Source organism: Tropicimonas sp. IMCC34011 (assembly GCF_003390865.1).
Taxonomy (GTDB): domain Bacteria; phylum Pseudomonadota; class Alphaproteobacteria; order Rhodobacterales; family Rhodobacteraceae; genus Tropicimonas_B.
Genome location: NZ_QMEJ01000004.1, coordinates 170,138 through 281,932 on the forward strand (window position 1 = coordinate 170,138; position 111,795 = coordinate 281,932).

The 111,795-nt window shown below is 65.8% G+C and carries 110 protein-coding genes, 1 tRNA gene and 1 pseudogene (2 of these 112 only partly in view); 53 read left to right on the top strand and 59 right to left on the bottom strand.

Going from position 1 to position 111,795, the window contains the following annotated elements:
• Both DQG15_RS12835 and DQG15_RS12840 read right to left on the bottom strand, forming a co-directional pair.
• A protein-coding gene (locus DQG15_RS12835) for a F0F1 ATP synthase subunit A (protein WP_255415137.1) crosses the window boundary here: on the bottom strand, positions 1-451 show its 5' portion. It extends 323 nt beyond the left edge of the window; only the first 451 of its 774 coding nucleotides appear in the window; its start codon is at positions 449-451; the stop codon falls past the left edge of the window.
• Between the two features lies 1 nt (position 452).
• Positions 453-785 (bottom strand): AtpZ/AtpI family protein, encoded by a 333-nt coding sequence (locus DQG15_RS12840; RefSeq protein WP_116085831.1) that lies wholly within the window; start codon positions 783-785, stop codon positions 453-455.
• 202 nt (positions 786-987) lie between these two features.
• Between DQG15_RS12840 and DQG15_RS12845 the strand changes: the two genes are divergently transcribed.
• Positions 988-1,374: a metalloregulator ArsR/SmtB family transcription factor gene (locus DQG15_RS12845; RefSeq protein WP_116086338.1), complete on the top strand. Its 387-nt coding sequence runs from the start codon at positions 988-990 to the stop codon at positions 1,372-1,374.
• A gap of 145 nt (positions 1,375-1,519) precedes the next feature.
• Here the strand turns inward: DQG15_RS12845 and purU are convergent, their stop codons facing one another.
• The 3 genes from purU to DQG15_RS12860 form a co-directional block, all read right to left on the bottom strand.
• Positions 1,520-2,404 (bottom strand): formyltetrahydrofolate deformylase, encoded by an 885-nt coding sequence (gene purU, locus DQG15_RS12850; protein WP_116085833.1) that lies wholly within the window; start codon positions 2,402-2,404, stop codon positions 1,520-1,522.
• A gap of 134 nt (positions 2,405-2,538) precedes the next feature.
• Positions 2,539-3,636: a redox-regulated ATPase YchF gene (ychF, locus tag DQG15_RS12855; RefSeq protein ID WP_116085834.1), complete on the bottom strand. Its 1,098-nt coding sequence runs from the start codon at positions 3,634-3,636 to the stop codon at positions 2,539-2,541.
• A 127-nt stretch (positions 3,637-3,763) separates the two neighbouring features.
• Complete coding sequence (locus DQG15_RS12860) at positions 3,764-3,955, bottom strand: hypothetical protein (RefSeq protein WP_116086340.1); 192 nt, start codon at positions 3,953-3,955, stop codon at positions 3,764-3,766.
• Between the two features lie 138 nt (positions 3,956-4,093).
• Between DQG15_RS12860 and trpA the strand changes: the two genes are divergently transcribed.
• Positions 4,094-4,885, top strand: a complete 792-nt coding sequence (gene trpA / locus DQG15_RS12865) for a tryptophan synthase subunit alpha (RefSeq protein ID WP_116085836.1) — start codon at positions 4,094-4,096, stop codon at positions 4,883-4,885.
• Between the two features lie 114 nt (positions 4,886-4,999).
• Complete coding sequence (locus DQG15_RS12870) at positions 5,000-5,803, top strand: ion transporter (RefSeq protein ID WP_116085837.1); 804 nt, start codon at positions 5,000-5,002, stop codon at positions 5,801-5,803.
• Between the two features lie 44 nt (positions 5,804-5,847).
• On the opposite strand, the gene gltX is transcribed toward DQG15_RS12870, so the two are convergent.
• Complete coding sequence (gltX, locus tag DQG15_RS12875; protein WP_116085839.1) at positions 5,848-7,167, bottom strand: glutamate--tRNA ligase; 1,320 nt, start codon at positions 7,165-7,167, stop codon at positions 5,848-5,850.
• A gap of 94 nt (positions 7,168-7,261) precedes the next feature.
• Here gltX and DQG15_RS12880 point away from each other — a divergent pair, with 94 nt between their 5' ends.
• From DQG15_RS12880 to DQG15_RS12890, 3 genes are all read left to right on the top strand, one after another.
• A complete protein-coding gene (locus tag DQG15_RS12880) occupies positions 7,262-7,666 on the top strand; it encodes a metallopeptidase family protein (protein ID WP_116085840.1) in 405 nt (134 codons plus the stop codon).
• 69 nt (positions 7,667-7,735) lie between these two features.
• The gene (locus DQG15_RS12885) at positions 7,736-9,994 is read left to right on the top strand and encodes a methyl-accepting chemotaxis protein (protein WP_116085842.1); all 2,259 of its coding nucleotides are present in this window, start codon (positions 7,736-7,738) and stop codon (positions 9,992-9,994) included.
• A gap of 24 nt (positions 9,995-10,018) precedes the next feature.
• On the top strand, positions 10,019-10,603 hold the full coding sequence (locus tag DQG15_RS12890) for a chemotaxis protein CheD (RefSeq protein ID WP_116085843.1): 585 nt from the start codon (positions 10,019-10,021) through the stop codon (positions 10,601-10,603).
• 808 nt (positions 10,604-11,411) lie between these two features.
• Here the strand turns inward: DQG15_RS12890 and DQG15_RS12895 are convergent.
• On the bottom strand, positions 11,412-13,136 hold the full coding sequence (locus DQG15_RS12895) for an NAD+ synthase (RefSeq protein WP_116085845.1): 1,725 nt from the start codon (positions 13,134-13,136) through the stop codon (positions 11,412-11,414).
• A gap of 162 nt (positions 13,137-13,298) precedes the next feature.
• Here DQG15_RS12895 and DQG15_RS12900 point away from each other — a divergent pair, with 162 nt between their 5' ends.
• On the top strand, positions 13,299-14,756 hold the full coding sequence (locus DQG15_RS12900) for an MORN repeat-containing protein (protein ID WP_116085846.1): 1,458 nt from the start codon (positions 13,299-13,301) through the stop codon (positions 14,754-14,756).
• A 60-nt stretch (positions 14,757-14,816) separates the two neighbouring features.
• On the opposite strand, the gene DQG15_RS12905 is transcribed toward DQG15_RS12900, so the two are convergent.
• From DQG15_RS12905 to DQG15_RS12915, 3 genes are read right to left on the bottom strand one after another with little or no spacing between them, the layout of a single operon-like run.
• Complete coding sequence (locus DQG15_RS12905; RefSeq protein ID WP_116086342.1) at positions 14,817-16,346, bottom strand: cryptochrome/photolyase family protein; 1,530 nt, start codon at positions 16,344-16,346, stop codon at positions 14,817-14,819.
• Positions 16,340-16,996 (bottom strand): SDR family NAD(P)-dependent oxidoreductase, encoded by a 657-nt coding sequence (locus tag DQG15_RS12910; RefSeq protein WP_116085848.1) that lies wholly within the window; start codon positions 16,994-16,996, stop codon positions 16,340-16,342. Before DQG15_RS12910 ends, DQG15_RS12905 begins: the two co-directional genes overlap by 7 nt.
• Entirely contained in the window at positions 16,993-17,715 is a 723-nt protein-coding gene (locus DQG15_RS12915) for an SDR family NAD(P)-dependent oxidoreductase (protein WP_198665147.1), read from the bottom strand. The genes DQG15_RS12910 and DQG15_RS12915 overlap by 4 nt, the downstream gene beginning before the upstream one ends.
• 236 nt (positions 17,716-17,951) lie before the next feature.
• Between DQG15_RS12915 and DQG15_RS12920 the strand changes: the two genes are divergently transcribed.
• Positions 17,952-19,529, top strand: coding sequence for a 2-isopropylmalate synthase (locus DQG15_RS12920; protein ID WP_116085851.1), 1,578 nt, complete (start codon positions 17,952-17,954; stop codon positions 19,527-19,529).
• Here DQG15_RS12920 and DQG15_RS12925 read toward each other — a convergent pair.
• Positions 19,511-20,515 carry an ATP-grasp fold amidoligase family protein gene (locus tag DQG15_RS12925; protein WP_157968987.1) on the bottom strand — a complete coding sequence of 335 codons (1,005 nt, stop codon included), beginning with the start codon at positions 20,513-20,515 and terminating at the stop codon, positions 19,511-19,513. The genes DQG15_RS12920 and DQG15_RS12925 overlap by 19 nt on opposite strands.
• 187 nt (positions 20,516-20,702) lie before the next feature.
• Here DQG15_RS12925 and DQG15_RS12930 point away from each other — a divergent pair, with 187 nt between their 5' ends.
• Genes DQG15_RS12930 through DQG15_RS12955 form a run of 6 tightly spaced genes read left to right on the top strand, consistent with a single transcriptional unit; the run spans position 20,703 to position 27,270 of the window.
• Positions 20,703-21,740, top strand: a complete 1,038-nt coding sequence (locus DQG15_RS12930) for a rod shape-determining protein (protein WP_116085854.1) — start codon at positions 20,703-20,705, stop codon at positions 21,738-21,740.
• Between the two features lie 46 nt (positions 21,741-21,786).
• Entirely contained in the window at positions 21,787-22,722 is a 936-nt protein-coding gene (mreC, locus tag DQG15_RS12935; RefSeq protein ID WP_116085856.1) for a rod shape-determining protein MreC, read from the top strand.
• The gene (locus DQG15_RS12940) at positions 22,715-23,254 is read left to right on the top strand and encodes a rod shape-determining protein MreD (RefSeq protein WP_116085857.1); all 540 of its coding nucleotides are present in this window, start codon (positions 22,715-22,717) and stop codon (positions 23,252-23,254) included. The genes mreC and DQG15_RS12940 overlap by 8 nt, the downstream gene beginning before the upstream one ends.
• Before the next feature lie 8 nt (positions 23,255-23,262).
• The gene (gene mrdA, locus DQG15_RS12945; protein ID WP_116085859.1) at positions 23,263-25,185 is read left to right on the top strand and encodes a penicillin-binding protein 2; all 1,923 of its coding nucleotides are present in this window, start codon (positions 23,263-23,265) and stop codon (positions 25,183-25,185) included.
• A gap of 4 nt (positions 25,186-25,189) precedes the next feature.
• On the top strand, positions 25,190-26,338 hold the full coding sequence (gene rodA, locus DQG15_RS12950) for a rod shape-determining protein RodA (RefSeq protein ID WP_116085861.1): 1,149 nt from the start codon (positions 25,190-25,192) through the stop codon (positions 26,336-26,338).
• Positions 26,335-27,270, top strand: a complete 936-nt coding sequence (locus tag DQG15_RS12955) for a glyoxylate/hydroxypyruvate reductase A (RefSeq protein ID WP_116085862.1) — start codon at positions 26,335-26,337, stop codon at positions 27,268-27,270. The genes rodA and DQG15_RS12955 overlap by 4 nt, the downstream gene beginning before the upstream one ends.
• A gap of 91 nt (positions 27,271-27,361) precedes the next feature.
• On the opposite strand, the gene DQG15_RS18645 is transcribed toward DQG15_RS12955, so the two are convergent.
• Complete coding sequence (locus tag DQG15_RS18645; RefSeq protein WP_232830843.1) at positions 27,362-27,502, bottom strand: hypothetical protein; 141 nt, start codon at positions 27,500-27,502, stop codon at positions 27,362-27,364.
• A gap of 147 nt (positions 27,503-27,649) precedes the next feature.
• On the opposite strand from DQG15_RS18645, the gene DQG15_RS12960 reads away from it, so the two are divergent.
• The 3 genes from DQG15_RS12960 to DQG15_RS12970 all read left to right on the top strand — a co-directional run bounded on the left by DQG15_RS12960 (position 27,650) and on the right by DQG15_RS12970 (position 34,088).
• Positions 27,650-28,900: a cyclopropane-fatty-acyl-phospholipid synthase family protein gene (locus DQG15_RS12960; protein ID WP_116085864.1), complete on the top strand. Its 1,251-nt coding sequence runs from the start codon at positions 27,650-27,652 to the stop codon at positions 28,898-28,900.
• 209 nt (positions 28,901-29,109) lie between these two features.
• Positions 29,110-32,340 carry a carbamoyl-phosphate synthase large subunit gene (gene carB, locus DQG15_RS12965; protein ID WP_116085865.1) on the top strand — a complete coding sequence of 1,077 codons (3,231 nt, stop codon included), beginning with the start codon at positions 29,110-29,112 and terminating at the stop codon, positions 32,338-32,340.
• A gap of 290 nt (positions 32,341-32,630) precedes the next feature.
• Complete coding sequence (locus DQG15_RS12970) at positions 32,631-34,088, top strand: phospholipase D-like domain-containing protein (protein ID WP_116085867.1); 1,458 nt, start codon at positions 32,631-32,633, stop codon at positions 34,086-34,088.
• A gap of 193 nt (positions 34,089-34,281) precedes the next feature.
• Here the strand turns inward: DQG15_RS12970 and DQG15_RS12975 are convergent, their stop codons facing one another.
• Positions 34,282-35,076 carry a FadR/GntR family transcriptional regulator gene (locus DQG15_RS12975; RefSeq protein ID WP_116085868.1) on the bottom strand — a complete coding sequence of 265 codons (795 nt, stop codon included), beginning with the start codon at positions 35,074-35,076 and terminating at the stop codon, positions 34,282-34,284.
• Between the two features lie 72 nt (positions 35,077-35,148).
• On the opposite strand from DQG15_RS12975, the gene DQG15_RS12980 reads away from it, so the two are divergent.
• From DQG15_RS12980 to DQG15_RS12995, 4 genes and pseudogenes are all read left to right on the top strand, one after another.
• Positions 35,149-35,586: a hypothetical protein gene (locus tag DQG15_RS12980; protein ID WP_157968988.1), complete on the top strand. Its 438-nt coding sequence runs from the start codon at positions 35,149-35,151 to the stop codon at positions 35,584-35,586.
• Positions 35,586-35,717: pseudogene (locus DQG15_RS18855) on the top strand (SDR family NAD(P)-dependent oxidoreductase); the annotation flags it as partial. The gene DQG15_RS12980 and the pseudogene DQG15_RS18855, both read left to right, overlap by 1 nt.
• A 26-nt stretch (positions 35,718-35,743) precedes the next feature.
• The gene (locus tag DQG15_RS12990) at positions 35,744-36,325 is read left to right on the top strand and encodes an SDR family NAD(P)-dependent oxidoreductase (protein WP_116085873.1); all 582 of its coding nucleotides are present in this window, start codon (positions 35,744-35,746) and stop codon (positions 36,323-36,325) included.
• Positions 36,322-37,080: an HpcH/HpaI aldolase/citrate lyase family protein gene (locus DQG15_RS12995; RefSeq protein WP_116085875.1), complete on the top strand. Its 759-nt coding sequence runs from the start codon at positions 36,322-36,324 to the stop codon at positions 37,078-37,080. Before DQG15_RS12990 ends, DQG15_RS12995 begins: the two co-directional genes overlap by 4 nt.
• Positions 37,081-37,109: 29 nt before the next feature.
• Here the strand turns inward: DQG15_RS12995 and DQG15_RS13000 are convergent, their stop codons facing one another.
• On the bottom strand, positions 37,110-38,525 hold the full coding sequence (locus DQG15_RS13000) for an FAD-binding oxidoreductase (protein ID WP_116085877.1): 1,416 nt from the start codon (positions 38,523-38,525) through the stop codon (positions 37,110-37,112).
• A gap of 201 nt (positions 38,526-38,726) precedes the next feature.
• Here DQG15_RS13000 and DQG15_RS13005 point away from each other — a divergent pair, with 201 nt between their 5' ends.
• Positions 38,727-39,500 (top strand): FadR/GntR family transcriptional regulator, encoded by a 774-nt coding sequence (locus DQG15_RS13005; protein WP_116085878.1) that lies wholly within the window; start codon positions 38,727-38,729, stop codon positions 39,498-39,500.
• Between the two features lie 63 nt (positions 39,501-39,563).
• Here DQG15_RS13005 and DQG15_RS13010 read toward each other — a convergent pair whose 3' ends face one another.
• The 7 genes from DQG15_RS13010 to DQG15_RS13040 are packed head-to-tail and all read right to left on the bottom strand — an operon-like array spanning position 39,564 to position 45,453.
• A complete protein-coding gene (locus DQG15_RS13010) occupies positions 39,564-40,850 on the bottom strand; it encodes an ABC transporter substrate-binding protein (protein ID WP_116085880.1) in 1,287 nt (428 codons plus the stop codon).
• Positions 40,851-40,910: 60 nt separating this feature from the next.
• Positions 40,911-41,861, bottom strand: coding sequence for a branched-chain amino acid ABC transporter permease (locus DQG15_RS13015; protein WP_116085882.1), 951 nt, complete (start codon positions 41,859-41,861; stop codon positions 40,911-40,913).
• A complete protein-coding gene (locus tag DQG15_RS13020; protein ID WP_116085883.1) occupies positions 41,858-42,763 on the bottom strand; it encodes a branched-chain amino acid ABC transporter permease in 906 nt (301 codons plus the stop codon). Before DQG15_RS13020 ends, DQG15_RS13015 begins: the two co-directional genes overlap by 4 nt.
• A complete protein-coding gene (locus DQG15_RS13025) occupies positions 42,760-43,491 on the bottom strand; it encodes an ABC transporter ATP-binding protein (protein WP_116085885.1) in 732 nt (243 codons plus the stop codon). The genes DQG15_RS13020 and DQG15_RS13025 overlap by 4 nt, the downstream gene beginning before the upstream one ends.
• On the bottom strand, positions 43,488-44,282 hold the full coding sequence (locus DQG15_RS13030; RefSeq protein WP_116085886.1) for an ABC transporter ATP-binding protein: 795 nt from the start codon (positions 44,280-44,282) through the stop codon (positions 43,488-43,490). The genes DQG15_RS13025 and DQG15_RS13030 overlap by 4 nt, the downstream gene beginning before the upstream one ends.
• A gap of 4 nt (positions 44,283-44,286) precedes the next feature.
• A complete protein-coding gene (locus tag DQG15_RS13035; RefSeq protein WP_116085888.1) occupies positions 44,287-44,661 on the bottom strand; it encodes a hypothetical protein in 375 nt (124 codons plus the stop codon).
• 45 nt (positions 44,662-44,706) lie between these two features.
• The gene (locus tag DQG15_RS13040) at positions 44,707-45,453 is read right to left on the bottom strand and encodes an SDR family NAD(P)-dependent oxidoreductase (RefSeq protein ID WP_116085889.1); all 747 of its coding nucleotides are present in this window, start codon (positions 45,451-45,453) and stop codon (positions 44,707-44,709) included.
• Positions 45,454-45,935: 482 nt separating this feature from the next.
• On the opposite strand from DQG15_RS13040, the gene DQG15_RS13045 reads away from it, so the two are divergent.
• From DQG15_RS13045 to DQG15_RS13055, 3 genes are read left to right on the top strand one after another with little or no spacing between them, the layout of a single operon-like run.
• The gene (locus DQG15_RS13045) at positions 45,936-46,460 is read left to right on the top strand and encodes a TRAP transporter small permease (protein ID WP_157968990.1); all 525 of its coding nucleotides are present in this window, start codon (positions 45,936-45,938) and stop codon (positions 46,458-46,460) included.
• Positions 46,457-47,749, top strand: coding sequence for a TRAP transporter large permease (locus DQG15_RS13050; protein ID WP_116085892.1), 1,293 nt, complete (start codon positions 46,457-46,459; stop codon positions 47,747-47,749). Before DQG15_RS13045 ends, DQG15_RS13050 begins: the two co-directional genes overlap by 4 nt.
• 34 nt (positions 47,750-47,783) lie before the next feature.
• Complete coding sequence (locus DQG15_RS13055; RefSeq protein ID WP_116085894.1) at positions 47,784-48,797, top strand: TRAP transporter substrate-binding protein; 1,014 nt, start codon at positions 47,784-47,786, stop codon at positions 48,795-48,797.
• Positions 48,798-49,445: 648 nt separating this feature from the next.
• Here the strand turns inward: DQG15_RS13055 and DQG15_RS13060 are convergent.
• From DQG15_RS13060 to DQG15_RS13070, 3 genes are all read right to left on the bottom strand, one after another.
• The gene (locus DQG15_RS13060; protein ID WP_116085896.1) at positions 49,446-49,985 is read right to left on the bottom strand and encodes an AAA family ATPase; all 540 of its coding nucleotides are present in this window, start codon (positions 49,983-49,985) and stop codon (positions 49,446-49,448) included.
• Positions 49,986-50,154: 169 nt separating this feature from the next.
• Positions 50,155-50,230: transfer RNA gene (locus tag DQG15_RS13065), tRNA-Ala, on the bottom strand.
• 72 nt (positions 50,231-50,302) lie between these two features.
• Entirely contained in the window at positions 50,303-50,623 is a 321-nt protein-coding gene (locus DQG15_RS13070) for a TIGR02300 family protein (RefSeq protein WP_116085898.1), read from the bottom strand.
• A 109-nt stretch (positions 50,624-50,732) separates the two neighbouring features.
• Between DQG15_RS13070 and DQG15_RS13075 the strand changes: the two genes are divergently transcribed.
• Both DQG15_RS13075 and DQG15_RS13080 read left to right on the top strand, forming a co-directional pair.
• On the top strand, positions 50,733-51,410 hold the full coding sequence (locus tag DQG15_RS13075; RefSeq protein WP_116085899.1) for a M48 family metallopeptidase: 678 nt from the start codon (positions 50,733-50,735) through the stop codon (positions 51,408-51,410).
• Between the two features lie 33 nt (positions 51,411-51,443).
• Positions 51,444-52,112, top strand: coding sequence for a GntR family transcriptional regulator (locus tag DQG15_RS13080; RefSeq protein ID WP_116085901.1), 669 nt, complete (start codon positions 51,444-51,446; stop codon positions 52,110-52,112).
• Here the strand turns inward: DQG15_RS13080 and DQG15_RS13085 are convergent.
• The 3 genes from DQG15_RS13085 to DQG15_RS13095 are packed head-to-tail and all read right to left on the bottom strand — an operon-like array spanning position 52,093 to position 53,799.
• On the bottom strand, positions 52,093-52,692 hold the full coding sequence (locus DQG15_RS13085) for a thymidine kinase (protein WP_116085902.1): 600 nt from the start codon (positions 52,690-52,692) through the stop codon (positions 52,093-52,095). The genes DQG15_RS13080 and DQG15_RS13085 overlap by 20 nt on opposite strands.
• Before the next feature lie 39 nt (positions 52,693-52,731).
• Positions 52,732-53,436 carry a purine-nucleoside phosphorylase gene (deoD, locus tag DQG15_RS13090; RefSeq protein WP_116085904.1) on the bottom strand — a complete coding sequence of 235 codons (705 nt, stop codon included), beginning with the start codon at positions 53,434-53,436 and terminating at the stop codon, positions 52,732-52,734.
• Positions 53,437-53,475: 39 nt separating this feature from the next.
• A complete protein-coding gene (locus tag DQG15_RS13095; RefSeq protein WP_116085906.1) occupies positions 53,476-53,799 on the bottom strand; it encodes an H-NS family nucleoid-associated regulatory protein in 324 nt (107 codons plus the stop codon).
• 782 nt (positions 53,800-54,581) lie between these two features.
• Between DQG15_RS13095 and DQG15_RS13100 the strand changes: the two genes are divergently transcribed.
• A complete protein-coding gene (locus tag DQG15_RS13100; RefSeq protein ID WP_116085907.1) occupies positions 54,582-55,295 on the top strand; it encodes an autoinducer binding domain-containing protein in 714 nt (237 codons plus the stop codon).
• A gap of 65 nt (positions 55,296-55,360) precedes the next feature.
• The gene (locus DQG15_RS13105; protein ID WP_116085909.1) at positions 55,361-56,890 is read left to right on the top strand and encodes an ATP-dependent RecD-like DNA helicase; all 1,530 of its coding nucleotides are present in this window, start codon (positions 55,361-55,363) and stop codon (positions 56,888-56,890) included.
• Between the two features lie 50 nt (positions 56,891-56,940).
• Here the strand turns inward: DQG15_RS13105 and DQG15_RS18410 are convergent, their stop codons facing one another.
• The 4 genes from DQG15_RS18410 to lgt all read right to left on the bottom strand — a co-directional run bounded on the left by DQG15_RS18410 (position 56,941) and on the right by lgt (position 59,960).
• A complete protein-coding gene (locus DQG15_RS18410) occupies positions 56,941-57,081 on the bottom strand; it encodes a hypothetical protein (RefSeq protein ID WP_198665161.1) in 141 nt (46 codons plus the stop codon).
• Between the two features lie 139 nt (positions 57,082-57,220).
• Positions 57,221-57,970: a peptidoglycan editing factor PgeF gene (pgeF, locus tag DQG15_RS13110; RefSeq protein ID WP_116085911.1), complete on the bottom strand. Its 750-nt coding sequence runs from the start codon at positions 57,968-57,970 to the stop codon at positions 57,221-57,223.
• Positions 57,967-59,037, bottom strand: a complete 1,071-nt coding sequence (locus DQG15_RS13115) for a class I SAM-dependent methyltransferase (protein ID WP_116085912.1) — start codon at positions 59,035-59,037, stop codon at positions 57,967-57,969. The genes pgeF and DQG15_RS13115 overlap by 4 nt, the downstream gene beginning before the upstream one ends.
• Entirely contained in the window at positions 59,034-59,960 is a 927-nt protein-coding gene (lgt, locus tag DQG15_RS13120) for a prolipoprotein diacylglyceryl transferase (protein WP_116085914.1), read from the bottom strand. The genes DQG15_RS13115 and lgt overlap by 4 nt, the downstream gene beginning before the upstream one ends.
• A gap of 96 nt (positions 59,961-60,056) precedes the next feature.
• On the opposite strand from lgt, the gene DQG15_RS13125 reads away from it, so the two are divergent.
• From DQG15_RS13125 to DQG15_RS13140, 5 genes are all read left to right on the top strand, one after another.
• A complete protein-coding gene (locus tag DQG15_RS13125; RefSeq protein ID WP_116085915.1) occupies positions 60,057-60,311 on the top strand; it encodes an accessory factor UbiK family protein in 255 nt (84 codons plus the stop codon).
• Between the two features lie 311 nt (positions 60,312-60,622).
• Entirely contained in the window at positions 60,623-61,123 is a 501-nt protein-coding gene (locus tag DQG15_RS13130; RefSeq protein ID WP_116085917.1) for a YbjN domain-containing protein, read from the top strand.
• A 36-nt stretch (positions 61,124-61,159) separates the two neighbouring features.
• Positions 61,160-61,960, top strand: a complete 801-nt coding sequence (gene proC / locus DQG15_RS13135; protein ID WP_116085919.1) for a pyrroline-5-carboxylate reductase — start codon at positions 61,160-61,162, stop codon at positions 61,958-61,960.
• On the top strand, positions 61,957-62,298 hold the full coding sequence (locus DQG15_RS18415) for a tRNA-binding protein (protein WP_198665148.1): 342 nt from the start codon (positions 61,957-61,959) through the stop codon (positions 62,296-62,298). Before proC ends, DQG15_RS18415 begins: the two co-directional genes overlap by 4 nt.
• Positions 62,295-63,254 (top strand): D-glycerate dehydrogenase, encoded by a 960-nt coding sequence (locus tag DQG15_RS13140; protein ID WP_255415139.1) that lies wholly within the window; start codon positions 62,295-62,297, stop codon positions 63,252-63,254. The genes DQG15_RS18415 and DQG15_RS13140 overlap by 4 nt, the downstream gene beginning before the upstream one ends.
• A 15-nt stretch (positions 63,255-63,269) precedes the next feature.
• Here the strand turns inward: DQG15_RS13140 and DQG15_RS13145 are convergent, their stop codons facing one another.
• On the bottom strand, positions 63,270-64,100 hold the full coding sequence (locus tag DQG15_RS13145; RefSeq protein ID WP_232830844.1) for an urea carboxylase-associated family protein: 831 nt from the start codon (positions 64,098-64,100) through the stop codon (positions 63,270-63,272).
• Between the two features lie 99 nt (positions 64,101-64,199).
• Here DQG15_RS13145 and DQG15_RS18205 point away from each other — a divergent pair, with 99 nt between their 5' ends.
• On the top strand, positions 64,200-64,364 hold the full coding sequence (locus DQG15_RS18205) for a hypothetical protein (RefSeq protein WP_157968991.1): 165 nt from the start codon (positions 64,200-64,202) through the stop codon (positions 64,362-64,364).
• An 88-nt stretch (positions 64,365-64,452) separates the two neighbouring features.
• Entirely contained in the window at positions 64,453-64,614 is a 162-nt protein-coding gene (locus tag DQG15_RS18210; protein WP_157968992.1) for a hypothetical protein, read from the top strand.
• Between the two features lie 157 nt (positions 64,615-64,771).
• On the opposite strand, the gene DQG15_RS13150 is transcribed toward DQG15_RS18210, so the two are convergent.
• From DQG15_RS13150 to DQG15_RS13195, 10 genes are all read right to left on the bottom strand, one after another.
• Positions 64,772-65,551 (bottom strand): succinate dehydrogenase iron-sulfur subunit, encoded by a 780-nt coding sequence (locus tag DQG15_RS13150; RefSeq protein ID WP_116085920.1) that lies wholly within the window; start codon positions 65,549-65,551, stop codon positions 64,772-64,774.
• Positions 65,539-66,375, bottom strand: a complete 837-nt coding sequence (locus DQG15_RS13155) for a hypothetical protein (protein WP_116085922.1) — start codon at positions 66,373-66,375, stop codon at positions 65,539-65,541. The genes DQG15_RS13150 and DQG15_RS13155 overlap by 13 nt, the downstream gene beginning before the upstream one ends.
• On the bottom strand, positions 66,372-67,217 hold the full coding sequence (locus tag DQG15_RS13160; RefSeq protein WP_157968993.1) for a hypothetical protein: 846 nt from the start codon (positions 67,215-67,217) through the stop codon (positions 66,372-66,374). The genes DQG15_RS13155 and DQG15_RS13160 overlap by 4 nt, the downstream gene beginning before the upstream one ends.
• Positions 67,218-67,219: 2 nt before the next feature.
• A complete protein-coding gene (locus DQG15_RS13165; RefSeq protein WP_232830845.1) occupies positions 67,220-67,570 on the bottom strand; it encodes a hypothetical protein in 351 nt (116 codons plus the stop codon).
• Positions 67,571-67,697: 127 nt separating this feature from the next.
• Positions 67,698-69,500, bottom strand: coding sequence for a succinate dehydrogenase flavoprotein subunit (gene sdhA / locus DQG15_RS13170; protein ID WP_116085925.1), 1,803 nt, complete (start codon positions 69,498-69,500; stop codon positions 67,698-67,700).
• Between the two features lie 10 nt (positions 69,501-69,510).
• On the bottom strand, positions 69,511-69,882 hold the full coding sequence (sdhD, locus tag DQG15_RS13175; RefSeq protein ID WP_116085927.1) for a succinate dehydrogenase, hydrophobic membrane anchor protein: 372 nt from the start codon (positions 69,880-69,882) through the stop codon (positions 69,511-69,513).
• Between the two features lie 14 nt (positions 69,883-69,896).
• Positions 69,897-70,286, bottom strand: coding sequence for a succinate dehydrogenase, cytochrome b556 subunit (gene sdhC, locus DQG15_RS13180; RefSeq protein ID WP_116086350.1), 390 nt, complete (start codon positions 70,284-70,286; stop codon positions 69,897-69,899).
• A gap of 201 nt (positions 70,287-70,487) precedes the next feature.
• Positions 70,488-70,694 carry a DUF1737 domain-containing protein gene (locus DQG15_RS13185; protein WP_116085928.1) on the bottom strand — a complete coding sequence of 69 codons (207 nt, stop codon included), beginning with the start codon at positions 70,692-70,694 and terminating at the stop codon, positions 70,488-70,490.
• The gene (locus DQG15_RS13190) at positions 70,691-71,245 is read right to left on the bottom strand and encodes an NnrU family protein (protein WP_116085930.1); all 555 of its coding nucleotides are present in this window, start codon (positions 71,243-71,245) and stop codon (positions 70,691-70,693) included. The genes DQG15_RS13185 and DQG15_RS13190 overlap by 4 nt, the downstream gene beginning before the upstream one ends.
• Positions 71,246-71,903: 658 nt before the next feature.
• Entirely contained in the window at positions 71,904-72,734 is an 831-nt protein-coding gene (locus DQG15_RS13195; protein WP_370454187.1) for a CoA ester lyase, read from the bottom strand.
• 207 nt (positions 72,735-72,941) lie between these two features.
• Here DQG15_RS13195 and DQG15_RS13200 point away from each other — a divergent pair, with 207 nt between their 5' ends.
• The 4 genes from DQG15_RS13200 to DQG15_RS13215 all read left to right on the top strand — a co-directional run bounded on the left by DQG15_RS13200 (position 72,942) and on the right by DQG15_RS13215 (position 76,088).
• Positions 72,942-73,262 (top strand): hypothetical protein, encoded by a 321-nt coding sequence (locus DQG15_RS13200; protein WP_116085933.1) that lies wholly within the window; start codon positions 72,942-72,944, stop codon positions 73,260-73,262.
• Positions 73,263-73,373: 111 nt separating this feature from the next.
• Positions 73,374-74,336 (top strand): malate dehydrogenase, encoded by a 963-nt coding sequence (gene mdh, locus DQG15_RS13205; protein WP_116085935.1) that lies wholly within the window; start codon positions 73,374-73,376, stop codon positions 74,334-74,336.
• A gap of 18 nt (positions 74,337-74,354) precedes the next feature.
• The gene (locus DQG15_RS13210; protein WP_116085937.1) at positions 74,355-75,209 is read left to right on the top strand and encodes a hypothetical protein; all 855 of its coding nucleotides are present in this window, start codon (positions 74,355-74,357) and stop codon (positions 75,207-75,209) included.
• A gap of 12 nt (positions 75,210-75,221) precedes the next feature.
• Positions 75,222-76,088: a putative nucleotide-diphospho-sugar transferase gene (locus DQG15_RS13215; protein WP_116085938.1), complete on the top strand. Its 867-nt coding sequence runs from the start codon at positions 75,222-75,224 to the stop codon at positions 76,086-76,088.
• Here the strand turns inward: DQG15_RS13215 and DQG15_RS13220 are convergent.
• Positions 76,085-77,128 (bottom strand): glycosyltransferase family 2 protein, encoded by a 1,044-nt coding sequence (locus tag DQG15_RS13220; protein ID WP_157968994.1) that lies wholly within the window; start codon positions 77,126-77,128, stop codon positions 76,085-76,087. The genes DQG15_RS13215 and DQG15_RS13220 overlap by 4 nt on opposite strands.
• Before the next feature lie 185 nt (positions 77,129-77,313).
• On the opposite strand from DQG15_RS13220, the gene sucC reads away from it, so the two are divergent.
• From sucC to lpdA, 7 genes are all read left to right on the top strand, one after another.
• A complete protein-coding gene (gene sucC, locus DQG15_RS13225) occupies positions 77,314-78,507 on the top strand; it encodes an ADP-forming succinate--CoA ligase subunit beta (protein ID WP_116085941.1) in 1,194 nt (397 codons plus the stop codon).
• A 134-nt stretch (positions 78,508-78,641) separates the two neighbouring features.
• The gene (gene sucD / locus DQG15_RS13230; protein WP_116086352.1) at positions 78,642-79,523 is read left to right on the top strand and encodes a succinate--CoA ligase subunit alpha; all 882 of its coding nucleotides are present in this window, start codon (positions 78,642-78,644) and stop codon (positions 79,521-79,523) included.
• Between the two features lie 239 nt (positions 79,524-79,762).
• Positions 79,763-82,738 (top strand): 2-oxoglutarate dehydrogenase E1 component, encoded by a 2,976-nt coding sequence (locus tag DQG15_RS13235; protein WP_116085943.1) that lies wholly within the window; start codon positions 79,763-79,765, stop codon positions 82,736-82,738.
• Position 82,739: 1 nt separating this feature from the next.
• The gene (gene odhB / locus DQG15_RS13240) at positions 82,740-84,311 is read left to right on the top strand and encodes a 2-oxoglutarate dehydrogenase complex dihydrolipoyllysine-residue succinyltransferase (RefSeq protein ID WP_116085944.1); all 1,572 of its coding nucleotides are present in this window, start codon (positions 82,740-82,742) and stop codon (positions 84,309-84,311) included.
• Positions 84,308-84,658: a hypothetical protein gene (locus DQG15_RS13245; RefSeq protein ID WP_116085946.1), complete on the top strand. Its 351-nt coding sequence runs from the start codon at positions 84,308-84,310 to the stop codon at positions 84,656-84,658. Before odhB ends, DQG15_RS13245 begins: the two co-directional genes overlap by 4 nt.
• A 43-nt stretch (positions 84,659-84,701) precedes the next feature.
• Positions 84,702-85,097, top strand: coding sequence for an MAPEG family protein (locus DQG15_RS13250; RefSeq protein ID WP_116086355.1), 396 nt, complete (start codon positions 84,702-84,704; stop codon positions 85,095-85,097).
• 110 nt (positions 85,098-85,207) lie between these two features.
• The gene (gene lpdA, locus DQG15_RS13255) at positions 85,208-86,602 is read left to right on the top strand and encodes a dihydrolipoyl dehydrogenase (protein ID WP_116085948.1); all 1,395 of its coding nucleotides are present in this window, start codon (positions 85,208-85,210) and stop codon (positions 86,600-86,602) included.
• An 80-nt stretch (positions 86,603-86,682) separates the two neighbouring features.
• On the opposite strand, the gene DQG15_RS13260 is transcribed toward lpdA, so the two are convergent.
• Positions 86,683-87,060 carry a response regulator gene (locus tag DQG15_RS13260; protein WP_116085950.1) on the bottom strand — a complete coding sequence of 126 codons (378 nt, stop codon included), beginning with the start codon at positions 87,058-87,060 and terminating at the stop codon, positions 86,683-86,685.
• Positions 87,057-90,515, bottom strand: coding sequence for a chemotaxis protein CheB (locus DQG15_RS13265; RefSeq protein ID WP_116085951.1), 3,459 nt, complete (start codon positions 90,513-90,515; stop codon positions 87,057-87,059). Before DQG15_RS13265 ends, DQG15_RS13260 begins: the two co-directional genes overlap by 4 nt.
• A gap of 77 nt (positions 90,516-90,592) precedes the next feature.
• Between DQG15_RS13265 and DQG15_RS13270 the strand changes: the two genes are divergently transcribed.
• Entirely contained in the window at positions 90,593-91,153 is a 561-nt protein-coding gene (locus tag DQG15_RS13270; RefSeq protein WP_116085953.1) for a PAS domain-containing protein, read from the top strand.
• Positions 91,154-91,293: 140 nt separating this feature from the next.
• Here the strand turns inward: DQG15_RS13270 and DQG15_RS13275 are convergent, their stop codons facing one another.
• The 3 genes from DQG15_RS13275 to DQG15_RS13285 form a co-directional block, all read right to left on the bottom strand.
• Positions 91,294-91,773, bottom strand: a complete 480-nt coding sequence (locus DQG15_RS13275; RefSeq protein WP_116085955.1) for an Hsp20 family protein — start codon at positions 91,771-91,773, stop codon at positions 91,294-91,296.
• Positions 91,774-91,953: 180 nt separating this feature from the next.
• Positions 91,954-92,733, bottom strand: coding sequence for a serine protease (locus DQG15_RS13280; RefSeq protein WP_116085956.1), 780 nt, complete (start codon positions 92,731-92,733; stop codon positions 91,954-91,956).
• Positions 92,734-92,854: 121 nt separating this feature from the next.
• Positions 92,855-93,475: a ribonuclease T2 gene (locus DQG15_RS13285; protein ID WP_116086357.1), complete on the bottom strand. Its 621-nt coding sequence runs from the start codon at positions 93,473-93,475 to the stop codon at positions 92,855-92,857.
• A 143-nt stretch (positions 93,476-93,618) separates the two neighbouring features.
• Here DQG15_RS13285 and DQG15_RS13290 point away from each other — a divergent pair, with 143 nt between their 5' ends.
• Positions 93,619-94,377, top strand: coding sequence for a DUF1013 domain-containing protein (locus DQG15_RS13290; protein WP_116085958.1), 759 nt, complete (start codon positions 93,619-93,621; stop codon positions 94,375-94,377).
• An 88-nt stretch (positions 94,378-94,465) separates the two neighbouring features.
• Here DQG15_RS13290 and DQG15_RS13295 read toward each other — a convergent pair whose 3' ends face one another.
• On the bottom strand, positions 94,466-97,132 hold the full coding sequence (locus tag DQG15_RS13295) for a TIGR02302 family protein (RefSeq protein ID WP_370454188.1): 2,667 nt from the start codon (positions 97,130-97,132) through the stop codon (positions 94,466-94,468).
• Between the two features lie 69 nt (positions 97,133-97,201).
• Positions 97,202-98,473: a diaminopimelate decarboxylase gene (lysA, locus tag DQG15_RS13300; protein WP_116085960.1), complete on the bottom strand. Its 1,272-nt coding sequence runs from the start codon at positions 98,471-98,473 to the stop codon at positions 97,202-97,204.
• 119 nt (positions 98,474-98,592) lie between these two features.
• On the opposite strand from lysA, the gene DQG15_RS13305 reads away from it, so the two are divergent.
• The gene (locus DQG15_RS13305) at positions 98,593-99,315 is read left to right on the top strand and encodes a lysophospholipid acyltransferase family protein (protein WP_116085961.1); all 723 of its coding nucleotides are present in this window, start codon (positions 98,593-98,595) and stop codon (positions 99,313-99,315) included.
• 6 nt (positions 99,316-99,321) lie between these two features.
• Here DQG15_RS13305 and DQG15_RS13310 read toward each other — a convergent pair whose 3' ends face one another.
• The 3 genes from DQG15_RS13310 to argH form a co-directional block, all read right to left on the bottom strand.
• On the bottom strand, positions 99,322-99,525 hold the full coding sequence (locus DQG15_RS13310) for a hypothetical protein (protein WP_116085963.1): 204 nt from the start codon (positions 99,523-99,525) through the stop codon (positions 99,322-99,324).
• Positions 99,526-99,598: 73 nt separating this feature from the next.
• Positions 99,599-99,790, bottom strand: coding sequence for a hypothetical protein (locus DQG15_RS13315; RefSeq protein WP_116085965.1), 192 nt, complete (start codon positions 99,788-99,790; stop codon positions 99,599-99,601).
• A complete protein-coding gene (argH, locus tag DQG15_RS13320; RefSeq protein ID WP_232830846.1) occupies positions 99,787-101,211 on the bottom strand; it encodes an argininosuccinate lyase in 1,425 nt (474 codons plus the stop codon). Before argH ends, DQG15_RS13315 begins: the two co-directional genes overlap by 4 nt.
• Positions 101,212-101,249: 38 nt before the next feature.
• Between argH and DQG15_RS13325 the strand changes: the two genes are divergently transcribed.
• Positions 101,250-101,816 (top strand): TlpA disulfide reductase family protein, encoded by a 567-nt coding sequence (locus DQG15_RS13325; protein ID WP_116085966.1) that lies wholly within the window; start codon positions 101,250-101,252, stop codon positions 101,814-101,816.
• 112 nt (positions 101,817-101,928) lie between these two features.
• Here DQG15_RS13325 and DQG15_RS13330 read toward each other — a convergent pair whose 3' ends face one another.
• The 3 genes from DQG15_RS13330 to DQG15_RS13340 are packed head-to-tail and all read right to left on the bottom strand — an operon-like array spanning position 101,929 to position 104,801.
• On the bottom strand, positions 101,929-103,314 hold the full coding sequence (locus DQG15_RS13330; protein ID WP_116085968.1) for an NAD(P)/FAD-dependent oxidoreductase: 1,386 nt from the start codon (positions 103,312-103,314) through the stop codon (positions 101,929-101,931).
• Positions 103,304-103,639 carry a (2Fe-2S)-binding protein gene (locus DQG15_RS13335; protein ID WP_116085970.1) on the bottom strand — a complete coding sequence of 112 codons (336 nt, stop codon included), beginning with the start codon at positions 103,637-103,639 and terminating at the stop codon, positions 103,304-103,306. The genes DQG15_RS13330 and DQG15_RS13335 overlap by 11 nt, the downstream gene beginning before the upstream one ends.
• Positions 103,629-104,801 carry an FAD-binding oxidoreductase gene (locus DQG15_RS13340; protein WP_232830847.1) on the bottom strand — a complete coding sequence of 391 codons (1,173 nt, stop codon included), beginning with the start codon at positions 104,799-104,801 and terminating at the stop codon, positions 103,629-103,631. The genes DQG15_RS13335 and DQG15_RS13340 overlap by 11 nt, the downstream gene beginning before the upstream one ends.
• Positions 104,802-105,419: 618 nt before the next feature.
• On the opposite strand from DQG15_RS13340, the gene DQG15_RS13345 reads away from it, so the two are divergent.
• A complete protein-coding gene (locus DQG15_RS13345; RefSeq protein WP_116085971.1) occupies positions 105,420-106,736 on the top strand; it encodes an MFS transporter in 1,317 nt (438 codons plus the stop codon).
• An 18-nt stretch (positions 106,737-106,754) separates the two neighbouring features.
• Positions 106,755-107,777, top strand: coding sequence for a LysR substrate-binding domain-containing protein (locus tag DQG15_RS13350; protein WP_116085973.1), 1,023 nt, complete (start codon positions 106,755-106,757; stop codon positions 107,775-107,777).
• A 76-nt stretch (positions 107,778-107,853) separates the two neighbouring features.
• On the opposite strand, the gene DQG15_RS13355 is transcribed toward DQG15_RS13350, so the two are convergent.
• The 3 genes in view from DQG15_RS13355 to DQG15_RS13365 are tightly spaced (at most 22 nt apart) and all read right to left on the bottom strand, a layout consistent with a single transcriptional unit that may run on beyond the window.
• Entirely contained in the window at positions 107,854-108,933 is a 1,080-nt protein-coding gene (locus tag DQG15_RS13355) for an extracellular solute-binding protein (RefSeq protein WP_116085974.1), read from the bottom strand.
• Between the two features lie 22 nt (positions 108,934-108,955).
• Positions 108,956-110,734, bottom strand: a complete 1,779-nt coding sequence (locus DQG15_RS13360) for an ABC transporter permease subunit (protein ID WP_116085976.1) — start codon at positions 110,732-110,734, stop codon at positions 108,956-108,958.
• Positions 110,731-111,795: the 3' portion of an ABC transporter ATP-binding protein gene (locus DQG15_RS13365; RefSeq protein WP_232830848.1), read on the bottom strand. The gene runs 45 nt beyond the window's last position; the window shows 1,065 of its 1,110 coding nt (coding positions 46-1,110); its start codon lies off the right edge, out of view — the gene reads right to left on this strand; its stop codon occupies positions 110,731-110,733. The genes DQG15_RS13360 and DQG15_RS13365 overlap by 4 nt, the downstream gene beginning before the upstream one ends.

Below are 111,795 nucleotides of genomic sequence, written 5' to 3' on the forward strand. Positions count from 1 at the left end.
TGACGAAACCGAGGATCGTCACCGTGAAGAAGACCGCGAGGGCCAGGACGGCGGTGACGGCGATGTGCGAGGTGACCGTGAAGGCGGCGGGGATGAGGCCCAGCATGTTCGCCGTCACGATGAACATGAACAGCGTCATGATGTAGGGGAAGTATTTCAGCCCCTCCTTGCCGGTCACGTCCTCGACCATCTTGTAGACGAAGCCGTAGGCGAGCTCGGCGACCGACTGGCCGCGGCTCGGCACCACGTTGCGGCCGCGCGTTCCGAATACCAGCAGGAGCGCGATCGCCAGGACGGTCAGGGCCATCCAGAGCGTGACGTTGGTGGGGGTGTACCAGTGGATCTCGTCCCCGCCGAAGAGGGGGCGCACGATGAACTGGTCCATCGGGTGGATCTGGATGCCGCCACTGGCGCCATGCGCCGCCACGTCGTGTGCCGCTTCTTCTTCCACGTCAGCCCTCGTCGTCTGCGGCGGGCCGATCGCCCGCGTTCTTACCGATCTCCTCCGCCGTACGCATCATCACGCGCACTCCGGCGAAGAACCCGAGCCCGATGAACAGGATCAGCAGGAACGGCTTCGTTCCGAACAGGGCATCGAGCCCCATGCCGACCCCGAGACCGATCAAGAGACCGGCCACGAGCTCCGTCACCATGCGCCAGGCGATCTGCGCCTGACTGTGGTGGTCTTCCACCCGGCTCGTCTCCGGCTTTCCCGTCGTGCCCTTGAGGCGCGCGATCTGCTCATCGAGCCGGCGCAGGCGGTCCGCATTGTCGTCGTCGGTCATGGGCCGCCCCCGTCGTCGGTCGTGGTTCTAGGCAGCGGGGGCAGACAAGTCAATTGACAAAGGACTCTGCCAAGGCATTGAAAAATATTACTATTACCAAGCGAGGTCTCGCCTCCGGACGCCACGCAGCCCGGAATCTGCCCGGCTGCCATATTCAACTGCGAGGTTGACCGACGATGCGGACGCTCCTATCGGCGAGGGAATGGCCCGCCCTGCCCCCCATCATCTCGACACCCTGTTCGCCGCACTGGCCGATCCGACGCGGCGCGCGATCCTGTCGATGCTGCTGGAAGACGATATGGCGGTGACCGATGTGGCGGAGCCTTTCGAGATGTCGCTCGCGGCGATCTCGAAGCACCTGTCCGTTCTCACACGCGCCGGTCTCATTTCGCAGGAGCAGCGGGGACGGGTGAAATGGTGTCGGCTGGAGCCGGCCTCCCTGCGCGATGCCACGGTCTGGATGCAGGGATTCGGTCAGGTCGAACCGGTGGAGATCGACGCGCTCGAGCGCCTTCTCGTCCGGGAGGGATTGATTTCCGATCCCGGCGGCGCGGCGGATGAAACCTCCCGCACCGCCGATGACCGGTGATATCGGCTCAGATCAGAGCACGAACGCCACGATGGCGAGGACAATGACCACAAGGCCGACGAGATAAATGATGCGGTTCATTCTGAACTGCCTCCTAGTTGATTTGCAGCCGTAACGCGGACGTGATGATTACGGTTCCCCGCGTTCAGCCCATCCGCTCCGAGGCGTAGCTGTTGGGGGACGCCGGGAAAACCACTGTTTTGCTTCCGTTGATGAAAACGCGCCGATGGATATGGGCATGGATCGCCCGCGCGAGGACCTGCGCCTCGACATCCCGGCCCAGCGAAACATAGTCGTTGTTGCTCTGGGCGTGGGTCACACGCACCGTTTCCTGTTCGATGATCGGTCCCTCGTCGAGATCGGCCGTCACATAGTGGGACGTTGCCCCGATGAGCTTCACGCCCCGCTCGAAGGCCTGCTTGTAGGGATTTGCGCCCTTGAAGCTCGGCAGGAACGAGTGGTGGATGTTGATGATCCGGCCGGACATCTTCCGGCACATCTCGTCCGACAGGACCTGCATGTAGCGGGCGAGGATCACGAGGTCGGCGCCGGTCTCCTCGATGATGGACATCTGCTGCGCCTCGGCCTGCGCCTTGTTCTCCTTGGTCACACGGATGTGGTGGAAGGGAATATCGTGGTTCACGACGACCTTCTGGTACTCCATGTGGTTGGAGATCACCGCGACGATCTCGATCGGCAGCGCGCCGATCCGCCAGCGATACAACAGGTCGTTCAGACAGTGCCCGAAGCGGGACACCATGATGACGACCTTCATCTTCTCCGCCTCGTCGTGGAAGGCGTAGTCCATCGAGAAGCCCTTGGCCGTCGCGGCGAAGCCCTCCTCGAGCGCGGCGAGCGTGCGATCCTCCTCGGAGACGAAGCTCACGCGCATGAAGAAGTTGCCCGTCTCGGTATCGTCGAACTGGGAACTGTCGGTGATGTTGCAGCCGTGCTCGGCCAGGTAATTGGCGATGGCCGCCACGATCCCGCGGGTCGAGGGGCACTTCACGGTCAGTGCGAAATTCGTCATGTCACATCCGATTCAGAAACGCGGGGGGACGGCGGTCCCATGAGCCCGAACGCTGACCGCCGCCCGGGCCGCCGGCGCGCCGGAAAGCGCCGCACGGCGGAAGGAAAGCGGCGCGGGGCCCTGCCTTTTGTACCTCAGGCGCCGTGCAGGAAGTGCAGGACGTCGCCGTCAGCAACCTTGTAGGCCTTCCCCTCCGCCCGCATCTTGCCGGCATCCTTGGCGCCCTGTTCGCCGCCCAGGGCGACGTAATCGTCGTAGGAGATCGTCTCGGCGCGAATGAAGGCGCGCTCGAAATCGCCGTGGATGACCCCGGCGGCCTGGGGCGCCGCGACTCCGCCCGGAACGGTCCAGGCACGGGCCTCCTTGGGGCCGACGGTGAAGAACGTCTGGAGGCCCAGAAGCTCGTAGCCGGCGCGGATCAGCCGATCGAGTCCCGCCTCGTCCAGCCCCAGTGTCTCGAGGAACTCCGCTGCCTCCTCCGCATCGAGCTGGGAGATTTCCTCCTCGATCTTCGCGGAGATGACGACCGTGCCGGCGCCCTGCGCCGCGGCCATCTCCTCGACGGCGCGGGAATGGGCGTTTCCGGTCCCCGCCTCGTCCTCGGAGACGTTGCAGACATAGAGGATCGGCTTCGACGTCAGAAGCTGGAGCATCTCCCAGGCCTTCGCATCGTCCGCATCCACCTCGACGGAGCGGGCGGGCTTGCCGCCCTCGAGCGCGGCCTGCGCCGTCTTCAGAAGACGCTCCTGCTGGATCGCCTCCTTGTCGCCGCCGCGAACCTTGCGGGTGAGGTTCTGGAGCCGCTTCTCGATGGATTCGAGGTCCGAGATCATGAGCTCGGTCTCGATGGTCTCGGCGTCGTCCACGGGGTCGACCTTGCCCGACACGTGGGTCACGTCGTCATCCTCGAAGCAGCGCAGCACGTGGGCGATGGCGTCGCATTCGCGGATGTTGGCGAGGAACTGGTTGCCGAGCCCTTCGCCCTTGGACGCGCCCTTCACGAGGCCGGCGATGTCCACGAACGTCATGCGCGTCGGGATCGTGCGGGCGGATTTCGCGATGCCCGCAAGCCGCTCCAGACGCGCGTCCGGGACGGCCACGTCGCCGACATTCGGCTCGATGGTGCAGAAGGGGAAGTTCGCTGCCTGCGCCGCCGCTGTCTTGGTCAGCGCGTTGAAGAGCGTGGACTTGCCCACGTTCGGCAGCCCCACGATGCCGGTCCGAAAGCCCATGCCGGTCTCCTTGTGATGGATCGCAGGCGCATCTAGGCGAACACGGGCTCAGGGGCAAGCGGCGTGCGGGACAAGGGCCGCCGGAGGCAGCCCCTGCGGAGGTCCGTGGCGCCGCTTTGTTGCGCAGTCAGCGCGCGCGACGGTCGGCGTGGGACTGGTAGATCAGGATCCACGCCAGGAGGATGAAGATCGGGTGGCCGAGGCCGCCGCTGATCAGGATCGACGGGATCCAGATGAGGAAGGTCACGATGGCGACGATCGGCCGCCCTGCAAGCAGGATGGACAGGGGCGGCAGGAGGAGTGCGAGAATATAATTCATGGGCTCCGATATAGGCACGTCTTCGGTCATTTCACGGGATCGGCGAAATTTCCGGGTGCGGATCGCGCGGGCGTGCGCTTGATTTCCTCTCCTCGCTCGGGCAACAGCGCCGAGGACGTCTCACCAGGGAGCCGCGTCATGGCCCGGATCGCCGATACCTTCGCCCGTCTTCGCTCCAAGGGCCGCAAGGCCTTTGTCTCCTACATCATGGCGGGCGACCCGGATCGGGAGCGCAGCCTGGAGGTTCTCCGCGGGCTGCCCGGCGCGGGCGTCGACATCATCGAGCTCGGCCTACCCTTCACCGATCCGATGGCGGACGGCCCCACGATCCAGGCCGCCGGTCAGCGCGCGCTCGGCGGCGGCATGACTCTGGAGGCGACCCTCGGCATGGTCCGCGCGTTCCGCGAGGAGAACGACGAAACACCGATCGTTCTGATGGGCTACTACAATCCCATCTACTCCCGCGGCGTGGAGCGATTCCTGGCGGAGGCGAAGGAGGCCGGCGTCGACGGTCTGATCGTCGTGGACCTGCCCCCCGAGGAGGATGACGAACTCTGCATTCCCGCCCTGAAGGCCGGGATCGACTTCATCCGCCTCGCGACGCCGACGACGGACGACGCCCGCCTGCCCCGCGTCCTCGAGAACACGTCCGGCTTCGTCTATTACGTCTCGATCACCGGCATCACCGGATCGGCAGTGCCGAAGCCGTCCGACGTCGCCCCCGAAGTCGCCCGGATCAAGGCCGCGACGGACCTGCCGGTCATTGTCGGCTTCGGCATCCGCGACCCCGAGAGCGCCCGTGGCATCTCAGAGATCGCCGACGGTGCGGTAGTCGGCTCCGCCATCGTCTCCAAACTCGCCGAAGGCGGTCCGATCGAGGAGCTGCTGGCCTATGTCCGCTCCCTCGCGGACGGCGTGCATTCGGGCTGAACCAGGACGACGCCGCGGCCCCGGCGCATGTCCGGCGGCCTCGTCCGGCGCGTCCCTGCCCGCAGCCGATGTCCCCGCTTTTCCGAGGCCCCGCGCGGGCCCACTGGAGACGACATGACGATTCGAACACGCATAGCCGACTTCATCGACCGCCCGTCCTTCAGGAACGGGATCATGGCTGTGATCCTGATCAACGCGGTCGCGCTCGGGCTCGAGACATCTGAGACCGTCATGGCTCAGGCCGGCGGCCTGATCCTCACCATCGACCGGCTCTGCCTCGCGATCTTCGTCCTCGAGATCGCCGCCAAGCTCGTCGCTCGCGGCCCGTCCTTCTTCCGCTCCGGCTGGAACGTCTTCGACTTCGTCATCGTGGCGGTGGCGTTCATCCCCTCCGGGCAGGGCTTCGCCGTCCTGCGCGCGCTGCGGATCCTGCGACTCCTGCGCGTCATCTCCGTCGCCCCGACGCTTCGGCGCGTGGTGGAGGGCTTTGTCACCGCCCTGCCGGGCATGGGATCGGTGTTCCTCCTGATGGCGGTGATCTTCTACATTGCCTCGGTCATGGCCACGAAGCTTTTCAGCGAGACTTTTCCCGAGTGGTTCGGCTCCCTCGGTGCCTCCGCCTATTCGCTCTTCCAGATCATGACGCTCGAAAGCTGGTCGATGGGCATCGTGCGGCCGGTGATGGAGGTGCACTCGGAAGCCTGGCTCTTCTTCGTGCCCTTCATCCTCGTGACGACCTTTGCGGTCGTGAACCTCGTCGTCGGCCTCATCGTGAACTCGATGCAGGATGCGCACGCGCAGGAATCGAATGCCGCGACGGAGGATTATCGCGTCGAGGTGCTGCGGCGGCTCGAAGCGATCGAGATGCATCTCGCGCCGGCATCGGGAGAGACGTCCAAAGCGGCGGCGCGGGACTAGCGCGAGCCGCAAGGCACGCGAGGGGAAGGGCGTGCCCTACCCCCTCAGAGCGTCGGCTTGACGCGCAGCAAGGGCATGAAATCGGCCATCTCGGGCCCCCGCCCGCGACCGGTCAGCGCCTTGCGCAGCGGCAGGAACAGGCCCTTGCCCTTGCGCCCAGTCGCGTCCTTCACCGCCGATGTCCACTCGCCCCAGGTTTCGGGCCCGTAGGGAGGCTCGCCCAGAAGCGCCAGCGCCTCGGCCACGAACTCCCGGTCCTCGGGGTCCACCAGCGGCGGAGCGCCCTTCGTGCAGACCTCCCACCAGGGGGCAATGTCCTGCCGCGTCTCGACATTCTCGCGGAACACGTCCCAGAACGCCGCCCGCTCACCCTCCGGCACGCCGGCCGCGTCCAGCTCGTCCGCGACCGCCTCGACGGGCAGTTTCGCAAGGTAGCGGGCCGTCAGCGGGAAGAGGTCGTGCTCGTCGAACTTCGTAGGCGCCGCGCCGAACCGGGAAATGTCGAAGCCGTCGATGAGCTCCTGATGCGCCTGGCGCAGCTCCACCGGTGCCGAGGAGCCAAGCCGTGCCATCAGCGACAGGAGCGCCAGTGGCTCGACACCGCGACCGCGCAGATCCCGAAGGGACAGCGTCCCCAGCCGCTTCGACAGCGCCTCGCCCTGCGGTCCGGTCAGCAGCGAATGGTGTGAGAAGGACGGCAGCGTGCCGCCCAGTGCCTCGATGATCTGGATCTGCGTCGCGGTATTGGTGACGTGGTCGCCACCGCGGACCACATTCGTGATCCCCATCTCGGTGTCGTCCACCACCGACGCGAGCGTATAGAGCACCTGCCCGTCGCCGCGGATCAGGACAGGGTCCGACACGCTGGCCGCATCGATGCTCTGGTGGCCGAGGATGCCATCCTCCCATTCGATGCGCTGGTGGTCGAGCTTGAAGCGCCAATGTCCCGGCCGCTCCGCGCGCAGCGCATCCTTTTCCGCCTCCGACAGCTCCAGCGCGGAGCGATCGTAGACCGGCGGACGGCCCATGTTCAGCTGCTTCTTGCGCTTGAGATCCAGCTCGGCCGGGGTCTCGAAGCACTCGTAGAGCCGCCCTGCGGCCCGCAGCCGCTCCGCGGCCTCGGCATAGCGGTCAAGACGCTTGGACTGCTGCTCCTCGCGGTCCCAGTCGAGACCGAGCCAGCGCAGGTCCTCCCGGATCGCCTCGGCGTATTCGGGCTTCGAGCGCTCGGGATCGGTGTCGTCGAGGCGCAAGATGAATGTCCCGCCCCCGGCCCGCGTCACCAGCCAGTTGAAGAGCGCCGTGCGAAGGTTGCCGACGTGGAGATACCCGGTCGGAGAGGGCGCGAAACGAGTGACGGTCATGGCGAAATCTCCCGGGTGGCAGGGCGGCTTGGCTCTTTCACGTCTCGCCCGCCTTGTCCATATCGGTCGCGATGGCCCCGAGGGAGAACGCAGCATGGACTGGAGCAAGGCCGAAGCGCCGACCGTGGACGAGATCGCGGCGCTTGCGGAAACGGCCCGCGCCGCTCTGCCCCCGCCGTTCCGCAGCGGCGCCGCGGACATCGCGATCCGTGTTGTCGACTTCCCGGACGAGGCGATGCTCGCGGATCTGGATATCGAGAGCCCCTTCGACCTGACCGGCCTCTACGACGGCATTCCGCAGACGGAACGCTCCGTCCTCGATCAGCCATCCCGGCCCGACGTCATCTGGCTCTTCCGCCGTCCGATCCTTGACGAGTGGGCCGAGCGCGGGACCGTCACGCTGGGAGAACTGGTCACGCATATCCTCGTCCACGAGATCGCGCACCATTTCGGCTGGTCCGACGACGACATCGCGTCCGTGGACGAATGGTGGACCTGAGACGCAGTCCGTAACCGGTTGTTCAGCAGTAACGGCTATCGGTGCCCCGAACGAAAGGGGTCCTGGCCAATGCAACGCATCATTTCACGCTTCCGAATCACGACCATCATCCTGGCTCTCGTGGGCCTCTGCATCTCGCTTGCGGCGATCAGCACCCTGCTGGAAGTCTCCCGCGGGGTCGAAAAGTTGAACGGGATCCGCCACGCCAACGTGGTGATCGACGCGACAGAAGCGCTTGCCGAGTATTCCAGCGCGATCGCCGCTGAGAAGTCCGCCGCGGCGCTCATGCTCGCCGTGCCGGGGGACCGGTATGCCGGCCAGTATGCCGCCGCCAAGCAGCGCACGGACCAACGCGCCGACGCGCTTCGCGAGGAGATGGAGACGGCCCTGCGAGTCGCGCGGGACGCCAGGAACATGCAGGGCCTCGAGGACGTCCTCGATTCCATCGAGTCCCTCAGCGGGATCCGGGCTGAAGTCGAGACCCGCTCGCAGACCGCCCTGGAAATCCTCGAAAGCTACACCGCCGCGATCCGGCCTTCTCACGTCATGATCGGCCGCGCGGCGGACGAGATGACCGTTCCCGTTCTCGGCCGACAGATGCGCGCCTATGCTCTCCTGTCGGACGCCATCAACGACGGTGCGTTCGAGCAAGGCGCCGCGGCGGCGGGCTTTGCCGTCGGCGCATTCTCCGAAGAGATGGAAACCATCCTCACCAGGCGGCAAACTGGCCAGACCCTCCGCCTCGAGATGCTGGACGAATTCCTTGAAGCCGATTTCGTCCAGCGGGTCGAACAGATCGACAGCGGAGACGCGGCCGAACGCATCGAAAGGATGCGCGGGATCTACGCCTCCGGCACGCCCGAGCGGATCGAGAGCGTCTCGGTGCCGGCCTGGCTGACTGCAAGCGATACGCGCCTCGAACAGATGCGTAACCTGAAAGCCAGGCTCGCGGATCGCCTGCGCGAAACGGCCGAGGAATGGTCCAACGACGTCATGCATGGCCTTGTCCTGATCAGCGCCATCGAGATCGCAGTGCTTCTCTTCGTCGGTGCGCTCAGCTTCCTGATGGTCCGCGCGATCAACAAGGCCTTCACACGGACGCTGGCCCCCCTCACCGCCCTTGCCGACGGCGATCTCGACGCGGAAATTCCGCCGGCGGGACGCACCGAGTTCGGCCAGATCGCAGCCTCCATGATCGTGTTCCGGGACAATGCAATCAAGCGGCGCAGTCTTGCGGAAGACGCGGCTCGCAGCGCCGAGGCCCAGGCCGCCGTCTTCGACGACATCAAGGACGCCCTGCGCAGCGTCTCCTCGGGCGATCTGACCGTGCGCATCGATCACACGTTCCCCGAGGAGTACGAGGGCGTCAGAAAGGATCTCAACTCCGCTGTCGAGAAACTGGGGGAGGCCCTTGGCTCCCTCGTGCAGAACGCCGAAGAAATTCACAGCAATACCTCGGACATTTCCCGGGCCGCAGAGTCGCTGTCCCAGCGGGCCGGAAACCAGGCGGCCACGCTCGAGGAAACCGCCGCCGCACTCGACCAGCTCACCTCCTCGGTCTCCTCGACGGCCACAGGCGCGAAGGAAGCGGAGAAAACCGTCGCGACCGTCCGCGACGATGCGAAGAAGGCAGGTGACGTCGTGACCGCCGCGATCAAGGCGATGGACGACATCGCGGCCTCTTCCGGGAAAATCACCCAGATCACCTCGATGCTGGAGGACATCTCCTTCCAGACGAACCTCCTCGCCCTCAACGCCGGTGTCGAGGCGGCGCGGGCAGGAGAGGCCGGTCGCGGCTTCGCCGTCGTGGCCGCCGAGGTCCGGGCCCTTGCCCAGCGCAGTTCCGACAGTGCCGGCGAAATCAAGAGCCTGATCGAGGAAAGCGCGCGCACTGTGACGCAGGGCGTCGACCTTGTGGACCAGACTGGCAAGTCCCTTACCGCCATCGTCGAGCGTTTCGAGACGATCACCGCGACCGTCGAGGAAATCGCCCACGCGGCGCAGGAACAGTCCATCGGGCTGTCGGAGATCAATTCCTCCGTCAACGATCTCGACCGCGTGACGCAGGACAACGCCGCCGCTGCGAGCCAGGTGAACTCCGCCGGTGCACTGCTGCGCACGGAAAGCGAGAAACTGCGGTCGCTTGCCGAGAGCTTCCGGACGAACCGGCCGGCCGATGGAACGGTCGTTCCCTTCGGCGGGGCTGAGCGCGCCGCCTCCGCGCCCAGAACGGCACAGAAAGCTCCGGCGCCTCGTGGCGCGGCACCGGCGGCAACGGCTGCGCTGGCGGTGGAGGACCCCGGCGACGATGCATGGCTCCAGTTTTAACGCAAGGCACTCGGGAGGAACCGCATGAACAGCAGTTCCGGCACAGGATCGATCCGTCGCTTCCGGCAGACCGCCGGGGACTCGGAAAACCTGATTAATCTCGTACAGGGAGACATCGCCGTCTCGGATCGTCCCGGCGACGCACTGACCACCATCCTGGGGTCCTGTGTGGCGGTCTGCCTTCACGACGCGGAACGCAGGATCGGCGGGATGAACCACTTTCTCCTGCCGGTCTCCAACAGCGGGGGCACGGAGGGTCTCAATACGCGCAGTGGCGCGTACCTCATGGAGTTGCTGATAAATTCCATGCTGAAGAAGGGGGCACTGAAGCGCCGACTGACAGCCCGCGTCGCCGGCGGCGCAATGATGCTCGGCAACGTCCGTCCGATCGGCGCTGCCAACGCAAAGTTCGCCTCCGACTTCCTCGCCGCCGAAGGGATACCCATCGCCGGTCAGCATACCGGCGGCATCCGCTCCCGACGCCTGAAGTTCAAGATCGGGACCGGGGAAGTCCTGATGCAGCTGATACGACCGACAGAGCGGGAACTCGACGCCGTACCTGCGCCCCCCAAACTACCCGACGGATCGGGCGCCGTAGACCTCTTCTAGCTGCCCCTCGCCTGTTCATATCCGTCGGAAGCGGGGCGGCATCGGGTTCAGGGCCCGGCCCGGAACCTTAGGCGACCTCCTCATGCCGGGACCGGCTCCGCCTGCTATCCGCCCCAGCCGGGCTCGGCATCAACGACGTCGCCACGACGTCAGAGCCCGGCGAACTCCATCCTGCCGTTCCCGCCACGAACAGGACGTGCGGGAGAGGATGAAATAGCGAATGGCGGGCGGGCGGGATCCGTCTCCAGCACCTTTACGGCATTGACGGACTGGGTCGCGCTTGGAACGAGGGTATGCCGGCAAAAGTGCGGGCGAGAGCGCGCACCCTGCGCTCCAGATGCCCGGCGGCGCGTGGAGGCCCCCGGAGCAGGAACGTTGATCTGTCACAACAGACGCTGCGGTGGCGCCATGTGCAAGCGGTCGCCGACGTTCCTGACGCGTCGGCCTCGACGAGCGTCCCGGGCCCGCCGATGCAGACCCGGCGGAACGCGGAACGCGGAAAGCGGAACGCGGAACGCGGAACGCTGAACGCTGAACGCTGAACGCTGAACGCTGAACGCTGAACGCTGAACGCTGAACGCTGAACGCTGAACGCGAAGAAATCACGATTTATTGGCTGGGGAACAGTGTCGAAAGTCTCGCCCCCCGGCGGAAAGCCTTCCCGGTCCAATCTGCCGGGCGGATGAGATGATTGCAGCGCCGCGCCCAATCAGGGCACGCCCGTTGCAGCCCTGACATCAAGCCTGCCACGGCAAGGCGCGGAACGGGCGGCTTCCGCCCCATCCCATGCCCAACCGCGCGTCCATCCTCAGGTCTGGGGGTCGCCTCCGCTGTCGGCTTCGGCCGGTTCGCGTGACGGAAGCGGATCGTCGATGGGAAGGCCGGGATCGCGCCAGCGATTGACGATGGGATAGCGCCGGTCGAGCCAGAACGCGCGGGGTGTCAGGCGGGCGCCGGGGGCCGCCTGAAAGCGCTTGTATTCGCTGCCGTAGACCAGCCCCTCGACGCGGCGGACCACGTCTTCCTCGAAGCCCTCCGCGACGATGGCGGCGGTGGACAGGTCACGGTCCACCATCATCTCGAGGATACGGTCGAGATCGGCGTATGGCGGCAGGCTGTCCTCGTCCTTCTGGTCGGCGCGCAGCTCGGCCGTGGGGGGCTTGTCGATGATCCGGGTCGGAACAACCTCCCCGGACGGGCCCATCATCCAGTCACGATGCTCGGAATTGCGCCAGCGGCAGGTCTCGAAGACGCGGGTCTTGTAGAGATCCTTGATCGGATTGTAGCCGCCGGACATGTCGCCGTAGATCGTGGCATAGCCCACCGCGACCTCGGACTTGTTGCCGGTGGTGAGCAGCATCTCGCCGAACTTGTTCGACATCGCCATCAGAAGAAGCCCGCGGAGGCGGCTCTGGACGTTTTCCTCGGTCACGTCCTCTTCCAGCCCTTCGAAGAGCGGCGCGAGGGCAGCCGTCACGGCATCGCGCGGACCGCCGATATTCACCTCGTCCAGTCGGCAGCCGAGGGCAGTGGCGACAGCGGCGGCATCGTCGAGCGAGGTCTGCGACGTGAACTCGGACGGCAGCATCACGCAGCGCACGTTCTCAGGGCCAATGGCGTCCGCCGCGATCACCGCGACGATGGCGGAGTCGATCCCGCCCGACAGCCCGAGCAGCACCTTCTTGAAGCCGGACTTGCGCAGATAATCCCGCAGGGCCTCGACCATCACGCGGTAATCCTGCTCCCACGGCGATGGAACGGACGCCAGCTGGCCCGCGGCGGGGACCCAGCCGTCCTCCCCCTCCTCGAAGTCGACGTGGCGGATCGCGGTCTCGAAAAGCGGCATCTGCTGGACGAGCCCGCCCGCCCGGTCGAGGACGAAAGAGCCGCCATCGAAGACCTGGTCGTCCTGGCCGCCGGCGAGGTTGAGATAGACGAGCGGAAGCCCGGTCTCGACCGCGCGCGAGACCATGTGCCCCATGCGCACGTCGCGCTTCACGCGGTGATACGGGGAGCCGTTGGGGACAAGCAGGATCTCCGCCCCGCTTTCGGCCTGCGCCTCCGCCACATCGGGCCACCAGGCATCCTCGCAGATGGGCGAACCGATCCGGACGGGGCCGATCCGGTAGGGCCCGTGGATCGGGCTGGAGCGGAACAGGCGCACCTCGTCGAACACCCCGTCATTTGGGCGGTGATGCTTCAGGATGCGGGCGGCGACACGGCCCTTCTCGAGGATCCAGTAGGCGTTGTAGAGCGCGGGCGGATCGGCGAAGGGGCCGCCGATGGCGATGGCCGGGCCGTCCGCGCAGTCGGCCGCGAGCTGCAGGAGCGCGCGTTCGGCATGGGCGGTGAAGGCCGGCCGCCGGACGAGATCCTGTGTCTGGTAGCCGGTGATGAACATCTCCGGAAAGGCCACGAGGTCCGCGCCGGCGGCCTTTGCCTCCGCCCAGGCGTCCCGCGCCGCTGCGGCGTTGGCGTCGATCGCGCCCACGGTCGGGTTGAGCTGGGCGAGTGTCAGGCGGAATGTCGGCATGGGAGGTCTTTCGGCTCGGCAATCCTCCGCCAGATAGCAGACTGACGGTCAGTTGACAGCGCCCGGCCCGGAAAAGCGTTGCCGCCGCTCCCGGCCCGCCGTAGGTTGCGCATCCGAAACCGGAGGCGAACATCCGCCCGCTAGTCTTGGGGGAGCAGTCCGATGTCCCGAACCGCCCGATCGATCGCCCTTGCCGCCGCTCTGGCCAGTCTCGCCATGACGGCCGAGGCGCAGGTCAGCCGTGTACAGACCAAGCAATACGACAATGGCGGCGTCTACGAGGGGACGTTCAAGGACGGGCTTCAGCACGGTCGCGGCACGTATCGGCTCCCCAACGGCTACGAGTACGAGGGCGACTGGGTCGAGGGCGAGATCCTCGGTGACGGCACCGCGCGCTATCCCGACGGCTCGGTCTATACCGGCGAGTTCGTCGCGGGGAAGCCCGAGGGACAAGGCCGGATCGTCTTCGCGGATGGCGGCACCTACGAGGGCGACTGGACGAACGGCGAGATGACCGGCACCGGCACCGCCAACTATGCAAACGGCGTGCGCTACGAGGGCTCTTTCGTCAACGCGCTGCATGACGGGGAGGGCACGATGGTCTCCCCCAACGGCTATCGCTACGAAGGCCAGTGGGTCGCCGGGGTCAAGGAAGGCCGCGGCACGATCACCTATCCCGACGGCGCCGTCTACGAGGGCAATCTCAGCCGCGGGCAGCGCTCGGGTCAGGGCACGCTGACCATGCCGGACGGGCTCGAATATGTCGGCGAATGGGCCGGCGGGCAGATCAACGGCACCGGCAGGCTCGTCCAGCCGAGCGGTGATGTCTACGAAGGCGACCTCGTGGACGGCAAGCGGGACGGCCGCGGCACTGTCACCTACGCCAACGGAGACGTCTACGAGGGCGGCTTCCAGAACGACCTGCGCCACGGTCAGGGCGAATTCGTCGGGACTGACGGCTACGAATATGCCGGCGACTGGGTCGAGGGCCGGATCGAGGGAACGGGCCGCGTCGTCTACCCCGACGGATCGATCTACGAGGGGACGTTCTCGAACGATCTGGCAGACGGCCAGGGCAAGATCACCTATGCCGACGGCTCGACCTACGAGGGCGGCTGGACGGCCGGCGTGATCGACGGCGAAGGCACCGCCACCTATGCCAACGGCCTCACCTATACCGGCGGTTTCGCGGACGGCCAGAACGATGGCCAGGGCGTGATGACCTCCCCCGACGGCTACCGCTACGAAGGCGAATGGCAGGCCGGGCTGCGCCATGGCGAGGGCACGGCGACCTATGCAGACGGCACCGTCTACGAGGGCGGCTTCGTCGAGGGTCAGCGCGACGGCCAGGGCACGATCACCATGACCGACGGCTTCACCTATACCGGCGGCTGGTCCGATGGCGAGATCAGCGGCGAGGGCGTCGCCACCTACGCCAACGGCGACCGCTACGAGGGATCGTTTGCCGACGGAAATCGCCAGGGTGAGGGAACGATGGTCTACGCGACCGGCGAGGAAGCCACAGGCACGTGGGACGACGGCGTCCTGACCAGCACCGCAGACCCTGCGGACGCAGTGCCGGCGGCGGCCGATGGCGAGGCGGAGACCACCACTCAGTAGGACCCTGCGACGGTCCCGCATCGGCGGGGCCCTTGTCGCTGGCGCCTTCGACCCTCGCGGCTAGACCACTTCGCCCTTCTCCATGCGGCCGAGGAACTCCTCCGCTTCCGCAAGGATAGTATCGCGCTTCTCGTCCTTCATCCGATCCCAGGTCCGGTACATGTTGCCCATCCGGGGATTGCGCTCGAAGCGGTCCCGGTGCCTGTCCAGGAAGGCCCAGTAGAGCAGGTTGAACGGGCAGGCCCCCTCCCCCGTCTTGGTCTTCACGTCGTAATGACAGCCGCCGCAGTAGTCGGACATCCTGTCGATGTAATTGCCCGAGGAAATGTACGGTTTCGAGCCGACGATCCCGCCGTCGGCGAACTGGCTCATGCCGATGACATTGGGCGCCTCCACCCATTCGTAGGCATCGGCGTAGACCTCGAGGTACCATTCGTGCACCTGGTGCGGGTCGATCCCGGCAAGGAGGGCGAAGTTGCCGGTCACCATCAGGCGCTGGATATGGTGAGCGTAGGCGTGCTCCTTCGTGTCCCTCACGGCTGAGCCGACGCAGTTCATGCGCGTCTCGGCGCCCCAGTAGAATCCGGGCAGGTCGCGGTCATGGCGCAGGATGTTGCGGGAGGTGTAGTCCGGCCCCTGCAGGAAATAGATCCCGCGCATGTACTCCCGCCAGCCGATGATCTGGCGAATGAAGCCTTCGACCGCATTGATCGGCGCATCTCCCTGCCGCCACGCCTCTTCCGCTGCCTCGCAGATCTCCTGCCAGCTCAGGAGCCCGGCATTGAGGTAGAACGAGACATGGGCATGGTAGAGGAAGCCGTTCCCCTCCAGCATCGCGTCCTGGTAATCGCCGAACTTCGGCAGGGCGTTCTTGATGAAATGCGTGAGCGCGCGCCGGGCCTGACCGGGTTCGGTGGCGAGAGTGAAGGGGCGGAGGTCCCCGAAGTTCTCGCCGAACCGGGCCTCGACGAGGTCCAGCACCTCCTCCACGACCTCATCGGGCGTGAATTCCATGGGCCCGCCATAGTCGATCTCGCCGGGAGCGGGCTTGCGGTTCTCGTGATCGAAGTTCCATTTCCCGCCCGCGGGCTCCCCGCCCTCCATCAGGAGGCCGGTCTCGCGCCGCATCTCGCGATAGAACCACTCCATCCGGAGTTCCTTGCGATCCTTCGCCCAGTCCTCGAAGCGGGCGTGACTGGCGAGGAAGCGATCATCGGAGAGCTGCGTGACGTCGAGCGGGCAATCGTTCAGAGCCTCGATCAGACGCCATTCACCGGGCTCGGTGGCCAGCACCTCGGCCGCCCCCCGCTGCTCCGCGCGGCGCAGAAGCTCGCCGGGGATGGAGCCCGCGTTCTCGGTATCGTCGAGCTCGGTGTAGTCCACCGTCCAGCCATCCTCCCTCAGCCGCGCGGCGAACTTGCGCATGGCGGCGAAGAGAAAGGCGATCTTCTTCGGATGATGGCGGACATAGCTCGCCTCGGACATGACCTCCGCCATGACGACGACATCCTCGGCCCTGTCGGCCTCGCGCAGCGCGTGGATGTCCGGGGAAAGCTGATCCCCGAGGACGAGAACGAGACGGCTCACCAGTCGATTCTCCTGCCATGCTGATCGAAGAACCCGCCGCTTTCCTCGGGGCCGAGACGGTCCAGCACCGCGAGGAGATTGGCGGCGGCCTCCGCCGGCGGGACCGTTTTGTGCCGCGCGGTGTAGTCCTCGGTGAATGGGGTCTCGACGGTGCCGGGGTGAAGGCAGAGGAGAGTCGCCTGCCGGTGCGTGCGGGCAAGTTCGATTGCGGCGCCGTGCATCAGCATGTTCAGCGCAGCCTTGGACGCGCGATAGGAATGCCAGCCGCCGATGCGGTTGTCCCCGATCGATCCGACGCGGGCGGAGAGCGCGGCGAAGGTGGCCGGCCTGTCCTTCGGCAGCAGTCGAAGGGCGTGCTTGAGGACGAGCATGGGGCCGGCCGCGTTCACCTCGAAGACGCGGGTCAGTGAATCGGCCGTGACGGCGGCGATGGATTTCTCGGGTGGAGTGTCGGCGGCAAGGATGCCGACGGCGCAGAGGATCAGGTCGAACTCCCCTTGCAGCGTGCCGAGGCAGCGCTCGACCGACGCCTCGTCCCGGACGTCGAGCCCGTCCTCGCGGCGCGACAGCCGGACGACCTCCCCCCGCTCCCCGAGCGCCTCCGCCAGCGCCGATCCGATCCCGCCAGAGGCGCCCACGACGAGGGACCTCATTCGGCGTAGACCATCTTGCGGCCCATGCCGCCGTCCACCACCAGCGTCTGCCCCGTGACGAACCCGGCATCGGCGAGGTAGATCACCGCCTCCGCGATATCCTCGGGCCGGCCGGCACGGCCAACCGGGTGCTGGCCGTGGTCGATTTCGCGCAAGGCAGGCCGCTCCTTGGGCGGGACGATCCAGCCGGGCAGGATGGTGTTCGCCCGCACCTCGGGCCCGAGGGAGACGGCGAGGGACTGGGTCAGCCCGATCAGCCCGCCCTTCGCGGCGCCGTAGCCCTCGCAGTCCGGCTCCGCCTGAACGGCGCGCACGGAGGACATGGTGACGATGGAGCCGCCCCTCGCCCGCAATCCCGGCACGGCGGCGCGGACCGTCAGGAAGGCGCCGAGGAGATGACTGTCCGTCATCTTGCGCCAGCCCTCCAGCGACAGCTCCTCGATGGGGCCGGTGACGGGATGGGCGATGCCGGCATTCGAGACGAGAAGGTCGATGCCGGGCGTCCCGAACTGTTCCGCGGCCTTCGCGAAGGCCTCGGCGACCGCCGCTTCATCCGTGACATCGCAGGTGATCGGCAGGACGCCGCCCTCGCCCCGTGCGAGGCCGTCTGCGTCCAGATCCAGCGCCGCGACGCGCCAGCCCTTGCCCGCAAGGCGTTCGCAGATCGCCCGCCCGATGGTGCCGGCCGCGCCGGTCACGATTGCAATTCTCGGTTCCATGCCGGGGGAGGTAGACGCGGGCACAGGACGGTCAATCGAGGGGTTTTCATTTACCTTTGCGTGATTATAGTCCGCCCCATGACCGGACGCCCACATATCGCAGCCGACGCGCAGATCCTGCGCCGCGCCCGTCCGGCGCTCCTTCTCCTTAGCTGCCTCTGAGCGTGCCCTCCGGCGCGCCGCTCAGAGGTGGATCAGCGCTGGAAGGAACGAGACAAGAGCTAGGGAAGACCTCCATGACAGACCAAGTGACCGACGCCGGCAAGGACCGCGTCCTGATTTTCGACACCACCCTGCGCGACGGCGAGCAGAGCCCCGGCGCCACGATGACCCATGCCGAGAAGCTGGAGATCGCCCAGCTGCTGGACGAGATGGGTGTGGACGTGATCGAGGCGGGCTTTCCGATCGCCTCGGAGGGGGATTTCGCCGCCGTGGCCGAAATCGCCAAGCGGGCGACCAACGCGACGATCTGCGGCCTCGCCCGGGCGAACCTGAAGGATATCGACCGCTGCTGGGAGGCCGTGAAACACGCCGCCTCCCCGCGCATCCACACCTTCATCGGCACCTCGCCGCTGCACCGCGCCATCCCGAACCTGAACAAGGATGAGATGGCCGAGCGCATCCACGAGACCGTGACCCACGCGCGCAATCTCTGCGACAACGTGCAATGGTCGCCGATGGACGCGACGCGGACGGAGTGGGACTACCTCAAGCGCGTCGTCGAGATCGCGATCAAGGCCGGCGCCACGACGATCAACATCCCCGACACCGTCGGCTACACCGCGCCCGTCGAATCGGCGGACCTGATCCGGCGCCTGATCGCCGAGGTCGAGGGTGGAGAGGACGTCATCTTCTCCACGCATTGCCACAACGACCTCGGCATGGCGACGGCGAACTCCCTGGCCGCCGTCGCCGGCGGCGCCCGTCAGATCGAGTGCACGATCAACGGTCTCGGCGAACGGGCGGGGAATACCGCCCTCGAGGAAGTGGTCATGGCGATGCGGACGCGGGGGGACATCATCCCCTTCGACACGAACATCGATGCCCGGAAGATCACGCATATCTCCCGCCGGGTCTCCGCCGTGTCGGGGTTCCAGGTGCAGTTCAACAAGGCGATCGTCGGCAAGAACGCCTTTGCCCATGAAAGCGGCATTCACCAGGACGGCATGCTGAAGAACGCCGAGACGTTCGAGATCATGCGGCCGGAGGATGTGGGCCTCTCCGCCACCTCGCTCGTGATGGGCAAGCACTCGGGCCGCGCCGCCCTGCGCTCGAAGATGAAGGAATTGGGTTTCGACCTGGCGGACAACCAGCTCGCCGACGTCTTCGTTCGCTTCAAGGCGCTGGCGGACCGCAAGAAAGAGGTCTTCGACGACGATCTGGTCGCCCTGATGCAGGACGTGATGGAGGTCGACGAATACCTGAAGGTGAAGTTCCTGCGCGTGATCTGCGGCACCGAGGCGCCGCAATCGGCTGACCTGACGCTGACAGTGGACGGCACGGACAAACAGGTGACGGCGACGGGCGACGGCCCGGTGGACGCGGTCTTCAACGCCGTGAAGGAGGTGTTCCCCCACGGCGCACGGCTGCAACTCTACCAGGTTCACGCGGTCACCGAAGGGACGGATGCGCAGGCCACCGTGACGGTCCGGCTGGAGGAAGACGGCATGATCGTCACCGGCCAGTCGAGCGACACGGACACCGTCGTCGCCTCCGCCCGCGCCTATGTCGCCGCGCTCAATCGTCTGGTGACGCGCCGTCGCCGGTCCGAGGGCAGCGACCGCAAGGAAGTCAACTACAAGGACGTGAGCTGACCTTCCGCCGCCGCCCCGCCCCGGGCGGCGGCTTCCCGGCCCAGATGCCGCTTCAGGCGCCGCAGGTAGACCCCGCGCCAGCCTCGGGGGGCGCTTTCGAAGGCGCGACTGCGCCGGATGTCCCACATTTCGGCAAGCCATCCGCCTGCCTCGGCCTCTGGCGCGGGGATGTATCCCTTCTGGGTGTAGAGGGTCAGCTCGCCGAGCCAGAACCGCTCCCCATCCACGAGAAAGTCCACCCGGACCTGATCGAATTGCCCGCCGATCCGCCGCGCCAGTTCAACGAGGCGATCCCAGCACTCCGGGAGCGGCGCGTCGAGCGTGCGGTCGACGACGTTCGACCGTGCGCCCTGCTCGAAGCCCCCTGTCCCGTCCGGCAGCAGGATTGTGGCCGCCTCGTCCGGCGTGTCCCGGCCGCGGGAGCGGAAGATCCGGCCGATCTCCGGGCCGAAGGTGTAGAACTTGATCTCCTCCAGCGCGCCGAAGCCGACGCTTTCCTCCACGAAAAGGCGCGGCTTGATCGACAGGTAAGCCGTTTCCTGCGCCACCTCGCCGTAGCGGGTCCGAAGCCAGCAAGCGGCCCTTGCCCGTATCGCGGCATCGTCCATGTCGGTCCGAGCCGGGAAGATGTTCATCGACGAGCCGTGATTCGCCTTCAGCACCACGTCCTGAGCCAGAAGGGACGCCGGAATGACATCAGAATCCGTCCCCTCCCAGAGGAGACGCGGGAAGGGAACGTCGATCCCCTCGTCCCTCGCCCAGCGCCGGACGGCCAGCTTGTCGGACAGCAGGACGAAGCGCGGATCGTGATCGAAGAGCTTGCGCCACGTGAATTTCTCGGAGACCGAGCGCGGCAGGGCCGGCCACGGCATCCCCGCCCAGCGCTCGGGACGCCCGCGACAGTAGCGGACGAGACGCCTGTGCCGCAGGCGCACCCACAGATTCACCGCGGCGAAGAGCAGGCGGTCCGGCAGATACGGTGTCATTGCTCTCAGTCCGTGGTCAGAACTCGTCAGCGACATTATCGCATCATGGACAAGGGCTTCACCAGACGGCAGGATTGCGCGCATAGGCCGCCGCGCCCCCCTTTTCCGCACAGCCCCCTACGCCTATAAGCGGCTCGGCCCGCGGACCGGGGTGTCGCGGTTCCACGAGTTTTCGGAAGGAGAATGCATGTTCCGACTGGGCGGATTGTTTTCATCGGACATGGCGATCGACCTCGGCACGGCGAATACTCTCGTCTACGTCAAGGGACGCGGCGTGATCCTGAACGAACCTTCGGTTGTGGCGTACCATATCAAGGGTGGCCGCAAGGAGGTGCTCGCAGTCGGCGAGGATGCCAAGCTGATGCTCGGCCGCACGCCGGGCTCCATCGAGGCGATACGGCCAATGCGGGAAGGCGTCATCGCCGACTTCGACGTGGCCGAAGAGATGATCAAGCACTTCATCCGCAAGGTTCACAAGCGCACGACCTTCACCAAGCCGAAGATCATCGTCTGCGTCCCCCACGGCGCGACGCCGGTGGAGAAGCGGGCGATCCGGCAATCCGTCCTGTCGGCGGGGGCCCGGCGGGCCGGTCTCATTGCCGAGCCCATCGCGGCGGCGATCGGGGCGGGCATGCCCATCACCGATCCCACCGGCTCCATGGTCGTCGATATCGGCGGCGGCACGACGGAAGTCGCGGTCCTGTCCCTTGGGGACATCGTCTATGCCCGCTCCGTCCGCGTCGGCGGCGACCGGATGGACGACGCGATCGTCAGCTACCTTCGGCGCCAGCACAATATCCTGATCGGCGATTCGACCGCCGAGCGAATCAAGACCTCCATCGGCACCGCCCGGATGCCCGATGACGGTCGTGGCGCGTCGATGCAGATCCGCGGCCGGGACCTTCTCAACGGCGTGCCGAAGGAAACCGAGATCAACCAGGCGCAGGTCGCCGAGGCCCTGTCCGAGCCGGTGCAGGCAATCTGCGAGGCGGTGATGACGGCGCTCGAGGCGACACCGCCCGATCTCGCGGCGGATATCGTGGATCGCGGCGTCATGCTCACCGGCGGGGGCGCCCTCCTCGGAGAGCTCGACCTGGCGCTCCGGGAGCAGACCGGCCTCGCGATCTCGGTCGCGGACGAGTCACTCAATTGTGTGGCCCTCGGGACGGGCAAGGCGCTGGAGTATGAAAAACAGCTTCGGCATGTGATAGACTACGACAGCTGACCATCGGCTCACGCCGCCACATCATCCACTCTGACCGAGGGCACCCGTGGCACGCAGCGCAGGCAACGGCATAGACTACGTCAGTCCGGTCCGACGCATCCTCGTCGGGGTGACGATCGTCCTGTGCCTCGCGATCTTCGTCGTCTGGCGCATCGACAGCCCCCGCGTGGAACGGATGCGCACGGAGCTGCTCGACCGCGTGGTGCCCAGCTTCGAGTTCGCCGGCGCCCCGATCCGAAGCCTTGCCGGCATGGTGGACGACTTCCAGTCCTACCAGCGGATCTACGAGCAGAACCAGGACCTTCGCCGCGAGCTTCAGCAGATGAAGGCGTGGAAGGAGGCGGCGGTGCAGCTGGAGCAGGAGAACGCCAAGCTCCTCGCCCTGAACTCCGTCCGTCTCGACCCCCAGCTGACCTCCGTGTCCGGCGTTGTGATGGCCGACAGCGGGTCCCCCTTCCGCCAGTCCGCCCTTCTCAACGTCGGCAGCCGGGATGGTATCCGTGACGGCTGGGCGACGATGGACGGCCTCGGCCTCGTGGGGCGCATCGCCGGTGTCGGAAAGCAGACGAGCCGCGTGATCCTCCTGACCGATGCCGCGAGCCGCATCCCGGTGACGATCCAGCCGTCCGGTCAGCGCGCGATGCTGTCGGGGGACAACGCCTCCGCCCCGACGCTCGATTTCATCGAGGATTTCGATCAGGTGCGCCCCGGCGACCGGGTCGTCAGCTCGGGCGATGGCGGGCTCTTTCCGTCGGGCATCCTCGTCGGCCAGGTGATCGCCGGCACGGATGGACGCCTCCGCACGCGCCTCGCGGCCGATTACGAGCGGCTCGAATTCATGCGCGTGCTGCGCTCCCACGAGGGCGAGGTGGTTCCCGCGGACGGCTCCCTCATCGTGCCGCCGCAGCCCGTCCCGCTTCTGCCGCCAGTGCCCGAAGAGGGCATCGACCAGCTCGCAGCGGGGCAGTCCGAGAATGGTTGATCCCGTCACCGCCCGCCTCTGGGGATTTCGCGCGCTCTACGTCCTTCTGGCGGCGATGATCGTCTTCGTCCGGCTTCTGCCGCTCGACATGACGGTTCCGATCCTGCCGGGGCCGGACCTTCTGCTGGCGCTGACCTTCTGCTGGACGATCCGGCGCCCGGCTTATGTGCCCGTCCTACTCGTCGCGGCCGTCTACCTGGCGACGGACCTCATGTTCCAGCGCCCGCCCGGCCTCGGAGCGGCCCTCGTGATCGCGGGAACCGAGTTTCTTCGCTCGCGCCGCTCGCAGAACCGGGACGTGCCGTTCGCCTTCGAATGGGGCCTCGTGACGGTCGTTCTCGTCGGGATGGTTGCCGCGAACCACGCCGTTCTGGCACTCTTCGCCGTGGACCGCCCCTCCTTCGGCAGCGCGGTCTTCCGCGGCCTCGTCACCGCTGCACTATACCCCGCCGTCGCCTTCCTCTCCGCGCATGTCCTCAACGTGCGCAAGCCGAGCCCGGGAAAGACGGACGCCCTCGGGCACAGATTGTGAGGTCCCAGATGCGCAGGCCCCCCAGAGATACCGAAGAAAGCGCCCGCCGGATCACCCGCCGTTCCCTTCTCGCCGGGGCGGGGATGCTCGGGTTCATGGCGGTCCTCGGTGGCCGCATGCGACACATGCAGGTGGATCAGGCCGACGCGTTCCGCCTTCTGGCCGAAGAGAACCGCATCAACATCCGCCTGCTTCCCCCGGCGCGGGGCCTGATTTTCGACCGGAGCGGCACCCTGATCGCCGGCAATGCCCAGAATTATCGCGTCGTCGTGGTGCGCGAGGATGCTGGCGAGATCGAGGAGACGATGGCCCGTCTGCGCGCGCTCGTGCCGATCTCGGACGAGAATTCGGAGCGCGCGATGAAAGAGATCATGCGCCGCTCGCCCTTCGTGCCGGTTACGGTGGCCGATCAGCTCGACTGGGCCGACGTGAGCGAAGTCGCGGTGAACGCGCCTGCCCTGCCGGGGGTGACGCCGGAGGTCGGCCTGACGCGACACTATCCTCTCGGGAGCGATTTCGCCCATATCGTCGGCTATGTCGGCCCGGTCTCCGATTACGACCTTTCGAAGATCGAGGACCCCGAGCCGGTGCTCCAGATTCCCGGCTTCCAGATCGGAAAGGTCGGTCTCGAGGCAAAGCTGGAGGATGACCTGCGCGGCGAGGCGGGCACCAAGCGCATCGAGGTGAATGCCGGCGGACGGGTCATGCGGGAGCTGTCCCGGCAGGATGGCATCGCCGGGCGCGACGTGCAGCTCACCATCGACCACCGCCTGCAGAACTTCACGCAGGCGCGGCTCGGCGCGGAGAGCGCCGCCTCCGTGGTGATGGACGTGCGCACGGGCGATCTTCTGGCAATGGCCTCGGCGCCTTCCTTCGATCCCAACAAGTTCGTCCGAGGCATCTCGGTCGCCGATTACGCGATGCTGACCGAAAACGATCACCGCCCGCTCGCGAACAAGACCGTGCAGGGCCTCTACCCGCCCGGTTCGACGTTCAAGATGGTCACCGCGCTGGCCGCGATCGAGGCCGGCGTCGTGACCGCCGGCGAAACGATCTATTGCCCGGGCTACAAGGAACTCGGCCAGCGCCGTTTCCACTGCTGGAAGCGCGGCGGGCATGGCTGGACGGACCTGCACAACTCCCTCAAGGGGTCCTGCGACGTCTATTACTATGAACTGGCCGAGCGCGTCGGGATCGAGAAGATCTCCGCCATGGCACGCAAGCTCGGGATCGGCGTCCGGCACGATCTACCGATGTCCGCCGTGGCCGAGGGCATCGCGCCGACGAAGCAGTACAAGCGCGAGCGCCACGGCCAGGAATGGCTGGTGGGCGACAGCCTCAACGCGTCCATCGGTCAGGGCTACGTCCTCGCCTCTCCGCTACAGCTGGCGGTGATGGCCGCGCGGCTGGCGACCGGAGAGGGCATCAAGCCGCGGCTCGTCAAATCGGTCAACGGCGTGGAGCAGCCGGTCGAGACGGACGGCCCCCTCGGCCTCGGCCCGACCACGCTTCAGCAGGTTCGCTCCGGCATGTACGGCGTGATGAACGAACGCGGAGGCACGGCCTATGGCAGCCGCATCGTCGCCGACGACATGCAGCTCTGCGGCAAGACCGGGACCAGCCAGGTCCGCTCCGTCGTGGTCCGCAACGCGGACGTGCCCTGGGAAGAGCGGGACCACGCTCTCTTCGTGTGCTTCGCCCCCGCGGACAATCCCAGGATCGCCGTCTCCGTCATTGTCGAGCATGGCGGCGGCGGTTCGGCCGTCGCGGCTCCCGTCGCACGGGACATCATGCTCTCCGCCCTCCATGACGGAGGCATTCCGCCTCTGGACGCCTACCCCTCGTCCCAGCGGCGGCAGCAGGAGGACCTGTTCAGCAGCCTCCTGATCCGCCGTCCGGGCGGAGCCACGCCACCGAGCGAGAAGGCGTGAGCGCGTGAGTTATCTCGAATACCGCGTCCAGTCCGTCCCGAAGGGGCTCGGCAAGGTGCTTTACCTCAACTGGGCGCTGATCGTGCTTCTGACGGCCGTCGCCTCGACCGGTTTCCTGATGCTGTATTCCGTGGCCGGCGGCTCCTTCAGGCCCTGGGCGGAGCCGCAGATGGAGCGGTTCGCCATGGGTATGACCGCGATGTTCATCGTCGGCATGGTCCCGATCTTCTTCTGGCGGAACGTCGCGGCGCTGGCCTATGCGATCTCGATTGCGCTGCTCGTCGGAGTGGAGCTGTTCGGTACGACCGGAATGGGCGCGACGCGCTGGATCGACCTCGGCTTCGTGCGGCTCCAGCCGTCCGAGCTCACCAAGATCACACTCGTGATGCTGCTTGCCGCCTATTACGACTGGCTCGACATCAACAAGGTGTCCCGCCCGCTCTGGGTTCTCGTGCCGCTCGTCCTCGTGCTCATCCCGACCGCGCTCGTTCTGAAGCAGCCCGACCTCGGGACCGCGATCCTGCTGGTCTCGGGAAGCGGCATCGTGATGTTCGCCGCAGGGGTCCACTGGGCCTATTTCGCCGCCGTCATCGCCTCCGGCGTCGGCCTCGTGACCGCCGTCCTGCAATCGCGCGGCACGCCCTGGCAACTGCTCAAGGATTACCAGTACCGCCGGATCGATACCTTCCTGGACCCCGACAAGGACCCGCTTGGCGCGGGCTATCACATCACGCAGTCCAAAATCGCCCTCGGCTCCGGCGGCTGGACCGGACGAGGGTTCATGCAAGGCACGCAGAGCCGTCTGAACTTCCTGCCCGAGAAGCACACCGACTTCATCTTCACCACGCTGGCGGAGGAGTTCGGCTTCGTGGGCGGGCTGTCCCTTCTTGCGCTCTACGCGCTGATCATCGTCTTTTGCATCTCGTCCGCGATGCAGAACAAGGATCGCTTCTCCGCCCTTCTGACCATCGGCATCGCGGCGACCTTCTTCCTCTACTTCGCGGTCAACATGTCCATGGTGATGGGCCTTGCGCCCGTGGTGGGCGTGCCGCTCCCGCTGGTCAGCTACGGCGGCTCGGCGATGCTGGTGCTGCTGGCCGCCTTCGGTCTCGTCCAGTCAGCGCATGTTCACCGCCCGCGGGGGCGCGCATGAGCCTGAAGATCCTTTTCTCCGCCAGACCCGGCCTCTGGGACGCCTACGAGACGCCGCTCCGCGCGGCGCTGGACGAGGTGGGGATCGTTGCCGAAGTGGGACCCGATCTCGGTCCGCCCGAAGCCGTCGACTACATCGTCTACGCCCCGAACCCGGATCTGCGCGATTTCGCACCCTACACACGGCTCAAGGCGGTCCTGTCGCTCTGGGCGGGCGTCGAGACCATCGCGGGAAACGAGACGCTCATCGCGCCGCTGACGCGGATGGCCGATCCGGGCCTGAAGGAGGGGATGACCGAGTGGGTGACGGGGCATGTCCTCTATCATCACCTGAATATCGGCCATGCCCTGGCGCGGCAGTCCGGCACGTGGGAGCCTTACGTGCCCCCTCTGGCGCGCGACCGGCGCGTGGCGGTCCTTGGCCTCGGCGAACTCGGCGGCGCGGTGGCGCGGGCGCTTGCGAACCTCGGCTTCGAGGTCAGAGGGTGGAGCCGGCGACCGCGGGAGATCGAAGGCGTACGCTGCGTCTCGGGCCCGGATGGCCTGACCGAAGCGCTTTCGGGGGCGCATTTCGTCGTCTGCCTCCTGCCGGGAACGCCGATGACCGAGAACATCGTCGATGCCGCGGCCTTGCGATCTACCGCTACCGGCGCCGTCCTGATCAATCCCGGACGCGGCACGCTGATCAACGATGACGCGCTGATAGAGGCGCTCGATACGGGCCAGCTCGGTCACGCGGTGCTGGACGTCTTCAGGAAAGAGCCATTGCCGGCGTCGCATCGCTTCTGGGCCCACCCCGGAATCACCGTGACCCCGCATGTCGCGTCGGAAACCCGGCCGACGAGTGCCGCCCGGTTCATCGCGGAGAACATCCGTCGAAGCGAAGACGGCGCAGACCTTCTTGCGCGTGTCGACCGCGCGAGCGGCTACTGAGGACCTGAAACGAGAAACGGCTGCCCCGAACCGGAGCAGCCGTTTCATATTCGTCCTGTCGCGCGTCCCCGAAGCGGGGCGCAGGGCAGAATCACACGATGGCAAACACGACGCTGGCCATCATTCCCGTGATCATGCCGGAAGCGAGAATCATTTTCGCAATCATTGAAGTGCCCTCGGTGTCAATCTCTGTCGGGGATAGAACCGCGATCCCCGCCTGAAGTTCCGCCAAGACCGGCAGATTTTTGCCGCTTTGAAAATTGGCGCTGATTGCGCTTGCGCGGCCTAGGGTGAGCTACCCCGGCCGCACCCTCTTTTTCTTTCCGAGATGCACGTTAACATTTGCGTCAACGCATGACCGACCGAAGGAGACGTGCCCATGTGGGAGGGCATCCTCGACAGAATGCTGCGCGGCCTGATGAAGATCGGCAGGCTCGACGTCACCTTTCCGGACGGCTCCGTTCGGCACTACGGACAGGCGCAGGCCACGGCGGACCGCATCGTCCGCGTCACGATCCATGACGAGACCCTGCCCCGCCGGATTTGCCTCAACGCCGATCTGGGCCTCGGCGAGGGATACGTGGACGGCGGCCTGACCATCGAGGATGACGACATCTACGGCCTCCTGGAACTGGCGACCGTGAACGCCGCACGCCCCGACCAGCCTGCATGGCGCGACCTGGATCTCCGGCTCCGCCGCCTTCGGCGGGGGCTTCAGCAATACGCGCCGAAGACGACGGCGCGAAAGAACGTCTCGCATCACTACGACCTGTCGGGCGAGCTCTACGATCTCTTCCTCGACGAGGATAAGCAGTATTCCTGCGCCTACTTTCGCTCTCCCGACGATACGCTGGAGGAGGCGCAGGCCCAGAAGAAGAAGCATATCGCGGAGAAACTGCGGATCGAGCCGGGGATGCGCATCCTCGACATCGGATGCGGCTGGGGCGGGATGGGTCTGACGCTGGCGCGGGACTACGGAGCGACGGTTCTCGGCGTGACCCTCTCCACCGAGCAGCAGAAGGTCGCGGCCGCCCGGGCGAAGGCGGCGGGTCTGGAGGATCGGGTGGAGTTCCGCCTGACGGACTACCGGGAGGTGACGGGGGCGTTCGACCGGATCGTCTCCGTCGGCATGTTCGAGCATGTCGGCGTGCCGCAATACGAGACCTATTTCCGCAAGGTCTACGACCTTCTGGACACGGACGGCATAGCGCTCATCCATACGATCGGACGCACCGCGCCGCCGGGCGGCACCTCCCCCTGGATCCAGAAGTACATCTTCCCCGGCGGTTACGTCCCTGCCCTGTCCGAGGTGGCGAAGGCCGTCGAGAGCACGCCGCTCTGGACCACGGATGTCGAGATCTGGCGGCTGCATTACGCGGAAACGCTGCGACACTGGTACGAGCGGTTCATGGCGAACGCGGACCGCGCCGAGGAACTGTATGACGCGCGTTTCGTGAGGATGTGGCGCTACTATCTGATCGCCTCGGAGCTGGGCTTCCGGGAACACCGCCAATGCGTCTTCCAGGTGCAGCTGGCGCGCAGGAAGGATGCCGTGCCGCTCACGCGGGACTACCTCTACCGCGACGATGCGCAGACGGACGTGGCCGCGATGGCGGCCGCCGCCGAATAGGGCGAACGGCTCCCCCGGAGCAGTCCGGACCATGAGAGGGATCGGGGCAGGACAACGCCGCCATTGTCGCGCTGCGTTCGCCTGAACATCGCCCGGAACCGCGATCAACCGAGGTTGCGGCCCGCTATCCCTTGCGCCCCGGCACCCGGTCACTATAACGCCGAACGATTTGGCCGACCCCATCCGCCGACACCATCCGGAGCCCCCGCATGCCCAAACGCACCGACATCTCGTCCATCATGATCATCGGAGCGGGGCCGATCATCATCGGTCAAGCCTGCGAGTTCGATTATTCGGGCGCCCAGGCCTGCAAGGCGCTGCGGGAGGAAGGCTATCGCGTCATCCTCGTCAACTCGAACCCCGCGACGATCATGACCGACCCCGGCCTCGCCGACGCCACCTATATCGAACCGATCACGCCGGACGTCGTGGCCAAGATCATCCGCAAGGAGCGGCCCGATGCTCTCCTGCCCACCATGGGCGGACAGACCGGACTGAACACCGCCCTCGCGCTTGCCGACATGGGCGTTCTCGAGGAATGCGGCGTCGAGCTGATCGGGGCGAACCGCGCGGCCATCGAGATGGCCGAGGACCGCGGCCTCTTCCGCGAGGCGATGGACCGGATCGGCCTCGAGAACCCCAAGGCGACCATCGCCAACACCATGCAGCAATGCACGGACGCGCTGGAGCATGTCGGACTGCCCGCGATCATCCGCCCGGCCTACACGCTCGGCGGCACCGGCGGCGGCATCGCCTATAACCGTGACGATTACCTTCGCCTCTGCCGCTCCGGCCTCGACGCCTCCCCCGTCTCCCAGATCCTGATCGACGAGAGCCTCCTGGGGTGGAAGGAATTCGAGATGGAGGTCGTGCGGGACCGCAACGACAACGCCATCATCGTCTGCGCCATCGAGAACGTCGATCCGATGGGCGTGCATACCGGCGACAGCATCACGGTCGCGCCGGCGCTCACGCTCACGGACAAGGAATACCAGATCATGCGCTCCGCGAGCATCGCGGTCCTGCGCGAGATCGGCGTCGAAACCGGCGGCTCCAACGTGCAATGGGCGGTGAACCCCGAGGACGGCCGCATGGTTGTGATCGAGATGAACCCGCGCGTCTCGCGCTCCTCCGCGCTCGCGTCCAAGGCGACGGGCTTCCCGATTGCCAAGATCGCCGCGAAGCTGGCCGTGGGCTACACGCTGGACGAGCTCGACAACGACATCACCAAGGTGACGCCGGCGAGCTTCGAGCCGACCATCGATTACGTCGTGACCAAGATCCCGCGCTTCGCGTTCGAGAAGTTTCCGGGTGCCAAGCCGGAGCTGAACACGGCGATGAAGTCCGTCGGCGAGGCGATGTCGATCGGGCGGACGATCCACGAAAGCCTGCAGAAGGCGCTGGCGTCGATGGAGACGGGCCTGACCGGGTTCGACGAGATCGCCATCCCCGGCGCGCCCGATCACGCCGCCATCGTCAAGGCGCTGACGGAGCGGACGCCGGACCGGCTCCGGATCGCGGCGCAGGCGATGCGGCACGGCCTGACCGACGAGGACATCCAGGCCGCGACGCAGTACGATCCGTGGTTCCTTTCCCGGATCCGCGAGATCGTGGAGACCGAGGAAGCGCTGCGTGTCGATGGGCTGCCCGAGACCGAGGACGGCCTCCGGCGCCTGAAGATCATGGGCTTCACCGATGCGCGTCTCGCTACCGTCACCGGGCTCGAGGAAGCGCAGGTGCGGCGGGCGCGGCTCGACCTCGGTATCGTCGCGGTCTTCAAGCGGATCGACACCTGCGCCGCGGAGTTCGAGGCCCAGACGCCCTACATGTATTCGACCTACGAGGAGCCCGTGATGGGCGAGGTGGAATGCGAGGCGCGCCCCTCGGATGCCAAGAAGGTCGTGATCCTCGGCGGCGGGCCGAACCGGATCGGCCAGGGCATCGAGTTCGACTATTGCTGCTGCCACGCCTGCTTCGCTCTGACCGAAGCCGGCTACGAGACCATCATGGTCAACTGCAACCCCGAGACGGTCTCCACCGACTACGACACCTCGGACCGGCTCTACTTCGAGCCGCTGACCTTCGAGCACGTGATGGAGATCCTGCGCATCGAGCAGGAGAAGGGCACGCTGCACGGCGTCATCGTCCAGTTCGGCGGGCAGACACCGCTCAAGCTCGCGAATGCGCTCGAGGCCGAGGGCATCCCGATCCTCGGCACGACGCCCGACGCGATCGACCTGGCCGAGGACCGCGAACGCTTCCAGTCGCTCGTGGTGAAGCTGGGCCTGAAGCAGCCCAAGAACGGCATCGCTCATTCGGATGCCGAGGCGATCGACATCGCCGAGGACATCGGTTTCCCGCTTGTGATTCGCCCGTCCTACGTCCTCGGCGGACGCGCGATGGAGATCGTCCGGGACCGCAGCAGCCTGGAGCGCTATATTTCGGAGGCGGTCGTCGTGTCCGGCAAGTCCCCGGTGCTGCTGGACAGCTACCTCTCCGGCGCCACGGAGATCGACGTGGATGCGCTGTCCGACGGCAAGAACGTCCATGTCGCCGGCATCATGCAGCACATCGAGGAGGCCGGCGTGCATTCGGGGGACAGCGCCTGTTCCCTGCCCCCCTACTCCCTCCCGGCGGACATCATCGCGACGCTCCGCGAGCAGACCCGCGCGCTGGCGCTGGAGCTTGGCGTCGTCGGGCTGATGAATGTGCAGTACGCGGTGAAGGACGGAGAGGTCTACCTCATCGAGGTCAACCCGCGCGCGAGCCGGACGGTGCCGTTCGTCGCCAAGGCGGTGAACAGCCCGATCGCCTCCATCGCCGCGCGTCTGATGGCCGGCGAGCCGCTGACGAACTTCGATCTGGTGAATCCGGAGCTTGAGCGTTTCGCCGTCAAGGAAGCCGTCCTCCCCTTCGCGCGCTTCCCCGGAGTGGACACGCTTCTCGGGCCCGAGATGCGCTCCACGGGCGAGGTCATGGGCTCCGACGACACGTTCCCGCGCGCCTTCCTGAAAGCCCAGATGGGCGCCGGGATCGACCTTCCGACGGAGGGGCGCGTGTTCCTCTCGATCCGGGACGAGGACAAGACGGAGCAGCTCCTCGAAACCGCCCGCACCCTGATCGAGCTCGGCCTCACCATCGTCGCCACCCGCGGCACGGCGGCCTTCCTTGCCGAGAACGACCTCGCTGCGGAGGTGGTCAACAAGGTGTACGAGGGCCGGCCGAACATCGTCGACGAGATGAAGGACGAGCGGATCGCGCTGGTGATGAACACCACCGAGGGGCCGCAGGCGGTGGAGGACAGCCGTTCCATCCGCTCGGTCGCCCTGCTCGACAGGATCCCCTACTACACGACGCTGGCCGGCGCGCATGCCGCCGCTCTCGCCATGAAGGCACGCGAAGAAGGCGAGCTGTCGGTCCGGTCGCTTCAGGAGGCCTGAGGGCCGGGCGATCGGTCCGTCTCCCGCAAGGGCTTGCCTCGAAAGGGGCCGGCCCTTGCACTGGAAAGCGGCGCTGGCCGCTCGTTTCGCGCGCGTCCCGGACGGAACGTCAGGTGCCGCTCGGCCTCGACCCTTTCCGGTCCGATGTCAGATTTCGGTCGCAAACGGGAACTATTTCGGAACCCGGCGGCGGAGAGCCGAGCTAAACGAGTCCGTGACCTTCCCGTTCTTCGGGGAGCGCGGCCGCGCCTGAGGCCCTTGCGGTGACGGGGAATGAGCAGGAGACCAGCATGTCCAACGAGCCGACACGATTGATCGAGACCGGCGAGACCGCCTGGCGCGTCGAACAGGCGGACAAGCTGGCGCGCATCGTCGACGGCGCCGATTACTTCCGGGCCGCGAAAGCCGCGATGCTCTCGGCGCGTCAGACCATCATGCTGATCGGCTGGGACTTCGACACGCGGGTCGAGTTCGAGCCGGAAAACGAGACGCTGGAGGGGCCGAACCAGCTCGGCGACTTTCTCGAATGGTTGCCGCAGAACCGGGACGATCTTCACATCTACATGCTCAAATGGGATCTCGGCGCCGTGCAGTCGATTGGCCGCGGCATGATGCCGATGTCGATCCGGACCCTCGGCATGGGCGAGAACTTCACGTTCCGGCTCGATTCCCACCATCCGACCGGCGCCGCGCACCATTCGAAGATCGTGGTGATCGATGACCAGATCGCCTTCTGCGGCGGAATCGACATGACTGCCGGACGCTGGGACACCCGCGCGCATGCCGATGACGAGGAGCTCCGGAAAATGCCCGGCGGAGCGCCCGCAAAGCCCTGGCACGATGTCACCACCGCTGTCTCAGGCCCTATCGCAAAGGCCCTGGGCGATCTGGCGCGGGAGCGGTGGCAGCGGGCGACGGGAGACGTGATCGAAACACCGGACGGCGCAGACCCGATCTGGCCGGACGGGTTGGAGCCCACGCTCACGAACGTGCCGGTCGGGATCTCCCGCACCTATCCGGATTACGACGGGCACGAGGAGGTCCGGGAGATCGAGGCGCTCTACCTGCGCCTCATCGCCGAGGTGCAGGACACGCTCTACGTCGAGACGCAGTACCTTGCGGCACCAAGGATCGCAGAGGCCATCGCAGAGCGTCTCCAGGAGCCGGACGGTCCGGAATTCATCATCATCCTGCCGCGCAAGTCGGAGGGGTGGCTGCGGCAGAAGGCGATGGACGGCGCACGCTTCAATCTTCTGCACATGCTCTGGGAAAAGGACGTCCATGGCCATTTCGGTGCGTTCTTCCCGGTGACCGAGGGGGGCGCGGCGATCTACGTCCATGCCAAGCTGACTGTGATGGATGACCGCCTGGCACGGGTGGGCTCCTCCAACTTCAACAACCGCTCTCTCGGCTTCGACACCGAATGCGACCTCGCGGTCGAGGCAAGCGCCTGCCCCGATCCGGAGGCGGTACGGGCAAAGATCCGGGAGACCCGGACGGACATGCTCGCAGAGCATCTCGGCACGTCCCACGAGACGGTGGAGGCGGCGATCACGGCGGAAGGCTCGGTCCTGAAAGCAATCGAGGCGCTCAGGGGCGCCGGCCGCACCCTCGTTCCCTTCACGCCGGACGAGATCGCCGAGGACGACAACGGCCTTTCGGACAACGAGATGGCGGACCCGGAGCAGGCCAGCGAGACGTTCCTCGAGCGGCTGGCCGAAGGGATCGCCGATTTCGCAAAAGACTGATCGCGGATCAGGGCGGCCCTTCAGCGTATGTGTCGCACTCTTCCACCGCTCTTGTAGCCGTTCGCGAACCGGCATGCGCGCCGCTCCATGGAGAGGAGCTCCCTTGCAGGGACTGGCGTCCGCCGGATTCCCGCCGGCAGACCGGGCTCAAATCCACTGAGACCTGTCGTTCCCCGGGGGCACCGGCGGCTGACTACTTGGCGATCTGACGCTGCAGGAATTGCGGCGTATCACGCCACAGCTTGCGTCCCGTGGATGCTTCCCAAGCCTCTTCGAGATATTGAAACCTTTGTTCCAGGATCGCCCGGATACGTGGCAGATCGGCGGCCTCGAGGGCGGCCAAGGTATCGAACAGCGTCTCGATCGAGGCTTGCGGATTGCCGAGTACGGCCTCCCGCCGCACTGGTTCGATCTGCTGTGCCAGCACCTGCATGATGGTTTCCAGAAACCCGATATGGGTCGTCTGCCCCAGCGCCATGTTGAATTGCAGCGCCGCCATGGACAGAAGCTCGACCTCGTCCTCGCTCAGCTCAGCCTTGCCACGTAGTTCCTTCAGCGGCGCGAGGATCTCGTGCAGGCGGGCGTAATCGGAGGCAGTGGCCCGGTTGACCGCCAGTTCGACGATCTGCGGTTCAAGCGCTCGGCGGGAAATCAGAATCTCCACGAAGTCGTGGATTTCGGCCGGTGCAGGCAGAAACATCTGGATATAGCTCGAAGGTGGGCGTCCGGTGACGAAGGTGCCGCCCGCCGCGCCGGCACGGGTTTCCAGAATGCCGTCCCCCTCCATCCGCTTCAGAGCCTCGCGCAGGGCGCTGCGGTTGGTGCCCAACTGGCGGGCCAGTATCTGCTCCGAGGGCAGTTTCTCTCCGACCAGCACCTGACCGAAGAAGATGGCCTTCGCGATCACGTCCACCACGAAGTCGGCACTGCGCTTCAAGTCGATCGGCTTGAAGACGTGATGTGTGGTCTGCTCGGCGCGTTTGCCCATGTCTCGGCTCTCCTGTCGGATCACGCTTAACCCAGAACTCCCGGACGACAAAGAGTTGACGGGTCGCCAAGGATGCGTTTTTCATTGCCGCAACATCCGTTATTGGACTATATTAAAACCGATAATCATTTATGGAAAACCGAAATGAAACTTGAAGACCTGCTTGGCGATGGCCTGCGCGCTTTGTTCTGCATCGGGATCAACGACGATTTCTTCCGCGCGCCGCCCGAGGAAAAGAAGATCGTCGGGGCCGCTCTGAAGGCCGCCTTCGACGATCTCGAAGGGCGGTTCGGCGTCAGGGTCCTCGGCACGTTCGACGATGATCTGCTGCAATGCGGCTCCGCGCAGGGCTTCCCTTTCATCTCGTATATCCTGGCCGACATCCCCGATTTCGAGTCCGCCGTCGCCGTGACCAATTGCCTGCGGGAACCGGCCGGTGATGCGACCCTGTCGCGCTACGTGACGATCCAGAGTCGCATTGGCCATCCCCTCTTCTTCGGGGCGAAATGATGCAGAGCCCGGTACGCACCGCCCTGGTAACCGGCGCCGCGCAGGGGCTGGGCCGGGCGATTTCAGACGCCCTCGCCGCCGCCGGACACTCTGTCTGCTATGCCGATCTGGACGGCGACCGCGCCGCCGAGGCCGCCCGGGCCGCCCCGGACAGGCGATGGCCGTTCAGATGGATACCACGCAGCGCGCCTCGATCCGGGCCGCGATTGCCCAGGTGCACGACCGGTTCGGAGATATCGGCGTGCTGGTCAACAATGCCGCCCGCACCGTCGCCCGCCCCTTCTTCGAGATCACCGAGGAGGAATGGGACGAGGTCATAGCGGTGAACCTGCGCGGCACCGTATTGACCGCGCAGGAGGTCATTCCGGACATGATCCGCGCCAAATGGGGGCGGGTGGTCAATCTGTCCTCGCTGGCCGGGCAGCGCGGCGGGCCGCAGGTTCAGGGCATCCACTACGCCAGCTCCAAGGCGGGGATCATCGGCGCCACCCGGTATCTCGCGAACGAATTCGCGGATGCCGGGATCACCGTGAACTGCATCGCCCCCGGCCCGATCCTGACCGAGGCCACCGCGAAGGCTCCGCCTGACAAGCTGGCCATGGTGGCCGGATCGATCCCGGTGGGCCGCATCGGCGACGCGGCCGAGGTGGGCGCGCTGGCCCGGTATATCGTGTCGGAGGACGCCGGTTTCGTGACCGGGATGACCTTCGACATCAACGGCGGGCTGCTGATGCGATGACCGCGCACGCACAGCCCTCCCGCGCCGCCACGTTGCGCGCCGGGCTTCGCAAGGGCGACGCTCGGCTGCGCGGGACCTTCCAGGGCCTCGCAATGGCCTCGGTCACCGAGATTCTGGCCTCCGCCGGGCCGGATTTCATCTGCATCGACGGGGAACATGCCAGCGTCCGGGGTGAGACGCTGGCCAACCTGGCCCGTGCTGCCGATCTCCATCTCTGCCCGCTGCTGCTGCGGGTGCCGGATGGCCTGCCCCACATCATCGGTGAGGCCCTCGATGCCGGCGTGGCGGGCATCCTTGTGCCGCGCATCCCCGACATCGCAGCGGCGGCCCGTGCCGTGAGCTTTGCGCGGTTTCCACCCGATGGCATCCGCGGCGTCGGACCCGGCCGCGCCGCCGGGTATGGCTATTCCATCGGCGAGATCTTGAACGGAGAGCCCCCGCTGGTTGGGGTGCAGATCGAGACCCTGGGCGCCCTGGACAATCTGGAGGACATCCTCGCCGTTCCCGGGCTGGATTTCGTGATGATCGGCCCGGGCGACCTTAGCGTAACCCTCGCCGCCAACCGGCCCGACCTGCCGCTCGAGCAGGCGATCGGTCGCATCCGCGAGGCCGCCCGTGCGGCCGATATGCCCTGCGGCATCTTCACCCCGGACCGCGCCGCCAGCGAAACCGCTCTCGACTGGGCCGCCTTCGTGATCCAGGGGAGCGATGCGATGATGCTGCACGCAGCCGCAAGCCAGAGCCTACCTCGTTAGGACAGGCGCGGCAGCCTGCCGGGCCGCCCTCAGGCAGCCCGGTCGCCCGGCTTGGCCAGCCCCGCGAACCCCGCGCCCGGGTTCAGGATGCCCTTGGGATCGAGACTGTCCTTCAGACGCTGCATCAGCGCGATCTGCACGGGGTTGCGCGAATAGTGAAGGTAATCCCGCTTGATGCGCCCGATCCCGTGTTCCGCTGAAATCGTGCCGCCCATGTCGCGCACCAGCCCGTAGACCGCCGCCTTGACCTCCGCCTCGGGCTGATCCGTCCCTGCCGAGGGGACATTGACGACAAGATGCAGATTGTTGTCGCCGATATGCCCGTAAGACAGCGCATGAACATCCGGCCAGCCGGCGCGCAGGGCCGTTTCGATCGCCTCGACGGCCTCGGCCATGCGGTCGGTTGGCAGGCCGATGTCGAAGGGAATGACCGGACCGAGGACCGTGGAGTATTCCGCCGGCGTCTCCCGCACGGCCCAGATATCGGCCTCTTCGCGCCCCGAGGCCGCCAGCACGGCGTCGCGGATCAGTCCCTCCTCGTAGCAGGCCTCCAGAAGCCCCTCGAAGCTGGCGCGCACCAGTTCGGTGCGGCTGCCTGTCGCCTCCAGGATCAGCAACAGCGGATGATCGGTGCCCAGGGGCATGGGCACATCGCACCGCGCGGCCATGGTGGCGTGGAAACTGTCCCACATGACCTCGAACGCCGACAGCATGGGCCCGAGATCGCGGCGGGCGCGGGCCAGGATATGGATCGCGTCGGACGTGCTGCTGCAGGCGATCAGCGCCGTCTCGCGCGCAGGCGTCGCGGGGTGCAGGCGCAGGACGCAGGTTGTGACCACACCCAGCAAACCTTCCGAACCGATGAACAACTGGCGCAGGTCCAGCCCGGCGTTGTTCTTGACCAGCGTGTTCATGTCATCCAGCACCGTCCCATCGGCCAGCACCACCTGGAGGCCCAGAACCTGGTCGCGGGTCATGCCGTAACGCAGCACGTTGTGGCCCCCGGCATTGGTCGCGATCAGCCCGCCCAACTGGCAGGATCCGCGCGCGCCGATGTCGATGGCGAGCAGCATGTCGGCAGCGGCGGCCGCCGCCTGCGCCTGTTCCAGCACGACACCGGCCCCGCAGATCATGATCCCGGCCGACGCATCGAGCCGCTCGATCCGGTTCAGCCGTTCGAGCGATAGGACAACCCCGCCCGGGGCGGGGTGCGCGGCGCCCGAGATCCCGGTCAGCCCGCCCTGCGGCACCACGGCAACTTCCGCGTCATTGCACAGGCGCAGGGCCGTGGCGACCTCGTCGGTGTTGCGCGGGCGGATCAGGGCCAAGGGGCGGACAGGGTCCAGCCCGGCCCAGTCCGCATGGTACTGCACCGGCACGTCGGCGCCGGGCGTCACCACATCGGGTCCGAGGGTCTGAAGAAGCGTTTCAACGAACTGCGGCATGGAACAACCTTCGATAAAATATCCATTTTCAGATTTTATATATACCGATAGCAAAGTGAAGAGTCGATCAATGCGTAGCTGAGACAGGCTTGCCGCAAGATAAAGCGGTGACTCATCATCCTGATCCAAGCGGAAGGGGGATGCCCTTCCGAAATATTTGGTCTACGGAAGTTCCCAATTTGGATTGTTAGAACCGGCACCATGACGCTCAACCTTTCGCCTCTCGTCCTGCCCCTCGCCGCCGAGGAAGCCGCCCGCGCCATCGCCGGAGCGATCCGGCGCGGCGAGGTTCGGCAGGGCGAAAAACTCCCGGCCGAGCGCGCCATCGCGGCCCAGCTCCAGGTCAGCCGCGTCACGGTGCGCGAAGCGCTGCGCATCCTGTCAGAGGCCGGCTATCTCGAGCTGCGTCCGGGCGCGGGCGGTGGCAGTTTCGTCGCCTCGGAAGTGATTGCGCCCGAATTCCTCTATCCAGGCCTGTCCGTAAAGCCAAAGGACATGATCGACGTCCTCGACGCCCGCCGCATCGTCATGCCCCGCATCGCCGAGGTCGCCACGATGAACCTGTCCGAGGACGATATCGAACGGATGGAGGCCGCGATCCGCTTCGCCGAGGACGCCATTGGCGACGGGTCGGACCTGAACGAAACGACCCGCACGGTGCTTTCCGTGGCCTCGATGCGGTTCGACCTGGCCATGGCGGATGCGACCCGGAACAAGCTCCTGGCGCGGATGATGAACATGCTGCTCACTTGGCTGGACCCGCTGCGCATCATGACCCTCCGTTCCTCGGAAGACACCGACCGGGCCCTGGCCAACCTCAAGGATACCCTGACCGCACTGAAGGCCGGCGACCGGCCAACGCTGCTGACGACGCTGGACCGCCGGATGACGCAGATCGAAGGGGAATGGGAACGGGCCAGCGGCCGGCGTCTGCGGCGCGACCGGCCCGATTTCCTGCAGACCACCGACAGCTGATCCGCCTCGCGCCAAGGGGGATCGACCCGGCACCGGCAAGAGCCCCGGTGCCGGGCCCGCCGCCTACTGATCGGCCGCGTTGAACGCCTCGACCGCAGCGTCGACCCGAGCGGTGTCCCAGGCATCGACCTCGGAGAAACCGCCGTCCTCCGCCACCGAATAGATCACGTAGGGGCCAGAGACATCGCCGTTCACATCGAAGCTGAACGCCCCGGTGGCACCGACATAGCTGACCTTCTCGCCCGCCTCGAGAGCGGCCTTGGCGTTGGCGAACCCCTCTGGTCCGGTCAGCACTTCGGTGCCGCCACCACCGGTGACATTGCGCATTTGCGCTGCGATGGCCTCGCCATCGGTGCTGCCGGCGGCCTCGATCGCCAGCAGGGCGGTCATGGCGGCGTCATACATGTTGTGCAGAGCCGGACCGTTGGGCGAGGTGTCGAACGCCTCGACCCAGGCTGCGTCGAAGATCTCGACCGACTCCCCTTCGATCTGGCCATTGTCGATGCCGATGGCCTTGTTCAGATACTGCGCCCCGACCCCCTCGACGAATTCGCTCGCACGCAGGGCGTTCGAGAGCATCAGCGTGTCCGGTCCGCCCAGCGACAGCCATTCGCGCAGGGCATTGGCCCCGTCGGCGGGGAAGGCGATCAGGAAGAGGGAATCCGGCTCTTCGCGCAAGGCAGTGGACACCTCGGCGCGATAGGAGGCCTGCTCCTGCAGATAGGGCACCATGGCCGCGATCTCGAGCCCCTTGGTCTTTGCGGCGGCCTCGAAGGCGCTGGCCAGGGACGAGCCGTAATCCGAATTCACATAGATCACGGCGGGGCGCTTGTAGCCCATTTCGACGGCCTTTTCGGCCATGATGATCCCCTGCGGGCTGACCGTGGGGATGGTTCGGAACCACAGGCCTTCGGTGCCGCCTTCGCTGGCCAGTTCGGTGAAGCTCGGCGCGGTCGAGCAGCAGCTCACCTGCGGAACGCCCGACGGCACGGCCACCGAGGTCAGGATCGGCATGGTGATGCCCGACTGGATCGCTCCCAGCAGGACCGACGCGCCGCCGACCTCGACCAGCGTCTTGGCCGCGTCCAGTCCGACCGAGGGCTGGCCCTGATCGTCACGCAGCAGGTACTCGACCTCGCAGCCCAGCACACCACCGGCCTCATTTACATGATCGACGGCCAGTTGTCCGGCCTCGGCAATGGCCTCGCCGACGGACCCGAGCGAGCCCGTCAGCGACAGGATTGCACCGAGGCGAACCGGGCAGGACTGATCCTGGGCCTGCGCGGGCTGGGCAAGGGCGCCCAGAAGGGCCAGCGCCGAGGCGCTGAGAAGCGTGGTCTTGAGGGTCATTGCTGTACTCCGAGTTGAAGGGAACTGGCCCGTTCGGGCTCTGTTTTTGTGAGTTCGAAATCAGCCGCCGCGCCGTGCCGGTGTGACGGCGCGGGGCTCGCCGATGAGGCCGGCGGGGCGGAAGAGGATCGTCAGGACAATGATCAGGCCGATCAGGATGACCTGCACGGCACTCGCCTGGGCCTGGAGTTCGGGCGGGGCCACGCGGCTCAGAAGGGTGCCGCTGCCGGTCCAGACCAGCCAGATCACCAGCGACCCCACCACCCCGCCAAGCAGGCTGCCGGAGCCGCCGACGATCAGCATGGCCCAGATCTGGAATGTCAGGATCGGGATGAAGTCGATCGGGCTGACGAACCCGATATATCCGGTGTAGAGCGCGCCCGCCAAACCCATGATCCCCGAGCCGATGACGAAGCTCTGGATGCGGACACGGACCGGGCTCTTGCCGAGCGACCGGGCGGCCACGTCGTCCTCGCGGATAGCCCGAAGCAGGCGCCCCCAGGGCGACCGGATCAGCCGGGCCAATGCCGCCCAGATGAGGCCAAGGATCACCAGGACGAAGGCGAAGTACACTAGGTTGAACACGGCCACGTCGCCGGTCAGGTTCCAGAACGGGCGCGGCAGGCCGTAAAGTCCGTTGGTCCCGCCGGTCAGCCCCGCGGCATTGATCGCCACCAGCTGCACGCTGATGCCGATACCGAAGGTCGCGATGGCCAGATATTCCTCGCTCAGCCGCAGGGTCACCAGCGCAACGACCAGACCGGCCAGCCCGGCGGCCACCACCGCGCCAAGCATGCCGCCGGCGAAGGGCAACCCGAATCCGCCAAAGAGAAACGTCCGGTCAGGTCCGATCAGGACAGCGCAGGTATAGGCGCCGATGGCGTAGAAACCGACCACACCGGCATTGAACAGCCCGGTGAAGCCCCACTGGATATTCAGCCCCATGACGATGATCGCGTAGATCCCGGCGATGGTCAGGAAGAAGACGGAATAGGCAAGCAGACCGGTCATTTGGCGCCTCCGGAGGTGCCGCGGAACAGGCCGGTCGGGCGCAGCCAGAGCACAAGCAGCAGAACGATGAAGGGGATGGCCAGCTTGTAGCCCGACGGGATCCACAGCAGCGCGACGGCCTCGACCAGCGCGACGATGAACCCGCCGGCAAGGGCACCGACGACATTGCCGATCCCGCCCAGGATGGCCGCCGCGAAGATCGGAAGCAGCAGCTGGAAGCCGACGTCCGGGCGGAGCTGGACCGTCACTCCGTAGAAGACGCCCGACATCGCGGCGAGCGCGCCGCCGATGGTCCAGGTGACCAGAAGGATGGTGCGAAACCGCACCCCGTTGATCGCCGACAGCGCCGGGTTCTCGGCCGCCGCCCTCATGGCCAGACCCAGAGCGCTGTAGCGCAGGAAGGTGTACAGCCCCCCGGCCACAACCAGCGTCACCACGAAGACCAGCACCTGATCCGGCATCACGCTGGCCAGATCCCCTATCCGCCACGCGAAACGCAGATCGTTGGAGTAATATTGCGCGCTACCGCCGAAGAGCAGATGGATCACGTAGCGCACGATCAGCGCCACCCCGAACGAGGCGAAGACCAGTGTGATATGGTTCACCTTGCCGCGCAGGCGGTGAAACACCAGCCGGTCTGCGATCAGCGCAAGGGCCACGGTCAGCACCATGGCCACGAGCATCGCCAGGATCAGCCCCGGCCCAAGACTGAAGGGTCCCAGGCTTCCAGCCTCGAGCCCTGTCGCCGAGAGCACGAACAGGGCCATATAGCCACCCCAGGTCAGGTATTCGGCATGCGCGAAGTTGGTGAATCTCAGGATGCCCATGACCAGGGTCACCCCCATCGCACCAAGCGCGATGATTGCTCCGGTGCTCAGCCCGTCTGCGATCGCCTGGATCATGTCCGTTTCCTTCCAGCATCGCCGAGGTAGATCGACTTGACCTCGGGATCGTTCAGCATCTGCTCGGAGGTGCCGTCGATCCGGCTGCGGCCCTCGGCCAGCACATACGTCCGGTCGGAGACACGCATCGCGCTCTTCGCGTTCTGCTCGACCATGAGAACCGCGACGCCCTCGTCGGCCAGGCCGCGCAGCAGGCCAAAGACCTCCTGAACGATGTTGGGCGCAAGGCCCGCGCTCGGTTCGTCCAGCATGATGATACGAGGAGCGGAGAGAAGCGCCCGGGCCACCGCCAGCATCTGCCGCTGCCCGCCCGAAAGCCCGCCGGCCAGACTGCGCGACAGCTCGCGCAGGATCGGAAAGCGCGCATACGCGGCCTCGATCCGTTCAGCCGCAACGGCCTTCGTCAGGGAGCGGGCCCCAAGCCGCAGATTGTCGGCGATGGTCAGCGTGCCGAAGATGTTCGACGTCTGGGGCACAAAGGCCAGGCCCAGATCGGCCATGTCCTCGGTCGGGTGGTTGGTGAACTCCTCCCCATCGACCAGAACCTGCCCGTCCGAGATGCGGACCAGCCCGGCGACAGCCTTCATCGCGGTGGATTTCCCGGCCCCGTTCGGACCGATGATCGTGACGAATTCGCCGCGGTTCACGTGCAGCGTCACGCCATGCAGGATCGGAAGATCGGGAACATAACCCCCGACGACGCCCCGCATTTCCAGAACCGGGGTCATGCGGCCTCTCCGCCCAGGTAGGCCTCGATCACCTGCGGATCGGAGGCGACCTGATCGGCCGAGCCCGACAGGATCACCGATCCCCGGGCGAGCACCACGATCGGATCGCAGAGCGACATGACCATGTCCATGTTGTGCTCGATTACCAGGAAGGTCTTGCCCTGCTGGTTGAGGGTGACGATCTTCTCGACCAGCGTGTCCAGCAGCCGCGGGTTCACCCCGGCGGCCGGCTCATCGAGCAGGATGAGGTCGGGATCGGCGATCAGCACCCGCGCCAGCTCGAGCAGCTTTTGCTGTCCGCCCGAAATCGCCCCCGCCGGCTGATCCCGGACGTCGTCCAGATTGCAGAAGGCAATGACATCGCGCACCCGTTCGGTCAGCTCGGCGTGGCCCCGCCGCAGCCCGGCTCCGCCCAGCAGGGCCCGCCACACCCGTTCGCCCGGCTGGCCGGGGGCCGAAACGAGCACGTTTTCGAAGACCGTCATGCGGCTGAAGGGGCGCGGGATCTGAAAGGTCCGGGCGATTCCCCGCCCGAAGATCTGATTTGGGCTCTGCCCATGAATGGGCTGCCCGTGATGCAGGATGCGTCCACCGGCCAGGGGCAGATTGCCCGTGATCGCATTGAACAGGGTGGACTTGCCCGCGCCGTTCGGTCCGATCAGTCCGGTGATCCGGCCCTGGGGGACATCGAAACTGGCCCCGTCGACAACCCGCAGGCTGCCGAAGGCCACCGCCGCGCCGTCCACCGACAGCGCGGGAGTCCCCTGCCCCGCTGCATCCTGCACGGTCATGGCCTCAGGATTCCAGCAGGAAGAACGGCCGTCCGGTCCGCGCCTCGAGTCGCATGTACCGATCGAGGCGAACGCCGTCGATCTCCTGCCGGACGCACTGGATCATGGCCGCGATGGTTCGCTGATCGGGCACCTCGAAGATCAGGTACCAGGTGAAATCGGGCGTGCTGGGCTCCCCGACCATGAACAGATCGTCATCCAGCGTCGCCAGCACCTTGGCTCCCATGTCCGACCAATCGGCAAACAGCCGCTTCATGCGCGGCAGTACCTTCTCGCGACGATCCTCGGCCGAGGCTTCGAACCATCCGGCGGTCGAGGCGCCGAGGAAGATGACGCGATGCGGAACGGGGATTTCGGGGGCTTTGAATTCGACGGCCATGAGGACTTCCTGTCTTAAGTTATATTTTGGATTGGGGGCGCGCGGTCAGCGCATCAGGACGCCGCCGTTGACGTCCATCGTCGTGCCCGTGACGTAGCCATTGCGGGGATCGGCCAGGTAAACGGCGGCGTTGCCGACTTCGGTGTCCTGACCGAGGCGCTGAACCGGAATCGTCTTCGCCAGGCCCTGCACCTTTTCCTGCGGCATGGCGCGGGACATGGGACCCTCGATCGCGGCGGGGGCAATGCAGTTCACGGTGATACCGTTCGGCGCCAGTTCCTGCGCAAAGCACTTGCTGAGCGCGAGGATGCCAGCCTTGGAGGCCGAGTAATGCGCCCCGGCGACCACTCCGCCGCGCTGGCCGGCGAGCGAGGAGAGGTTGATGATCCGGCCATAGCCGGCCTCGCGCATGGCTTTTCCGACCGCACGACACCCCAGGAAGACGCCGCGCAGGTTCACCGCCATGACGCGGTCCCATTCCTCGACGGGGATGTCCCAGACCGATTTCGAGACGGTCATCGCCGCGTTGTTCACCAGGATCTGGATCGGGCCGCTGCCGGTCAGCTCGGCCGTGATCTCTTCCCAGGCAGCTTCGTCCGCGACATCGAAACAGCGGGAGTCGATTCGCTCACCCGTCGGGGAGATTGAGCTCGCGGTCTCGGCGACCGCCTCCGAGATATCGCACATCACGACTGAAGCGCCGGCCTGCCAAAGGGATCGCGCGATGCCCTCGCCCAAACCCTGCGCTGCGCCTGTCACCAAGGCGCGATGCCCATCCAGTGGCTGTGTCATACTTTCTATCCGACCATATTTGGCTTTTTCATGATCCAAACACCACCACGCCCCGCCGGAACCTGTCAAGATAAAAGCTAGAAACCTGAAATACCTCGGCTGTACGATGGACGTTCTTGAGCCGAAACCGGCCCTCAAAACTCATCTATATAGGGCCTTGGACCATTGCAGAGAAAATGAGCGCCGCGCGCACCGGACGAGCCCAGACCACGCCCAAGATGAGGGGGAGGCCTTCATCACACGCCGACAATTTGACTGAGTCTCGCCTCATACGGGCATTATCGACAGCTTATATGACCCATTTTCGGTTCTTTTTAGATCTGAAAAAGATTGACAGGAAAAATTCTGCAAGCTTAGCTTTGCGGAAAGCGTGTGAACCGCTTCAAGCTTGAATGATCTGGCAAGTGCGCCCCACGCCCCGAGACGGACGGCAAACCCGACAGACGACCATGAGGCGCCCCGCGCCGAGGAGCGATCAGCCGATGGAAACCGACGCACGGAAACCCGCACCCCTGACGCGACGCGCCCTGCAGGTTCAATCGCTTGCCGTCTGCGTGGCGCTGCTGATCATGGTCGGCATCACCTGTGTGGACGTCATTGGCCGTTACCTGTTCAATGCGCCGCTTGCGGGCGCCTACGAGGCGACACAGCTGCAGATGACCGTGCTGATCTTCCTCGGGCTGCCGCTGGTCACGCTGCGCGATGCCCATGTGAAGATCGACTTCCTGGCCGGGCGCCTCAGCCAAAGGGCCCGGAGGGTGCAGCGCGCCGTGATCGGCGTGGCGACAGCGCTGGTGCTGATCGTGCTGGCCTGGAAACTGGCGCAGCTGGGCGCGCGCTTCGCCCGGCACGGGGACGCCACTATCTACGGCAACATACCCTATGCGCCATTCGTCTATGTCGATGCAGCGCTGGCCGCCCTGTCGGCCCTCGCCGCGCTGGCCGTGGCCTGGCGCGGCCCGCTCGCCCTCCCCGACGAGGCCGATCAGCCCGAGGTGTCGGTATGACCATCGCCCTGATCGGCCTCGCAGCCCTGTTCCTGCTGCTGTTCGCGGGCCTGCCCGTGGGCTTCGGGATGATGGTGGTGGGCAGCATCGGCTTTGCCGTCATCTCCGGTGGCATCGACCCTGCACTGCAGCTGCTGGCCCGCACCACCTGGACCAACACGACACTCTATTCGATGTCGGTGCTGCCGCTGTTCATCCTGATGGGCGACATCGTCGGTCGCACCGGCATCGGGGGCGAACTGTACCGCGCCGCATATGCCTTCGTCGGTCACTGGCGGGGCGGGCTTGCCGTGGCCACGATCGGAGCAAGTGGCGGGTTCGCCGCAGTGACCGGGTCCAGCCTTGCAACCGCCGCCTCGATGACCCGCATCGCCTACCCGCAAATGAAGGCCCTGGGCTACTCGGAGTCGCTGGCCACCGGCGTCATCGCCGCAGGTGGCACCCTCGGCGTGCTGATCCCGCCCTCCGTCGTCTTCGTCTTCTACGGCCTGCTGACCGGCTCCGACATCGGCCAGCTCTTCATGGCGGGCGTCCTGCCCGGCCTGCTCGGGCTGACACTGTATTCCCTTGCCGCCTTTCTTGCCGCCACCTTCCGCCCCGAGAGCGGCCCCAGGGGTCCGCGCAGCGGCTGGGGCGAGCGCCTCTCCGCCCTGAGGCCGGTCTCTTCGGTGGGGATTCTGTTCCTGATCGTGATCGGCGGCATTTACGGCGGCATCTTCACCGCGACTGAGGCCGCGGGCATCGGGGCCGGAGGCGCCATGCTGATCGCCTTCTTCAAGGGCAAGCTGAGCCTTGCCCTCCTGCGCGAGGCTCTGACCGAGACGGCCTTCACCACCACCGTCCTCTTCACCGTCATCATCGGCGCCATGGTGTTCGGCAATTTCATCAACGTCAGCGGGCTGCCTCACGCGCTCTCCGAGCTGATCTCGGGCGGCGGCTATGCGACGCTGACGGTGCTGATCGCGATCCTGGCCATCTACCTGGTGCTCGGCTGCGTGATGGAAAGCACCTCGATGGTGCTGCTGACGGTGCCGGTCTTCTACCCCGTCGCCATCTCACTGGGAATCGACCCGATCTGGTTCGGCGTGCTGATCGTCTGCATGGTCGAGGTCAGCCTGATCACCCCGCCCATCGGGATGAATGTCATCCTGATCAACTCGCTTCTGCCCAGGGTGCCCATGCGGGCGATCTTCACCGGGGTCAGCATCTTCATCGTCGCCGACATCTTCCGACTGGCCCTGCTGATCGCCTTTCCGCAAATCTCGCTCTGGCTTCCGGGGCTGATGTGACCAACCAGAAAACCAGATCCCGACAGGAGTTCCCATGAAACATTCGCTGATCGCCATCGCCGGCATTTGCGCAGCCATTGCAGGCCCCGCCCAGGCCGACACCACGCTGCGTTTCTCCAACTGGCTTCCGCCCACGCATTACGTCACCACCGAGATCCTGGAGCCCTGGGCGGCTTCGGTGGCCGAAGCGACCGAAGGCCGCGTCACCATCGAATTTCTGGCCGCGCTCGACGCGCCGGGCGGGCATTTCGACCTGGTCGACAGCGGCATCGCGGACGTGGCCTTTGCGGTGCATTCCTACACCCCGCAACGCTTCGTTCTGACCGAGATCGCCGAACTGCCCTTCATGGCCAACGACGCGACGAACAACTCGATCGCCTACTGGGAAACCTATCAGGAGTATTTCGCAGACGCCGACGAACATGCCGGCGTGAAGCTCCTGGGCCTTTGGACCAGCGGTCCGTCGCAATTCTTCGCCGACGAGACCTTCCTAGACAGTCCGACCGCCGCCAAGGGGCTCAAGATCCGGACCCCCGGCAAGGTGGTGCAGGAGATCGCCCAGGCCCTCGGCATGGTGCCCGTCAGTGCCAGCGTCTCGGAGAGCTACGAGATGCTGTCGCGCGGCGTCATCGACGGGCTGTTCCAGCAGAAGGAAAGCGTGGTCGCCTTCAACATGGACAAGTATCTGAACGCGGAAACCGTGGTGCCCGGCGGCTTTGCCCATTCCAGCCAATTCATGATCATGAACCAGGATGCCTTCGACGACCTGTCAGAAGAGGATCAGCAGGCCATCGAGAGCGTCAGCGGCGAAGCTCTGGTCCGCTTGGCGGCCGGCGTCTGGGACAAGTACGATGACGAGGCCAGCGACAGTCTTTCCGCGGCCGGGGTCGAACAGCTGACCCTCTCCGGCGCCGCGCTGGACGAGATCAGGCAAACTCTAGCCTTCGTCGAGCAAGACTGGCTGGACCGCGCCACCGAGCGAGGCGTCGATGCCCAGGCCGCGCTGGAGGCCATGCGCACTCGCATCGCCGAACTCGAGGGCAACTGACGGAAACATCCCCGGGCAAGCTGCGCCGATCATCAAGGCGCGGCTTGTCATGGAACTTCAAGGCGCGCCGCACCCAAAATGTCGGCGCGCTTTGCAATATCTGCGCGCGGCAAATCCGTGAACGGGCACTCCTCAACCCTCCTCGGATTTGACTGGGGAAATAGCTGCGAGGCGCTCAACGCGCTCTCAGCAATCGCACTCGCTGCGACCGTAATCTTCTGGCTTTGAAGGAGAACGCGTCCTGAGCCTAAAGCCGAAATCTGCCGGGCAGGAGTTGATTGATCGAGGCTTGCTCAACGAAGAGCAGATTTCCTACATTGATTAAATGGCGCGGAATCCGAATTTATTTCTTTGCTCAACTGTTTAGGGCGAGTTACTGCAGGTGTCGAACGACTGCGGCAGATCTGTGAAGTTTAGCTTCCCCGCCAGTATGGAAAAAATGTTCGACCTCTGGGCCAGCCGTTTCTGCATGGTACTTGGGATAGGCCGCTGCTCGTGTCCCGAATGACGGCTCTGGGCTCGCACCGGCCATCCGCCACTTATGGCTCGAAGGTGGGTTCCGGCCGTCAGCTTCAGATAGTAGGCGACTAGGGCGAGCTACGCGGTTTGTCCGCCTCAGCAGGTTCTCTCTCCAGCTGGAGATTACGGTCAGAGCGATAGTTGCGCAGAGACAAAGTCGGCGCGTGTTGCAATGTCGGCGCGCGGCAGCTCCGTGATTTCGTATCCTAGTGCGATGTAGGTCTCGCGCAGGACGGCGCAGGTCGCTTCGGCCCCGGCGCGGGTCTGCCTGCGTTCGGTGTCCTGTGTGAAGATCTCGTCCCAGAACGGCGCCAGGAAGACGCGGGCGTTGTAGCGGGCTGCCTTGGCTGCTGCGGCGACGTGGGGCGGCACGGGGAGGCCGCAGAGGGTCAGGTAGCCCATGATGTCGGGAATGCCTCGGTCGAAGATCACGGGGCCTGGGAGGGCCTTTGCGTCCTCGTAGGCGCGGAGGTCGCGCTCCAGCATCCGTTCGGCATAGGCCATGCGGTCCGCCCAGGGGAGGGCATCTCCGCCGCTGGCCATCTCCTCGCGAATGATCGCGCGGCCGGATTCGGGAATTGTGTGAAAGCCACGGCGGGCAAGCTCGGTGACCAGGCTGGTCTTGCCCGCACCGGGACCGCCCGTCACGACGAAGAAATGGTCGCTCATGGGCCATCCTCGGGTTTGACAGGGGAGGGACTGCGCAGCGATCGACACGCCGAAAGGCGCGGATCAAAGCAGCATGGATTTTCACAGGGAAAACAGCACCCGTCTGCGGGGCAGAGGCAAATCCTCTGACGAGAAAGGCAGAACTATCTGGTGCTTTTCAAAGAGGGAATGGTGGAGCCTAGGGGGGTCGAACCCCTGACCTCTTGCATGCCATGCAAGCGCTCTCCCAACTGAGCTAAGGCCCCGTGCGGCGCTGTCTATGCGGCGGTGCAGACGAGTTCAACCCCGAAATGCAGCCGCCACAGGACGCCCTTGGGTTAATTGTCGTCGTCGTCGGTCGACCGGTCCGCGATGTCATCGAGTGACACCGAATCCTCGTCGTCGTCCTCAAGAACGTCGTCGCCGAGATCGACATCGGTGTCGTCGTCATCGTTGTCGATGGGCGTTTCGTCCTCGATCAGGTCGTCGTCCTTCTTGGCCGGCGCCTTCGACTCCTTGGCGATCGCCTTCGCCTTGCCGGTGTCGAGGTTGACGGCCTCGCCGGTATAGGGGCTGATAACCGGGGTACGGCCGAGGTCGTAGAATCGCTTGCCCGTCGTCGGGCACAGCCGCTTGGTTCCCCATTCTTCCTTGGGCATCGAAGGGATCCTCATGTTTCGCAGGAAGCAGAAAGACGCCCGATGCCACAGGGGCGCAGCACTGTCAAATGGCGGTGACGCGAGTCGCGAGCGATCGGTGTCGGACGGCATGGGATCCGTGTCCCTCCTGATGCGCAGATCCGCCCGCGCGCGGAGGGTGACGCTGCGGGTCTCCGCGCTCGACGGCCGGGTCACGCTGACGCTGCCGGCGCGGATGGCGGAGCGGGAGGCGCTCGACTTCGCGCGCGGTCGCCTCCCCTGGATCCGGGACGCTCTGACCAGGGCCGCCCCGCAGCAGGACGTCATTCTGGGCGCGACGATCCCGGTCGAAGGGCGGACGGTTCAGATCGCCGAAGGCTCGCGCGCAGGGGTCACGGAGGAGCACCTTTATGTGCGCAAGGGATCCGCGCCCGGCCCCGCGGCTCGGGCCGTCCTCAGGACGCTGGCGCGGGAGCGGCTGGCGGCGGCGTCCGACAGGTATGCCGCAGCGCTCGGCCGCTCCTATTCCCGCATCGCCCTCAGGGATACGCGGTCGCGGTGGGGCTCCTGTTCCTCCAGCGGGACCCTCTCCTATTCGTGGCGCCTGATCATGGCGCCGCCCGTGGTGCTCGACTACGTGGCCGCACACGAGGTCTGCCATCTGCAGGAGATGAACCACTCGGATCGCTACTGGGCGCTCGTCCACGATCTGATGCCCGGCTTCGAGGCTCCGCGCGCGTGGCTGAAGACAGAGGGGCAAGCTCTCCACGGGTGGCGATTCGATGCTGAGGCGCCGACGAGCGATTGACCCGCCTCGCGCGCGGCGCGATTGTAGCGCGCCATGCTGCTTCAGCCCCGCCCAGAGACCGTGCTTCCAGGTTCCGCCGCCACACTGTCGGCGCATGAGCGGGTCTTCCGCGCGCTGCGCACCCGGATCATGCACGGGGAGATCGCGCCCGGCGCCGCGCTGACGCTGCGCGGGATCGGCAAGGAGTACGGGGTATCGATGACGCCCGCGCGGGAGGCGGTACGTCGACTGGTGGCCGAAGGCGCGCTGACCCTCTCCGCCTCGGGCCGCGTCTCCGCTCCCGAGCTCTCGCCTGAACGAATCGAGGAGCTGGCGGCCCTGCGCGCACTTCTGGAACCGGAGCTCGCCGCCCGCGCCCTCCCCCGCGCGCATTTCGCCCTCATCGACCGGCTTCAGGCGATCAACGCGACGGTCGCCGGTCATGTCGCCGCCGCGGACGGCTGCGGGTACATCCGCTCGAACCTCGAATTTCACCGCACGCTCTACCTTCGCGCGCAGGCGCCCGCGATGCTGGCGATGGCCGAGACGGTCTGGCTTCAACTCGGCCCGACCATGCGCGCCCTCTACGGGCGGCTGCGACGGACCGAGCCGCCCTATCATCACAAGTTGATCCTTGCCGCCCTCCGCGCCGGGGACGAACCGTCGCTGAAACTCGCGGTTCGCACCGACGTGACGCAGGGGCTCAGGCTTCTGGCCCAGTAGGCCGGTCGCCGACCGCCTCCCGGAAATGTCGGCGGCAGAGGGGAAGGTAGGTTTCGTTCCCGCCGATCTGGACCTGTGCGCCGCTCCGGGCGACCTGCCCGTCCTCATCCCGCCGCACGACCATCGTCGCCTTGCGTCCACAATGACAGATCGTGCGGATTTCCCGCATCTCATCCGCGAGCGCCAGGAGCGTTGCGGAGCCGGGGAAAAGTTGGCCGAGGAAGTCCGTGCGCAAACCGTAGCACATGACGGGGACGTTCAGATCGTCGACGGCACGGGCGAGTTGCCAGACCTGATCCGAGGAGAGGAACTGGGCCTCGTCGACGAACACGCAGGCGAGCGGCCGCGCTTCCATCTCCGCCCCGATGCGCGCGAAAAGATCGTCTCCCTCCGAGAAGACCTCGGCCGCGTCCGAAATGCCGATGCGCGAGCCGATGCGACCCGCACCCGCCCGCGTATCCACGCCGGCCGTGAGGAGAAAGGTGTCCATTCCCTGCTCGCGGTAATTGTACGACGCCTGCAACAGGATCGTCGACTTGCCCGCGTTCATGGTCGAGTAGTGGAAGTAGAGTTTCGCCATGCTGCCCGGCCTACCCCCCGTGGATCGGCCGGGCAAGTCTCAGGCGAAGGCCGCCTCGAGAGCGATTTCCACCATATCGCCGAAGCTCGACTGCCGCTCTGAAGATGGCAGCGCTTCCTCGCGAAGGAGGTGATCGGAAATCGTCAGGACCGCCAGGGCCCGGCAGCGATGGCGGGCGGCGAGAATGTAGAGCTCCGCCGCCTCCATTTCGACGGCGAGAATGCCGTGCCGGGTCATCTGTTCGTTCAGGTCGGGACGCTCGTCATAGAAAACGTCCGAGGAATAGATGCCGCCGACATGCGTCGTCGTGCCCCTTGCCGTGGCCGCAGCTTCGGCCGCCTTGAGAAGGGACCAGTCCGCGCACGGCGCGAACTGCATTTCCCGGAAAATCCCGCGGGAGGGAGTCGAGAGCGTGGTGGCGGTCATTGCCAGCACCACGTCCCTCAGCTTGATGTCGTCCTGCATCGCGCCGGCCGAACCTATTCGTATCAGCGTCTTGGCGCCGTATTCCGAGATCAGTTCGTTGACATAGATCGACAGGCTCGGCATTCCCATCCCCGACCCTTGGATCGTGACGCGATTGCCTTTCCATTCCCCGGTGAAACCGAGCATCCCGCGGACCTCGTTGACGCAAACGGCACCGTCGAGGAAGGTCTCCGCTGCCCATTTGGCCCGCAAGGGGTCGCCCGGCATCAGGACCGTTTCCGCGATGTCTCCGGGCTTCGCCCCGATATGAACCGTCACGTCGTTACCTCCCGGCCTGCAAGGCGACCCGAACTTGCCTCAAATGGCGAGATCGTTCAGATCTCCGCCATTGTCCTCGTGATCCTTGATCCACTGGGGGCGACGGCCACGACCCGTCCAGGTCATGGAGGGATTTTCGGGGTGCGCGTATTTGGGGCGGGACTTCTTTGCAGTCGCCGCCTTGCCCTTCTTCCGGCCGCCGATGAGTTCGTCCAGCGTCCAGCCGTATTTCTGGGCGGTTTTCTCAACGGCATCCAGCGCCTCGCGACGATCCCGCTCCAGCGCCTTTTCCATCTCCGCGTCGATCTGCGCTCGCATCTCCTCGAGCTCCTTGCGGGACCTGCCTTCGATATTGACTGCCATTTTGATATAACCCTGTTCGCGTGAAAAAGATCTTATGCCACATATTGCGCCATTGGCGATCTTCAATGAACTAAAAATTTTGAAGGCGCAAGCCGCTCCGAACCACTCCCGTTACGGTGGAATTCTTCACTTAAGTTACATCAACACAATTGCATGGCGCCATCCATTTAATTTATGGCACCCATAATTGTATCCGGCAGATTGCGGCGAAATAACGGCAGGGCCATACCCGGCACTCCACATCGCCTTTCGGGCAGCGATCTTTTGACGTGGGGGTATGCCTTCACGAAACTATCGATGGGCGTCGCAGTCGTCACCCGGTGAAAGAGCTCGGCTCGGGCAGTTCTGGTTCGTGGTGCGCCTGCCCCGAGGGCGTTCGGCGGTCCATTCTGTCCACAGCTTCCGTCCATTCGCGGCGGGGCACCTGCGACCGCCATGCCCAAGCTGGCGCCGCCGGGTAGCGCCCGGGATGACAGACAATTTTCTGCTTACATACCAGAAAGTTGCATCGCGCCTCTCCCGCTCACCCTCCGGGAGACGTCGCGCCCATCTCGCGAGGCGAACGCGCAACACTGCCATCAGCCCGCGCACCGCTGGATTGTCGAACCTTCCGATAGCAGGAAAGATAGATCAGCCGGAGACCCGGGCCTCCGGTTTGGCCAGTCGATACCAGTACCGGCTGCCACAGTTTTGACCGGCGCCCTGCCTATCAGGGGCGGAATGTATTTCGGACCAGGCCGACGGAAAACGCCATGGCATGGCACGCGTTTGGAGATTTATCGATGACGATGGGGCGCAGTATCGAGGGCCTCTGCGAGATGATCCGGTCCGCCGAGACGGTGGAGGATCTGCAAAAGGCAACGGAGGCAGTCAGCCGGCATTACGCGGTCGATCACTTCGTTTACCATTGGGTGAACAGCGCCGGCGAGCGGTTCGGCGCTGGCACCTATCCAGCGGAATGGGTCGACCACTATCTCGAGCAGGGATACCTTCGGGTCGATCCCGTGATCCTCGGCAGCATGCAACGCGCGGACCCCACGAACTGGCGGGATCTGGACTGGTCGAGCAAATCGGCCAAGCAGTTCCGCGCGGACGCGATCGAGCACGGCGTCGGCAATCAGGGTCTGAGCATTCCGGTCCGCGGCCCCTCCGGGCAGCTCGCCGTGCTCACGATCTCCCACAACTGCGATGACGTCGTCTGGAACGCCTTCTGTGAAGAGAATACGCACGATCTTCTGATCCTCGCCCATGAATTCAATCTCAAGGCGCTGGAGTTGGAGAAGATCGCGATCCCCGCGCCGCCCCTCTCGGCCGAAGAACGGGACGCCATCGTCTGTCTTGCGCGCGGCATGGACATGGCGCAGGCAGCCGAAGAGCTAGGCGTTTCCGAGCGCGCGATACGGGTCCGCGCGGAAGGCGCCCGGCATAAGCTCGGGGCGCTCAACACCACGCATACCGTCGCCCGCGCCAGAAGTTACGGCCTGATCGTGGTCTGAACCGGACGGGACCCCGCGCACGGCCGCGTCTGGCCACCTTGCGCGGGGCGGTCTAGGAACGCGGCATGGATCCCTCCACGCTCACATTCTCCGACGACCAGACCCGCGCGCTCGCCGCCATCGGGGACGCCTTGCGTCATGCCGGCGTCGATCTGGAGGCCGGAACGACACGCCCGCCCGGCAAGGGCGGCGCGCGCGTTCTGGCCATTACCGGCAAGGCCGGCAGCGGCAAGACGGTGCTCTTGGCGCATGTCGCGCAGGCCCTCGAGGCAGCCGGCGCCCAGATCGTCACCGGCGACTGGGAGGGCAAGAAGAAGAAGGAGAAGCGGACCTTCGCGATCCTTTCCCCCACGAACAAGGCGGCCAGCGTCCTGCGGCATCGCGGCGTCCCGGCCTGCACGATCCACCGCATTCTCTACACCCCCGTCTTCGCGCCCGAATACGAGGCCATCGCGGACTGGCTTGCCGGCGAAGGCGACCGCCCGGACACCGAAGCGCTGTCCGACGAGGCACTGGACCGGGCCGCGGCGTTCTATGCCCGCCACCCGTCGGTGCCCGGCGCACTGGCTGTCGCCGGCCTGCGCGGCTCGGACTTCATCACGGGCTGGAAGCGGCGGGACGATCCACTGGATATCGGACTGGTGGACGAAAGCTCCATGCTGGACGAGCGTCAGTTCGAGGATCTGAAGGAGATCTTTCCGACATTGATGCTGTTCGGAGATCCGGCCCAGCTCCCGCCCGTCAACGGCGGCGGCAAGATGGTCTTCGAGACGCTCCCCGAAACGCAGCGCTTCGATCTGACCCGCATCCACCGGCAGGCCGAGGACAACCCGATCCTCGATCTCGCCCATGCCCTCGCCGATCCCGAGCTCACCTTCGACGGCTTCGAGCGCATGATAGAGGAGAAGGCCCGGCAGGACGAGCGCGTCGTCGTCGCGGGCCGTGTCGATGCCGAACTCATGGCGCGCTCCCCGGTCCTCGTTTGGCGCAATGCCACGCGCATCAGGCTGATTCATGCCTTTCGCGGTGCGTTCGGGGCGCCGGAGGACGACCTTCTTCCCGGCGAGCCCCTGATCTGCGACGGGATCGAATTGCCCCTGAAGCAGCGCAACAGACGCCTCGATCTCGAAGCCCGCGGCCTCATCAAGGGCGCACAGGCGATCTATCGCGGCCCGGGCAAGAAGCCCGGTTTCGCGCGCCTTCACATCGTCGGTGCGGAGGATCCGCACATCTCCGTCGCCTCGATCATCAAGATCGAGCTGCCGGAGGAGGGGGAGCCCGTGATTCCCCATGCCGCGACCATGGGGGCAGCGTTCCTGCACGGGGCGGCGGTGACGATCCACAAGGCGCAGGGCTCGCAGTGGCGGGACGTGCAGGTCTTCTCGCCGGACCTCTATGCCGCCGCACGGATGGGGCGGAGCGAGGCAGGGCAGCCGCTCTGGAAGCGCCTCGCCTATGTCGCGATCACGCGGGCCGAGGAACGCCTGTTCTGGGTCACCCGGTATCGCCTCGCCCGGCCCTCCGGTCCGCTCACCGCCGACGATCTCGTGGCCGCGGAACCCGCCCCCCTGACGCTGACGTCGCCGGACGTTTGAGACTGTACCGTAGCTGTCGCTGATCGGGAGACCCCGACCTGGGCAGGATGTCAGGCGGTTCGGCGTTTCAGCCGGGGCGCCTCCTCCTCACGTTCGCTCCGGCGCGCGATCAGGGCGGCGCGGGGCGCGCCATTCGCCCAGGGCATGCGAACGTCTTCCGCCGCTTTCGCGGCCTCGATTGCGGACGTCATCCAGCGTCTCGTCTTGTTTGCCATACCAGCTTCTCCCAACGGGCTCGCACCTGTGCTCGACTGCACGATAAGCGTTCGAATGGGGCGGGCATGGGGCGCATAGGCGCCGCTTTGCGGGAGTCTTGGAGACCGTCTCGCGTCAAAGCCGGATGCAGGAAATCATGCGCCCGTAATCGGCCTCGCCCAGATGGGTCGTCCGGCGGTAGGAAAAGAACCGGTCCGGATCGGCATAGGTGCAGTGCCGGGTCCATTCAGCCTCTCCCACGCCCGCCGCCCTCAGCCGCCAGAGCCCATAACCCGGCAGGTCGAACATCGCGCGATCCCCCTCGCCGCCGGCGAAGAAGCGGGCGGCCTCTGGCTCCTCGTCCACAAAACTCTCGACGAAGTCCGGACCGACCTCGTAGGCAGCCTGGCTGATCGAGGGGCCGATCACCGCGCAGATCCTTCCCCGCTCGGCGCCAAGGCCCTCCATCTCCTCGACCACCCGCTCGAGGATACCGTCCTTCGCGCCGCGCCACCCGGCATGGGCCGCGCCGATCACGCCGGCCTCCTCGTCCGCGAAGAGGACGGGCTGGCAGTCGGCCGTCAGCACGCTCAGCACCACGCCCGGCTCGTTCGTCACGAGACCGTCGGCGCGGGGGCGTTCCCCGGGAATCGCCCGGACGACTTCGGCGGAATGTACCTGCGTCATTCCCGCAAGACGATCCGGCGGCACGTCCATCGCACCCGCAACGCGGGCCAGATTGATCTCGACCGCTTCCCGCTGGTCGCTGGAGCCCGGACCGCAATTCAGCCCCTCGAAGATGCCGGAGGACGCGCCGCCGCGGCGGGTGAAGAACCCGTGCCGCAGGGGCGAGAGCGCATCGGAGGTCAGTATTTCGAGCGTCATGGGGCAAATCCCGCAGGCAGGGGCGCGTCCGGCCGGTCGAACGCAAGGACCTTGAAGAGCGAACCCATCTGAGACGGATCGGTCAAGCGTTCCAACGCGCTGCGGACCTCATCGATCCCGCCGGGCCGCTCCGAGACCGCGCGCGCCAGGGCCTGCGCCCGCGGCACGATCCCGAGCGATCCGAGCCACAATCCCTGCTCGAGCGGGCCGCTGACGCGGAGCCCGGCCCATTCGCCGGCCCGCGCGAGCGCCGCGAAGTCGACATGCGCGGTGAGGTCCGCCTGCCCCGGAGCGGCGAGGGGATCTGCATAGGCGTGGTTCTGGACAGCCTGAAACGTGTCGCCGCGGCCGCCCTCGGCGCCATAGTCGATCATGAGCGCAAGACCGCCGTGATCCTTGATCCTTGCGGCAATCGTGCCGGCCACGGTCGGAAGCGACGGGCAGATCTCCACCACGTCTCCCCCTTCGGACGTCCGCGGCGCGCCGCCGGGCGGTGCGGCATCGGCGAGCCCCATCGCAAGACCGCCCTCCGGCCCGAGCCCGATCACCCGCTCCCGCCAGGTCTCGCCATCTCTCTGGAACTGGCGAATCGGTAGCGCGTCGAAGAACTCGTTCGCGATAAGGAAGAGCGGTGCCTCCGGGAGTTGCTCGACGCTGTCCAGCCAGCGCGGGAACCGGTTCGCAAGCGTCTCGGCCTGAACCTTTCGCAAGCTGGGGCTCGCCTCGACCAGTACGATTTCGGCGGCCGCCACGAATCCCGGCACCCGCTCCGCGGCCCGCAGGGCGTCGGCCATCAACGTGCCCCTCCCCGGTCCGAGCTCCGCGAGGACGAACCGCTCCGGCTGACCCCGGTCCATCCATCCTTGCGCGAGGGCGAGGCCCACCAGCTCGCCGAACATCTGGCTGACCTCGGGCGCGGTGATGAAATCACCCGACGCGCCGAAAACGCGGCCCCCGGTATAGTAGCCATGTTCGGGATGAAGCAGGCATTCCGTCATGTAGTCGGCAAGCGTGAGGGGCCCCGCGGCCCGGATCCGCTCTTCGAGAAGTCGCGCCAGTTCGGTCATGCCGGGACGGTGCGCCCCCTCCGCGCCCAGACGATGAGGGCGATCCCGAGCGCCAGCATGGGAAGCGACAGGAGTTGCCCCATGGTCAGGCCGATGGCCCCTTCGCCGATCACGAAGCCGATGGGATTGCCGGGCGAGACGAACTGCGCGTCCGGCTGGCGCACGTACTCCACCACGATCCGCGCCAGCGCATAGCCCGTCAGGAACGTGCCCACGAGGATTCCGGGGCGCTTGAGCGCGCGCGTTCCGAAGGCGAGCAGCAGCAGCACCGCCCCCAGTGCCAATCCTTCGAGTCCGGCCTGGTAAAGCTGGCTGGGATGCCGCGCGAGCTCCTGACCGGTATAGAACCACTCCCCCGCGACCGGGCAGTTCTGCACGGAGGGGACCTGGCACATCGTCGGGAACTTCATCGCCCAAGGCACGTCCGTCGGGCGGCCGTAGAGCTCCGCGTTGATGAAGTTGGCCAGCCGTCCGAAGAACAGGCCGGGCCACGTCGCGACCGCGAGCATGTCCGCGGTCTGCAAGATCGGGATTCCATTGCGACGGCAGAAGATCGTGAAGGCAAGGACAACGCCCAGCATCCCCCCGTGGAAGGACATGCCGCCCTCCCACAAAACGAGGATCTGCGCCGGGTTCTGCAGGTAAAAGCCGAGGTTGTAGAACAGCACGTAGCCGAGGCGCCCGCCGAGCACGATGCCGAGGATCAGCCAGGTGAGCAGATCGTCCGCCTGCCCGGGGCGCATCGGCGGCACGTCTCGCGGCCAGAGCCGCTCCCGGCGCAGAAGCAGGATGCCGATCCTCCAGCCGGCGAGGATGCCGGCGATGTAGGCAAGGGCATACCAGCGCAGGGCAAGGTCCAGCCCGAAGAGGCTGACCGAGACGAGTTCCGGATCAATGGCCGGAAAGGGGATCATGGCACGCATGCCGGCTCTGAACCGTGGAGGCGGGCATAAGTCAACCTTGTGGGCGCGCCTCCGAGCCCCATATAACGCCCTTGTTCCAACGCCGAGGGGATCCCGATGCAGACGCGCTCCAAGTTCTTCGACGACATGTCCCAGCTGATGACCAATGCGATGGGCGTGGCTCAGGGCGCGCGGGAGGAGGCCGAGACCGCCTTCAGCGGCATGATCGACCGGTTCCTTGCCGAGCGGGACCTCGTCACCCGCGAGGAATTCGATGCCGTGCGCGCAATGGCGCAGAAGGCCCGCGAAGAGAACGAGGCCCTCAAGGCCCGGATCGAGGCGCTTGAGGCGAAGCACGCTTCGGACGCCTGATTCCGAAGCCGATCCGCGCGAGCGACACGCCACCGAGCAGGACGTGCAGCGCCGGTGACGCGCGTCCGCGGAGCACCGCCACTGGACGCAGGCCCGCGCGCCGCAGTCATCATGCCCCTGCGGCAGACGCACTTATCCCCAGAAACCTGCCGCCCGGGGGCTTTTGTCCCCCGAATGTCTCTTTACAGCCTACCCTCCTTGCCCCCACCATATCTGGTAAGGGCAGCCGGCTTCGCCCGCTGATCCTTGAGCAGGCACCTAGCCCTAGACGCCAGTGACGGTGCCGGGGCTACAATCAACGAGGCCGGGCAATGTCGCTTTCCGAAGCATATATGACGGACGACCTTCACCCCATCGACATCGTGGAATCCCTCGCGGAGCACCACGCGTGGGACTTCGACCGCATCGGCGACGATCAGATCGCCATGGCCGTCGAAGGCCGCTGGAAGACCTATTCCATCACGCTGGCATGGTCCCACTACGACGAGACCCTTCGCCTCATCTGCACCTTCGAGATGGAGCCGCCCGCAGCGCGCCTCCCGAAGCTCTACGAGGCGCTGAATCGCGTGAACGATGCCTGTTGGGCAGGCGGTTTCACCTACTGGGCCGAGCAGAGCCTGATGACCTACCGCTACGGGCTCGTGCTCGCAGGGGGCCAGATGGCGGGGCCGGAGCAGATCGACACCCTGATCGAGGCCGCCGTCACCGCATCAGAGCGCTTCTACCCCGCCTTCCAGCTCGTCACCTGGGGCGAGCGGGAGCCGGTGGACGCGATGCAGGTCGCCATTGCAGAGGCTTACGGCCGCGCCTAACCTCCGCCCGCGCTACAAACGCGGGAGAGGACCGACATGGACATGACCGATATCACGGCCCGGGGTCTCGTGATCCTGGGCTGCGGAAAGATGGGCTCGGCAATGCTGGAAGGCTGGATCGCCGACGGTCTTGCACCCGAGTCCGTCACCGTTCTGGATCCGACGCCCTCCGACTTTCTGAAATCGACCGGATGCCGCCTCAACGCGGCCCTGCCCGAGCGCCCCGCCCTCGTCCTTCTCGCGGTGAAGCCGCAGATGATGCAGGACGCGCTGGCCCAGGTCACGCATTACGGCGGCGGCGATGTCCCTGTCCTGACCGTCGCGGCCGGACTGCCGATCCGCTACTACGAACGCGCGTTCGGGGCCGGCACGCCTGTCATCCGCGCCATGCCCAACACGCCCTCGGCCGTGAAGCGCGGCATCACCGCGATCGTCGGAAACGAGGGCGGCTCCGCCTATCTCGATCTCGCCGAGGAGCTGCTGTCTGCCGTGGGACAGGTCGTGCGGCTCGAGAGCGAGACACAGATGCGAACGGTCACCGGCATTTCCGGCTCCGGTCCGGCCTACGTCTTCCACATGGTCGAGGCGCTGACCGAGGCCGGCATTCGCGAGGGACTGAGCGAAGAGATCGCGGGCCAGCTCGCCCGCGCCACGATCTCGGGGGCCGGTGCGCTTCTCGACAGCTCGGACGAGAGCGCGGCCCAGCTCCGCACCAACGTCACCTCCCCGAAGGGCGTTACCGAGGCCGCCCTTCGAACGCTGATGGAGGAGCTGCCGGACCTGATGCACCGCACGGTCAAGGCCGCGATCAAGCGGGACGAGGAGCTGTCGAAGTGACGGAAGAGGCGACGTTCGACGACTTCATGAAGCTCGACATCCGCGTTGGCCGCATCGTCGCCGCCGAGCCGTTCCCCGAGGCGCGGAAACCGGCGATCAAGCTGCGCGTCGATTTCGGGCCGGAGATCGGGGAAAAGAAGAGCTCCGCCCAGATCACGGCCCACTACGCCCCGGAGACCCTGCCCGGACGGCGGGTCCTCGGCGTGGTGAACTTCCCGCCCCGGCAGATCGGCAAGTTCATGTCCGAGGCGCTGGTTCTCGGGGTGCCGGATTCGGAGGGCGAGGTCGTCCTGATCGAGCCCGAGCGGGATGTGCCCGTCGGCGGACGGCTCTTTTGACGGCCCGCATCCTCATCACCCGGCGCCTGCCGGACCGTGTTCTGGAGATGGCCCGCACGCTGGGGGAGGTCGTCGTCGACGAGGAGCGCGCGGCCTACGGCCCCGGTGACGCCGGAGCCGCGCTCGGGGAGTACGACGCGATCGTGCCGACGCTGGGGGATGCCTTTACCGAGGCCGCGTTCGCAGGCGGGCCGCATCGCACGAAGATCCTCGCGAATTTCGGCGCAGGCTTCGGCCATATCGACGTAGAAGCCGCGTCGCGGGCCGGCATCGTGGTCAGCAACACGCCCGGCGCCGTCACCGAGGCGACCGCCGATATCGCCCTGACGCTGATGCTGATGAGCTGCCGCCGGGCGTCGGAGGGCGAAGCACTTCTTCGCTCGGGCAAGTGGACGGGCTGGACGCCGACCCAGCTTCTCGGCCTCCACATGTCCGGCAAGACTTTGGGCGTGATCGGCATGGGGCGCATCGGCCGGGCCGTCGCTGCCCGCGCGCATCACGGCTTCGGAATGGACGTCGTCTTCTGGAACCGATCGCCGGACCGGGACGCCGGCGTGCCCGCCCGGCAGCTTGGCCGGATCGAGGAGGTCATGTCTGAGGCGGACGTCGTCGTGATCGCCCTCGCCGCGGGACCGGGCATGGCCGGCATCATAGGCGCGGACCAGATCGCCGCGATGCGCCCCCACGCCCACCTCGTCAACATCGCCCGCGGCGAGCTGGTGGATGAGGGGGCGCTCATCGCCGCCCTCGAAGGCGGCCGGATCGCGGGCGCGGGCCTCGACGTCTACGAGACCGAGCCCGACGTGCCGGCGGCCTTGCGCCGCCTGCCGAACGTGTCCCTCCTGCCCCATCTCGGCACAGCCGCCCTCGAGGTGCGCGAGGCGATGGGGATGATGGCACTCGACAATGTCCGCGCCGCCCTCGAGGGCCGTGAGCCGCCGAACCGCGTCGCCTGATCCGGGGTCCGGCGATCAGATCCCGTGGGACCGGTCGTAGGGCGCAGGTTCCGGCGATGCCCACGCGCCCTCCCCCTCGAACACCTCGATCAGGAGAGGGCGGCAGATCGCTGCATCCGACGAATGCTCCGCGCCGCAATCTCCGCCGGGACAAGCGCTGAGGGCGATCAGCAGGTCTATCTCCGCGAAGAACTCGATGAAGTCTCCTTTTCGCGCCGGGCTCGCCTTCATGAAGTACTGCCCCGTATCGCGCGTGAAACCGGTGCACATGAAGACGTTGAGAACGTCATGCACCCGGCCCTCCGCCTCCCCCGGTGGCAATCCCAGCTCCCGGACGAGGGCGCGGGTCAGGTTCGAGTGGCAGCACTGGTGATACGGTGCACCTCCGAGGCGGACGTGGGTGTAAGGGTCGCAGCGCGTTCCGATCACGTCATGCACAGCACCCCCATCAGCATCGATCCCGTACCAGTCCAGGCTGTCTTCCAGGATCGTCGCCATCGGGCGCAGGTACGGAAAGGCGGACCAGAGCCGGTCGCCCTGCCCCACATGCGTGCCATGGAGGGCGCGGGTCTTGCCAGAGTAGAAACGCTCCGCCGGATCGTCGGCCGCCCAGAGGTTCAAATCGCCGACCTGCGAGCCTTCGGGGCAGGAGATCCGGAATGCGCCGCCCGCCGGAACGCGCGCCGTGCGCGCCTCCCTCGGCGGAACCGTGACGCTGCCGGCTGCGCACATGGCCGCCCGGCGCCCCGCCCGCGCCGCCATGTCCACCGGCGGCAAAAGGACAGGATCGTAAGCGATGACGGGGGGCGCCGCGGGGCGGGCCTCTGCGTCCGCGGGGCCCTTCACCGGCGCATCGCCCTTGCCGCAGGGACATCTTCGAGACAGGATGACGGGAACCGGCCGTCCGGGGCCGGGGCATTCAAATCAAGGAATTGGAGATCGTCCATGTCCGTGCTCATCCGCAGTTTCGCCCTTCTGATGACCCTCGCCGTGATCGGGGCCTGCACCCCGATGCCGTCGCAACCCCCGGCTGCTACCGAGGAGAACCTCGATCAGGATCTGGACGGAGACGGCATCATCGATGGCGAGCAGATCGTCTTCGAAAGCTGACCCTCCCGCAAGCGGATCCGGGAACCCGATTGCGGGAGATGTCTTGGGTCATGCAACCAATCGAAAAAAGTCCGACATGGAGACCGTCATGACCAACCTCAAACTGTCCGCCCTGCTCGTCGCCTTTGTCGCGGCGCTGTCCGCCTGCGCCCCGACCGGGATGCAGAATTCCGGCGCGACCGAAGCCAATCTCGATCAGGATCTGGACGGCGACGGCATCATCGACGGCGACACCACCGGCATCAACTGAGGGTGTCCTGACATCCAATGATTTACGTGAAACGCGTCGCCCCCTCGGGTGGCGCGTTTTTCGTTTGCGCTGACGGCGGGGGCACAACGCATCGCCCGCCATGAAAAAGGGCGCCGCGATCCCTCGCGGCGCCCTTCAGCGTTCGTGTGCGACGGCCTCACACGTGGCGGTCGACCATCATCTTCTTGATGTCCTGAATCGCCTTGGCCGGGTTCAGACCCTTCGGGCAGGTCTTGGCGCAGTTCATGATCGTGTGGCAGCGGTAGAGCTTGAACGGGTCTTCCAGATCGTCGAGCCGCTCGCCCGTCGCCTCGTCCCGGCTGTCGATGATCCAGCGGTAGGCGTGCAGCAGCGCGGCCGGCCCGAGATAGCGGTCGCCATTCCACCAGTAGGACGGGCAGGCCGTGGAGCAGGACGCGCACATCACGCATTCATAGAGGCCGTCGAGCTTCTTGCGGTCCTCGATGGATTGCCGCCATTCCTTCTCGGGCCGCTGCGTCTTGGTCTCCAGCCACGGCATGATGCTCGCATGCTGGGCGTAGAACAGCGTCAGGTCGGGAATGAGGTCCTTCACGACGGGCATGTGCGGCAGGGGATAGATCTTCACATCGCCCTTCACCTCATCCATGCCATAGATGCAGGCCAGCGTGTTGATCCCGTCGATATTCATCGCGCAGGAGCCGCAGATGCCTTCCCGGCAGGAGCGACGGAAGGTCAGCGTGGGATCGATCTCGTTCTTGATCTTGATCAGCGCGTCCAGGATCATCGGACCGCAGGTGTCCATGTCCACGAAATACGTGTCCACGCGCGGGTTCTTTCCGTCATCCGGATTCCAGCGGTAGATGTGAAAGGCCCGGACGTTTGTCGCGCCCTCCGGCTTCGGCCACGTCTTTCCCGTGGTGATCTTGCTGTTCTTCGGGAGCGTCAGTTGCACCATGATAGGGTCCTCGCGGTCCGAGCTGTGTCCCCGGCGATCCGCCGCAGGCGTGCGACGTCCTCGGGATAATGGCGGTTTAGCACATCGAGCAGGCCGGGCGAACGCCCCGCGGCACCTGCAATCGTTCTGAAGATGGGGTCCGTGGCGGCAATGCGCCAGCGGGACGAAAGGTCGCTCGCTCCCGGCGCCGCATGTCCGGGGGAAAAGGAAGAGCCGCCGCCGTAGCTTGCCTGACCGCCAACTCCGTTGTCGAGCATCGGCAGGCGAAGCGCATCGAGACGGCGGGCGCGGTAGTCCGCATCCTGCCGCCACCGGTCGAGCGACACGGAAACACGCCCCTCGCAGGCCGTCAGGAGGGCGACATACTGCGAGACGGCCCGGCGGAGCGGTCCAATGCCGCGCGCGCCCTGCGCCGTGCCGGCCTTGCGAACGCGCACCAGCTTCAGGAACGAGGCGAGCCAGTTGAGGAAGGAGCGATGAACGACGATCTCCGTCGCCGGCCGATCCCAGCCCTCGGGCGTCGCGGTGCCCGGCAGACGATCCTCGTAGCTCACGAGATGCGCGCGCGCGGTGCGCCCGTCAGGAAACTGCGGGAACCAGCGGGTCGTCCGGAAGCTCGGTCCGTGACGGTCGCCGCGGGGCGTCTCCATCAGCGCGTAGGTGTCGAAGGGATCGCCCGGCGCGCAGTCATTCAGAAAGACGCACTCGCCCGGTACGTTGCGGCGGAGCCAGTCCGCGATAGCATGGTTGCCTGAGCGCCGCATGCCGAACATCGCCAGAAGCGGCGGCTGATGGGACCCGGGGTGCGCAACCTTCACGTTCATGTCCGCGGCCCCCCGACGGCACCGGCATGCTTGCGGACGAGCGCCACGACCTCGCGCCGCTTTTCGTCGGGCAGGCCCAGCCCGTTGATCTCCCGGATCAGCTCGAGAACCGCCGCGGGAATGGAGACGTTGATCCGCGGCGGCTCGATCAGGGCGTCGATCGCGGCTTCGCCCATGCCCGCCTCGCGCAGCACCGTCCGCCCGACGCGGCCGTCTGCCTCGTCCTCGAGCGTCACGATCCGCGCCCGCGCGCCGAGCTCCGCCTTAAGATCGGCGGCGAGCCGCGCCGGCATGGTCGGATCCGGAAACGCGCGGCAGAACCCCGCGTAATCCATCGTGCCGCCGCCGTTGCGAACCTTCTGGTTGTGGCAGGACCGGCGCAGCGCCTCCCCCTCTCGCGTATAGAGGACGAAGATCACGTCCTGCCCCTCGAACGCGGTGAGGAGCGCGTCCACGACGGCGCGGGGGCCATCGCCGTAGGTCGCGCCGAACAGGGTGCCGGATGTCACGCCGAGGAGGTTCTCGTCCGAGATCAGAACCGTATCCTGCGGGGCGGCGGCCGCCCATTGTGCCAGCTCCTTCGCCGCGCGCCTGAGGCGGTGCCGCGCACGGAATCCGCCGCGGCTGAGGATACGGTAGGCGGCGAGCCGAAGCTCCCGCGTCCGATCTTCCCGCACGGCGAGCGCCATGTCCTGCTCGAGCGCATTCTCGTTGGCGCGCAGCATGTTCTGGATCGCGGTGGAGCCGGTCTTCGGCAAGCCGGCATGGATCACCACACGCTTGGCCCCGGACCGAGCCCCGGCGCCGCCGGCCGCATCGCGGGTGAGATGATCCGCCGCCACGTTCACTGCGAGACCGGCTGTCCGAAGAGGTTCGGAAGCGCGCGGGTCGACAGGCAGTTCAGCGTGCCCGGCTCTTGCAGCACGTCGGTCACGACCTGAATGCTGCGGGGCGAGGGCTGGGCGCGGCCGGCATCCGCCGCGACGGTCACGATCTGGCGCGCGCTGGCGTTGTTGATGATGCAGTCCGTCACCGGCTGCACGGTCGCGCCGGGGAAGCGCTCGGCGACGACATTGTTCACGACCTGCCGCGCCGCCGTCCGCGCCACCTGATCGGCAACGACGGCTGCGCAGCCGGGCAGAGAGAGGACGGCGACCAGCAAGGCGGGCCGCAGAAAGGTGAGAGGTCTGGTCATGGTATGCATGAAGGGCGAACCGCTCCTTCCTCCCGAACGTTCCGCCCCCAGCGGCGGGACTCGATCACGTTTCAATCGTCCGGGCGGCCCGGGCAGCGGATCTTCGCCGTCCGGGCCATCCCGATCGTCAGTAGACGCGCTGTTTGGGCGCGATGCGGGCGAGGTCGATCCCGCCCTCTTCCTGCACCGACAGCGGATCCAGATGGACGGGACGGTAGGTCAGGTCCACCTTGCCGTTCACCCGCGCGAGCGTGTGCTTGCGCCAGTTCTCGTCATCCCGGTCGGGATAATCCTCGTGGGCATGGGCGCCACGGCTTTCCTTGCGGGCCTCCGCGCCGACGATGGTGGCGAGCGCGTTCGGCATCAGGTTGGTCAGCTCGAGCGTCTCCATCAGATCCGAATTCCAGACCATGGAGCGGTCGGTCACCTTGATGTCGTCCATCTTGCCGGCGACCTCGTACATCCGCTCAACGCCCTTCGCGAGCGTCTCGTCGGTCCGGAAGACGGCGGCATCTTCCTGCATCACCTTCTGCATCTCGCCGCGCAGCGCCGCCGTCGGCGTGCCGCCGCTGGCATGGCGCAGGCTGTCGAACCGCTCCAGTGCCTTGTCGAGGGAGGCCTTGTTGAGCGTCGGCGCCGGGCTTTCGGGATCGACGATCGAGGCGGCCCGGATGCCGGCCGCGCGGCCGAAGACCACAAGGTCGATCAGCGAGTTGGAACCGAGGCGATTCGCACCGTGGACCGAGGCGCAGCCCGCTTCGCCCACCGCCATCAGGCCCGGCGCGATGCGATCGGGATCCTCGGCGGTCGGGTTGAGGACCTCGCCCCAGTAATTGGTCGGAATGCCGCCCATGTTGTAATGCACCGTCGGCAGGACCGGGATCGGCTCCTTCGTCAGGTCCACCCCGGCGAAGATCCGGGCGCTCTCGGAGATGCCCGGCAGCCGCAACGCCAGAGTTTCCGGCGGCAGATGGTTGAGGTGCAGGAAGATGTGATCCTTGTCGGGACCGACGCCGCGCCCCTCCCGGATCTCCATCGTCATGCAGCGGCTGACCACGTCACGGGAGGCGAGATCCTTGTAGGTGGGCGCATAGCGCTCCATGAACCGTTCGCCCTCGGAGTTGGTGAGGTAGCCACCCTCGCCCCGGGCGCCCTCGGTGATGAGGCAGCCGGCGCCGTAGATGCCGGTGGGGTGGAACTGGACGAATTCCATGTCCTGCAGCGGCAGGCCCTGACGCGCCACCATCCCGCCGCCGTCGCCGGTGCAGGTATGGGCGGAGGTCGCGGAGAAGTAGGCCCGGCCGTAGCCGCCCGTCGCCAGCACCGTCATCTTGGCGGAGAAGGCATGCAGCGAGCCGTCCTCGAGGTTCCAGGCGAGCACGCCCTGGCATTCGCCGTCCTCGGACATGATGAGATCAGTCGCGAAATACTCGATGTAGAACTCGGCATTGTTCTTCAGCGACTGGCCGTAGAGCGTGTGGAGGATGGCGTGGCCCGTGCGGTCTGCCGCGGCGCAGGTCCGCTGCACCGGGGGGCCTTCGCCGAATTCGGTGGTATGGCCGCCGAAAGGCCGCTGGTAGATCTTGCCTTCTTCGGTCCGGCTGAACGGAACACCGTAATGCTCAAGCTCGTAGACCGCTTTCGGCGCCTCGCGCGCCAGGTACTCCATCGCGTCGGTGTCGCCGAGCCAGTCGGAGCCCTTCACGGTGTCGTACATGTGCCACTGCCAGTGATCCGGGCCCATGTTGGACAGCGATGCGGCGATCCCGCCCTGCGCCGCGACGGTATGCGAGCGCGTCGGGAAGACCTTGGTGATGCAGGCCGTCTTCAGCCCCTGCTCCGCCATGCCGAGCGTCGCGCGGAGACCGGAGCCGCCGGCACCGATCACGATGACGTCGTAGCTGTGATGGGTAATGTCGTAGGATGCCATGTGGGTCTCCTCAGAGCGCGAGGCGGGCGAGAGCGAACAGCCCCGTCGCCATCGCGGCATAGCTGATGCAGATCGTCGCGAGGACCAGCGCCTTGCGGGTCAGCCCGTCGCTGTAATCCTCGATCGCGGTCTGTGCGCCATGCCGGAAATGGTTGAACCCGACGACCAGCATCAGCGCGGTGACGATGGCATTGAAGGGGTTCGCGAAATGCAGAGCGACGTCGGCGTAGGGCTTCCCGATGGCGGGGCCGACGACGAAGACGAAGAGCGGCGTCAGGATCACGAGCGCCACCGAGGTGACGGTCATGTGCCAGAAATGCTCGGTGCCGGAGCCGGCGGCGCCGCGCCCCGTGGCGCGCTTGCGGTCGGTCATGTAGGCCATATCAGTCGCTCCGCTCAGACCAGAAGGATCGTGATGAGGGTAAGGATCACCGAGCCCACCATCGCCGCGATGCCGAGGCGTTCGGCGGTCGCAACCTCGAGCCCGCGGCCCGTATCCCAGTAGAGATGCCGGAGGCCGGCAAGCGCGTGATACCACAGCGCCAGCACCGACAGAGTCATCACGATGTCGATGATCCAGCTCGTCAGAACGCCGTCCGCCCGTTCGAACGCTTCTGGACCGGCAGAGGCAGCGAGCAGCCACCAGACGATGAGAAGCGCCGCCACCAGCATCGCAAGGCCGGTGATGCGAGTCAGGATCGAGCTCACCGACGTGATCTGGAGGCGGTAGTAGGGCCCGAGCATGAAGGGCGAAAGCGGGCGTTTGCCCCGGTTCACGTCTGGCATGGATGTCTCCCACTGGACGGCGATGCGGGATGCACCACGCGGCGCGGCCCGGATCATGTTTCTCCCCGTCCTAGCCGATTTGGCGCCCAAGTCACTCCCCCGAAGAGCAGATCAGACGTTATATCGCAGGCGCCGGGGCAAATTTATCGGCGATGTGATCACACGTTGTGAACGCGTGATCACAAGTTTGATCAAAAGGGACTACTGGTCGGACAGCTTCATGCCCGGTGTGTAGGTTCCGCCCGGAACCTCCTTCGTCACCGCCTGAGCGCAGCGCATGACGCCGTTCGCGGTATCGAACGCGTAGGACGGGTCACCGTGAAGCTCCCAGCCCTGGTTCAGCGCCGCGGTGACCTTGTGACAGAAGTCCGACGTGTCGTCGCCGGTCAGGTAGCGATAGAGCTTCATCCGTAGGTTCCCAGGAATGGATTGTGGCCGAGCCAGACATGGATCGCGGCGATCAGGGCGTAAAGCACCACGGTTCCGGCGACGTTCATGAGATCGCGCCGGACCGGCCCTTTCGGCGGCCGCGCCCACGGGCCCGATGCATTCAACGCCAGGATTTCGGCAACGGCCCAGAGACCGATTCCGCCGAACAGCACGAGCGAGGCGGCATCGCCGTTCACCAGAAGATGCGCGATGGACCAGAGAATGACTGCGGTCAGCATCGGGTGCCGCATGTAATGCGCGACGCGGCCCTTCATGTGACCGGCGCCGAGCAGGAAGATCGCGACGAGCATCAGCAGGTTGTTCAGGTGCCCCATACCGGGAAGTGGCGCATAGATCGGCGTGAACGCCGCGCGCTGGTAGCCGATCACCATCAGCACGATTCCCGCGACGATTCCGGCCGCGATCAGCCCTTTGGCCGGACCGGACGGTTCCGGCTTAGTGCGCCGCACGAACCGGACATAGAAATGCGGCAGGACCCAAAGCAGGACACCGAGAACGAGCAGGAACATGGCGAGGCTCTCCGAGGCCGGAACGCGTGGCTGTGCAAGTCCGGGAGCGAGCCGCGAGTGTGACCGGCCCGGATCCTGGAAACCGTAACGTGGCCCGGCGGCAGGGGCCAGTCCGGTCCGCGTCCATCACTAGGGGCGTCGCAGGGGGAGGACGCTTCTTGGGAGCCGGGGGCCTCACGGACCGGCTCGGGAAAGATCCTGCGCCTGCTGCCCCGTACCCCGGCACCCGGGGGTCACTCGAAGCCGATGCCGCCCGCTCCCGCCTCAGTGGCGCCGGATCTCAGCTATCCGATGGAGTATCGATGGAAACGGACCTCTCCCTTGGCGAGCCCCGCCGCGGCACCGACCCGGATGAACCCAAGGGGTGATCAGCCGCCGCGCGGCCGTAGAGCATGTTGCAAAAGCATGTCCCCAAGCACATTCCGGGCAACCCTTGGCCGGTGCCGATCGCCCTGCCTGAAGCTTGATGCGTAGACGCCCCATCTCGCCTTCGCTCTCTCCGGGAAGCGCCATCGGAGCGAAGTATAGATCATGTGCCGCCACGAGCATCCGGCGTTCGATCATCGGGCCGTAGGGACGACCGCTCCGCTTTCAGGTCGGATCACACGATCGAACCACAGCTTCGGGCCCGTCGGCTGCCACGCACTTGGCCCTCCCTCTATACGCTCTGCGCCTGTATCTTCGCCACGCGCTCCAGCAACCGCTTAGCGGCCCTGACGTGGAGCGCTTCGACGATCTTGCCGTCGAGCACGGCCACGCCGAGCCCGTTACGTTCGGCCTCCGCGAACGCATCGATCTGCCGCCGGGCGAGTTCGACTTCCGTGGCTGAGGGCGCGAAGATCTCGTTCGCAGCCGCGATCTGTGAGGGGTGGATCAGCGACTTGCCGTCCATCCCCAGCGCCAGACCCTGCGCGCACTCCGCGCGAAAGCCATCTTCATCCCTGACGGCATTGTAGACACCATCGATACAGGCAACCCCTGAGGCCCGCGCCGCCAGAACGCAGCTCTGAAGCGCCATCTGCAATTCTGCCCGGCCCGGCCCAGGACGGCAGGCGAGCTCCGCGGCGAGATCGTTCGTCCCGATGACCAGCCCCCTCATGCGCGGTACCGCCGCGATTTCGGCGGCATGAAGAACGCCGGAAGGCGTCTCCGCCATCGCCCAGATCTCCGGCCCGTCCCCGATGACCCGCGCATATGCCTCAACAGCCTTCGCCCCGGATATCTTGGGCAGCAGGACTGCATCGGCATGATTTGCCGCGGCGAGATCGTCCCGCCCCCACTCTGTGTCCAACGCGTTGACACGGAGTATCGTCATCCTGCGGCCGAAACCGCCCTCGGCCAGGGCTGCCGCCGCCGAATCCCGTGCCCGCGCCTTTTCAGCCGGAGCGACCGCGTCCTCCAGATCAAGGATCAGAGCATCCGCCGGCAAGCCCCTTGCCTTTGCCAGCGCCCGCGCATTCGACGAGGGAACATAGAGCAGTGATCTCAATGGACGCGTTGATGTCATGATTCGCCTTTCAGAATCGTTATCATCGGACGGAAACTTGCCCTTTTGCCGCTTCGAACCTCAAGCCAGCAGGAAAAACGTGGGCGCTGCGAAAAACATGCTCCGACATTTACCCTTCAAAAACCTCTTGCGGCGATGCTGTTCAGGCCGACCCTCCGACAGCCCGGTTCTCGCATGGAAGGACACGTCATGCCCCTCGCGCTTCGCATCACCGTCCTTGCAAACCTGCTCGCAGGCCTGACCGCCGATGCGAGCTCTGCTCAAGTCTTTCGCCACTGCGCGGCGCGCGACACCGTGGTTGGACGGCTAGCGGAAAAATACGGAGAATCGCGGCAGACGATCGGCCTCGGAACCGGAAACCAGGTGGTCGAACTCTACGCGTCGGCCGAAACGGGAACCTGGACGATCACGGTCACCAAGCCCTCCGGCGAGACCTGCCTCATGGCGACGGGTCAGGCTTATGAGCCCGTCGCCGAAAAGCTCCGCGCCGTTAACGAAAACGATGCCTGAATCGTCCAGCTGCCTCGGCTGGCTCTTCCCCCCTCTTGCCCGCGCGCTTGCGAAAACGGTCCCGAAGGCTTACGCAGCCCCGCGACATATCCACTTTCGGGAACCCATTCCATGTCCAGACCCAAGATCGCGCTCATCGGCTCAGGGCAGATCGGCGGAACCCTCGCCCATCTTGCCGCCATGAAGGAACTTGGCGACGTCGTTCTGTTCGACATCGCCGAGGGTATCCCCGAGGGCAAGGCGCTGGATATCGCCGAGAGCGGCCCCGCCGAGGGCTTCGACGCTCACCTCTCCGGCACCCAGGACTACGCCGACATCGCCGGTGCCGACGTCTGCATCGTGACCGCCGGTGTGCCGCGCAAGCCCGGCATGAGCCGCGACGACCTGCTTGGCATCAACCTCAAGGTGATGAAGGCCGTCGGCGAGGGCATCAAGGCCCACGCGCCGGACGCTTTCGTGATCTGCATCACCAACCCCCTCGACGCGATGGTCTGGGCGCTACGCGAGTTCTCCGGCCTGCCGCACGAGAAGGTCGTCGGCATGGCGGGCGTGCTGGATTCGGCCCGCTTCCGTCACTTCCTGAGCCTCGAATTCAATGTCTCCATGAAGGACGTCAGCGCGTTCGTGCTCGGTGGCCACGGCGACACGATGGTTCCGCTGACCCGGTACTCCACGGTCGCTGGCATCCCCCTGCCGGACCTCGTGAAGATGGGCTGGACCACTCAGGAGAAGCTCGACGCGATCGTACAGCGCACCCGCGACGGCGGCGCCGAGATCGTCGGCCTGCTGAAGACCGGCTCCGCCTTCTACGCTCCGGCGACCTCCGCGATCGAGATGGCCGAAGCCTATCTGAAGGATCAGCGCCGCGTCCTGCCCTGCGCCGCCTACGTGGATGGCGCGCTCGGCCTGAAGGGCCTCTACGTCGGCGTGCCGACCGTGATCGGCGCCAATGGCGTCGAGCGGATCGTCAATATCGAGATGACGAAGAGCGAGCAGGCGATGTTCGACAAGTCGGTCGAGTCGGTGAAAGGCCTCGTGGACGCCTGCAAGGGCATCGACGAAACTCTCGCCTGATCGAAGGCGGGGAGCGAGGTGGATCGCGGTTTCGTCTTCGGTGCTTACGGCGAGCCTTATGGCCGGCTCGCCGCTCAGGCTGCCCGCACGGTACGCGCGATTCACCCCGACATCCCGATCGATCTCTTCGCGGACATCGCCCCCGAGGGGGCGGATGTCTTCGACGAGGTCCACATTCTCCAGGACGCTCACTTCCGGCCGAAATTCGAGGCCCTGATCCGGTCGCGATTCGAGCGAACTCTTTATCTCGACAGCGATATCGCGATGGTCGCACCGGTGAATGACGTGTTCGACCTGCTTGGACGGTTCGACGTCGCGGCGGCCCACGTCCAGGTGCGCATGCCCGAGGATGACCTGCAGGCGACGCGGCCGATCCCGGCGGCCTATCCGCAGATCAATGCCGGAGTCCTCGGAATACGCAGATCCGATGCCACGCGCGCATTCCTCGAGACGTGCGTCCGGACCCTTGTCGAGACCGGAGCGACGCAGGATCAGCCGATCATTCGACGGGCTCTCTACGAGGGGGACCTGCGGCTTGCCGTCCTGCCGTGGCAGTACAATCTGAAGAACCTGCGCCTGCTGGTCTCGATGCACCGCCAGAGCCTCGCTCCACGGATCATTCATTCCTCCTATTTCCATCGCCGTATCGGGGATCACCGGGTTCCGAGCCTCGGAGAGGTGATCGGTCCAAGGGCGATGGCACATATCGAGGCCATGATCGCCTGCGATCCGACCCTCGGCGGCGACGGGCGGGAGGTTGCTCCCATGTACGAGAGCCTGCCGGGGTTTGCCTTTCTTAAGAAACTCACGAACAGACGACGCAAGCGTCAGGGCATCGAATTTCCGAAGCGCCTGCCGCCCGGCCTCTGGTAAGGAACGGTCCCAATGAGTGACGCCATCGCCCCGACGGGAACAGGCTTCGTCTTCGGCGTTTCGGGCGCTGAATACGCGCAACTGGCCGCCCGCGCGGCGCAGACGCTGCGCGCCGTCGCACCCGACGCGAATATCGACATCTACACCGATGCCGAGGTGCCGGACCGGATCTTCGATCAGGTCCACAAGCTGGAAATGAGCTGGTTCCGCCCGAAGTTCGAAGCGTTGCGGCGCGCCCGGTTCGAGCGCGTCGTCTACCTCGACGCTGACATGTATTTCCTCGCCGATATCTCGGACATCTTCGAGGTGCTGGAGGAATTCGACTTCGCCGCCTGCCACAACCAGCGACGCAATTCGGACTGGTCGAACACGCTTTGGCGCCGACCGCTGCCGGCAGCTTTCCCGCAGATCAACGGCGGCCTGATGGGAATGCGCAAGAGCCCGGAGACGCTGGCTCTGATCGAAGAGACCGAACGCGCGCTGCAGGAAGAAAAGCTCGACAAGGATCAACCCGTCCTGCGGGAGCTTCTGTTCCTGTCCAAGCTGCGGCTCGCGATCCTGCCGCCCGAGTACAATTTCGTCGAGTTCCGCATGGCGGAATCGATGAACGAGAACCATGCCGCGCCGCGGGTCCTGCACCATTGGCGTCTGCGCTGGCACATCACCCACGGCACGCAGCAGATCCATAACATACCGGGCTATATGGGACCCGGCCTCTACGAGCATATCAAGCGGCTTGTCGCGAATGACCGCAACCTCGGTGCGCCGAAAGTGGCCAAGATAAAGCCCTACGCCGATACCGGCGTTCTGGGCGGCCTGCGCTTTTCACTCGAGCGATCCCGCAGGAAGCGGTGGAAACGCAAGGGCTCCTCGGACTAGCCGAGGCGCGCGAACCGTTCCTCGTTCTCGGGTCCGAGCGCGGCGTCGAACGCGGCCGCCGAAATATCGACCCGGTCCCGCAATCCGATACGGTCGAGCGCGGCGGCGGGGTCGATCAGCGGCGCGGCGATCCGCCCTTCCCCTGCGAGCGCCTTCTCCTGCTCGGAGGTCAATTCGAAGAGGCTGGCGTGGAAGGCAAGGATCTCGCCCAGGGTCCGGCAACCGTCCCTGACGCGGCGGACCTGCCGCTGGCGCTCCTTGTGCAGCAGAAGCGTGATCGTTTCGTCCGGAGCCTCCGCGTAGCGCAAGGTCTTGGCGGCCCAGTGCATCGGGGTCAGCCCGTCGAAATGAAGGATCGCGGCATGGCTCGCCGTGCGGAAGGGCGGCACGATCGAAGAGCCGCCCTCGACGGGCGCCTTCGGGGAGTGAACGTTGAGACGATAGCCCCGCCCGGTCCGGGAGAGGCCCTTGCCGACGGGATAGCCTGCGAACCCGGCCTGGAGGTAGGGCAGCATCGGACCGTAGATCTCCCGCATCCGGGCTTCCGGAACGCTGCGGCAAGGCTTCCGGAATCGCCCCGAAAAGATCGAACCGGCCTCGTCCGTCTCGCCCCAGCATCGCTCCCAGTTCCGCAGCTTGAGCCAGCCGTGGTCCGGACCGAGTGCGGCCAGCTCCTCGGTCAGAGGCCGCCCCAACCACAGGAACTCGTCCGCATCGATATGCAGGAGCCAGTCGACCTTGGTGCGGTTGTAGGCCCAGGTCGCATTGGCGAGTTGCCGGACGGATTGCAGAGGGGGACGCTGCCGCTTCCGCCGCCCTTCCCAGTACTCCGCGTCACAGCGAATGACATGGCAGCGGTCGATGCGCCTGAGTTCGTCAAAGACGGGGTCGCCCGGATCGTCGAGGAAGATCCTGACCTCTTCGGCGCCGAGGGAGAGGTGCCAGGCGACGAAGGCAAGGACGAGTGCCGACGGCTCCCGTACGGTCGCAACCACGCCCCAGCGCGCTTCAGTCACGTGCCCGCCGAAGATGAGTCGCACGCTCGGGCAGGTCGTTGCCGAAAGATCCGGCGGCATTCCGAAGCGTTGTGATCACACCCTGAAATCGTGTGATCACGTATGTCGCTTTTTTCATCTTTTTACCTGACGCCTACGTTCTTCGCGTTAGACTTGGGTCAAGCGGCGTGCAAATGCACGTCTGAATCGCAGCAAGACGGGATGGTCTCGTGAATATCCATGAATATCAGGCGAAGGCTCTGCTTCGCGACTATGGCGCACCGGTCAGCGACGGACGCGTCGTTCTCAAGGCCGAAGAGGCCAAGACCGCGGCTGGCGAACTCGACGGCCCCCTCTGGGTCGTGAAGGCACAGATCCATGCCGGCGGCCGCGGGAAGGGCCACTTCACCGAAGCCGATGCTGGCGAGAAGGGCGGCGTCCGCCTCGCGAAGTCGGTCGAGGAAGCTGCCGAGGAAGCGAAGAAGATGCTGGGCCGCACGCTGGTAACGCACCAGACGGGCGACGCCGGCAAGCAGGTGAACCGGATCTACATCGAGGACGGCTCGGACATCGAGACCGAGCTCTACCTCGCGCTTCTGGTCGACCGCGCCACCTCCCGCATCTCCTTCGTCTGCTCCACCGAGGGCGGCATGGACATCGAGGAAGTCGCGGCGAAGACGCCCGAGAAAATCCTCTCCTTCAGCGTTGATCCGGCCGCGGGTTACCAGCCCTATCACGGTCGCCGCATCGCCTTCGCGCTCGGCCTCAGCGGTCAGCAGACGAAGCAGTGCGTCAAGCTGATGGGCACGCTCTACAAGCTCTTCGTGGACAAGGACATGGAGATGCTGGAGATCAACCCGCTCATCGTGACCGACAAGGGCGACCTGAAGTGCCTCGACGCCAAGATGGGCTTCGACGGCAACGCGCTCTATCGCCATGCGGACATCGCCGCCCTGCGCGACGAGACCGAGGAGGACAGCAAGGAGCTGCAGGCCTCCAAGTACGACCTCAACTACATCGCCCTCGACGGTGAGATCGGCTGCATGGTGAACGGCGCCGGCCTTGCCATGGCGACAATGGACATCATCAAGCTCAAGGGCGCGGAGCCCGCCAACTTCCTCGATGTGGGCGGCGGCGCGACGAAGGAGAAGGTGACCGAAGCGTTCAAGATCATCACCTCCGACGAGAACGTCAAAGGCATCCTGGTGAACATCTTCGGCGGCATCATGCGCTGCGACGTGATCGCCGAGGGCGTTATTGCCGCGGTTCAGGAAGTCGGTCTCAAGGTTCCGCTCGTCGTCCGCCTCGAAGGCACGAACGTCGAGAAGGGCGAGGCCATCATCAACAATTCCGGCCTAGACGTCATCGCCGCGAACGATCTGTCGGACGCTGCCGAGAAGGTCGTGAAGGCCGTGAAGGGCTGATTGCCGGGCCGGAGCCCCTCAGGGCACCGGCATGGCGGGACAGTCCCCGGCGACATGGAATTGTGCGGGCCGCGCGCGGCCTGCTGGTAATCGAAGAGGCGGCCTTTCGCGCCGCCACCACGAAGGAGGCCCCGATGGCCATTCTCGTTGACGAAAACACCAAGGTGATCTGCCAGGGCCTCACCGGCTCGCAGGGCACCTTCCACACGGAACAGGCGATCGCCTACGGCACCAAGATGGTCGGCGGCGTCACGCCCGGCAAAGGCGGACAGGAGCATCTGGACCTCCCGGTCTTCGATTCCTGCCACGAGGCCGTCGAGCGCACCGGGGCCAACGCCTCCGTGATCTACGTTCCGCCGCCGTTCGCGGCCGACTCGATCCTCGAGGCGATCGATGCCGAGATTCCGCTCATCTGCTGCATCACCGAGGGCATCCCGGTGCTCGACATGATGAAGGTGAAGCGCGCGCTGGAAGGTTCCAAGAGCACCCTGATCGGGCCAAACTGCCCCGGTGTCATTACCCCCGGCGCCTGCAAGATCGGCATCATGCCCGGTCACATCCACAAGCGCGGCAAGGTCGGCGTCGTGTCCCGCTCGGGCACGCTGACCTATGAGGCGGTGCTTCAGACCACCAATGTCGGCCTTGGCCAGTCCACCTGCGTCGGCATCGGCGGCGACCCCATCAAGGGCACCGAGCACATCGACGTGCTCGAATGGTTCCTCGCCGATGACGAGACCGAGGCGATCATCATGATCGGCGAGATCGGCGGCTCCGCCGAGGAAGAGGCCGCCCAGTTCCTCGCGGACGAAAAGAAGAACGGCCGCTGGAAGCCGACCGCCGGTTTCATCGCCGGCCGCACGGCGCCTCCGGGTCGCCGCATGGGCCATGCCGGTGCGATCGTCGCCGGTGGCAAGGGCGGTGCCGACGACAAGATCGAGGCCATGCAGAAGGCCGGCATCGTCGTTGCCGACAGCCCCGCGGGCCTCGGCGAAGCCGTCCTGAAGGCCATCGGCTGAGATCGGTGACGGGCGGCGTCGCATACTCGGGCTCGGGCGTGGCTTCGGCCACGCCCCGCCCTCTGCCGGTCCCGGCAGCGATCTGTCGCCGTCCCTCTTCCGCAACGCAGATCCCGGGTGGCCTCAGGCTGCCCGGATCCCCATATTTCATCCAGACACCCGACCGCTCGCTCCGCCAGGATCCATGCGCGCCACCCCATCGTCGCGAGACGTTTCTCAGCCCCAGGAGCTGACCCCAGATGACCGAGCAGACCTCAAACGACGTCTTCCACGCCTCCTCCTTCATGGAGGGGCAGAACGCGGAATATCTCGAACAGCTCTATGCCCGCTTCGCCGACGATCCCGCATCGGTGGACGAGGCCTGGGCCACGTTCTTCCGCTCGCTCGGGGACATGGACGGAGACGTGAAGTCCGAAGCGGACGGCCCCTCCTGGGCCCGCGCCGACTGGCCGCCGCAACCGAATGACGACCTGACCGCCGCCCTGACGGGCGAATGGGGCGAGGCGCTCGCCCCCGAGATCGCCGGTGCCGGGCAGAAGATCCGCGACAAGGCCGCCGAGAAGAACATCGCCGTGACCGAGGAGGCCGTGAAGCGCGCCGTCCTCGATTCCATCCGTGCGCTGATGATCATCCGCGCCTACCGGATCCGCGGTCACCTTGTGGCCGATCTCGATCCGCTCGGCATGCGCAGCCAGACGCCGCATCCCGAGCTCGATCCGAAGTCCTACGGCTTCCGCGACGAGGACATGGACCGGCCGATCTTCATCGACAAGGTTCTCGGCCTCGAAGTCGCGACCATGCGCGAAATCCTCGAGATCGTCCGCCGCACCTATTGCGGCACCTTCGCGCTCCAGTACATGCACATCTCCGCCCCCGCGGAAGCCGCCTGGCTCAAGGAGCGGATCGAGGGCTTCGACAAGGAAATCAAGTTCACCCGCGAAGGCCGCCGGGCGATCCTCAACAAGCTCGTGGAGGCCGAGGGCTTCGAGAAGTTCCTGCACGTCAAGTACATGGGGACCAAGCGCTTCGGCCTCGACGGCGGCGAAGCCCTGATCCCGGCGCTGGAGCAAATCATCAAGCGCGGCGGTGCGCTCGGGGCCAAGGAGATCGTCTTCGGCATGCCCCACCGCGGTCGCCTCAGCGTGCTCGCCACGGTGATGCAGAAGCCCTACCGCGCGATCTTCAACGAGTTCCAGGGCGGCAGCTACAAGCCCGATGACGTCGAAGGTTCGGGCGACGTGAAGTACCATCTCGGCGCTTCCTCGGACCGGGAATTCAACGGCAATAGCGTGCATATCTCGCTCACCGCCAACCCCTCGCACCTGGAAGCGGTGAACCCCGTCGTCCTCGGCAAGGCACGGGCCAAGCAGGCACAGCTCGGCAGCGACCGCGACACGGTGATCCCGGTCCTGCTGCACGGCGATGCGGCCTTTGCCGGTCAGGGCGTCGTGGCGGAGTGCTTCGGCCTGTCGGGCCTCACCGGTCACCGCACCGGCGGCACGATCCATGTCGTCGTGAACAACCAGATCGGCTTCACCACCGCGCCGCACTTTTCCCGCTCGTCCCCCTACCCGACGGATATCGCGCTGATGGTCGAGGCGCCGATCTTCCACGTGAATGGAGACGACCCCGAGGCCGTGGTGCACGCGGCGAAGGTCGCGACGGAGTTCCGGCAGAAGTTCAACAAGGACGTCGTGATCGACATCTTCTGCTACCGGCGGTTCGGGCACAACGAGGGCGACGAGCCCATGTTCACCAACCCGCTGATGTACAAGTCGATCAAGGGTCACAAGACGACCCTGTCGCTCTACACCGAGCGGTTGGTGAAGGACGGCCTCATCCCCGAGGGCGAGATCGAGGACATGAAGGCCTCCTTCCAGTCCTATCTGAACGGTGAGTTCGAAGCTGGCCGGGAGTTCCGCCCGAACAAGGCGGACTGGCTGGACGGACGCTGGTCCCACCTCGACGCGCAGGGCGAGAAGTACCAGCGCGGCAAGACAGCCATCAAGCCGGAGACGATGCAGAAGATCGGCAAGGCCCTGACCACGCCGCCGAAGGATCTGACGATGCACCGGACCGTGCAGCGTCTGCTCGACGCGAAGTCGCAGATGTTCGAGACCGGCGAGGGGTTCGACTGGGCCACAGCCGAGGCGCTCGCGTTCGGCTCGCTGCTCACCGAGGGCTACCCGGTGCGGCTGTCGGGTCAGGATTCGACCCGCGGCACGTTCAGCCAGCGGCATTCCGCCCTCGTCGATCAGGAGAGCGAGGAGCGCTACTACCCGCTCAACAACATCCGCGAGGGGCAGCAGCGCTTCGAGGTGATCGACTCGATGCTGTCCGAATACGCGGTGCTCGGCTTCGAATACGGCTACTCGCTCGCCGAGCCGAACGCGCTGGTACTCTGGGAAGCTCAGTTCGGGGACTTCGCCAACGGCGCCCAGATCATGTTCGACCAGTTCATCTCCTCTGGCGAGAGCAAGTGGCTGCGGATGTCCGGCCTCGTCATGCTCCTGCCGCACGGCTACGAGGGCCAGGGGCCGGAGCACTCCTCCGCGCGTCTCGAGCGCTTCCTGCAGATGTGCGGTCAGGACAACTGGATCGTCGCCAACTGCTCGACCCCGGCGAACTACTTCCACATCCTGCGCCGGCAGCTCCACCGCTCCTACCGCAAGCCGCTGGTGCTGATGACGCCGAAGTCGCTGCTGCGCCACAAGCTCGCGGTTAACAAGGCGGAGCACTTCACCACCGGCTCCTCCTTCCACCGCGTCCTCTGGGACGATGCGGACACCAACAAGCGCGGCCTGTCCGAAACGCAGCTCGTCCCGGACGAGAAGATCCGGCGTGTCGTCCTGTGCTCCGGCAAGGTGTACTACGACCTGCTTGAGGAACGGGATTCCCGCGGCATCGAGGACGTCTATCTGATGCGCGTCGAACAGTTCTATCCCTTCCCGGCCTTCAGCCTCGTGAAGGAGCTGGAACGCTTCAAGCAGGCCGAGATCGTCTGGTGCCAGGAAGAGCCGAAGAACCAGGGCGCCTGGAGCTTCATCGAGCCCAATCTCGAATGGGTGCTCGGCCGCGTGAAGGCCGATTACCGGCGCCCGCGTTACGTCGGCCGGTCCACGGCGGCCTCCCCCGCCACCGGCCTCGCCAGCCAGCACAAGGCACAGCAAGCCGCCCTCGTCGACGAGGCGCTGACCATCGAAGGAACGAAATGACATGAGCACCGAAGTCCGCGTCCCCACACTGGGCGAAAGCGTCACCGAGGCCACCGTCGCCACCTGGTTCAAGAAGCCGGGCGACACCGTCGCGCAGGACGAGATGCTGTGTGAGCTCGAAACCGACAAGGTGACGGTCGAAGTGCCGGCTCCCGCGGCGGGCACGCTCGCGGAGATCGTCGCCGAGGAAGGCGCCACCGTCGGCGTCGATGCGCTCCTCGCCAACATCGCCGAGGAAGGCAATGCCGGCCCCGAGGAGATGACGCCGAAGGGATCCTCCCAGGAAACCGCTTCCGGTGCCGGCACCGAGCGCGGCGGCGAGGTTGCCGAAGAGGTTGCTGCCGAGAGCGATGGCGGCTCCGAAGGTGGCGAGAGCGTGGACGTGATGGTCCCCTCTCTGGGGGAAAGCGTCTCCGAGGCAACCGTCGCGACCTGGTTCAAGAAGGTCGGCGACAGCGTCAACCAGGACGAGATGCTGTGCGAGCTGGAAACGGACAAGGTCTCCGTTGAGGTGCCCGCGCCCGCTTCGGGTGTCCTGAGCGAGATCGTGGCGGAAGAAGGCACCACCGTCGACGCGTCCGCCAAGCTTGCTGTCCTGACCTCCGGCGGCGCTGCTCCGGCCAAGAGCGCCCCCGCCGAGAAGAGCTCCTCCGCGCCGGCCCCCTCCTCCGATGGCGGCAAGGATCGCGATGTCGAGGATGCGCCGTCCGCGAAGAAGCTGATGGCCGAGAAGGGCCTCTCCTCCTCCGATGTCAAAGGCTCCGGCCGCGACGGCCGCGTGATGAAGGAAGACGTCCTGAACGCGCTGAACAAGCCCGCCGAGAAGCCCGAGGCCAAACAGGCGCCCCGCGCCGCTGCCCCGGCCGAGGATGCCGATCGCGAGGAGCGGGTGAAGATGACCCGCCTGCGGCAGACCATCGCCCGCCGCCTCAAGGAAGCGCAGAACACCGCCGCGATGCTGACCACCTACAACGAGGTGGACATGACCGAGGTCATGGCGCTGCGCTCGGAGTACAAGGAGCTCTTCGAGAAGAAGCACGGCGTGCGGCTCGGCTTCATGTCCTTCTTCACCAAGGCCTGCGGCCACGCGCTGAAGGAGGTCCCGGAGGTCAACGCCGAGATCGACGGCACGGACGTCATCTACAAGAACTTCGTCCACATGGGCATCGCCACCGGCACGCCCACCGGCCTCGTCGTTCCGGTCATCCGCAACACCGACACGATGTCCTTCGCGGAGATCGAGAAGGCCATCGCCGAGAAGGGCAAGCGCGCCCGCGACGGCAAGCTCTCCATGGCGGACATGCAGGGCGGCACCTTCACGATCTCGAACGGCGGCGTCTACGGCTCGCTGATGTCCTCGCCGATCCTGAACCCGCCGCAATCGGGCATCCTCGGGATGCACAAGATCCAGGAGCGGCCCATGGTCGTGAACGGCGAGATCGTCATCCGTCCGATGATGTACCTCGCGCTGAGCTACGATCACCGCATCGTCGACGGCAAGGGCGCCGTGACGTTCCTCGTCCGCGTCAAGGAAGCGCTCGAGGATCCCCGCCGCCTGCTGATGGACCTGTGAGGACTGCCGCACCCAAATCGGGCGGGCGCGGGCGCGGCGCGGCACTGATCGCCGCGCTGCCCCTCCTCGCCGCCTGCGCCGCCCCTCCCGGGGCGGACGTCTCCGTGCGCCACTTCGCCTCGACTGAGACGGCGGGGAACGGCGCGCGGTGGCATCTCTTCGTGTTCGACCCCGAGGAAGCCCGTTCGCTGGACGATCGCATCGCGATCGCAAAGCGCAGCATCGGGCAGGAACGCGGATGCGAGTGGGTCGGTGCTTCCCGCGCGGAGATCGAGGCGCAGACGGCAAAGCAGGGCCAGACGTATTCCCAAACGCTCCTTGCGGCGCCGGTCCGCTGCAGCGCCTGATGCCGGCCCCTCTTGAACGAACGTGCCCCCGGAGGCCCCGATGATGACACCCGAACTCTTCGTCCTCGTGCTGGCGGGGCTCCTTCAGGGCGTCCAGTTCGCCCTGATGGCGATCCCCGCGAACCGCGATCTCGGCCCCGGCTACACCATGAGCGCGCGGGACCGGGAACCGACCCGTGAGCTGTCGCCGCTTGCCGGCCGCATGAAGCGCGCGTTCGACAACCATTTCGAGGCGCTGATCCTCTTCGCCCCGATCGCCATCGTGATCTCGCTGACCGGGCAATCCACGGTCTGGACCACGTCCTTCGCCTGGATCTACCTCGCCGCGCGCGTTCTCTACATTCCGGCCTACGCCGCCGGGTGGCGGCCCTGGCGCAGCATCATCTGGATGGCGGGCTTCTTTGCGACGATGGCGCTTTACGTCGCCGCGCTGATCTGATGCTCCATCTTCCGAACCATACACCGCGGGGGCCCGCCGGGACGGGCATCGGGGGCGTGCATCTCCCCTCCTCCCCCTGCAACATCGAGACGACCGAAGGGATCTGACCTATGGCTAGCTACGACGTCATCATCATCGGCTCCGGCCCGGGCGGCTATGTCTGCGCGATCCGCTGTGCCCAGCTCGGCCTCAAGACCGCATGTGTCGAAGGCCGCGATACGCTTGGCGGCACGTGCCTGAACGTGGGCTGCATCCCGTCCAAGGCTCTCCTGCACGCCACCGAAATGCTGCACGAGGCGGAGCACAACTTCGCGAAGATGGGCCTGAAGGGCAAAAGCCCGTCCGTCGACTGGCCGCAGATGCTCTCCTACAAGGACGACGTCATCGCGCAGAACACCAAGGGCATCGAGTTCCTCTTCAAGAAGAACAAGGTGGACTGGTTGAAGGGCTGGGGCTCCATCCCCGAGGCCGGCAAGGTCAAGGTCGGCGACGAGGTCCACGAGGCGAAGCACATCGTCATCGCGTCGGGCTCCGAAAGCGCCGGCATCCCGAACGCCGAGTTCGAGATCGACGAGAAGGTCGTCGTCACCTCCACCGGCGCGCTCGAGCTGCCGAAGGTCCCGAAGAGCATGATCGTCGTCGGCGGCGGCGTGATCGGCCTCGAGATGGGCTCCGTCTATTCCCGGCTCGGCGCCGAGGTGACCGTGATCGAGTATCTCGACCACATCACCCCCGGCCTCGACATGGAAGTGACCAAGACGTTCTCCAAGCTGCTGTCCAAGCAGGGGCTGAACATCATCACCGGCGCCGGCGTCACCAAGGTCGAGACGAAGAACAACAAGGCGACCGTCTCCTACACGCTGCGCAAGGACGACAGCCAGCATGAGCAGGATGCGGATGTCGTCCTCGTCTCGACCGGCCGCAAGCCGGTCACGAAGGGCCTCGGTCTCGAGGAGCTGGGCGTTGCGATCAGCAAGCGCGGCCAGGTCGAGATCGACAAGGGCTACAAGTCCAGCGTCGACGGGATCTACGCGATCGGGGACGTGGTCTCCGGCCCGATGCTCGCCCACAAGGCCGAGGACGAGGGCATGGCCGTGGCCGAGATCATCGCAGGACAGGCGGGCCATGTGAATTACGGCGTCATCCCCGCTGTGATCTACACCCACCCCGAAGTCGCCTCCGTAGGACAGACCGAGGAGATGCTGAAGGAGGAGGGCCGATCCTACAAGGCCGGCAAGTTCTCCTTCATGGGCAACGGCCGGGCCAAGGCAAACTTCGCCGCGGACGGTTTCGTAAAGATCCTCGCGGACAAGGAAACCGATCGCATCCTCGGCGCCCATATCGTCGGGCCGATGGCTGGCGACCTGATCCACGAGATCTGCGTTGCGATGGAATTCGGCGCCGCGGCCGAGGATCTGGCGCGGACCTGCCACGCACACCCGACCTATTCGGAAGCCGTCCGCGAAGCGGCTCTGGCCTGCGGCGACGGGGCGATCCACAGCTGAGGGTCCCCCACTCCCGCCTTACCAAAAAAGGCCGCGCCCTCACCGGCGCGGCCGTTTTTCTGATGCCTGTTTGGGATGTGTCAGGCGCTGGCGACAGGCGATGCGCTTTCGGCGCGTACCACAGCATCCCGGATCGTCTTCCGGGTCAGCGGTTTCTCGATGAACTCGCAGCCGGGGTTCTCAAGCCGCATCTCGTCGCTGTTGTATCCGCTGGCGAAAATCACGTTGGTCCCGCGCTCCCGCAGCTCGATCCCGAAGTCGAGGCTTATCTCCCCACCGCCGAGATTGATGTCGAGAAGCGCAATCTCGAACGACTGCTCGGCCGCGAGGCGCCGCGCCTTGTCCAGCGTATGGGCAACAACGACATTGGAAAAGCCCATCTCCTCCAGCGTCTGCGCCGTGTCGAGGGCAATGATTATTTCGTCTTCTACGTAGAGGATCGCTGGCTGAGCAGTCATGAACCCGTATCTTTGGCATGATAACAGTCAAATTCCAGAACGCAGACCAGCCCGCCCGGGTTCCAGTCGAATGTCACGTTTCCGTCCAGCGCCCCCTCTATCGTCGAGGCGATGAGCTGGCTGCCGAATCCCTGCTTTTCCGCCGGCTCCACGGTGGGACCGCCCGTCTCCCGCCATGTCATGCGGATGATGTCCCCGTCGCCCTCGTCGATCCTCACCCATGAGAGCTTCACCTTGCCGCCAGGCTGTGAGAACGCGCCGTATTTCGCGGCATTCGTGGCCAGTTCGTGGATCGCCATGCCGACGGCGAGGGTCGCGCGCGCATTGAGCCGCATGCGCGGCCCCTTGAGCGTTGCGCGGTCGGCCCCGTACACGGAGGTCAGCTCCGGCTCGAGGACCGAATGCAGCTCCGCCGCGCCCCAGTTCTCAGTCGTCAGGAGCTTGTGGGTGTTCGACAGCGCCTCGATCCGCATGGCGAGGGTCCGGAACACCTCCTTGTCTTCGACCGCCTCTCCCCGCGCCCGGTTCACGAGGGCCAGCACGTTGGCCAGCATGTTCTTCACCCGGTGCTGCAGCTCGCGCATGACCCGCTGAAGCTCGGTCTGGAGTCGCGTCAGTTCGGAAATGTCCCGCAGGGTCACGCCGACGGCACGGACGGAGCCTGCCGCGGCGACGGGATAGCAGTCGAGGAGCCAGCTGCGCGCGTCGTCATCGCTGGGGGCGTCGGGGATCTTGACGTCCACCACGCTCCTGTTCGTATCGAAGACCTCGTCCGCCGGCCCCGACATGTCCTGCCAGAGGTTCGGGATCAGGTCCGAGAGCCGCTCGCCGATGCAGGCGTCGGTGCTGCGCCCGGCAAGGGCGGCGAGCTGTTCGTTGGCGCGCAGAAGGCGGAAATCCGGACCGAGGAGTCCCATTGCCTGCGGACTGGAGCGGTAGACCCCCTCGATCTCGGTCAGGCTGGCCTGCGCCGTCTCGCGCTGACGATCGATCTCGGCCAGGTGGGCGTGTAGATCGGTCACGTCGGACATAGTGAAGACGACGCCGGACTGCTGATCCGGCGCCTCCCCGTGATAGGGCAGCGCGCGGAACACGACATCGCGCGCGCCATCCCGCGTCCGCATCTCCTGCTCGTCCGGCTCGCCGCTTTCGATCACCGACCGGCAGATGTCCGCGACGCGGTCGATATCGAGGTCCGAGCCGATATCGTCGATCGTACGGCCCTTGTCGGTCTCCACGAAGCGGAAGAACTCGCGGCTTTCCTCGGTGAAGGAGCGCAGGCGGAGCGCCTCGTCGAGGAAGACCGTCGGAATCCGCGTCGAGCGGATGAAGTTCGACAGGTCCGTATTGGCCTGGTTGAGTTCGGAAAGCTTGTTCTTCAGCTCCTCGTTTACCGTGGACAGCTCCTCGTTCGCGGACTGAAGCTCCTCGTTCATCGACATCATTTCTTCGTTGGAGCTCTTCAGCTCCTCGTTCGATGTCTCGAGCTCCTCCACCGTCGTCCGGATCGTCTCCCGCGCCTCGTCGAGCTGGATCTCGAGCCCGCGGACATAGGCCGCGTCGGTCGTGTCCTCCGCCGCGCTCTCCGGTTCCGGTCTGCCGATGACGTCGAGCGAATCCCGCAGGACGAGCATCCGGAGGCCCCGGTCCAGCGTCTCTAGGGTGAGCAGAAGCCGGACGGCCTCCCCCGCGACCTCCCCCTCGAATTCCTTGCAAGGCGGCGCATCATCACTCTTCACGGCGGAGTTGAGGAGGCGGCGTACCGTGCCTTCGAGCTCCGGACGGATGAGGGAGAGGATTCCCGTCCGCGTCGCGCCCGCCCGCATCATCAGGAAGCGCTCGGCCCCGTCGGAGGAATAGGTGACGTTGTCGCTCGCATCGATGAGAACATGCGGCGGAACGTGCCGCTCCAGCAGTCGCCGCTCGCGCGCGCCCGGCTGCGCCCCCTCGGCGCGCTCCGGCTCCCGGACGGCCTCCGGCGGGCGCGATGCGGTCCGCGGCAGGGACAAAGGCAGGGCTGGCGTGTTCTGCCTTTGAAAAACGCGGCCGCTGCCCCTCCGCTCGCTGAAGGCCTCCGGCAGGTCGGGCAGCATCTCGGACGGCCCGATGAAGAGAAATCCCTCGGGGCGCACGGCATACTGGAAGACGCGAGAGGCCTGCGACTGGAGGTTCTCGTTGAAGTAGATCGTCACGTTCCGGCAGGACAGCAGGTCGACCCGGCTGAACGGCGGATCGCGCACGAGGGACTGCACCGAGAAACGGACCATGTCCCGCAGCCCCGAGCGCACCTCGAACCCGCTGCGATGAGGCCGGAAGAAGTTCTCGAGCCGCTCCCGGCTCATCTCCTCGGCGATGGCGCTCGAGTAGATTCCGGCGCGCGCCTCGGCCAGCGCATCCTCGTCGATATCGGTCGCGAAGACGGAGATGTGCGGCGCGATATCACGCAGCTCGGCCGCTTCCGCGAAGAGGATGGCGAGGGAATAGGCTTCCTGCCCCGTGGAGCAGCCCGGCACCCAGATGCGGACCTCGTCGGACGGCCCCTTGCCATCGAGGATGGCCGGAATGATCTCCTCCTCGATCTGCCGGAAGGCATCCGGATCGCGGAAGAAGGACGTCACGTTGATCAGAAGGTCCTTCACAAGCCGGGACGCTTCGGATTTGTGGTCGATCAGGGTGCGCAGGTAATCTTCGGGTCGCGTGATGCCGAGGACGGACATCCGCACGGCGAGTCGGCGCAGGAGCGTCCCCTGCTTGTAGTCCGTGAAATCGTGCCCGGTCCGGTAGCGGACATGGCGCACGACCCTGGAGACGAACTGGGCATCGTTCCGCAACGACGGCTCGACGCCGGTGCGCCGGTCGTAATAGTCGTTGACCACGTCGATCATCTCGGAGGTCGGCAGGACGAGATCCACGGCGCCCGTGGACATCGCCGCGCGCGGCATCCCGTCATACTTCGCCTGCTTCGGATCCTGCACGAAGACGAGGCCGCCGGACTCCTTGATCGCCTTGACGCCGGTACTGCCGTCGCTGCCCGTTCCAGACAGGACGATCCCGACGGACCGGTCCCGCGCCTCGCTCGCGAGCGACTGGAAGAACTCGTCGATGGGCCGGCGGAGACCGCGGGGGCTCTCGAACGTCTGAAGGTGAAGCCGACCGTCCCGAAGCATCATGCGAGCATTGGGCGGAATGAGATAGACCTGCCCCGGCTCCACAACCACGCCATCCGTCACCGAATGAACCGGCGTATTCGTCTGACGGGACAGCAGTTCGGGAAGGAGACTTTCGTGATCCGGGTCGAGATGCTGGACGAGAACGAGCGCGAGATCATGCCGCTCGGGAAGGCCCCGAAGAACCTCCTGGAACGCCTCGAGCCCACCGGCGGACGCACCGATACCGACGATCAGCGGGACGTTGCTGTCGACTTCCTCTGCGGGATCCGGGCTCACATCCTTCATGGCGCGGTTGCTTGCGGGTCTCGAGTCATGGCCTTAACGTTCATCGTCGCGTTCGACATAGATATGGTGTCCTCCGAATGGACGAACAGAGCAAGCAGAATGGGTTCGACCCGGCTCTCGCAAGAGTGAGCGAGATGTTCGATCGCTCCCCCATCGCGCTGACCCTCGCGGACACACGGCGCGAGGACGTCCCGCTCATTCTCGCCAACCAGAGCTTTCTCGATATCTGCGGCTACTCCCGGGACGAAGTGGTCGGCCGCAACTGCCGCTTCCTGCAAAGCGATCTGGACAACGCCGCCGCGCGCGCCGAGCTGAACGAGGCGCTGGCCGCAGGCACAAATTGTCAGGTCGTCCTGAAGAACCGACGCAAGAACGGCGAGATCTTCGACAACCTTCTTTTCATGCAGGCCCTTCAGAACCGGGAAGGGACGCCGATCTACTTCATCGGCTCACAGTTCGAGCTGGCGCAGGACGTGACGCGAGAGAGGATCGACAACCACCTTGGGCATATCAACGAGGCAGTGCGCAGCGTGATCGAGACCCAGTCCCAGCTTCGGTCAGAACAGCGCCGGATGCTCGCCAACGCGGCCTTTAACGTCGCCAGCGCCTACCTGTCTCTCTCGAACGACGACGCCTGATCGAATATTGAGGAGGACGGGCCGGAGTCACGTCCTCTGATCCTGCTGCCTGCTCCCTGACGACGAGGGCAGCTATCTGGTGGGGTAAGCGCGCGACCCAAGGGGCCGCGCGCTCCCGCCGAAGGCACTACTCGGGCAAGTTAGACCTCGGCGGTCTCGGTCGTCCGGGAGCTCTGCCCTTCGATCGAGCTGGATCCGCCGATCGCGATGCGACGGGGCTTCAGCGCTTCGGGGACTTCGCGGACGAGATCGATATGCAGCATTCCGTCGACGTGATCGGCCCCGGTGACGCGGACGTGGTCAGCGAGGGCGAAGCGGCGCTCGAAGGCGCGCGTCGCGATGCCGCGATGAAGGTAGGTGCGGGACGTCTCCTTCTCGTCCTCCACCCTGCGGGCGGAGACGATGAGCGCGCTGTCCCTCACCTCGACATTGAGATCGTCGGCGGAGAACCCGGCGACGGCGACGGAGATCCGATAGGCGTTCTCGTCGGTCTTCTCGATGTTGTATGGCGGGTAGGTCTGCTGGGAGACATCGGCGCTCAGGACACGGTCCATCAGATCGGCGACGCGGTCGAAGCCGACGGTGGCGCGGTAGAGCGGGGCAAGGTCGTAGGTACGCATAGGATTCATCCTCGTAAGCGATGTGTCATGCTGGCGCCCTCCTCTTCGGACGAGCGCCGTCTGGTTCGTCGCCCGGACCCTGAAGCGGCATCCGGACGCGGCTGATATGGGGATCGCTTGCGGCCGTTCAAGAGCCTCGCCGGCCCCCGGTTACGAGGTCGTGAAGTGGCCGCGAAAGTGTCAGGGGCGGATGCGTTTCGCCCCGGTGACGAAAGCGCTTCCGGCGTTCATGGCGCCCGTCGGATTGATCTCTATGCTGCGCTTGAGCCCATGCAGCGTCGCTCCCAGATCGCTGGCAAGCGCGACCTTCCGGCCGTCCGATTCCGCCTTTGCCGACACCACGAACGCCACCTGCGGGCCACCGGGCCCGAGCACGAAGACAGGGGCGCCGGAGGCCCCGAAATCGACGGCGCAGGACAGCATGGCGACGCCCCCCGCCGCGTCCAGCACCTCGCAGACCTCCTGCAGGGACGGTGCGGCCTCCCGCCCTGCCGCATAGGAGACGACGCCGACCTCGGTTCCGATGGTCAATCCCATCGCCGGCGGGAACGGCCGGATCGACGGCAACTGGATCGGCTGGTCGAGCAGGAGCAGCGCGATATCGCGGGAGACCCGATGAATGCTGCCCTTGTCGAGGTAATCGTAATCTTTCGGAACCGTCGAACGCCGCACCCCGCGATACGCCTCCGCCCGCCCGTTCCGGAGGCCGGCCATGAACTCGATCTCGCCGTCCGGGATGCGCGCGCCACTGCGACTGTCGAAGAGGCAGTGCGCCGCGGTCAGGACCAGATCCGCCGCGATGAGCGCGCCGGTGCAGAAGGAGCCCTTGCCGCCGAGATCGATCCGTCCGACCGCCTCCCATCCCTTCCCGTCATCCGCCGTGGCAAGCTCCCTGAGGGTAGTATCCGCCGAGACTGCCTGGCCGGCGAGAAAGAGACAGGCGACAAGTACGCGAAGCATGGGGCGGGGGTCCTGGCGGTTCGTATCGGGGGCAGGCTAGGCAAGGATCAGGGCCGGAATGCGGCACCTGTCGGGCTCTCGTCGGACAGCACCCCTGCCCTTGCGGCAGTCGACCGAGCGCTCACTCCACGGGCTGCATCACGGCATCCGACAATGTGCAATCCCGAATGACATCCGCCCCGCAGCGCCTCGGCTCCAGCTCTTTCGTCAGGCAGATCCGGACCTCCTGTATCGCCCCTGCCTTGCAGGTCACTGTCAGCCCGTCCGCCTCCAGATCCGGGTTCGCCTCGAGCCACGCCTCTTCCACGACGGAGGCCGCAAGCTCCATCTCGCGCGGGAGCTGGCGGAAGATCGCGGGGCGGGTGACGCTGTCATACCCCTCACGCGCCGCGTCGAAGTAGTCGGCAGCGGACAGGCCGGCGCAGGTGCCGTGCTTCTTCCACTGGTAGAACGCGGACCCGGCGGTGCCCATGATGTCCGCCATGGCGCGGGTCTGGGCACGGGAGGGGGGCGATTGCGGCCCGGCGCAATAGCTCGGCCAGCCCCGCTCGTTCTGCGGCCAGAGCCCGTGCAGGACCCAGTCCAGTCCCTGCCCGCACTGCTGGGCCCCCTGCCCCTCGGCCGCGCACCAGTTGGGCGACCAGGACAGGGCCATGACGTAGTAATCGAAGCGTCCCGGCTGCTCCCCCTCGGCGGCGGCGCCGGGCAGGACGAGGCAAAGGGCAAGGATCAGGCGGCTCATCGACATGGGATCTTTCCTTTCGAGGCAATCGGGACTATATCGCGCCCAATCCCCGAAAACGAGGACCGCGCCCGCATCCGGGCGCCGCCGGCCGCCCGGCGACGGGGAAGGCTTGTGCGACCTTTGGTCAAGGAGATGATGACATGACGAAGCCCCTGATGGCGAAGGCCACCGCGGTCTGGCTCGTGGACAACACGACGATCGGCTTCAAGCAGATCGCGGATTTCTGCGGCCTGCACGAGCTCGAGATCCAGGGCATTGCCGATGGCGACGTCGCGGCCGGGGTGAAGGGCTTCGATCCTGTGGCGAACAATCAGCTCACCCAGGACGAGATCGACAAGGCGGAGAAGGATCCGCTTCACAAGCTGAAGCTGAAGTACAACGCGGCCGCCGTCGGCGAAGAGAAGCGCCGCGGGCCGCGCTACACGCCGCTGTCGAAGCGCCAGGATCGTCCGGCGTCGATCCTGTGGCTGGTGAAGTTCCACCCCGAACTGACGGACGCGCAGGTCTCCAAGCTCATCGGCACCACCAAGCCGACGATCCAGGCGATCCGGGAGCGGACCCACTGGAATATCCAGAACATCCAGCCGATCGATCCCGTGGCGCTCGGCCTCTGCAAGCAGTCCGAACTCGATGCAGCGGTTCAGAAGGCCGCGCAGAAACGGGCAGCCGAAGGCGCCGTCATGTCGGATGACGAGCGTCGCCGTCTCGTCTCCACCGAGCAGAGCCTGTCCGATCCGGCCGAACCGAAGATCCCCTCCTCGATCTCCGGCCTCGAGACCTTCACGCTGACCGGCGATCCGCGTGACGAGGAAGACGAGAACGAGAAGCCCGTCGATGCGGACAGCTTCTTCAACCTGCCGGAAAACAATGACGACGAGGATGAGGACGAGCAGCCCTGAGCCGCACCCTTCGTCCGGAACCATAAAAGGCCGCGCCAGATTGGGCGCGGCCTTTTTCGTTGGCGTAGAGGGCGCCTTGCGAAGCCGTTCAGAACCGCTCCAGAAGGCGCTCCAGGTAATCACGTTCGGCTTCCGGGCGCCCCTGATCGGCGGAGCGGCGGCGGATTTCGTCGAGGAGCTCCTCGGCCCGGCGATAAACGTCCTCCCCCTGAAGAAGGTTCTCGTCGGTCCCGAGCGGCCCGTCCGCGCCGCGGTCCCGGCCGAGGGGATCGCGCTGGCCGTCCGGCCCCGCCTGTCCCGTCGCCTGCCCCTGCTGGCCCTGCTGCTGGCGCTGCTGCTGCGCCATCGCCTCGCCGAGATCGCGCATCCCCTGCCGCAGTTCTTCCATCGCCTGCGCCTGCTCGTCGATGGCGCCGGCGAGGTCGTCCTGCCGGAGGGCCTGCTCGGCGCGGTCCATCGCCTCGCCGGCGCGCCCGAGGCTGTCGCGGGCGCGCTGCCCCTCCTCGGTTCCGGCGCCGGGCAGGCCGCCTTGCTGCCGCTCCAGCTCCCGCCGCAGGTCCCTCTGCCTCTGGGCGAGATCCTCGGCGGACGGCGCGGCGCCCTGCCCCGGCTGGCCCTGTCCTTGCTGGTTCTGCCCGGGCTGCCCCGGCTGCTGTCCCGGCTGCTGGCCCTGCCCTTGCTGACCCTGCCCCGGCTGTCCCGGCTGCTGGCCCTGCTGACCGGGCTGTCCCGGCTGCTGCTGACCCTGGCCGAACTGCTCCTGCAGGTTCTGGAAGGCGTCGTCGGACAGGCCCTGCTGGTCCCGCAGCGTCTCGGCGAGGTCGTCCATCGCCTGCTGCCCGGGCTGCTGGCCCTGACCTGGGCCTTGCGTGACCTGCATGTTCTCCATCATCCGGCTGAGCTGCTCCAGGAGGCGGGCGGCTTCTGCGGTCCGCCCCTCCTCCATGAGCTCCTGAAGCCGGTCGAGCATCTGCTGAAGCTGATCGCCCGACATCTCCATGGTGTTCTCGGCCTGCTGCTGATCCTGTTGCGATGGATCCTGCTGCTGGGCAAGCTGACGCATGTACTCGTCCAGCGCCTGCCGCATCTCGTCCATGAGCTCGGCGATCTCCTCCTCGGAGGCGCCGTTTCGGATCGCCTCGGACACGCGATCCTGCGCCCGGCGAAGCCGTTCGAGGGCATCCGCGAGCGACCCTTCCTCCAGCTTGAGCGCCAGCGACCAGAGCTCCTCGGCAATCTCGTCGCGGGCCGCGTCGTCAAGTTCGCCCTCCGCACTGCCCTGTTCGAGGCGGCGGATCAGCGTGCGCAGGCGCAGGTAGCTCGAACTGTCCGGCATGACGTCATCGGGCTCATAGCTCACGGCGCGCAGCACCTGCGCCACGCGCGGGGCGTTCTGCCGGGTCCAGAGCAGGTCCCGCCGCTGTTCGATCAGCGCAGCCGCGACCGGCTGGAAGAAGCGCCGGCCCGGAAGACGGACCTCCAGCGGCTCCTCCGTCTCGCCGGCCTGGCCGGCGGCGTCGCTCACCTCCAGCGTGATCTCGACCGGAAGACCTGACCAGGGATGCTTCGAGAAATCGTCGACCAGCGCCTCGGTGAATTCCGTGCGGTCGCCGGAAATAGTCATCGGCAGATCGACCGTGATCGGCTCCCGCTCCTCGGGATCGGCAGCGAGACCGTGGCGCCGTGTCAGCTCGGGCAGGTCGAGCGCGATCCGGGCGCGGCCTGACACCACGCCGTAATCGTCGGAGGCGGCGAAGGGCTGGCTCATCTCGCCGCTCGCCTCGCGGCTCATCGTGCCGTCGAAGGCGACCTGCGGCGCCTCGTCCGGGATCAGGACGATGTCCCATTCCCGCCCGCCATCGCCTTCGATGGAGAGGATACCGTCGTCGATGACATCGAAGGACCGGGCGGTCATCTCCTCGGGCGGCGCGGTCTCGTCGGCGTCGTAGGGGGCGGGGCCGGAGATCGTCTCGTAGACATCGAGGTCGCCCGGCGCGCCGTAGAGACGGATGGTCACGCGGCTGCCTTCGGGGACGCGCAACGCGCCTTCGGGCTGATCCACGAGATAAAGATCGGGACGACCCGTATAGGCAGGCGGCTCAATCCAGCCTTCCCAGGCGGGACCGGAAGCGAGCGCGGCGCCGGGGCCGGCCTGTCCCGCAATCTCCCCGACGCTGGCCGCCCGCCAGATCGAGCCGAAGAGCAGCGCCATCACCGCGGCGAGAAGGGCGACGTAGCGGAGCGCGTAGGGATCGCGCGAGGCAAGGGCGAGGTCGGGTCTCGGCGCGCGCGCGGTTCCGGCGCGCTCCGCCATGCGCCGCACATGCGCGGCCCAGACGGCAGCGGATCCGCCATCGGCCGCGCCCACCGCCTGAAGGTCCGTCAGAGCCTGGATCGGCCGGCCCGGCATCGTCGCATCGAGACGGCGCACGGCTTCGGCGCGGGACGGCATCCTGAAGCGGAAGGCCCCCCAGAGGCCCAAACCGATGATGGCAGCCGCCCAAACGAACCCACCGATGAGTGCCCAGACCGGCGGCACCATGTCGTGCACCCCGAATGCGAGCAGGGCCACGGCGAGGAGGAGCAGCGCCCAGACCGGCCAGAACGCACGGACACCCCGCTCGGCCACCATGCCGAGGCGTGTCAGCCGCAGCGGACGTGTCAGGCGGCGCGTTGCCTCGGCGCGGGCGCGATCCGTCTCGGGGCTTGCCGGGCCGGCATGTCCCGTCTCCGGGCTCTGGCGGTCGGAGGTCATGGCACGGATCCTGCGTCTGGGCCTGTCCCGGATATCAGCCCACCGGGCGGCGCGGGCGCGGCCGAGGGATCAGTCCTCCAGCCACTCCGGCACGTTATCGCGGGAGATCATTTCGTCAAACGAGGGGCGGGCCCGAATGACGGCGAATTGATCGCCGTTGACGAGAACCTCCGGCACCAGCGGACGCCCGTTGTACTCCGACGACATCGAAGCGCCGTAGGCTCCGGCCGAGCGGAAGGCGAGAAGATCGCCGGCCGCCACCGGCGGCATCTCGCGCGCCTTGGCGAAGGTATCGCCGCTTTCGCAGACCGGACCGACGATGTCCTTCTGCGCGGTCGGACCGCCGGGGAGAGGCTCCTTCACCGGAACGATATCGTGATGCGCGCCGTACATCGCGGGGCGCAGAAGGTCGTTCATCGCAGCATCGAGGATCAGGAAGTCCCGCCCCTCGCCGGCCTTCTCGTAGATGACCGAGGAGACCAGAACACCCGCATTTCCGACGATGAGGCGGCCCGGCTCGATCTCGATCTCGCAGCCGAGGTGACCGAGCGTCCGCTTGATCATCGCTCCGTAATCGAGCGGGAGCGGCGGCGCGGCGTTGCTGCGCGTATAGGGAATGCCGAGGCCGCCGCCGAGGTCCAGCCGGCGGATGTCGTGGCCGTCCTCGCGGAGCGCCTCGGTCAGCTCTGCTACCTTGCCGAACGCCGCTTCGAAGGGCTGGAGGTCAGTGAGCTGGCTGCCGATGTGAACGTCCACACCCACGACCTCGATTCCGGGCAAGGCGGCGGCGCGGGCATAGACCCGGCGGGCATGGCCGACGGGGATGCCGAACTTGTCTTCCTTCCGGCCGGTGGAGATCTTGTCATGGGTTCCGGCGTCCACGTCCGGGTTGATCCGGAGCGCAATCGGCGCGGTCGTCCCGAGCCCCGCTGCAACGGCGGAGAGGACCTCCAGCTCGGGCTCGCTCTCCACGTTGAACTGGCGGATCCCGCCTTCCAGCGCGGCACGCATCTCCTCTGGCGTCTTGCCGACGCCGGAGAAGACGATCCGCTCGCCGGGCACGCCCGCCGCCTTCGCCCTGGCGTATTCGCCGGCCGACACCACGTCCATCCCGGCGCCGAGCGCGGCGAGGGTGCGCAGGATGGCGACGTTGCCGTTCGCCTTCACGGCGAAGCAGACGAGGTGGTCCGTCCCTTCCAGCGCCTCCTGAAACAGCCTGAAATGCCGGGTCAGCGTGGCGGTGCTGTAGCAGTAGAACGGCGTGCCGACAGACCTGGCGATGTCCGTCAGGGGCACGTCCTCGGCATGAAGAACGCCGTCGCGGTAGAGGAAATGGTCCATGAAGGGCTCGCTGGGTCTGGATGCGGGGTCGGCGGCGCCGTTCCTAGCGGGGCCCGCGCCCTCTGGCAACGCGCGCCGCGCACTCCTATTCAGGCGCCGCAGCGAAGGAGCACGAGATCATGGCGAAACGACGCCCCACCTGGATCCGCCGCAAGGCCGAGGCGCTGGCCGACAGCCGCGCGGTTCTCGGTTCGGCGGAGGCGCTCATCGCCCGTCGCCTCCGGCGCGCCCACGCCCGGACGGATTGGACGCTGGAGGGATGGGACGCGCTGCACGAGGCCGCCACGGCGGGGCCGGTGATCTTCGCGGTATGGCACGGTCGCCTCGCGATGACGCCCTGGATGTGGGACCGTAGCTGGGGACCGATCTGGTCCGTCACCTCGCATCAGCGGCCCGGGCGGATCGTCGGCGGCGTGCTCGGACGCTTCGGCTGGGACACCGTCCGGATGCACGACACTCGCCGCAACGATCGCGGCACGCTCACGCTCGCCCGCGCCGCGCGGGCCGGCGCCTCCTTCGGCATCGCCTGCGACGGACCGGTCGGCCCTGCACGCCGGATGTCGTCCGTCGCGGTCGACTGGGCACGCGTGACCGGCGCGCCGATCTTCATGTGGAGCTATTCCGTGGAAAGATACTCCACCCTGCCCTCGTGGGACCGGCTCATCGTGCCGAAGCCCGGCGGCGCCGGCCGCATGGTCTGGAAGAGATGGGGCGAGATCGGGCGGCGCACAGATCCCGCGGAGATGGAGGTCCTCCGGGCGAGGCTCGAAGCGGACCTCGACGAACTGACCGACGGGACCGACCGTGCGATGGGCCATGCCGGGCCGATAGACCGGGCGTGACACTGCTCAGGGCGTCATCGAGACGATGACATCCCCGCCGGTGACCAGACCGCCGCCAAAGCCCGGCCGCTCGCTGGCATAGCCGGCCTTCACCGTCCCGGAAACGGAGACGGGATCCCGCTTCGCTCCGAACGGATCGTTTCTGGGTGCCCCGGCGCCACCGCAGCCGGCGAGCGCGAGGATCAGGGCGATGCAGACAAGTCGGCTCATGGTGCATCCTTCCGAGGCCAGACCGGACGCGCTGCCCCGCCGCTCAAGGGAGGGCAGCGCATCCGGGCAATCTTCACGAGGGCGTCTCGTCCACACCGACCTCGATCACGTCCGGCCGGGTGATGGAGGGGGAAGACACGCCGGGCTCGATCCCGTTCTGGATCGCCGGGGGCTCGAACGCTCCGCTGCCACCCGGCCGCTCCGGCTCACCGCCGACGCCGCAGGCGGCCAGCCCCAGCACGAGGAAAAGCGCTGCGCCCCTCATCCAATCCGCTCCGACCAGAGCGCCACCTGCTCCCGCACCCGTTCCGGCGAGGTGCCCCCATAGGAGGTCCGGCTGGCCACGGAGCTGGCGACGCTTAGTACGTCGAAAACCCCGGCGTCGATCCGCGGATCGACCTCCTTCATCGCGTCCAGCGAGAGATCCTCCAGTCCGCAGCCCCCCTTCTCTGCAAGTGCGACGAGGGAGCCGGTCACATGGTGCGCATCCCGGAACGGCAGGCCGGCCTCGCGCACGAGCCAGTCGGCGAGGTCCGTGGCGGTGGAGAAGCCGGCCGAGGCCGCCGCTTCGAGGGACTCTCTGTTCGCCGTCATGTCGGCGACCATTCCGGACATGGCCGAGAGCGACAGCAGGTAGTTGTCCGCCGCGTCGAAGACCTGCTCCTTGTCTTCCTGCATGTCCTTCGAATAGGCGAGCGGCAGCCCCTTCATCACCGTCAGAAGCGCCACGTTCGCACCGACGATGCGGCCGATCTTGGCCCGCAGGAGCTCGGCGGCATCCGGGTTCTTCTTCTGCGGCATGATCGAGGAGCCGGTGGACCAGCGATCCGACATGGTCACGAACCGGAACTGCGCGGAGGACCAGATCACCAGCTCCTCGGCCAGCCGCGACAGGTGCATCGCCGAAATCGAGGCGGCGCCGAGGAACTCCAGCGCGAAATCCCGGTCGGACACGGCGTCGAGCGAGTTGGCGCAGGGCCGGTCGAAGCCGAGGGCCTCGGCCGTGGCATGCCGATCGATCGGGAAGGAGGTCCCGGCGAGGGCGGCGGCGCCGAGCGGGCACTCGTTCATCCGGGCGCGCGCATCCGCAAAGCGGCCCGCATCGCGGCCCAGCATCTCGACATAGGCCAGCATGTGGTGGCCCCAGGTGACCGGCTGAGCGGTCTGAAGATGGGTAAACCCGGGCATCACCCAGTCCGCCCCGGCCTCCGCCTGCCCCAGCAGCGCGCGCTGGACGGCGCGCAGCCCCTCGATGGCGGCGTCGCACTGGTCCCGGACCCAGAGACGGAAATCGGTCGCCACCTGATCGTTGCGGCTGCGGGCGGTGTGGAGCCGGCCGGCGGGCTCGCCGATCAGGTCCTTCAGGCGCGCCTCGACATTCATGTGGATGTCTTCGAGTGCGGCGGAGAAGGCGAGCTTGCCCTCCTCGATCTCTGACAACACCGTGAGAAGACCTTCCCGGATCGCGGTGGCGTCGCTATCGCTGATGATGCCCTGGGCCGCGAGCATCGCGGCATGGGCGCGCGAGCCTTCGACGTCCTGCGCGGCGAGCCTCTGATCATAAGAGATCGAGGCGTTGATCGCTTCCATGATGGCGTCGGGCCCGCTGGAGAACCGGCCGCCCCACATCTGGTTGGCGGCCTTGGGCGGGGTGCCGTTGGCGGGATCGAGGTCGGGACCGGACATGGGCGCTCCGAAACTGGAAAAATGAGGCGAGGAACCGCATGAGGCATGCGCTATCGGCCACGATCTACATTCTGGCGGCGGTCATGGCAAACACGGGCTCGGCAGATGTGTCCGCGCTCCTGACAGGGGACATGGACGGCATCGAACGCCCCGAGGGGACACCCGAGGCGCTGGCGCCCGAAGCCGAGGTCGCGCGCCTCGATGGTGGCACGGCACGCCTGTCCGACTGGTCCGGCCGTCCGGTCCTGCTGAACTTCTGGGCCACATGGTGCGCGCCCTGCCGGGAGGAGATGCCGTCCCTCGCCGCCCTCGCCGCCGATCCCGAAAGCGCCGGCAACGTCGCTGTCGTCACGGTCGCGAGCGGACGGAACGCCCCGCCGGCCGTCGAGCGCTTCCTCTCCGAGACGGGCGCGGGCGATCTGCCCGTCCTTCTCGATGCCGACCAAGTCCTGTCCCGCACCGCCGGCGTCCGCCAGCTTCCCCTGACAATCATCCTGGACGGGTCGGGACGCGAGATCGGCCGGCTCTCCGGCATCGCCGACTGGAACGGCGAGGACGCCCGTGCCCTCCTGGCCGAGGTCGGATCGATGGGGACCGGAGGCTAATCGCCTCGACGGCCGCCCCCTGTCGCCGGCTAGATCACCTGTCGGCGAGCGCGTGAGCTTTCGCCCCGCTGACTAGCCCCGCGTTGCCTGGACGCCCTCGTTCCTCGGTACCTTATGGCTCTTCGTCCTTTGGCGCTGATAGATCACGCAGAAGGATGGGCTTGATCGGCGGGCGGATACGGTAGTGTCCGACCTCAGCACAATCCACTTTGCGCTCCTTGGCGATCAATTCAGTCACCGTGACGCCACAGAAGCGCCCTTGGCACGGACCCATTCCGCACCGGCCAAAAGCCTTGGTCTGGTTTGGCCCGAGGCATCCCAATTTCACGTAGCCACGGATCTGACCCGCTGTCACTTCCTCGCAGCGGCATACCATGACGTCGTCGTCCGTCGGGACACGATGGATTTCGCGGGGGCAATAAAGCGTATCCAGAAATGGCCTGATGGCCATGTAACGTTTCAACTGCCGTCGAAGCGGAGCGGCACGTGTTTGCAGGTCGCTCAGTTTCTCCAACTGCTGACCGATAGACAGGGCCGCAAGGCGCCCCTGAACAGCCGAAGCCAAAGCGCCCGAGATGCCGCGACTGTCGCCGGCAACGTAGAGGGAGGACGTCGCCATCCTGCCCCATTCGTCAGTGACCGGCGTCCAACAGTGCTGGGCCGCATCCCAACTGTGATCGAGCCCCGTCGACATCGACAACTGCACGTTTGGGACGACGCCTTGGTGCAGAAGGACGAGCCGTGCCGGCAGTTCTATGCGCCCGCCGCGATGCCGGAACGTGACGGCCTGGGCGGCGTCCCGGCCTTCGATCGCGACCTCCCGTGCATCGCGATAGACTTTGACGCCGCCTTTCCTCAACGCTCCAAGCAGTTTCAAACCCTTGGACAGATCGGGCCAGCCGGCTAAAGCACCTGGCAATTTTGGAACCGCGCGGAGGTAATTAGTCATCGGGGTCGTATCGACGACGACGGCAATCCTCACACCCGCACGCATGTATTGCCAAGCCAGGAGGTACAGCAGTGGGCCGGATCCAACCATCGTGACCGGACCGGCCGGCACCGCACCCGCCCCTTTCAGGAGGACCTGCGCGGCCCCGGCGCCCATGACGCCGGGCAGTGTCCAACCCTTGATCGGAAAGGGACGCTCCATCGCGCCACTGGCAAGCAGAACGTATTTTCCCGAAACCGTTTTCGGGCCGTCAGCGATGTAATCCACGACGCCATCGGTCGTGAGGTTCCAGACCGTCGCGCCGCCACAATGCTCCGCCCCACTCCTGCGGAAGGCCGCGGCGAGTTCCTGACCTGCCACGTAGTCTGGACCCAAGACGTCCTGGCGATCATCCGTGACGGATTCGATATTGCGGTAGATCTGCCCACCGGGGGCCGTCTGCTCGTCCAGAACGACCACCGACATGCCAAGTTCCCGGGCCTCGCACGCCGCGGCCAGACCGGCCGGTCCGGCACCAATGACAACAAGATCGGCGGTTTCAGACGTCATCTTTGGCCCCTTCTGAAACATCCAAAGCCGACGACCCCTCCTGCCTGCGGATCGCCATGCCGTCCGTCACCGGAACCATGCAGCTCTGCCGGCCGGAAATTCCGTCGATCTCGACAAGGCATTCGAAACACACACCCATCATGCAGAAGGGCGCACGGGGCGCGGCGCTGACGATGCTGGTCCGAAAGACTCCGACACCACCGGCCAAAAGGGCAGCGGCCACGCTGATGCCCGCTGGAACGACAATTTTGCGACCCTCAAACGTGATCGTAACCGTCGAGCTTCCGGGCTTCGCCGGAATGACGAAGTAGGGTTCAGTAGCCATTGGAGAAACTCGAATCGGTGTCGAGGAACCGCTCACCCCGGAACGAGGTGAACTCCGGTGGTGTCTGTGTCAGCCCGCTGACCCATGGACCAAGAAGTTCGGCATGGGATGCCGCCAGAGTGACGCCGCTATGGCTCGACACGACGTAGCCACCGGGAAAGCGCTCGGACTCCTGGTAGATCGGATAGCCGTCCGGGGTCAGCGGTCGCAGCGCGCCCCAGGCTCGCACCAACTTGGCATCGGCCAGGGCGGGGAACGTCTCCACGCCCCGCCGGACCAGCCATTCGATCTTGTCCGAGGTGGTCCCGTCGTCGACTCCGGTATCCTCGGCTGTCGAGCCCAATTGCACCGATCCTTCCTTGGTCTGGCGGCACTTGTTGGTCGGATAATGCAGGAAAGGTTGCAGGCGCTCGGTGATCAGGACTTGGCCCCGGGTCGGCAAGACCGGGGCATGAATATCCAGATGCGATGCGAGGCTTGCGTTCCCGAGCCCCGCGGCCAGAACGATGCGATCGCCGGACCAGCGGGTTCCGTCATCGGCAACTGCGACGAACCGGCCATCGGGTGCGTCGTGTTGAATATCCGTGACAGTGACGCCGTTCACCACCCGTGCGCCGAGCTGGTTTAACCCCATATGCAGCGCACGCAACAGCATTAGTGGATTCGCGTGCCCGTCCAGTGGGCAAAAGCTGCCACCGACAACAGCATCTCCGATTCCGGGCAGGTAATTTCGCAAATCGGACCGGTCGAGAATCTCGAACGGCACCTTCGTACCATTCTTATTGATCCCCTCCAGCGCCGTTGCGCGCTTCTCGACCTCAGCCTCGCTGAAGCCAAGCCAGAACCCCCCGGGATTTTCCAAACCGGAATCGACCCCGGTCCTATTCAGCAATTCTTCCTGAAATTCCGGCCACAGCCTTAACCCCTGCAATGTCCAGTCAACATAAGGCGGCATGGTCGTGCCCTTCCCGTGCACCCAGACCAGTCCAAAATTCCCGCGCGAGGCTCGTAATGCATTGTCACCTTGATCAAGGATTGTCACCTCAGCGCCAGCCTTGGCGGCGCCATACCCGATCGCCGCCCCCAGCAGCCCGCCACCGACTATCGTCAAACGTTTTTCTCGGTGTGTGTACATATCGGTCCGCTGCATTTCGTCTTCCAAGGCTGCCCCGAGGCATCCATCAAGCGCATGTCGAGAAGCTAAGGTTATCCCCGTTCAACGGAAACGACCCACTGCTTTCCCGGCCGGTTTCGCCTAGCGAAGCTCGCCGGTTCACTAGAGCTTTTCGGGACCGTAGAGGCGGCCCAAAGGTGGAGCAAATAGATATATATATGCGGCCCATGCAAAAGCGATATGCACCCATTGGCGCGGAATGAGGTATAGTCAAGCAACTGTTATATATTGCTTTTGGAGTCTCCATGGGACGAAGCGCACCTCAGGATATGGAATCTTGCAGGACGGTCAGTAGTTTTGCGGAACCCCACCAGGCGCACGCACGCCCGGCAGTCTACAACCGAAAATGTCGGCTTGCGGGACCGGCCTGGCCGCCAGTGGTGACACCCTTGCCGACCTCGGATGAGACGACGCAACTCGCGGCGCCGACCGGCGCAAACGCCTTGCGCGGAAAAATGGTCGGATGCGCCCGAACTCTCAAACCGGGCGCGCCGCATGCGTTAAGTCAGATACCTGCGAGCGGCAGTTCGAAATGGGTCCGATGCATACGTCTTGGAATAGAAGAACGAGTTGCCGGTTTATTGCCAGGTTCGGAGTCGCCCTGATATGCTCAAGGTATTAAGGAATCGAACGTTCCGCATCTTGTTTATCGCCCAGATCGTTGCCCTTCTCGGCACCGGACTGATGACGATTGCGCTTGCGCTACTTGCGTACGACCTCGCCGAAGAAGGTGCCGGTCGGGTCCTTGGCACTGTTCTGGCAATAAAGATGATTGCTTATGTTGTAATCTCTCCATTGAGTTCGGCTTTGACTGAAGGGCTGCCAGTCAGGATAACGCTGATCGTACTCGACATAGTTCGCGCGGTAGCAGTTATTTTTCTGCCGTTCGTGACTGAAATCTGGCAGGTCTATGCAATGGTCCTGCTCCTCCAGGCAGCCTCCGCCGGATACACACCTGCATTTCAGGCGGTCATCCCGGAAATCCTTCCGGATGAGGGGCAATATACCAGGGCGCTGTCCCTGTCGCGCCTCGCCTCGGACCTGGAAAGTGCGTTGAGCCCGTTGCTGGCCGCGCTGCTGCTCGTGGTGGTATCGTTCAACACCTTGTTTTTAGGTACGGCGCTCGGTTTCTTGGTTGCCGCACTTTGCATCGGGTTGGTCGTTCTGCCGAAAACGCCGCCATCCGCGCCCGCGAAGTTTCTCGATCGGGCCACGAAAGGAATACGGATCTACTTCAAGACGCCGCGCCTGCGCGGAATGTTCGCACTGGGCTTCGCAGCTGCAGCGGCCGGTTCGATGGTGCTCGTCAACACTGTCGTGCTTGTTCAAGACCAATTCGGCCTTGGCGAGCAGTCAGTGGCTTTCGCTCTGGCCGCTTACGGTGGCGGATCCATGGCCGCGGCCTTGTCCCTGCCTCGGTTCCTGGACCGGTTAAGGGATCGCACCGTAATGCTGTTGGGGGCCGGACTCCTGACTGCAGCCTGTATCATGGGAAGCCAACTTTTCACATATACAGCGCTCCTGGCGCTGTGGGTCGTCATCGGTATCGGGTTCGCGATGACCGTCCTGCCAGCGGGGCGCCTTATTCGCCGCTCTGCGAATGCCGCAGATCGGACGGGCCTTTTCGCCGCCCAGTTCGCAATATCCCATTCTGTCTGGCTTCTCTGCTATCCGCTCGCCGGATCGATAGGCGCGGCCATTGGCGTCCAGTCTACCTTTTGGATCATGGCGGCAATTGCCTGTACCGGTCTACTCGTCGGATTGCTGCTTTGGCCCGCGCGTGATCCGGAGCAACTGAGACATTCCCACAGCGATCTGGACGCCGACGACCCGCACCTGATTGGTGCAAAGTATGTCCACGGCACCTACCACCATAGCCATCGTTACGTCATCGATCGCCACCACCCAAAGTGGCCGGGGTGAGGGTCAGCCCAGGACGTCATGAGCTGGCAGTCCTCGGCTGCTTCAACGGCGGAGCTGTGGCGCAGCGACCACGATCCGTCTTATGATCGGGAGAAGGGAAAGAGGTCCACCAGCCCAATGATCAAGCTCAGTCAGTTTGAGGCATTCAACGCCGTAATGCGCACCGGCTCCATGACCGCTGCGGCTGCTATGCTGCACACATCGCAACCAAATATCAGCCGGGCCATCTCGAAACTGGAGACCGAGTCTGGACTCAAGCTCTTCGAACGCACCCCCGGAAAGCTCATACCGACCGCGGATGGACTTGCGCTGTTCCACGAGGTGCAGCGCAGCTTCGTCGGCTTGAACGAATTGACCGAGGCCGCGCATCGGATTCACCGGAGCGGCAGCGGCATCCTGCGGATCGGAGCAATCCAGACCCTGTCGCTTTCGCTGATCCCGCGAGCCCTGAAGCGGTTCACCGACACCTTTCCTCAGGTTCAGATCTCAGTACAGACGGCCCATTCAGACGTTCTGTCCCGCTGGGTTCGTGAGCATAGTTGCGATCTTGCGATCATTTCGAACATTTATTCCCACGAAGGTCTGGACAGCGAGACGCTTTATTCTGTCGAGGGCGTCTGCATCATGCATGAATCGCACGCCTTGGGTGCGAAAGAGGTCATTACACCAAAAGATCTGGTCGGCGAACGGTTCATCACCTACCCTAAAGGGGACCCGCCGCGAGCAGTGATGGACCGCATATTGCAGGATGCGGGCGCCAACGTATCGCGAGTCATCGAGACCTCCTACAGCTCGATCACCTGTTCCCTTGTGATGCAGAATGTCGGGTTGGCAATTGTTAACCCGTTCGTGGCGCGGGAATGCCTCCAAAACGGAGTTATCGCGAGACCATTTCGACCGGCGCCCCGCCACGATGCGATCATGATTTTTCCGGCCGGAAAGCCCGTGGGGCGGCCCGTGGAGGGCATCATCGATATTCTGCGAACACAGGTTGATGACGACCTGAACGCTACTGACGATTGGCTAAAGCCGAACCACTAGGCTAGTCGGCACTGCGAGGCCGTTTAGCGCAGGACCTGGTCGGGCGGAGGCTCTCACCCCCGCCCGCAGTCGATGGTCAGCCTTGAAGCCACTCGTTAAAACGCATTGTGGCTTCTTCCTGCCGCGGACCCCAAAATCCAAAATCCAGCAGAGCCATGTTCCGGATGTTATCCGGATGTGTCGGCAGGACCTTGGCCCGTTCGGGATCGACCAAGGCGATAGCATTCGGATTTGACGGCCCGGTGCCATAGATTTCCGCCGCCGCGGCCTGCCTGTCCGCACGACAGCAGAACTTGATGAAGTCGCGGATCTGGTCGGCCTTGGGGCTGCCGCTCGGAATCACCCATCCGTAGTTGTTGTAGAAGCTGCCGTCCCAGGTGATCGCGACGGGAGCGCCGGCATCAATCACGTTCTGGGCGCGGCCATTGAACGTCGTGATCAGGTCGACCTCACCGGTCTGCAGCAGGGTCGGCGTCTGCGCGGAAGAAGCCCACCAGACATCAATGTCATCCCGGATCTCGTCCAGCTTGGCAAAAGCACGCTCCCACCCCGCTTCCTCCTGGAGAACGGTCGAGACCTCCTCGGGCGGGACCCCGTCCGCAACAAGGGCGATCGAAACCGTCTCTCGCGCGCTTTGACGCAGTCCCCGACGACCGGGGTGCCCTTCTACATCCCAGAAGTCGGCATAGGTCATCTTCTTGTCAAAATGCTTCGAATTATAGGCGAGAATGAAGGCCGCGCTGGTTCCGCTGACGAAAGTTTCGGACTTCATCGACGGCATCACCTCTTCCGCAGGCCCCGTCAGATCAAGGGGCTCGAGATAGCCGTCCTCAGCCAAGGTCGCAGCGACGTCATGGGCAATGCCTTCGCAGAAGTCCCATTTGTAGGTCTGGGTTTCGACGACGGCCCTGACCTCGGCGAGCGGGTTCTCGCGGCGCTCCACCGGGATCACTTCGACGCCGGTCTCTTCGAAATACGGTTTGTAGTAGGCTTGCGTATACGCATCGTCGATTGCGCCGCCGCTGCCGCCGACGATCAGCCGATTGTCCTGGGCCCGGGCCGCACCTGTCCAGATCGCGGGCGCGGACAGCAGTACAGCCGATCCCGTCATACCTTTCACGAACAGGCGTCTCGTGGTCTTGATCTGCTTTGACATCGTCTTTTTCCCTCTCTGTTGATTATGTTCGTTTCTGCCCGGCAGACCGCCGGTTGAGCAGTTCTGATGCCACGACCACGAGGGCGACCACGGCAATGAGGATCGTCGAGACCGCCGCCAAGGTTGGGCTGACCGCAATATGCGCCTCGCTCCAAAGCTTCTTGGGAAGTGTCGATTGCAGTCCGCTGCTGACGAAGAGCGCGATCGCGATCTCGTCGAACGACCGCATGAAGGCGAAGAGGAAGGAAGTGACGAACCCCACCTTGATGAGTGGCAAGGTAATGCGGCGGAAGGCCGTCAGCGTGCTGGCCCCCAGCGTCCAGGCGGCCTGATCCAGACGGTGGTCGTAGTTCTGGAGGACCGCGATCAGGGTCAGCACCACGTAGGGCACCGCAATGACCGTATGGCCGGCAACCAGGCCGATATAGGTGCCGATCAGCTGCATCTCGGCGAAGAAGTAGAACAGCGCCAAGGCGATGATGATGTTGGGCACCACGAGCGGCATCAGGATATAGGGCAGGACAAGGCCCTTACCCTTGAACCTTGCGCGGTTGATCCCGAAGGCCGCTGGCACCCCGATCAGCATGGACAGGATCGCCGTTGCGAGCCCCACGACGATCGAGCGGATCGTCGCTTCGCGCCAGACCGGGTCGGTGAAGTACTCTTCGTACCACTGAAGCGAGAAGCCGCGCGGAGGCCATTCGACAAAGGCGCTCTCGGTGAACGACACCGGGATCAGGAAGAACAGCGGCGCGGCCATGAACGTGAGGACGAGGCCGGCCACGACGTTCAGTGCAAACCGCCTCGACTGGCCGTCGGTCAGTTTTCGCTTCGGCATCAGGGCGCCCGTAATCCGGCTAAGCCAGACCGTCATGGTGCCCAATCCGGCGGTCGCGGCGCGCATCGCCGACCCGCTGGGCCCGCCACTCCCCTGCGCTCCCGTGATCGTTGCGATCCCCAGGAACTTGTCGAAGATCATGATGAAGATGATCGACAGGATCAGCACCATGACCGAGATCGCGGCGGCCATACCCCAATTATAGAGCACGTCGATCTGCTCGATGATCTCGAGAGCGATCATCCGCTCCGAGGGCGAGCCGAGAAGCGTGGGATGCACGAAGATGCCGATGGACACGATGAAGGTGACCAGGGCGGCTGAGGCGACACCTGGGAAGGAGATCGGAAAATAGATCCGCCAGAAGGCGTTCCCGGGCTCGGCGCCCAGTGTCGCCGCGGCGAGTTCAAGCTTCCGATCGATGTTCTGCATCGTCGAGTACATGGACAGGACCGCGATCGGCATCAGAGCATGGGTCATGGCGACGACGACGCTGAAGACCGTGAACAACATCTCGACCGGCACCTCGACGAGACCGATTGAAACAAGTCCGGAATTGATGACGCCGTTGCGGCCGAACAGAACGATCCACGCGAAGGCCCGGACAAGGACGCTGGTCCAGAGCGGTAGCAGCACAATCAGCATGAGGGCGTTCGTGCTGCCCTTCCGAGCCGTCGCCAGAAGATAGGCCACCGGGTAGGACAGCAGGATGGTGAAGAGCGTAGTCCATCCGCTGATCTTCAGCGTCGTCAGCATCACCTGGATGTTGTAGCCGCGGAACAGCTCGATGTAGTTCGTCCAACTCAGGACGCCGTCACGGTCGGTCACGCTCACCGCAAGGATGGAGAAGACCGGGTAGATGAAAAATACTGCAAGGAAGGCGAAGATCGGGAGCAGCAACAGCGGTGCGCCCAGCTTGGTCTTGCGCTTCGCGGTCCGCCCGCGGGGTGCCACGGCCGCCGTCATGTCATCTGCTCCCCGGCGAAGACCACGGAGTTCTCCGGCAGCCAGCTGACGTGGACGTTTGCGCCGTCCGGCAGCAACTGAGAACCGGGCGTCGTCAGCTCTACCGCAGTGACCTCGGTGCCATCGGCGAGGCGGACGAAATGTTCCGTCATGGTGCCAGTCATCACGCTGGCAATCACGGTTGCCGGCAAGGCGTTCGCGCCCGGGACCGGCTCGGAGGAGATGCGCAGATTCTGCGGTCTCATCATGCACAAGACGCTATCGCCCGTGGCCACTGATGTTGCAGGACGTTTAGCCTTGATGATCGAAGTGTCCTGCCATTTCAGTACAATCTCGTCCCCCTCTTCGCCGGCGACATTGGCCCGAAGGAAGGTCGCGCCGCCGAGGAAGTCGCCCACGAAGCGGCTTACCGGCCTGTGGTAGAGGTCCGCCGGGCTACCAAGCTGGACGATGTGGCCGTCGCGCATGACGCAGACCCGGTCCGACATGGACATCGCTTCGCCCTGGTCGTGGGTCACGTAGAGGATGGTGGCGCCGAGCGCCTTGTGCATCGTCTTGATTTCCATTTGCATGGTGTCGCGCAGCTTCTTGTCCAAAGCGCCGAGCGGCTCGTCCATGAGGATGATCGATGGGCCGTAGACGGCGCAGCGTGCCAGCGCGACACGTTGCTGTTGACCGCCCGACAGCTCGGTCGGCAGCCGCTCGCCCTTGTCTTCCAGGTCTACGATCTTCAGGAGCCGGGCGACGTTCTGTTCGATGTCGGAACTCGACATGCGCCGCATACGAAGGGGGAAGGCGATATTTTCCCGGACGGTAAGGTGCGGGAAAAGGGCATAGTTCTGGAAAACCACGCCGACGTCGCGCTTCTGAGGTTGCAGTTGGGTCGAAAGCTTTCCGTCGATCCAGATGTCGCCTCCGGAGGGCGCGGCAAGGCCTGCGACCATCATCAGCAAGGTCGTCTTGCCGGAGCCGGAGGGTCCGAGAAGCGTGAGAAACTCCCCGCTCTCGACTTCCAAGTTCGTGGGTTTCAGGGCGACCACTTCGCCATAGCGCTTTTCAAG

Coding starts and splice junctions, on each gene's coding strand:
- DQG15_RS12840 (WP_116085831.1), bottom strand. CDS start 785: ATGACCGACGACGACAATGCGGACCGCCTGCGCCGGCTCGATGAGCAG.
- DQG15_RS12845 (WP_116086338.1), top strand. CDS start 988: ATGGCCCGCCCTGCCCCCCATCATCTCGACACCCTGTTCGCCGCACTG.
- purU (WP_116085833.1), bottom strand. CDS start 2,404: ATGACGAATTTCGCACTGACCGTGAAGTGCCCCTCGACCCGCGGGATC.
- ychF (WP_116085834.1), bottom strand. CDS start 3,636: ATGGGCTTTCGGACCGGCATCGTGGGGCTGCCGAACGTGGGCAAGTCC.
- DQG15_RS12860 (WP_116086340.1), bottom strand. CDS start 3,955: ATGAATTATATTCTCGCACTCCTCCTGCCGCCCCTGTCCATCCTGCTT.
- trpA (WP_116085836.1), top strand. CDS start 4,094: ATGGCCCGGATCGCCGATACCTTCGCCCGTCTTCGCTCCAAGGGCCGC.
- DQG15_RS12870 (WP_116085837.1), top strand. CDS start 5,000: ATGACGATTCGAACACGCATAGCCGACTTCATCGACCGCCCGTCCTTC.
- gltX (WP_116085839.1), bottom strand. CDS start 7,167: ATGACCGTCACTCGTTTCGCGCCCTCTCCGACCGGGTATCTCCACGTC.
- DQG15_RS12880 (WP_116085840.1), top strand. CDS start 7,262: ATGGACTGGAGCAAGGCCGAAGCGCCGACCGTGGACGAGATCGCGGCG.
- DQG15_RS12885 (WP_116085842.1), top strand. CDS start 7,736: ATGCAACGCATCATTTCACGCTTCCGAATCACGACCATCATCCTGGCT.
- DQG15_RS12890 (WP_116085843.1), top strand. CDS start 10,019: ATGAACAGCAGTTCCGGCACAGGATCGATCCGTCGCTTCCGGCAGACC.
- DQG15_RS12895 (WP_116085845.1), bottom strand. CDS start 13,136: ATGCCGACATTCCGCCTGACACTCGCCCAGCTCAACCCGACCGTGGGC.
- DQG15_RS12900 (WP_116085846.1), top strand. CDS start 13,299: ATGTCCCGAACCGCCCGATCGATCGCCCTTGCCGCCGCTCTGGCCAGT.
- DQG15_RS12910 (WP_116085848.1), bottom strand. CDS start 16,996: ATGAGGTCCCTCGTCGTGGGCGCCTCTGGCGGGATCGGATCGGCGCTG.
- DQG15_RS12915 (WP_198665147.1), bottom strand. CDS start 17,715: ATGGAACCGAGAATTGCAATCGTGACCGGCGCGGCCGGCACCATCGGG.
- DQG15_RS12920 (WP_116085851.1), top strand. CDS start 17,952: ATGACAGACCAAGTGACCGACGCCGGCAAGGACCGCGTCCTGATTTTC.
- DQG15_RS12925 (WP_157968987.1), bottom strand. CDS start 20,515: ATGACACCGTATCTGCCGGACCGCCTGCTCTTCGCCGCGGTGAATCTG.
- DQG15_RS12930 (WP_116085854.1), top strand. CDS start 20,703: ATGTTCCGACTGGGCGGATTGTTTTCATCGGACATGGCGATCGACCTC.
- DQG15_RS12940 (WP_116085857.1), top strand. CDS start 22,715: ATGGTTGATCCCGTCACCGCCCGCCTCTGGGGATTTCGCGCGCTCTAC.
- mrdA (WP_116085859.1), top strand. CDS start 23,263: ATGCGCAGGCCCCCCAGAGATACCGAAGAAAGCGCCCGCCGGATCACC.
- DQG15_RS12955 (WP_116085862.1), top strand. CDS start 26,335: ATGAGCCTGAAGATCCTTTTCTCCGCCAGACCCGGCCTCTGGGACGCC.
- DQG15_RS12960 (WP_116085864.1), top strand. CDS start 27,650: ATGTGGGAGGGCATCCTCGACAGAATGCTGCGCGGCCTGATGAAGATC.
- carB (WP_116085865.1), top strand. CDS start 29,110: ATGCCCAAACGCACCGACATCTCGTCCATCATGATCATCGGAGCGGGG.
- DQG15_RS12970 (WP_116085867.1), top strand. CDS start 32,631: ATGTCCAACGAGCCGACACGATTGATCGAGACCGGCGAGACCGCCTGG.
- DQG15_RS12975 (WP_116085868.1), bottom strand. CDS start 35,076: ATGGGCAAACGCGCCGAGCAGACCACACATCACGTCTTCAAGCCGATC.
- DQG15_RS12980 (WP_157968988.1), top strand. CDS start 35,149: ATGCGTTTTTCATTGCCGCAACATCCGTTATTGGACTATATTAAAACC.
- DQG15_RS12990 (WP_116085873.1), top strand. CDS start 35,744: ATGGCCGTTCAGATGGATACCACGCAGCGCGCCTCGATCCGGGCCGCG.
- DQG15_RS12995 (WP_116085875.1), top strand. CDS start 36,322: ATGACCGCGCACGCACAGCCCTCCCGCGCCGCCACGTTGCGCGCCGGG.
- DQG15_RS13000 (WP_116085877.1), bottom strand. CDS start 38,525: ATGCCGCAGTTCGTTGAAACGCTTCTTCAGACCCTCGGACCCGATGTG.
- DQG15_RS13005 (WP_116085878.1), top strand. CDS start 38,727: ATGACGCTCAACCTTTCGCCTCTCGTCCTGCCCCTCGCCGCCGAGGAA.
- DQG15_RS13010 (WP_116085880.1), bottom strand. CDS start 40,850: ATGACCCTCAAGACCACGCTTCTCAGCGCCTCGGCGCTGGCCCTTCTG.
- DQG15_RS13015 (WP_116085882.1), bottom strand. CDS start 41,861: ATGACCGGTCTGCTTGCCTATTCCGTCTTCTTCCTGACCATCGCCGGG.
- DQG15_RS13020 (WP_116085883.1), bottom strand. CDS start 42,763: ATGATCCAGGCGATCGCAGACGGGCTGAGCACCGGAGCAATCATCGCG.
- DQG15_RS13025 (WP_116085885.1), bottom strand. CDS start 43,491: ATGACCCCGGTTCTGGAAATGCGGGGCGTCGTCGGGGGTTATGTTCCC.
- DQG15_RS13030 (WP_116085886.1), bottom strand. CDS start 44,282: ATGACCGTGCAGGATGCAGCGGGGCAGGGGACTCCCGCGCTGTCGGTG.
- DQG15_RS13035 (WP_116085888.1), bottom strand. CDS start 44,661: ATGGCCGTCGAATTCAAAGCCCCCGAAATCCCCGTTCCGCATCGCGTC.
- DQG15_RS13040 (WP_116085889.1), bottom strand. CDS start 45,453: ATGACACAGCCACTGGATGGGCATCGCGCCTTGGTGACAGGCGCAGCG.
- DQG15_RS13045 (WP_157968990.1), top strand. CDS start 45,936: ATGGAAACCGACGCACGGAAACCCGCACCCCTGACGCGACGCGCCCTG.
- DQG15_RS13050 (WP_116085892.1), top strand. CDS start 46,457: ATGACCATCGCCCTGATCGGCCTCGCAGCCCTGTTCCTGCTGCTGTTC.
- DQG15_RS13055 (WP_116085894.1), top strand. CDS start 47,784: ATGAAACATTCGCTGATCGCCATCGCCGGCATTTGCGCAGCCATTGCA.
- DQG15_RS13060 (WP_116085896.1), bottom strand. CDS start 49,985: ATGAGCGACCATTTCTTCGTCGTGACGGGCGGTCCCGGTGCGGGCAAG.
- DQG15_RS13070 (WP_116085898.1), bottom strand. CDS start 50,623: ATGCCCAAGGAAGAATGGGGAACCAAGCGGCTGTGCCCGACGACGGGC.
- DQG15_RS13075 (WP_116085899.1), top strand. CDS start 50,733: ATGGGATCCGTGTCCCTCCTGATGCGCAGATCCGCCCGCGCGCGGAGG.
- DQG15_RS13080 (WP_116085901.1), top strand. CDS start 51,444: ATGCTGCTTCAGCCCCGCCCAGAGACCGTGCTTCCAGGTTCCGCCGCC.
- DQG15_RS13085 (WP_116085902.1), bottom strand. CDS start 52,692: ATGGCGAAACTCTACTTCCACTACTCGACCATGAACGCGGGCAAGTCG.
- DQG15_RS13095 (WP_116085906.1), bottom strand. CDS start 53,799: ATGGCAGTCAATATCGAAGGCAGGTCCCGCAAGGAGCTCGAGGAGATG.
- DQG15_RS13100 (WP_116085907.1), top strand. CDS start 54,582: ATGACGATGGGGCGCAGTATCGAGGGCCTCTGCGAGATGATCCGGTCC.
- DQG15_RS13105 (WP_116085909.1), top strand. CDS start 55,361: ATGGATCCCTCCACGCTCACATTCTCCGACGACCAGACCCGCGCGCTC.
- DQG15_RS18410 (WP_198665161.1), bottom strand. CDS start 57,081: ATGACGTCCGCAATCGAGGCCGCGAAAGCGGCGGAAGACGTTCGCATG.
- pgeF (WP_116085911.1), bottom strand. CDS start 57,970: ATGACGCTCGAAATACTGACCTCCGATGCGCTCTCGCCCCTGCGGCAC.
- DQG15_RS13115 (WP_116085912.1), bottom strand. CDS start 59,037: ATGACCGAACTGGCGCGACTTCTCGAAGAGCGGATCCGGGCCGCGGGG.
- lgt (WP_116085914.1), bottom strand. CDS start 59,960: ATGCGTGCCATGATCCCCTTTCCGGCCATTGATCCGGAACTCGTCTCG.
- DQG15_RS13125 (WP_116085915.1), top strand. CDS start 60,057: ATGCAGACGCGCTCCAAGTTCTTCGACGACATGTCCCAGCTGATGACC.
- DQG15_RS13130 (WP_116085917.1), top strand. CDS start 60,623: ATGTCGCTTTCCGAAGCATATATGACGGACGACCTTCACCCCATCGAC.
- proC (WP_116085919.1), top strand. CDS start 61,160: ATGGACATGACCGATATCACGGCCCGGGGTCTCGTGATCCTGGGCTGC.
- DQG15_RS18205 (WP_157968991.1), top strand. CDS start 64,200: ATGTCCGTGCTCATCCGCAGTTTCGCCCTTCTGATGACCCTCGCCGTG.
- DQG15_RS18210 (WP_157968992.1), top strand. CDS start 64,453: ATGACCAACCTCAAACTGTCCGCCCTGCTCGTCGCCTTTGTCGCGGCG.
- DQG15_RS13150 (WP_116085920.1), bottom strand. CDS start 65,551: ATGGTGCAACTGACGCTCCCGAAGAACAGCAAGATCACCACGGGAAAG.
- DQG15_RS13155 (WP_116085922.1), bottom strand. CDS start 66,375: ATGAACGTGAAGGTTGCGCACCCCGGGTCCCATCAGCCGCCGCTTCTG.
- DQG15_RS13165 (WP_232830845.1), bottom strand. CDS start 67,570: ATGACCAGACCTCTCACCTTTCTGCGGCCCGCCTTGCTGGTCGCCGTC.
- sdhA (WP_116085925.1), bottom strand. CDS start 69,500: ATGGCATCCTACGACATTACCCATCACAGCTACGACGTCATCGTGATC.
- sdhD (WP_116085927.1), bottom strand. CDS start 69,882: ATGGCCTACATGACCGACCGCAAGCGCGCCACGGGGCGCGGCGCCGCC.
- sdhC (WP_116086350.1), bottom strand. CDS start 70,286: ATGCCAGACGTGAACCGGGGCAAACGCCCGCTTTCGCCCTTCATGCTC.
- DQG15_RS13185 (WP_116085928.1), bottom strand. CDS start 70,694: ATGAAGCTCTATCGCTACCTGACCGGCGACGACACGTCGGACTTCTGT.
- DQG15_RS13190 (WP_116085930.1), bottom strand. CDS start 71,245: ATGTTCCTGCTCGTTCTCGGTGTCCTGCTTTGGGTCCTGCCGCATTTC.
- DQG15_RS13200 (WP_116085933.1), top strand. CDS start 72,942: ATGCCCCTCGCGCTTCGCATCACCGTCCTTGCAAACCTGCTCGCAGGC.
- mdh (WP_116085935.1), top strand. CDS start 73,374: ATGTCCAGACCCAAGATCGCGCTCATCGGCTCAGGGCAGATCGGCGGA.
- DQG15_RS13215 (WP_116085938.1), top strand. CDS start 75,222: ATGAGTGACGCCATCGCCCCGACGGGAACAGGCTTCGTCTTCGGCGTT.
- sucD (WP_116086352.1), top strand. CDS start 78,642: ATGGCCATTCTCGTTGACGAAAACACCAAGGTGATCTGCCAGGGCCTC.
- DQG15_RS13235 (WP_116085943.1), top strand. CDS start 79,763: ATGACCGAGCAGACCTCAAACGACGTCTTCCACGCCTCCTCCTTCATG.
- odhB (WP_116085944.1), top strand. CDS start 82,740: ATGAGCACCGAAGTCCGCGTCCCCACACTGGGCGAAAGCGTCACCGAG.
- DQG15_RS13250 (WP_116086355.1), top strand. CDS start 84,702: ATGACACCCGAACTCTTCGTCCTCGTGCTGGCGGGGCTCCTTCAGGGC.
- lpdA (WP_116085948.1), top strand. CDS start 85,208: ATGGCTAGCTACGACGTCATCATCATCGGCTCCGGCCCGGGCGGCTAT.
- DQG15_RS13260 (WP_116085950.1), bottom strand. CDS start 87,060: ATGACTGCTCAGCCAGCGATCCTCTACGTAGAAGACGAAATAATCATT.
- DQG15_RS13265 (WP_116085951.1), bottom strand. CDS start 90,515: ATGAAGGATGTGAGCCCGGATCCCGCAGAGGAAGTCGACAGCAACGTC.
- DQG15_RS13270 (WP_116085953.1), top strand. CDS start 90,593: ATGGACGAACAGAGCAAGCAGAATGGGTTCGACCCGGCTCTCGCAAGA.
- DQG15_RS13275 (WP_116085955.1), bottom strand. CDS start 91,773: ATGCGTACCTACGACCTTGCCCCGCTCTACCGCGCCACCGTCGGCTTC.
- DQG15_RS13280 (WP_116085956.1), bottom strand. CDS start 92,733: ATGCTTCGCGTACTTGTCGCCTGTCTCTTTCTCGCCGGCCAGGCAGTC.
- DQG15_RS13285 (WP_116086357.1), bottom strand. CDS start 93,475: ATGAGCCGCCTGATCCTTGCCCTTTGCCTCGTCCTGCCCGGCGCCGCC.
- DQG15_RS13290 (WP_116085958.1), top strand. CDS start 93,619: ATGACGAAGCCCCTGATGGCGAAGGCCACCGCGGTCTGGCTCGTGGAC.
- DQG15_RS13295 (WP_370454188.1), bottom strand. CDS start 97,132: ATGACCTCCGACCGCCAGAGCCCGGAGACGGGACATGCCGGCCCGGCA.
- lysA (WP_116085960.1), bottom strand. CDS start 98,473: ATGGACCATTTCCTCTACCGCGACGGCGTTCTTCATGCCGAGGACGTG.
- DQG15_RS13305 (WP_116085961.1), top strand. CDS start 98,593: ATGGCGAAACGACGCCCCACCTGGATCCGCCGCAAGGCCGAGGCGCTG.
- DQG15_RS13310 (WP_116085963.1), bottom strand. CDS start 99,525: ATGAGCCGACTTGTCTGCATCGCCCTGATCCTCGCGCTCGCCGGCTGC.
- DQG15_RS13315 (WP_116085965.1), bottom strand. CDS start 99,790: ATGAGGGGCGCAGCGCTTTTCCTCGTGCTGGGGCTGGCCGCCTGCGGC.
- argH (WP_232830846.1), bottom strand. CDS start 101,211: ATGTCCGGTCCCGACCTCGATCCCGCCAACGGCACCCCGCCCAAGGCC.
- DQG15_RS13325 (WP_116085966.1), top strand. CDS start 101,250: ATGAGGCATGCGCTATCGGCCACGATCTACATTCTGGCGGCGGTCATG.
- DQG15_RS13330 (WP_116085968.1), bottom strand. CDS start 103,314: ATGACGTCTGAAACCGCCGATCTTGTTGTCATTGGTGCCGGACCGGCC.
- DQG15_RS13335 (WP_116085970.1), bottom strand. CDS start 103,639: ATGGCTACTGAACCCTACTTCGTCATTCCGGCGAAGCCCGGAAGCTCG.
- DQG15_RS13345 (WP_116085971.1), top strand. CDS start 105,420: ATGCTCAAGGTATTAAGGAATCGAACGTTCCGCATCTTGTTTATCGCC.
- DQG15_RS13350 (WP_116085973.1), top strand. CDS start 106,755: ATGAGCTGGCAGTCCTCGGCTGCTTCAACGGCGGAGCTGTGGCGCAGC.
- DQG15_RS13355 (WP_116085974.1), bottom strand. CDS start 108,933: ATGTCAAAGCAGATCAAGACCACGAGACGCCTGTTCGTGAAAGGTATG.
- DQG15_RS13360 (WP_116085976.1), bottom strand. CDS start 110,734: ATGACGGCGGCCGTGGCACCCCGCGGGCGGACCGCGAAGCGCAAGACC.